This window comes from Psychrobacillus sp. FSL K6-2365 (genome assembly GCF_038003165.1).
GTDB classification, from domain to species: Bacteria; Bacillota; Bacilli; order Bacillales_A; family Planococcaceae; genus Psychrobacillus; species Psychrobacillus psychrodurans.
In genome coordinates this window covers 3,688,289-3,803,631 of record NZ_JBBOOO010000001.1, presented here as the reverse complement: position 1 = coordinate 3,803,631, position 115,343 = coordinate 3,688,289, and the positions used below count along the sequence as shown (strand labels likewise).

General features: G+C 38.2%; 111 protein-coding genes, 7 tRNA genes and 6 rRNA genes (2 of these 124 running past the window's edge). 96 read left to right on the top strand and 28 right to left on the bottom strand.

Translation table 11 applies throughout. The features are described from left to right. The 4 genes from MKY29_RS19250 to MKY29_RS19235 all read left to right on the top strand — a co-directional run. Positions 1-693 carry the 3' portion of an alpha/beta hydrolase gene (locus MKY29_RS19250; RefSeq protein WP_340880572.1) on the top strand. 24 nt of this gene lie to the left of the window's left edge, so only the last 693 of its 717 coding nucleotides appear in the window; its start codon lies off the left edge, out of view; the stop codon is at positions 691-693. Positions 694-1,030: 337 nt separating this feature from the next. Next, positions 1,031-2,584, top strand: coding sequence for a DEAD/DEAH box helicase (locus tag MKY29_RS19245; protein ID WP_093495592.1), 1,554 nt, complete (start codon positions 1,031-1,033; stop codon positions 2,582-2,584). A gap of 301 nt (positions 2,585-2,885) precedes the next feature. Beyond that, on the top strand, positions 2,886-3,365 hold the full coding sequence (locus tag MKY29_RS19240; RefSeq protein ID WP_241597910.1) for a PH domain-containing protein: 480 nt from the start codon (positions 2,886-2,888) through the stop codon (positions 3,363-3,365). Next, positions 3,358-4,863 carry a PH domain-containing protein gene (locus MKY29_RS19235; RefSeq protein ID WP_340880571.1) on the top strand — a complete coding sequence of 502 codons (1,506 nt, stop codon included), beginning with the start codon at positions 3,358-3,360 and terminating at the stop codon, positions 4,861-4,863. The genes MKY29_RS19240 and MKY29_RS19235 overlap by 8 nt, the downstream gene beginning before the upstream one ends. A gap of 353 nt (positions 4,864-5,216) precedes the next feature. On the opposite strand, the gene MKY29_RS19230 is transcribed toward MKY29_RS19235, so the two are convergent. Continuing rightward, entirely contained in the window at positions 5,217-5,843 is a 627-nt protein-coding gene (locus MKY29_RS19230; RefSeq protein ID WP_093495590.1) for a rhomboid family intramembrane serine protease, read from the bottom strand. Between the two features lie 68 nt (positions 5,844-5,911). Between MKY29_RS19230 and acpS the strand changes: the two genes are divergently transcribed. The 30 genes from acpS to rrf (MKY29_RS19080) all read left to right on the top strand — a co-directional run bounded on the left by acpS (position 5,912) and on the right by rrf (MKY29_RS19080) (position 32,008). Beyond that, positions 5,912-6,265 (top strand): holo-ACP synthase, encoded by a 354-nt coding sequence (gene acpS, locus MKY29_RS19225; protein WP_340880570.1) that lies wholly within the window; start codon positions 5,912-5,914, stop codon positions 6,263-6,265. A 58-nt stretch (positions 6,266-6,323) separates the two neighbouring features. Next, positions 6,324-7,352: a LolA family protein gene (locus MKY29_RS19220; RefSeq protein WP_093495588.1), complete on the top strand. Its 1,029-nt coding sequence runs from the start codon at positions 6,324-6,326 to the stop codon at positions 7,350-7,352. A gap of 66 nt (positions 7,353-7,418) precedes the next feature. After that, positions 7,419-8,525, top strand: a complete 1,107-nt coding sequence (gene alr / locus MKY29_RS19215) for an alanine racemase (RefSeq protein ID WP_340880569.1) — start codon at positions 7,419-7,421, stop codon at positions 8,523-8,525. Positions 8,526-8,658: 133 nt separating this feature from the next. Beyond that, positions 8,659-8,940, top strand: coding sequence for a transcriptional regulator (locus MKY29_RS19210; protein ID WP_241597902.1), 282 nt, complete (start codon positions 8,659-8,661; stop codon positions 8,938-8,940). Between the two features lie 4 nt (positions 8,941-8,944). Continuing rightward, positions 8,945-9,295 (top strand): type II toxin-antitoxin system PemK/MazF family toxin, encoded by a 351-nt coding sequence (locus MKY29_RS19205; protein ID WP_090566493.1) that lies wholly within the window; start codon positions 8,945-8,947, stop codon positions 9,293-9,295. A gap of 312 nt (positions 9,296-9,607) precedes the next feature. Then, a complete protein-coding gene (locus MKY29_RS19200; protein ID WP_090566496.1) occupies positions 9,608-10,432 on the top strand; it encodes an STAS domain-containing protein in 825 nt (274 codons plus the stop codon). Continuing rightward, complete coding sequence (locus tag MKY29_RS19195) at positions 10,432-10,794, top strand: STAS domain-containing protein (protein WP_090566499.1); 363 nt, start codon at positions 10,432-10,434, stop codon at positions 10,792-10,794. The genes MKY29_RS19200 and MKY29_RS19195 overlap by 1 nt, the downstream gene beginning before the upstream one ends. A gap of 6 nt (positions 10,795-10,800) precedes the next feature. Next, the gene (locus MKY29_RS19190; protein WP_090566502.1) at positions 10,801-11,202 is read left to right on the top strand and encodes an anti-sigma regulatory factor; all 402 of its coding nucleotides are present in this window, start codon (positions 10,801-10,803) and stop codon (positions 11,200-11,202) included. 15 nt (positions 11,203-11,217) lie between these two features. Beyond that, complete coding sequence (locus MKY29_RS19185; RefSeq protein WP_090566505.1) at positions 11,218-12,216, top strand: PP2C family protein-serine/threonine phosphatase; 999 nt, start codon at positions 11,218-11,220, stop codon at positions 12,214-12,216. Between the two features lie 67 nt (positions 12,217-12,283). After that, positions 12,284-12,631, top strand: coding sequence for an anti-sigma factor antagonist (locus MKY29_RS19180; protein ID WP_241597901.1), 348 nt, complete (start codon positions 12,284-12,286; stop codon positions 12,629-12,631). Further along, on the top strand, positions 12,618-13,088 hold the full coding sequence (rsbW, locus tag MKY29_RS19175) for an anti-sigma B factor RsbW (RefSeq protein ID WP_090566512.1): 471 nt from the start codon (positions 12,618-12,620) through the stop codon (positions 13,086-13,088). The genes MKY29_RS19180 and rsbW overlap by 14 nt, the downstream gene beginning before the upstream one ends. After that, positions 13,066-13,851 (top strand): RNA polymerase sigma factor SigB, encoded by a 786-nt coding sequence (sigB, locus tag MKY29_RS19170; RefSeq protein ID WP_093495584.1) that lies wholly within the window; start codon positions 13,066-13,068, stop codon positions 13,849-13,851. The genes rsbW and sigB overlap by 23 nt, the downstream gene beginning before the upstream one ends. Beyond that, positions 13,848-14,444 (top strand): PP2C family serine/threonine-protein phosphatase, encoded by a 597-nt coding sequence (locus MKY29_RS19165; protein ID WP_093495583.1) that lies wholly within the window; start codon positions 13,848-13,850, stop codon positions 14,442-14,444. Before sigB ends, MKY29_RS19165 begins: the two co-directional genes overlap by 4 nt. An 85-nt stretch (positions 14,445-14,529) precedes the next feature. After that, positions 14,530-16,695 carry a Tex family protein gene (locus tag MKY29_RS19160; RefSeq protein ID WP_340880567.1) on the top strand — a complete coding sequence of 722 codons (2,166 nt, stop codon included), beginning with the start codon at positions 14,530-14,532 and terminating at the stop codon, positions 16,693-16,695. Between the two features lie 63 nt (positions 16,696-16,758). Continuing rightward, positions 16,759-17,229, top strand: a complete 471-nt coding sequence (locus tag MKY29_RS19155; protein WP_241597899.1) for a SprT family protein — start codon at positions 16,759-16,761, stop codon at positions 17,227-17,229. Positions 17,230-17,309: 80 nt separating this feature from the next. Continuing rightward, positions 17,310-17,384: transfer RNA gene (locus tag MKY29_RS19150), tRNA-Asn, on the top strand. 4 nt (positions 17,385-17,388) lie between these two features. Further along, positions 17,389-17,460, top strand: a tRNA-Glu gene (locus MKY29_RS19145). A 28-nt stretch (positions 17,461-17,488) separates the two neighbouring features. Continuing rightward, positions 17,489-17,564, top strand: a tRNA-Asp gene (locus MKY29_RS19140). A gap of 3 nt (positions 17,565-17,567) precedes the next feature. Continuing rightward, positions 17,568-17,642 (top strand) — tRNA-Gln (locus MKY29_RS19135). Positions 17,643-17,647: 5 nt separating this feature from the next. Further along, positions 17,648-17,720 (top strand) — tRNA-Lys (locus MKY29_RS19130). A 64-nt stretch (positions 17,721-17,784) separates the two neighbouring features. Beyond that, positions 17,785-17,871 (top strand) — tRNA-Leu (locus MKY29_RS19125). Positions 17,872-17,899: 28 nt separating this feature from the next. Continuing rightward, positions 17,900-17,973 (top strand) — tRNA-Gly (locus tag MKY29_RS19120). Positions 17,974-18,130: 157 nt separating this feature from the next. Beyond that, a 16S ribosomal RNA gene (locus tag MKY29_RS19115) occupies positions 18,131-19,685 on the top strand. 196 nt (positions 19,686-19,881) lie between these two features. Then, positions 19,882-22,810: ribosomal RNA gene (locus tag MKY29_RS19110) — 23S ribosomal RNA — on the top strand. A gap of 188 nt (positions 22,811-22,998) precedes the next feature. Next, positions 22,999-23,114: ribosomal RNA gene (gene rrf / locus MKY29_RS19105) — 5S ribosomal RNA — on the top strand. The 16S, 23S and 5S rRNA genes sit together here with 7 tRNA genes alongside, the layout of an rRNA operon. A gap of 1,600 nt (positions 23,115-24,714) precedes the next feature. Continuing rightward, on the top strand, positions 24,715-25,347 hold the full coding sequence (locus MKY29_RS19100; RefSeq protein ID WP_245402562.1) for a flavodoxin family protein: 633 nt from the start codon (positions 24,715-24,717) through the stop codon (positions 25,345-25,347). Positions 25,348-25,936: 589 nt separating this feature from the next. After that, entirely contained in the window at positions 25,937-26,332 is a 396-nt protein-coding gene (locus tag MKY29_RS19095) for a VOC family protein (protein ID WP_241600774.1), read from the top strand. Between the two features lie 654 nt (positions 26,333-26,986). Further along, positions 26,987-28,541, top strand: a 16S ribosomal RNA gene (locus tag MKY29_RS19090). Positions 28,542-28,775: 234 nt separating this feature from the next. Continuing rightward, positions 28,776-31,704: ribosomal RNA gene (locus MKY29_RS19085) — 23S ribosomal RNA — on the top strand. 188 nt (positions 31,705-31,892) lie between these two features. Further along, positions 31,893-32,008: ribosomal RNA gene (gene rrf / locus MKY29_RS19080) — 5S ribosomal RNA — on the top strand. A 616-nt stretch (positions 32,009-32,624) separates the two neighbouring features. Here rrf (MKY29_RS19080) and MKY29_RS19075 read toward each other — a convergent pair. Next, positions 32,625-32,978, bottom strand: a complete 354-nt coding sequence (locus MKY29_RS19075) for a VOC family protein (RefSeq protein ID WP_340880566.1) — start codon at positions 32,976-32,978, stop codon at positions 32,625-32,627. A 192-nt stretch (positions 32,979-33,170) separates the two neighbouring features. Here MKY29_RS19075 and MKY29_RS19070 point away from each other — a divergent pair, with 192 nt between their 5' ends. From MKY29_RS19070 to MKY29_RS19055, 4 genes are read left to right on the top strand one after another with little or no spacing between them, the layout of a single operon-like run. Next, complete coding sequence (locus MKY29_RS19070; RefSeq protein WP_340880565.1) at positions 33,171-33,542, top strand: GntR family transcriptional regulator; 372 nt, start codon at positions 33,171-33,173, stop codon at positions 33,540-33,542. After that, entirely contained in the window at positions 33,542-34,429 is an 888-nt protein-coding gene (locus MKY29_RS19065; protein WP_340880564.1) for an ABC transporter ATP-binding protein, read from the top strand. Before MKY29_RS19070 ends, MKY29_RS19065 begins: the two co-directional genes overlap by 1 nt. Beyond that, entirely contained in the window at positions 34,416-35,144 is a 729-nt protein-coding gene (locus MKY29_RS19060) for a hypothetical protein (protein ID WP_340880563.1), read from the top strand. The genes MKY29_RS19065 and MKY29_RS19060 overlap by 14 nt, the downstream gene beginning before the upstream one ends. After that, on the top strand, positions 35,141-35,833 hold the full coding sequence (locus MKY29_RS19055; RefSeq protein WP_340880562.1) for a hypothetical protein: 693 nt from the start codon (positions 35,141-35,143) through the stop codon (positions 35,831-35,833). The genes MKY29_RS19060 and MKY29_RS19055 overlap by 4 nt, the downstream gene beginning before the upstream one ends. A 34-nt stretch (positions 35,834-35,867) precedes the next feature. On the opposite strand, the gene MKY29_RS19050 is transcribed toward MKY29_RS19055, so the two are convergent. Continuing rightward, positions 35,868-37,010 (bottom strand): FAD-dependent monooxygenase, encoded by a 1,143-nt coding sequence (locus MKY29_RS19050; protein ID WP_241600161.1) that lies wholly within the window; start codon positions 37,008-37,010, stop codon positions 35,868-35,870. A gap of 52 nt (positions 37,011-37,062) precedes the next feature. Here MKY29_RS19050 and MKY29_RS19045 point away from each other — a divergent pair, with 52 nt between their 5' ends. Then, on the top strand, positions 37,063-38,043 hold the full coding sequence (locus MKY29_RS19045) for a GNAT family N-acetyltransferase (RefSeq protein ID WP_340880561.1): 981 nt from the start codon (positions 37,063-37,065) through the stop codon (positions 38,041-38,043). A 46-nt stretch (positions 38,044-38,089) separates the two neighbouring features. Here MKY29_RS19045 and MKY29_RS19040 read toward each other — a convergent pair whose 3' ends face one another. Beyond that, positions 38,090-39,091 (bottom strand): PQQ-dependent sugar dehydrogenase, encoded by a 1,002-nt coding sequence (locus MKY29_RS19040; RefSeq protein WP_340880560.1) that lies wholly within the window; start codon positions 39,089-39,091, stop codon positions 38,090-38,092. A 162-nt stretch (positions 39,092-39,253) separates the two neighbouring features. Here MKY29_RS19040 and MKY29_RS19035 point away from each other — a divergent pair, with 162 nt between their 5' ends. Both MKY29_RS19035 and MKY29_RS19030 read left to right on the top strand, forming a co-directional pair. Beyond that, complete coding sequence (locus MKY29_RS19035; protein ID WP_093495884.1) at positions 39,254-39,988, top strand: sulfite exporter TauE/SafE family protein; 735 nt, start codon at positions 39,254-39,256, stop codon at positions 39,986-39,988. Between the two features lie 12 nt (positions 39,989-40,000). Continuing rightward, a complete protein-coding gene (locus tag MKY29_RS19030; protein ID WP_340880559.1) occupies positions 40,001-40,960 on the top strand; it encodes a D-2-hydroxyacid dehydrogenase family protein in 960 nt (319 codons plus the stop codon). A gap of 178 nt (positions 40,961-41,138) precedes the next feature. On the opposite strand, the gene MKY29_RS19025 is transcribed toward MKY29_RS19030, so the two are convergent. Next, on the bottom strand, positions 41,139-43,289 hold the full coding sequence (locus MKY29_RS19025) for a M28 family peptidase (protein ID WP_340880558.1): 2,151 nt from the start codon (positions 43,287-43,289) through the stop codon (positions 41,139-41,141). Between the two features lie 194 nt (positions 43,290-43,483). On the opposite strand from MKY29_RS19025, the gene MKY29_RS19020 reads away from it, so the two are divergent. Beyond that, positions 43,484-43,939, top strand: a complete 456-nt coding sequence (locus MKY29_RS19020) for a helix-turn-helix transcriptional regulator (RefSeq protein ID WP_093495887.1) — start codon at positions 43,484-43,486, stop codon at positions 43,937-43,939. Positions 43,940-43,956: 17 nt separating this feature from the next. After that, positions 43,957-45,120, top strand: a complete 1,164-nt coding sequence (locus tag MKY29_RS19015) for a PstS family phosphate ABC transporter substrate-binding protein (RefSeq protein WP_241600153.1) — start codon at positions 43,957-43,959, stop codon at positions 45,118-45,120. Between the two features lie 161 nt (positions 45,121-45,281). On the opposite strand, the gene MKY29_RS19010 is transcribed toward MKY29_RS19015, so the two are convergent. Genes MKY29_RS19010 through MKY29_RS18990 form a run of 5 tightly spaced genes read right to left on the bottom strand, consistent with a single transcriptional unit; the run spans position 45,282 to position 48,169 of the window. Continuing rightward, complete coding sequence (locus MKY29_RS19010; protein ID WP_245402519.1) at positions 45,282-45,722, bottom strand: small multi-drug export protein; 441 nt, start codon at positions 45,720-45,722, stop codon at positions 45,282-45,284. Positions 45,723-45,781: 59 nt separating this feature from the next. Continuing rightward, positions 45,782-46,192, bottom strand: coding sequence for a DUF3021 domain-containing protein (locus MKY29_RS19005; protein WP_093495890.1), 411 nt, complete (start codon positions 46,190-46,192; stop codon positions 45,782-45,784). Continuing rightward, positions 46,189-46,647, bottom strand: a complete 459-nt coding sequence (locus MKY29_RS19000; protein ID WP_241600169.1) for a LytTR family DNA-binding domain-containing protein — start codon at positions 46,645-46,647, stop codon at positions 46,189-46,191. Before MKY29_RS19000 ends, MKY29_RS19005 begins: the two co-directional genes overlap by 4 nt. A 53-nt stretch (positions 46,648-46,700) precedes the next feature. Further along, the gene (locus MKY29_RS18995) at positions 46,701-47,447 is read right to left on the bottom strand and encodes an ABC transporter permease (RefSeq protein ID WP_241600152.1); all 747 of its coding nucleotides are present in this window, start codon (positions 47,445-47,447) and stop codon (positions 46,701-46,703) included. Between the two features lie 11 nt (positions 47,448-47,458). Continuing rightward, positions 47,459-48,169: an ABC transporter ATP-binding protein gene (locus tag MKY29_RS18990; protein WP_093495893.1), complete on the bottom strand. Its 711-nt coding sequence runs from the start codon at positions 48,167-48,169 to the stop codon at positions 47,459-47,461. A 206-nt stretch (positions 48,170-48,375) separates the two neighbouring features. On the opposite strand from MKY29_RS18990, the gene MKY29_RS18985 reads away from it, so the two are divergent. The 6 genes from MKY29_RS18985 (at position 48,376) to MKY29_RS18960 (ending at position 54,805) form a co-directional block, all read left to right on the top strand. Continuing rightward, a complete protein-coding gene (locus MKY29_RS18985) occupies positions 48,376-49,305 on the top strand; it encodes an AEC family transporter (RefSeq protein ID WP_093495894.1) in 930 nt (309 codons plus the stop codon). A 12-nt stretch (positions 49,306-49,317) separates the two neighbouring features. Continuing rightward, positions 49,318-50,928: an ATP-binding protein gene (locus MKY29_RS18980; protein WP_241600150.1), complete on the top strand. Its 1,611-nt coding sequence runs from the start codon at positions 49,318-49,320 to the stop codon at positions 50,926-50,928. Continuing rightward, positions 50,912-51,604 (top strand): response regulator, encoded by a 693-nt coding sequence (locus MKY29_RS18975; RefSeq protein ID WP_241600148.1) that lies wholly within the window; start codon positions 50,912-50,914, stop codon positions 51,602-51,604. The genes MKY29_RS18980 and MKY29_RS18975 overlap by 17 nt, the downstream gene beginning before the upstream one ends. A 136-nt stretch (positions 51,605-51,740) precedes the next feature. After that, positions 51,741-52,763 (top strand): Bug family tripartite tricarboxylate transporter substrate binding protein, encoded by a 1,023-nt coding sequence (locus MKY29_RS18970; RefSeq protein WP_241600146.1) that lies wholly within the window; start codon positions 51,741-51,743, stop codon positions 52,761-52,763. 50 nt (positions 52,764-52,813) lie between these two features. Further along, positions 52,814-53,263 (top strand): tripartite tricarboxylate transporter TctB family protein, encoded by a 450-nt coding sequence (locus MKY29_RS18965; RefSeq protein ID WP_090568663.1) that lies wholly within the window; start codon positions 52,814-52,816, stop codon positions 53,261-53,263. A gap of 15 nt (positions 53,264-53,278) precedes the next feature. After that, positions 53,279-54,805, top strand: a complete 1,527-nt coding sequence (locus MKY29_RS18960; RefSeq protein WP_241600144.1) for a tripartite tricarboxylate transporter permease — start codon at positions 53,279-53,281, stop codon at positions 54,803-54,805. 46 nt (positions 54,806-54,851) lie between these two features. Here MKY29_RS18960 and MKY29_RS18955 read toward each other — a convergent pair whose 3' ends face one another. Further along, positions 54,852-55,634, bottom strand: a complete 783-nt coding sequence (locus MKY29_RS18955; protein WP_241600142.1) for a PAS domain S-box protein — start codon at positions 55,632-55,634, stop codon at positions 54,852-54,854. 391 nt (positions 55,635-56,025) lie between these two features. On the opposite strand from MKY29_RS18955, the gene MKY29_RS18950 reads away from it, so the two are divergent. The 3 genes from MKY29_RS18950 (at position 56,026) to pcp (ending at position 57,871) form a co-directional block, all read left to right on the top strand. Then, entirely contained in the window at positions 56,026-56,226 is a 201-nt protein-coding gene (locus tag MKY29_RS18950) for a cold-shock protein (RefSeq protein WP_090568674.1), read from the top strand. Between the two features lie 191 nt (positions 56,227-56,417). Next, entirely contained in the window at positions 56,418-57,236 is an 819-nt protein-coding gene (locus MKY29_RS18945; RefSeq protein WP_093495896.1) for a pentapeptide repeat-containing protein, read from the top strand. 29 nt (positions 57,237-57,265) lie between these two features. Beyond that, positions 57,266-57,871 carry a pyroglutamyl-peptidase I gene (pcp, locus tag MKY29_RS18940; protein WP_340880557.1) on the top strand — a complete coding sequence of 202 codons (606 nt, stop codon included), beginning with the start codon at positions 57,266-57,268 and terminating at the stop codon, positions 57,869-57,871. 71 nt (positions 57,872-57,942) lie between these two features. On the opposite strand, the gene MKY29_RS18935 is transcribed toward pcp, so the two are convergent. Next, entirely contained in the window at positions 57,943-59,631 is a 1,689-nt protein-coding gene (locus MKY29_RS18935; protein WP_093495898.1) for a methyl-accepting chemotaxis protein, read from the bottom strand. 228 nt (positions 59,632-59,859) lie between these two features. Here MKY29_RS18935 and MKY29_RS18930 point away from each other — a divergent pair, with 228 nt between their 5' ends. The 7 genes from MKY29_RS18930 to MKY29_RS18900 all read left to right on the top strand — a co-directional run bounded on the left by MKY29_RS18930 (position 59,860) and on the right by MKY29_RS18900 (position 66,527). Continuing rightward, a complete protein-coding gene (locus MKY29_RS18930; RefSeq protein WP_340880556.1) occupies positions 59,860-60,810 on the top strand; it encodes a hypothetical protein in 951 nt (316 codons plus the stop codon). A gap of 291 nt (positions 60,811-61,101) precedes the next feature. Beyond that, a complete protein-coding gene (locus MKY29_RS18925; protein ID WP_093495900.1) occupies positions 61,102-61,617 on the top strand; it encodes a hypothetical protein in 516 nt (171 codons plus the stop codon). 167 nt (positions 61,618-61,784) lie between these two features. Further along, on the top strand, positions 61,785-61,985 hold the full coding sequence (locus MKY29_RS18920) for a cold-shock protein (RefSeq protein WP_090568691.1): 201 nt from the start codon (positions 61,785-61,787) through the stop codon (positions 61,983-61,985). 321 nt (positions 61,986-62,306) lie between these two features. Beyond that, positions 62,307-62,945, top strand: coding sequence for a PAQR family membrane homeostasis protein TrhA (trhA, locus tag MKY29_RS18915; RefSeq protein WP_340880555.1), 639 nt, complete (start codon positions 62,307-62,309; stop codon positions 62,943-62,945). A 134-nt stretch (positions 62,946-63,079) separates the two neighbouring features. Further along, a complete protein-coding gene (rlmN, locus tag MKY29_RS18910) occupies positions 63,080-64,147 on the top strand; it encodes a 23S rRNA (adenine(2503)-C(2))-methyltransferase RlmN (protein ID WP_090569160.1) in 1,068 nt (355 codons plus the stop codon). A gap of 196 nt (positions 64,148-64,343) precedes the next feature. Then, a complete protein-coding gene (locus tag MKY29_RS18905; protein ID WP_340880554.1) occupies positions 64,344-64,955 on the top strand; it encodes an NUDIX hydrolase in 612 nt (203 codons plus the stop codon). 465 nt (positions 64,956-65,420) lie between these two features. After that, on the top strand, positions 65,421-66,527 hold the full coding sequence (locus MKY29_RS18900; RefSeq protein WP_340880553.1) for an HD-GYP domain-containing protein: 1,107 nt from the start codon (positions 65,421-65,423) through the stop codon (positions 66,525-66,527). A gap of 76 nt (positions 66,528-66,603) precedes the next feature. Here MKY29_RS18900 and MKY29_RS18895 read toward each other — a convergent pair whose 3' ends face one another. After that, on the bottom strand, positions 66,604-67,572 hold the full coding sequence (locus MKY29_RS18895; protein WP_340880552.1) for a sugar phosphate isomerase/epimerase family protein: 969 nt from the start codon (positions 67,570-67,572) through the stop codon (positions 66,604-66,606). Positions 67,573-67,771: 199 nt separating this feature from the next. Between MKY29_RS18895 and MKY29_RS18890 the strand changes: the two genes are divergently transcribed. The 5 genes from MKY29_RS18890 to MKY29_RS18870 all read left to right on the top strand — a co-directional run bounded on the left by MKY29_RS18890 (position 67,772) and on the right by MKY29_RS18870 (position 73,451). After that, positions 67,772-68,755 (top strand): LacI family DNA-binding transcriptional regulator, encoded by a 984-nt coding sequence (locus MKY29_RS18890; RefSeq protein WP_093495904.1) that lies wholly within the window; start codon positions 67,772-67,774, stop codon positions 68,753-68,755. A gap of 125 nt (positions 68,756-68,880) precedes the next feature. Then, complete coding sequence (locus tag MKY29_RS18885; protein ID WP_340880550.1) at positions 68,881-69,846, top strand: substrate-binding domain-containing protein; 966 nt, start codon at positions 68,881-68,883, stop codon at positions 69,844-69,846. Positions 69,847-69,924: 78 nt separating this feature from the next. Further along, complete coding sequence (locus MKY29_RS18880) at positions 69,925-71,439, top strand: sugar ABC transporter ATP-binding protein (protein WP_340880549.1); 1,515 nt, start codon at positions 69,925-69,927, stop codon at positions 71,437-71,439. Further along, the gene (locus tag MKY29_RS18875) at positions 71,432-72,406 is read left to right on the top strand and encodes an ABC transporter permease (protein ID WP_090568715.1); all 975 of its coding nucleotides are present in this window, start codon (positions 71,432-71,434) and stop codon (positions 72,404-72,406) included. The genes MKY29_RS18880 and MKY29_RS18875 overlap by 8 nt, the downstream gene beginning before the upstream one ends. A 10-nt stretch (positions 72,407-72,416) precedes the next feature. Beyond that, positions 72,417-73,451 carry a Gfo/Idh/MocA family protein gene (locus MKY29_RS18870; RefSeq protein ID WP_093495907.1) on the top strand — a complete coding sequence of 345 codons (1,035 nt, stop codon included), beginning with the start codon at positions 72,417-72,419 and terminating at the stop codon, positions 73,449-73,451. Between the two features lie 98 nt (positions 73,452-73,549). Here the strand turns inward: MKY29_RS18870 and MKY29_RS18865 are convergent, their stop codons facing one another. After that, complete coding sequence (locus MKY29_RS18865; RefSeq protein ID WP_093495908.1) at positions 73,550-74,293, bottom strand: SDR family NAD(P)-dependent oxidoreductase; 744 nt, start codon at positions 74,291-74,293, stop codon at positions 73,550-73,552. Positions 74,294-74,712: 419 nt separating this feature from the next. On the opposite strand from MKY29_RS18865, the gene MKY29_RS18860 reads away from it, so the two are divergent. The 4 genes from MKY29_RS18860 to MKY29_RS18845 are packed head-to-tail and all read left to right on the top strand — an operon-like array spanning position 74,713 to position 76,719. After that, on the top strand, positions 74,713-75,855 hold the full coding sequence (locus tag MKY29_RS18860) for a GTP-binding protein (RefSeq protein WP_340880548.1): 1,143 nt from the start codon (positions 74,713-74,715) through the stop codon (positions 75,853-75,855). Then, a complete protein-coding gene (gene rpmG / locus MKY29_RS18855) occupies positions 75,852-76,001 on the top strand; it encodes a 50S ribosomal protein L33 (RefSeq protein ID WP_090568728.1) in 150 nt (49 codons plus the stop codon). Before MKY29_RS18860 ends, rpmG begins: the two co-directional genes overlap by 4 nt. A gap of 52 nt (positions 76,002-76,053) precedes the next feature. Continuing rightward, positions 76,054-76,323: a 30S ribosomal protein S14 gene (rpsN, locus tag MKY29_RS18850; protein ID WP_090568730.1), complete on the top strand. Its 270-nt coding sequence runs from the start codon at positions 76,054-76,056 to the stop codon at positions 76,321-76,323. Between the two features lie 42 nt (positions 76,324-76,365). Then, positions 76,366-76,719: a hypothetical protein gene (locus MKY29_RS18845; protein ID WP_340880547.1), complete on the top strand. Its 354-nt coding sequence runs from the start codon at positions 76,366-76,368 to the stop codon at positions 76,717-76,719. Between the two features lie 190 nt (positions 76,720-76,909). On the opposite strand, the gene MKY29_RS18840 is transcribed toward MKY29_RS18845, so the two are convergent. Continuing rightward, entirely contained in the window at positions 76,910-77,341 is a 432-nt protein-coding gene (locus MKY29_RS18840; RefSeq protein ID WP_340880546.1) for a MarR family winged helix-turn-helix transcriptional regulator, read from the bottom strand. Between the two features lie 117 nt (positions 77,342-77,458). On the opposite strand from MKY29_RS18840, the gene MKY29_RS18835 reads away from it, so the two are divergent. After that, entirely contained in the window at positions 77,459-78,046 is a 588-nt protein-coding gene (locus MKY29_RS18835) for an NAD(P)H-dependent oxidoreductase (protein WP_241600097.1), read from the top strand. Between the two features lie 99 nt (positions 78,047-78,145). Here MKY29_RS18835 and MKY29_RS18830 read toward each other — a convergent pair whose 3' ends face one another. The 3 genes from MKY29_RS18830 to MKY29_RS18820 all read right to left on the bottom strand — a co-directional run bounded on the left by MKY29_RS18830 (position 78,146) and on the right by MKY29_RS18820 (position 79,835). After that, positions 78,146-78,712, bottom strand: a complete 567-nt coding sequence (locus MKY29_RS18830) for a permease (RefSeq protein ID WP_340880545.1) — start codon at positions 78,710-78,712, stop codon at positions 78,146-78,148. 278 nt (positions 78,713-78,990) lie between these two features. Beyond that, positions 78,991-79,383, bottom strand: a complete 393-nt coding sequence (locus tag MKY29_RS18825; protein WP_340880544.1) for a rhodanese-like domain-containing protein — start codon at positions 79,381-79,383, stop codon at positions 78,991-78,993. Between the two features lie 20 nt (positions 79,384-79,403). Next, complete coding sequence (locus MKY29_RS18820) at positions 79,404-79,835, bottom strand: MarR family winged helix-turn-helix transcriptional regulator (protein ID WP_340880543.1); 432 nt, start codon at positions 79,833-79,835, stop codon at positions 79,404-79,406. A gap of 209 nt (positions 79,836-80,044) precedes the next feature. On the opposite strand from MKY29_RS18820, the gene MKY29_RS18815 reads away from it, so the two are divergent. After that, positions 80,045-80,287, top strand: a complete 243-nt coding sequence (locus MKY29_RS18815; RefSeq protein ID WP_093495913.1) for a hypothetical protein — start codon at positions 80,045-80,047, stop codon at positions 80,285-80,287. 34 nt (positions 80,288-80,321) lie between these two features. On the opposite strand, the gene MKY29_RS18810 is transcribed toward MKY29_RS18815, so the two are convergent. Beyond that, positions 80,322-80,855, bottom strand: coding sequence for a dihydrofolate reductase family protein (locus tag MKY29_RS18810; RefSeq protein ID WP_241600089.1), 534 nt, complete (start codon positions 80,853-80,855; stop codon positions 80,322-80,324). Positions 80,856-81,264: 409 nt separating this feature from the next. On the opposite strand from MKY29_RS18810, the gene MKY29_RS18805 reads away from it, so the two are divergent. From MKY29_RS18805 to MKY29_RS18770, 8 genes are all read left to right on the top strand, one after another. Then, positions 81,265-81,420, top strand: a complete 156-nt coding sequence (locus MKY29_RS18805; protein WP_241600087.1) for a hypothetical protein — start codon at positions 81,265-81,267, stop codon at positions 81,418-81,420. A gap of 587 nt (positions 81,421-82,007) precedes the next feature. Then, complete coding sequence (locus MKY29_RS18800) at positions 82,008-83,039, top strand: SIS domain-containing protein (RefSeq protein ID WP_340880542.1); 1,032 nt, start codon at positions 82,008-82,010, stop codon at positions 83,037-83,039. A 47-nt stretch (positions 83,040-83,086) separates the two neighbouring features. After that, the gene (locus tag MKY29_RS18795) at positions 83,087-84,358 is read left to right on the top strand and encodes an ABC transporter substrate-binding protein (RefSeq protein WP_340880541.1); all 1,272 of its coding nucleotides are present in this window, start codon (positions 83,087-83,089) and stop codon (positions 84,356-84,358) included. Positions 84,359-84,421: 63 nt separating this feature from the next. Then, positions 84,422-85,306, top strand: coding sequence for a carbohydrate ABC transporter permease (locus tag MKY29_RS18790; protein ID WP_340880539.1), 885 nt, complete (start codon positions 84,422-84,424; stop codon positions 85,304-85,306). A gap of 3 nt (positions 85,307-85,309) precedes the next feature. Next, a complete protein-coding gene (locus MKY29_RS18785; RefSeq protein WP_340880538.1) occupies positions 85,310-86,206 on the top strand; it encodes a carbohydrate ABC transporter permease in 897 nt (298 codons plus the stop codon). 10 nt (positions 86,207-86,216) lie between these two features. After that, positions 86,217-87,035 carry a PfkB family carbohydrate kinase gene (locus MKY29_RS18780; protein WP_340880537.1) on the top strand — a complete coding sequence of 273 codons (819 nt, stop codon included), beginning with the start codon at positions 86,217-86,219 and terminating at the stop codon, positions 87,033-87,035. Positions 87,036-87,103: 68 nt separating this feature from the next. Further along, a complete protein-coding gene (locus MKY29_RS18775; protein ID WP_340880536.1) occupies positions 87,104-87,844 on the top strand; it encodes a GntR family transcriptional regulator in 741 nt (246 codons plus the stop codon). 15 nt (positions 87,845-87,859) lie between these two features. Continuing rightward, the gene (locus MKY29_RS18770) at positions 87,860-88,519 is read left to right on the top strand and encodes an HAD family hydrolase (RefSeq protein ID WP_340880535.1); all 660 of its coding nucleotides are present in this window, start codon (positions 87,860-87,862) and stop codon (positions 88,517-88,519) included. Between the two features lie 254 nt (positions 88,520-88,773). Here MKY29_RS18770 and MKY29_RS18765 read toward each other — a convergent pair whose 3' ends face one another. Then, entirely contained in the window at positions 88,774-88,881 is a 108-nt protein-coding gene (locus MKY29_RS18765; protein WP_340880534.1) for a putative holin-like toxin, read from the bottom strand. A 341-nt stretch (positions 88,882-89,222) separates the two neighbouring features. On the opposite strand from MKY29_RS18765, the gene splB reads away from it, so the two are divergent. Then, positions 89,223-90,251 carry a spore photoproduct lyase gene (gene splB, locus MKY29_RS18760; RefSeq protein WP_340880533.1) on the top strand — a complete coding sequence of 343 codons (1,029 nt, stop codon included), beginning with the start codon at positions 89,223-89,225 and terminating at the stop codon, positions 90,249-90,251. 124 nt (positions 90,252-90,375) lie between these two features. Here the strand turns inward: splB and MKY29_RS18755 are convergent, their stop codons facing one another. Continuing rightward, a complete protein-coding gene (locus MKY29_RS18755; RefSeq protein WP_241600083.1) occupies positions 90,376-91,269 on the bottom strand; it encodes a LysR family transcriptional regulator in 894 nt (297 codons plus the stop codon). A gap of 119 nt (positions 91,270-91,388) precedes the next feature. Here MKY29_RS18755 and hutG point away from each other — a divergent pair, with 119 nt between their 5' ends. Beyond that, positions 91,389-92,372, top strand: a complete 984-nt coding sequence (hutG, locus tag MKY29_RS18750; RefSeq protein WP_340880532.1) for a formimidoylglutamase — start codon at positions 91,389-91,391, stop codon at positions 92,370-92,372. Then, positions 92,356-93,549, top strand: coding sequence for a sodium/glutamate symporter (gltS, locus tag MKY29_RS18745; RefSeq protein ID WP_090568799.1), 1,194 nt, complete (start codon positions 92,356-92,358; stop codon positions 93,547-93,549). Before hutG ends, gltS begins: the two co-directional genes overlap by 17 nt. A gap of 434 nt (positions 93,550-93,983) precedes the next feature. On the opposite strand, the gene MKY29_RS18740 is transcribed toward gltS, so the two are convergent. After that, on the bottom strand, positions 93,984-94,379 hold the full coding sequence (locus MKY29_RS18740; RefSeq protein WP_340880531.1) for a pyrimidine dimer DNA glycosylase/endonuclease V: 396 nt from the start codon (positions 94,377-94,379) through the stop codon (positions 93,984-93,986). Positions 94,380-94,830: 451 nt separating this feature from the next. On the opposite strand from MKY29_RS18740, the gene MKY29_RS18735 reads away from it, so the two are divergent. Continuing rightward, complete coding sequence (locus tag MKY29_RS18735) at positions 94,831-95,535, top strand: DUF421 domain-containing protein (protein WP_340880530.1); 705 nt, start codon at positions 94,831-94,833, stop codon at positions 95,533-95,535. Positions 95,536-95,795: 260 nt separating this feature from the next. Here MKY29_RS18735 and MKY29_RS18730 read toward each other — a convergent pair whose 3' ends face one another. After that, the gene (locus MKY29_RS18730; protein WP_340880529.1) at positions 95,796-96,704 is read right to left on the bottom strand and encodes a LysR family transcriptional regulator; all 909 of its coding nucleotides are present in this window, start codon (positions 96,702-96,704) and stop codon (positions 95,796-95,798) included. 156 nt (positions 96,705-96,860) lie between these two features. Here MKY29_RS18730 and MKY29_RS18725 point away from each other — a divergent pair, with 156 nt between their 5' ends. The 5 genes from MKY29_RS18725 to MKY29_RS18705 all read left to right on the top strand — a co-directional run bounded on the left by MKY29_RS18725 (position 96,861) and on the right by MKY29_RS18705 (position 102,484). Continuing rightward, positions 96,861-97,934 carry an extracellular solute-binding protein gene (locus MKY29_RS18725; protein WP_340880528.1) on the top strand — a complete coding sequence of 358 codons (1,074 nt, stop codon included), beginning with the start codon at positions 96,861-96,863 and terminating at the stop codon, positions 97,932-97,934. A gap of 39 nt (positions 97,935-97,973) precedes the next feature. Beyond that, entirely contained in the window at positions 97,974-99,734 is a 1,761-nt protein-coding gene (locus MKY29_RS18720) for an ABC transporter permease (protein ID WP_241600070.1), read from the top strand. Continuing rightward, positions 99,697-100,785, top strand: a complete 1,089-nt coding sequence (locus MKY29_RS18715) for an ABC transporter ATP-binding protein (protein ID WP_241600068.1) — start codon at positions 99,697-99,699, stop codon at positions 100,783-100,785. The genes MKY29_RS18720 and MKY29_RS18715 overlap by 38 nt, the downstream gene beginning before the upstream one ends. Before the next feature lie 9 nt (positions 100,786-100,794). Further along, on the top strand, positions 100,795-101,412 hold the full coding sequence (locus MKY29_RS18710; RefSeq protein WP_241600066.1) for a metallophosphoesterase: 618 nt from the start codon (positions 100,795-100,797) through the stop codon (positions 101,410-101,412). Positions 101,413-101,809: 397 nt separating this feature from the next. Further along, a complete protein-coding gene (locus MKY29_RS18705) occupies positions 101,810-102,484 on the top strand; it encodes an AlkZ-related protein (protein WP_241600062.1) in 675 nt (224 codons plus the stop codon). Between the two features lie 470 nt (positions 102,485-102,954). Here the strand turns inward: MKY29_RS18705 and MKY29_RS18700 are convergent, their stop codons facing one another. Then, positions 102,955-103,497, bottom strand: coding sequence for an NADPH-dependent FMN reductase (locus MKY29_RS18700; protein ID WP_241600060.1), 543 nt, complete (start codon positions 103,495-103,497; stop codon positions 102,955-102,957). Between the two features lie 657 nt (positions 103,498-104,154). Here MKY29_RS18700 and MKY29_RS18695 point away from each other — a divergent pair. Both MKY29_RS18695 and MKY29_RS18690 read left to right on the top strand, forming a co-directional pair. Beyond that, positions 104,155-104,790 carry a 3D domain-containing protein gene (locus MKY29_RS18695; protein ID WP_276517623.1) on the top strand — a complete coding sequence of 212 codons (636 nt, stop codon included), beginning with the start codon at positions 104,155-104,157 and terminating at the stop codon, positions 104,788-104,790. A gap of 171 nt (positions 104,791-104,961) precedes the next feature. Continuing rightward, the gene (locus tag MKY29_RS18690) at positions 104,962-105,717 is read left to right on the top strand and encodes a 3D domain-containing protein (RefSeq protein WP_340880527.1); all 756 of its coding nucleotides are present in this window, start codon (positions 104,962-104,964) and stop codon (positions 105,715-105,717) included. Positions 105,718-105,847: 130 nt separating this feature from the next. Here the strand turns inward: MKY29_RS18690 and MKY29_RS18685 are convergent, their stop codons facing one another. Then, on the bottom strand, positions 105,848-106,873 hold the full coding sequence (locus MKY29_RS18685; protein ID WP_241600058.1) for a FecCD family ABC transporter permease: 1,026 nt from the start codon (positions 106,871-106,873) through the stop codon (positions 105,848-105,850). After that, positions 106,873-107,913, bottom strand: coding sequence for a FecCD family ABC transporter permease (locus MKY29_RS18680; protein WP_241600057.1), 1,041 nt, complete (start codon positions 107,911-107,913; stop codon positions 106,873-106,875). Before MKY29_RS18680 ends, MKY29_RS18685 begins: the two co-directional genes overlap by 1 nt. A 122-nt stretch (positions 107,914-108,035) precedes the next feature. Here MKY29_RS18680 and MKY29_RS18675 point away from each other — a divergent pair, with 122 nt between their 5' ends. Next, positions 108,036-109,028, top strand: coding sequence for an ABC transporter substrate-binding protein (locus MKY29_RS18675; RefSeq protein ID WP_093495938.1), 993 nt, complete (start codon positions 108,036-108,038; stop codon positions 109,026-109,028). Positions 109,029-109,067: 39 nt separating this feature from the next. On the opposite strand, the gene MKY29_RS18670 is transcribed toward MKY29_RS18675, so the two are convergent. Next, a complete protein-coding gene (locus MKY29_RS18670; protein ID WP_090568886.1) occupies positions 109,068-109,571 on the bottom strand; it encodes a hypothetical protein in 504 nt (167 codons plus the stop codon). Between the two features lie 142 nt (positions 109,572-109,713). Here MKY29_RS18670 and purU point away from each other — a divergent pair, with 142 nt between their 5' ends. Further along, complete coding sequence (gene purU, locus MKY29_RS18665) at positions 109,714-110,622, top strand: formyltetrahydrofolate deformylase (protein ID WP_090568888.1); 909 nt, start codon at positions 109,714-109,716, stop codon at positions 110,620-110,622. Between the two features lie 633 nt (positions 110,623-111,255). Here the strand turns inward: purU and MKY29_RS18660 are convergent. Next, positions 111,256-112,302, bottom strand: a complete 1,047-nt coding sequence (locus MKY29_RS18660) for an acyltransferase family protein (RefSeq protein WP_090568891.1) — start codon at positions 112,300-112,302, stop codon at positions 111,256-111,258. Between the two features lie 111 nt (positions 112,303-112,413). Here MKY29_RS18660 and MKY29_RS18655 point away from each other — a divergent pair, with 111 nt between their 5' ends. From MKY29_RS18655 to rimI, 5 genes are all read left to right on the top strand, one after another. After that, positions 112,414-113,025 (top strand): SGNH/GDSL hydrolase family protein, encoded by a 612-nt coding sequence (locus MKY29_RS18655; RefSeq protein WP_090568894.1) that lies wholly within the window; start codon positions 112,414-112,416, stop codon positions 113,023-113,025. 60 nt (positions 113,026-113,085) lie between these two features. Beyond that, on the top strand, positions 113,086-113,496 hold the full coding sequence (locus MKY29_RS18650) for a YugN family protein (protein ID WP_241600054.1): 411 nt from the start codon (positions 113,086-113,088) through the stop codon (positions 113,494-113,496). A gap of 398 nt (positions 113,497-113,894) precedes the next feature. Beyond that, complete coding sequence (gene tsaE, locus MKY29_RS18645; protein WP_241600053.1) at positions 113,895-114,347, top strand: tRNA (adenosine(37)-N6)-threonylcarbamoyltransferase complex ATPase subunit type 1 TsaE; 453 nt, start codon at positions 113,895-113,897, stop codon at positions 114,345-114,347. After that, positions 114,344-115,030 carry a tRNA (adenosine(37)-N6)-threonylcarbamoyltransferase complex dimerization subunit type 1 TsaB gene (gene tsaB, locus MKY29_RS18640; protein WP_093495941.1) on the top strand — a complete coding sequence of 229 codons (687 nt, stop codon included), beginning with the start codon at positions 114,344-114,346 and terminating at the stop codon, positions 115,028-115,030. Before tsaE ends, tsaB begins: the two co-directional genes overlap by 4 nt. After that, positions 115,020-115,343, top strand: partial view of a ribosomal protein S18-alanine N-acetyltransferase gene (rimI, locus tag MKY29_RS18635; protein WP_340880526.1) — the 5' portion only. The gene runs 132 nt beyond the window's last position; 324 of the gene's 456 nt are visible here — the first part of the coding sequence; it begins with the start codon at positions 115,020-115,022; its stop codon lies beyond the right edge, outside the window. Before tsaB ends, rimI begins: the two co-directional genes overlap by 11 nt.

Genomic DNA, 115,343 nt, shown 5'->3' with positions numbered 1-115,343 from the left:
CACGGTTTTACAGGTGGACCATATGAGATTCAACCATTTGTTGACTATTTGAAAGTTCATACAAACTGGGAAATTGTTGTCCCCACATTACCTGGTCATGGAGAAACGCTGGAACTAAAGAATTTAACCGCAGAATCGTGGATGATGACAGCGGAACAGTCTCTTAGGCAAATGCAAAAGGAAGTAGACCGTGTAATTATTGTAGGTTTTTCGATGGGTGGAATTATTGCGATGTACTTGGCGAATCGTTATCCAGTATATAAGCTTGTTTTATTAAGTGCTGCAGCGAAGTACATATATCCGGCACAGCTTTTACAAGATATAAAGGATATAGCCAAAGAAGCAGTGGTAGGTAGGCTCGAAGAAAACTCTTTATATAAACAATACAGTTACAAAGTGAAAGGAACTCCAATTCCTGCGACGTTAGAATTTATGCGATTAGTACGTATAGTTCAGCCCTATTATGGTCAAATTACAGTACCAGTCTATATAGTTCAAGGCAAAAAAGATGGTATTGTACCTTACGCGACTGCCCAGTTTATCTACGATGAAATTGGATCTTTGAAAAAGGAAATAGTCTATTCGGAATCAGGGAAACACCATATTTGTTATTGCGAGGACTGCGAAGATTGGTATAACACTGCTTTAAAATTTTTAAAGGAAGAAGAGGAGGAAGAGACTACAAGTAATTAACTAATAATTATAACAGTTGCTTATTCATTGCAACTGAGTTTGTTGCATGATATACTACGTTTAGAGCAATGGATACATTTTGTGTGAAGACTCTTCAGCGTTTATTGAAGAGTACTTTTTTTTGAACATAACGGTTTGTTGAAGTAGTATTGCACGATCACTCATTAACAGACCGCTCGGCAAAAGACCGGGCTTTCCCTTTATATAAGACCCCTCTGATCTAAAACCACAGAGAATTTTAAGTAACGGAAACGTTCCTCGTATAGGCTCGAATTTGCCGCAATTTCATCTGAAAATGTAACCATTTGTCAAAACAAACAAAAAGGAGATTAAAATTTTGACAAATTTTTCAGAATTAAATATTAGCGCTTCTACATTAAAGTCCGTACAACGTATGGGGTTTGAAGAAGCTACACCAATCCAAGAAGGTACTATTACACATGCTATGGGTGGACGCGATGTTATCGGTCAAGCACAGACAGGTACAGGTAAAACTGCTGCATTTGGTATCCCTATGATTGAAAAAATTGATACTAAAAACCCGAATATCCAAGCGTTAATCATCGCTCCAACACGTGAACTTGCAATCCAAGTTTCGGAAGAGCTTTATAAATTAGGATATGACAAAAAGGTTCGTCTATTATCTGTATACGGTGGACAAGAAATTGGTCGTCAAATCCGTGCACTAAAAAACAAACCTCAAGTTATTGTTGGGACACCTGGTCGTATTCTTGATCATATCAACCGTCGTACTTTGAAGCTTGATCAAGTTCAAACACTTATCTTAGACGAAGCAGATGAAATGCTTAACATGGGATTCATCGAAGACATCAACACAATTTTAGAAAGCGTACCTCCTGAGCGTCAAACATTATTGTTCTCTGCTACAATGCCAGGACCAATTCGTAAAATTGCTGATCGCTTCATGAAAGATCCAGTTGAAGTAAAGATTAAGTCGAAAGAAATGACTGTTGAAAATATTGAACAGTACTACGTAAAAGCTACTGAGCGTGAAAAATTTGATGTTCTTTCAAGAATTTTAAATGTACATCAACCAGAGCTTGCGATTATCTTTGGTCGCACAAAACGTAGAGTAGATGAATTAGCACATGCACTAAGCATTCGTGGTTACCTTGCAGAAGGAATTCATGGTGATTTAAGCCAAGCGAAACGTATGTCTGTATTAAAACAATTCAAATCAAATAAAATTGATATTCTTGTTGCAACGGATGTAGCAGCACGTGGATTAGATATCTCTGGCGTAACACATGTGTATAACTTTGATATCCCACAAGATCCTGAAAGCTATGTTCACCGTATAGGTCGTACAGGACGCGCAGGTAAAAGTGGTATCGCTACAACATTCGTAACACCAAGAGAAATGGGATACTTACGTATTGTTGAGAATACAACAAAAAAACGTATGGAAGCTTTAATCCCTCCAAGCTCAGATGAAGCACTAGTTGGACTTAAACGTGTAGCAGTAGAATCTTTATCTGAAATTGTAAACAAAAATGATTTAGGCGATTATCGTCCATTAGCACAAGAAATGCTTGAAAAATTTGAAGCAGTAGATGTAATTGCTGCAGCTTTAAAATCAATGACGAAAGAACCGGATGATACTCCGATTTCTCTTTCTGAAGAACGCCCACTACCTGCTCGTAGAGAACGTAGCGGTGGAGGCGGTTCTCGTTCTGGCGGTGGTTACAAAGGTAACCGTAGTAGTGGTGGAGGACGTAGTTCATCAGGTGGTCGTGGCGGAAGCGGCGATCGCGGACCACGTTCAGGTGGCGGTTCACGTCCAAGCTCTAGTGGACGTCGTAGCAGTGGTCCACGTGACGGCTCGACTCAACGCAGCACAAGAACTCGCTCATCACGTAGCGAAAACTAAATTGAAAAGCATAAGCATCTATGCAGCTCAGATAAGCGCTGTAAGGATTTCGCATAAAGGCGTCCTTTGCCTTTATCGAAATTCTGAAGCGACTCGGGGAGTTAGGTGTTGAAGCTAGACAAAATTTCAAAGGATGAACTTACATTTCGATGTAAGCTCATCCTTTTTCTTTTTAAGATATATGGTCTGGTCTCGCACTAGTAACCATTAGACTTCATCTAAATGGATGTGTAGAAAATTGTAAGATACTGAAACATTTTAGCGTCTGTTTCGTATACAATGATAAAAGAGGGGGTTTAATATGAGACAAGAACCAATTAATCGATTATCTGAAAAAGGATTACGTGTATGGAGGATTTATGGAATATTTCAAACCTTGATTGCCTTATTAGTAGGTATAGGGGCTGGAGTTATCAATTATTTCACGGGACAATATATATGGCTATACATAGTAGATGGAGTAGTGATATTACTCATTGGATATTTATTAATTTATTTATTCCCGAAAATTAGGTGGACTCGTTGGCGATACGAAGTGCGTGAGCAAGAAATCGAGTTGCAGCATGGTTTGTTTATCGTCAAAAGAACGCTTGTGCCAATGGTTCGTGTACAGCATGTAGATACTGAACAAGGCCCGATATTGAGGAAACATGATTTGTCATCAATTACTATTTCAACTGCTGCAACTAGTCACACAATTCCTGCCCTCATAACTGCGGAAGCAGATGAACTTCGTGGTAGAATTTCTGTACTTGCAAGGGTGGCGGAAGATGATGTCTAAGGAAAAATTTACATTACATCCTATATCTGCAGTTATTAATTTCGTAAAAGTTTTAAAGGAAATGATATTACCTCTAATAGTAGTTATTGCAGTAAATGGATTTGGAGGAAGAGGAGAATCTGAAGGTTGGAGCTCCTATATAGTCTATATTATTTATGCAGTGTTATTAATCGCTATGTTGGTTAGCGGAATCATAAAATGGAAGAGGTTTCGTTACTGGTTCGAAGAGGAAGAGCTTCGCATTGAATATGGTCTTTTCGTAAAGAAAAAAAGGTATATTCCATTTGAGCGTATTCAAAGCTTAAATTACACTGAAGGAATCTTTCATAGACCTTTCGGATTGGTAAAGGTGAAAGTAGAAACGGCTGGTGGGGGAGCAACGAAAGAAGCGGATGCAGAGTTGACTGCAATTTCTAAAGAAGCAGCCGAACAAATAAAAAAAGAAATGAGTCTCGCCAAGAATAAGGAGTTAAATATACTTAATGAAGCGTTACAATCAGAAAATCAGGTAGTAGAGCAGCGGAAGCCTTTATTCCGTATGTCTCAAAAGGATTTACTAATTTTAGCTAGTACATCTGGTGGAGTTGGAGTCTTTTTCTCTGGTTTAGCTGTGTTTGTCTCGCAGATCTCAGAATTAATCCCATATGAAACTATTTATAATGAAATTATTATGTTTATTAGGTTTGGAGCTCTACTAATAGCTTTAGCTGTATTTTTTGTACTACTTGTTGCCTGGATGGTATCAGTTACAATAACGTTTATAAATTACTATGAGTTTACTATTCGGGTAGAAGATGAGGAAATTATAATTACTAGAGGATTACTAGAAAAGAAAAAGGTAACGATTCCTTTATCGCGCATTCAAGGAGTGCGTATTGTGGAAAACCCTCTCCGCCAGCTTACAGGGCATGCAGCTGTCATCGTAGACAGTGCAGGGGGCTCATTAGCAGAGAAGGACGAGAAAATCAGATTAATTCCACTTATTAAAAAGAACCGAATCAATCCTATTCTTGTCCAAATTTTCCCGGATTATCATTTTGAACCTAACTTTACGCGAGTTCCTAGGCGCTCCAGAAAGTTCTTTTATCGCTTAGACTTTCTATGGATGATCCCGGTTGCGGCAAGTGTTAGTTATTTCTTTTATCCATTTGGATTGATGTCTCTATTGCTATTGCCACTAAGTTTTCTTTTGGGGGCATGGCAGCATAAAACGGCTGGATATTGGAAGGACGAAAAACAACTTGTTGTACAGTACCGTCTATTTAGTAGAGTATCTCTATGGATGGAAAAGAAACGTATTCAGGCTATGACAGAACGTACTACGTATTTTCAAAAAAAAGCTGATGTTTCTTCTATTGTAACTACTATTAAGTCGGGTGTTACTGGATCTGCTACTACTATCCCATCAATAGAAAAAGCTGATGCAGAAAACCTTATGGAATGGTATGAACCAACTAGAAAAGAACCTATAGATAGAGAAAAAGAACAGCCTTTATAGGGGCTGTTCTTTTTTTAGAAAGTATTAAGTTCAGATATTCCATGTACTTTGAAGAATATACTACTGATTTCGGGTCAAGGGTGGACGCTTTCCGCGGGCGGGTGTAGCTTCAGTCTTCTCGCTTCGCTACGGGGTCTTCCTAACGCTTCTCCCGCTGGAGTCGCCTCCTTTCACTTCTATCAATTAAGCAGTGCCCAACTTTAAGAATTAACCAGCCCATTGTCAGATGATAGAATTAGTTCAAGTTAATGAACCGATAGAAGTATCCTTATAATCGCTATAAAATTAGGGAAGCTAGTGATCATGTGATTTTAATGTCATTTAATTGACATTTACTGAAAGCTTTTCTTCACTTATACAGATTTAAGCTTACGTTGTCGTTTCTTCCAAGTAGCTATACGCTTAGGATGGAAGTATACCATTCCTAGTATAAAACCGGTTATCAACCCTGCTATATGGGCAGTGACATTAATCTGTGGTTGTAAGAATGTCATAATGACCCCGATTACAATAATAGGAATAATGATTTGTTTTAGCTGTGGCATAAAATTTCTCGTATAATAAACTAAAGCTCCAAAAGCACCGAAAATACCGTAAATGGCTCCACTTGCACCAACACTAGTGTAATTCCAGTCATGTATCAGGTAGGTGGCAACATTACCGACTAATCCCGCTAACATATAAATAGTTAGGAAACGAGCTTTCCCAGCTAATTGTTCCAATTCTGGTCCAAATATGTATAAGGAGAACATATTAAATAATAAATGAGAAAAAGAAGCGTGCAAAAATATGGGAGTAAGTAAACGCCAATATTCGCCTTCACTGATTAATAAGTTAAAATGAACGCCGAAACTAAAAAGTTGTGATCCAAGTATAGGAATTAGCGTTAACAAATGAATAACTATATTTAATGCAAGTAAAGAAGAGACAACTGGATATAGTTTTATGTATTGTTTGAAATTTTCTGTTCTACTAAACATTATTTCACCTCAAGTTTTCTACTATTAGTATATCCTGTAAGGAGGATATTTGGAAAGGAGAAACATTCATGATAATTGGAATTGGATTAGATATAACTGAAATTGAAAGAATTAAATCAATTCAAGCTAAAACTCGTAAATTTGAAGAGCGTGTACTTACCAACAAAGAGAGAATTCAATTACACGAATTGTCAGAGGAGAGACAAATAGAATATTTAGCAGGAAGATTTGCAGCAAAAGAAGCATTTTCTAAAGCTCGAGGAACTGGAATAGGAAAAGAATGCAGTTTTCAAGATATTGAAATTCTTAAAGAACCTTCCGGTAAGCCAATCCTGTACTTTAAGGGAATAGAAGTTAACGGATTTGTTTCTATAACTCATACAAAAGTTTATGCGGCTGCTCAAGTAATTCTACAATCATAACCGGTCGTCCATCTACATACAATGAATGAACGCAGTGATAATAGAAAGGATGGACTGATTGAAGAGCCGAGTGGCTAAACTATTATTTTTATTTTTAACAATCTTAGTACTATCTGCATGTGGGGCCGATTCGAAAGAAGACGTTGTAAAAAAACTGAGTAACAAGTGGGTGGATTCAAAGGGGTATGAGCTCACAGCGGAGATGAGCATTTTAACTGGTGATGAACCAAGAGTGTACGGTGTGGAAGTTTGGCATACAAAGCCAGATTTTTACCGAGTAGAAGTGTCGGATACAAATGCTGAAAATACACAAATGATAATTCGTAACACAGAAGGTGTATTTGTCGTAACACCAGCACTGAACAAAACGTATAAATTCCAAAGTAAATGGCCAACTGAAAATAGCCAAGCGTATCTAATCGGATCGCTAGCAAACGACATAAAAAATGATAAAACAGCAACCTTCAAAGAAGAAGGAGACAATTATGTCTTTGAAACAAAAACTAGTAATAACCACAAAAACATGCTGCCGTATCAAAAAATTTATATCAACAAAAAGACATTACTACCAACGGATGTTTCTATCTTAAATGAAAACAAAGAAGAACAAATTCATATTACATTCGATAAAGTATCACTAGGAAAATCACATGCAGCAGCTGAGTATAAGGTTGAACAAAGCCCTACTGGTAAAGCAGAGGACACAGAAGAAACAGTAGAGGCATCAGCAGAGATTGATGATACTGAATTTGAAACGTATTATCCAATGTTAAAAGGGTGGGAACAAGTTCATAACATTGATGAAAAATTAATGGAAGTGGACGGAGAAAAGAGAGTTATTTTAACATATAGTGGAGACAAAGAATTTACAATTATTCAACATAGAAGTGTACAAGGCGATTCTTCTATCATTCCTGTATTTTCACCTGGTGACCCAGTTGACCTAGGGGTTGCAATTGGTGCCATAACAGACCAATCTCTTTCTTGGGAACAGGATGGAATGTCATTCTTTATTGCTTCATCAACTTTAACAAAAGAAGAGATGATTGAAGTTGCAGCATCAATGACTACTGGTGGTTTAAAGTGATTAGGGTTGACTACTTCATTACACTAGTAGGATAATCGGTGTAAACTGATTAAAAGAGGGAACTATATGTCGCTACAGCATTACCGACCAACGTTCATAAAAGTAAATTTACAAGCTATACAAAATAATATAAAAAGACTCCAGGAAACACTTCCGGAAAATACTGGGGTAATAGCCGTTGTTAAGGCAAATGGATACGGCCATGGAGATATTGCTGTTGCACAAGCTGCATTAAAAGCAGGAGCTAATCTTCTGGCTGTTGCCACCCCGGAAGAGGCATTGCACTTAAGGGAAGCTGGTATTCAAGCGGATATACTTTTATTAGGCACATCTCCGCTCTCTTTCTTAGAAGAGGCTTCCAAACATAACATTACACTTACAGCATATTCATATGAGTGGCTAAATGCTACTCGAGATCTCCATAGACCTTTGAAACTTCATATAAAAATTGATAGCGGTATGGGTAGAATTGGTTTTACGGAAGAAAAAGAGTTAAAGCAGGCACTTACTTTTATTCAAGAAAGAAATTGGTTACATGTTACGGGAGTTTTCACGCATTTTGCAACCGCAGATGAGCAAGACCAAACACTATTCAAACAACAAGTTTCAACATTTGAAAAGTTATTAAATATATTTGAGCAAATACCTGCCTTAGTGCACACCTCTAATAGTGCGGCGGCATTGATATATCCTGACCAACACTGGAATGCTGTGCGTTTTGGTATATCTATGTATGGGATACCACCGTCTCCTTGGGTAAAAGGAGAACTTCCATTTTTGTTAGAAAAAGCACTTACGGTACACACAGAGGTTACCCATATAAAAAAGGTTCCGAAGGGCTCAACCATTGGCTACGGGGCTTCTTATGTAGCTTTATCAGACGAGTGGATTGCAACAATTCCGATTGGTTATGCAGATGGCTTATTAAGAAAACTACATAATCAATCAGTGTTGATAAAAGGAAAGAAAATGCCAATCGTCGGGAAAATTTGTATGGATCAATGCATGATTCGTCTCGATGAAAAAGTAAAGATTGGTGAAAAAGTAGTATTAATAGGTAAGCAAGGAAATGAAGAGATTCTAATAGAAGAATGGGCTGAAGCATTGCAAACTATCCCTTATGAAGTTTGCTGTACTTTTTCTGACAGAGTTCCTAGGATATATAGCAAATAGACTTTCGACAAAATTTAAGAATATATGCATAATTTGTCTAACGATTTCTCGTAATGTCTTTTATTTCAGCTAGAGAAATGGTAAGATGAAGTATATTGTCATATAGGGAAATGTTTTGTCGGAGGTGTTTGCTGTGGTAAGTGATAAAAAGAAAAAGGAAGCTATTATTCAGCTTCCAAATCAATTGGTTAATGAAGGAGTAAAAACCGTAAAACAATCATTAACTGGCGTAGAAAGTTTCGTTCGTGTCCAAGCAAATGAATATGTAAAAAATGGTCAGGCAAATCTTATAAGAGAAGCGATGATGAAAGGCTATGTTGAGATGTCTCATATAAATCTATCCATTTGTACGGAGTGTTTACATGCAGAATACGAAGCTCAACATACGACAGAGCGACTCGTAAGTGGAGGATGAAAATTTGATCGTAAAACGTGGAGACGTTTTTTTTGCGGATTTATCACCAGTAATCGGGTCTGAGCAAGGTGGAACCAGACCCGTTTTGGTGATACAAAATGATATCGGTAATAGATTTAGTCCAACTGTCATTGTGGCAGCTATCACAGCTCAAATTCAAAAAGCTAAGTTACCAACGCATGTAGAGATAAATGCAAAAGAATACGATTTTGAACGTGACTCGGTTATTTTATTGGAACAGTTAAGAACAATTGATAAATCTCGACTCACTGATAAAATCACCCACCTAGACGTAGACGTGATGGAAGATGTTGATCATGCTTTAGGGATTAGCTTAGGTATCGTTAAATTTTAATACATAGTAAGAACACAATGTGTAACCGACAAAGACACATTGTGTTTTTTAATAGGGGAAAGTTTGTGTTAGCTTGTAAATATATAGAAGGTTTGATTAACCGTGTTTTAAAGTGAGATTTAAGTGGTGGAAGTAATTACCGATTGTATTTGCTCTACGAAGAAGAACGTTGTAATAGCAGTAAGGGATAACTGCTTTTTTTTATGTGGACAAGTATTAATGATCACGTAATTATGTATAAAAGGTGTAAAGTAAGATGAAATTCTGTACAATATAATTACTAATATTCAACAAGGAGATGTATGGGAAACAATGAATAAAAGAATTGCTTCGTATATTCACGAAAATATTGATGAAATTTTAGAAAACTGGAGAGTCAAAATGGAAGAAGAGAAGGATGATCGTTTCTTCCAAATTATGTCGGATAAAGTTGTTGATAATACTGTTCGTGAATTCGGAGAGTTGATGATTTCGAGTATAACGGAAGAAAAAGCGACATATACAGCAAAATTAAATGATTTTTCCGTTCAAATTGTACGTTATGGATGGTCTATTTCTTTTGTATTAAAGGCGCTAACCAACTTTACGGAAGTAATTTATGAAAAAATGGACGAAGCGGAGTACTTAGATGAAGGTTTCCAATCTCATAGAGAAATATTAACTAATTGGATCACGCCTTTAAACCATAGTATTGTGGATGCTTATTCTGTGGTGTGGGAAAAAACAGTGAGCTTACAAAAAATTGCTTTACAAGAACTATCTGCTTCATTAATTCCTGTTTTTGAAAAAATTTCGGTAATGCCTTTAGTTGGTACAATTGATACGGAACGAGCAAAACTAATAATGGAAAACCTGCTACAGGGAGTTGTAAAGCATCGAGCAGAAGTAGTATTACTAGATATTACAGGAGTTCCTGTAGTAGATACGATGGTTGCCCATCATATTATTCAAGCGGCTGATGCTGTGCGTTTAGTAGGAGCCAAATGTATGCTAGTTGGAATCCGTCCAGAAATTGCACAGACTATTGTCACACTAGGTATAAATTTAAATGATTTCACAACAACAAGCACTTTACAAAAAGGGATGGAACAAGCCCTAGCAATGACAAATCGTGCAATAGTAGAGGTGGATATATAATGATGTCAAGAATACCTATTTTAAAATTGAGAGATTGTTTAATTGTTTCTATCCAGTGGGAATTAGATGATCAAACTGCTCTTGCATTTCAGGAAGATTTGCTTGATAAACTTCATACAACAGCTGCAAGAGGAGTAGTACTTGATCTAACGCCGATTGACTTTATCGATTCTTTCATCGCAAAGGTACTGGGCGATGTTATAAGCATGTCTGGCCTAATGGGTGCGAAGGTAGTGATTACGGGCATTCAGCCTGCGGTAGCTATTACCCTCATTGAATTAGGCATTAGGCTAGAGAATGTAGTCACGGCACTAGACTTAGAAAATGGATTGGAAAAATTAGAACGAGAATTGGAGGACTAATCCATTATGAATTTAAGGTCTTCTGTTGATATAATAACTGAGTGGGATATCGTTGCTGCAAGGCAACTTGGAAGAAATGAAGCGAAAGACGTTGGCTTCGGTACAGTTGACCAAGCGAGAATTACAACAGCGATTAGTGAACTTGCTCGAAATATATATTTATATGCAGGTAAAGGTAAGATAGAAATTAGACAAATTACAGAAGGTAATCTTAGAGGTCTATTAGTAATTGCATCTGATAAAGGCCCAGGGATTGTAGATGTTCGTAAAGTTATGGAAGATGGCTATACAACATCAGGCGGTTTAGGTGCCGGTCTACCAGGTGTAAAGCGACTAATGGATGATTTTAAGATAGAAACTGTAATAGGGGAAGGTACTACAATTAGCGCATCTAAGTTGCTAAGATAGGAGGTAAGTTAAAGTATGCCTCAAGAGTTTAAGAGACAATACAAAGAAATTTTGGAACAATATACGCTGAGACAAACAGAACATAATTTGTATGAGGGCCAAAATATCAGTAGACAACTTATTCAAAAGAACATTTCTCCAGAAGAAGTTATAAGTATACATAAAGCTTCTTTAGAAGAGATTTTGCCTGAGCTACCTAATGATGTTTGGCATTCTTTTGATTTATTAATAGAAGTGATGATTAGATATGGACTAGCATTAAAAGAACATGAAGCGTTAATTCAAAAGCAGGAAAACTTTAGAATGGAAATGGAGCTTGCAGCCAATGTTCAGCAAACCTTGTTGAAAACAAAGGTTCCAGATATGCTTGATTTGGATATCGGAATGATCTCTGTTCCTGCAAAAGAAATGAATGGTGATTATACGCATTTTCTCCATGATGATACAACCGTAGGTATAGCTGTTGCTGATGTGATCGGAAAAGGAATTCCTGCTGCTCTATGCATGTCCATGATTAAGTATGGGATGGATAGTTTGAATGGAGCAGAAACTGAACCTACCATTGTACTAGACGTCATTAATAGAATAGTTGAGAAAAGTGTAAGTGATTCGATGTTTATATCAATGTTCTATGGGACCTATGACACTTCTAAAAGTTTATTTACATATGCATCTGCTGGACATGAACCGCCTTTATTTTATTGCGCTGAATCTAATAGCTTTTCAGAATTACAAGCAAAGGGGTTATTATTAGGGGTTATTTCCAATGTTAAATATGAACAACACTCTATTTCCTTAGAAAAAGATGATTTTATCGTTATGATGACCGACGGTGTAACTGAATGTCGTTCAAAAGATGGATTCATTGACCAAAATACCGTGATGGATATTATCGAAAGCGTAAGAGATCAGTCCGCCCAAGATATGGTGGAATATGTGTTTCATAAGCTGGAGGAATTACAGGAGTTTGAACAACGAGATGACTTTACACTCGTTATTTTCAAAAAGAAGTAATTTAAGGTTTATCAAAAGCTAGTTGGTGGTATACAGACTAAATATAGCGAAAACGGGGGAATAGTAAATGAATATTTCAGTTGAACTAAATACATTAGATGAGTTGCACATTAAAGGATTTATTGGTGGAGAGATTGATGCTTTTACAGCACCGATCCTTAGAGAGAAACTTTCAGACATAACCTTACTACAAAAAATACATGTTGAGTTGAATTTAACGGACGTTTCATATATGGATAGTACAGGGCTAGGTGTTTTTGTTGGTTTTTATAAAAGTGTAACTGCTGCAAATGGGCATTTGGAGTTAACGGGACTTTCATCTAGATTGAAACGTTTATTCGATATAACTGGTCTAGTGGAAATTATGGATATCCAGGCTACAGATAAAGAGGTGAAAATAGATGAAACCGTTTGATTATGTGGAAATCCGGGTGCCTGCGAAACCTCAGTACGTTAGCGTTGCCCGACTCACAATTTCTGGTTTGGCAAATCGCATTGGGTTTACGTATGACGATATAGAAGACTTGAAAATTGCTGCAAGTGAAGCCATTACAAATGCTGTACAGCATGCATATGCGGATAATGAGGAAGGCGAAGTGGTCATTGGCTGCGCATTATACGAGGAAAAGATGGAGATAATGGTAGCGGATCATGGGAAAAGCTTTAATTTTGAAGAAACAAAAGCAAAAGTAGGACCATACCATGAATTGGAAGAGGTATCCTTTTTAAGAGAAGGCGGTCTTGGTTTATATTTAATCGAGACGTTAATGGATGAAGTTAAAGTCCATCACCAAGAAGGTGTTACTGTATTTATGACGAAACATGTCGGAGTAGAGCAGGTGGATGAAAATGTCGAACACGTCCCTTCCTAATAAAGAATCGAAAGAGAAAATATTGGAATGGATCAAAGAATATCAAGAGACCGAAAGTGAAGAGGCTCAAACAAATTTAGTACTAAATTATACTAGGTTGGTTGAATCTATTGCTCGAAAATATTCTAATGGTAAATCGCATCATGAGGATATTGCGCAGGTAGGTATGCTTGGTCTGCTTGGAGCAATCCGAAGATATGATCCATCTTTCGGTAAAAACTTTGAAGCTTTTGCAATTCCGACAATTATCGGTGAGATTAAACGCTTTTTGAGAGATAAAACTTGGGCTATACATGTTCCAAGAAGAATAAAAGAACTAGGACCACGTATTAGAGCGGCAGTTGAAACACTAACAGTGGAATTTCAGCGCTCACCTATTATCCCAGAAATAGCTGATTTCCTTGGGGTAGAAGTGGAAGATGTACTAGAAGCTATGGAAATGGGTAAAAGTTATCAAGCACTATCTATGGATCATTCACTTGAATCGGATTCAGATGGTAGTACGATTACGCTGTTTGATGTAATTGGTAAAACAGATAGTGAGTATGAGAAAACTGATCAACGTTTACTTGTAGCTAACGCACTTAATGTTTTGTCTGAACGAGAGAAAGAAATAATTCAACTTACATATATGGAGCAGCTGAGTCAAAAAGAAACGGGAGATCGTCTCAATATATCCCAAATGCACGTATCTAGAATTCAACGCAAAGCTATAAAGAAATTACAAGAGGCCATTTTATCGTCAGGTGGAGTAGGGAAATGATAGATTTTTCAGATGACAAAGTAGACTTATTTGTATACCAAGAAGCCAAAAGTGGAAATTTAGAATCTGGAGATACTTATTATATTACAAAGACAGACGATTTTATGCTTTGTGCTATAGCAGATGGATTGGGAAATGGACCAGTAGCTAAAGAGTCTGCTGATATTATCCCAGAAATTTTAGAGCAATATAAAGACGAAACGTTAGATGAATTATTATTACGCTGCAATGATTTAATGATTCAAAAACGAGGTGCAGCAGTTGCGCTAGTAAAAATAGATTATAAAAGCCAAACTATTTCTTACAGTTGTGTAGGGAATGTGAAGTTTTATATGTACAAACGGGCTACAGATAAAATGATTTATCCTTTACCAGTAATGGGTTACTTATCCGGGAGAAAACAAAGGATTAATACGCAAACATACGCTTGTGAAAAAAATGACTTGTTTATGTTGCACTCGGATGGTGTTGTGATGAATAGTCCAAAATCAACCATTAAAGTTGCAGCGAATGCTCGATGTCTCTATGAAACAGTCTTTAAAGAAATCGAACATGGCGACGACTCTACATTTATAGTTGGAAGCTTACTCTAATATTGAGTAAGCTTTTTTGTTTGTCTTTTTCTAGATGGCGCCAGATATGGTAAAATGAGTACTATATAGAAAGGACGTGTTTGTTTTGGAAATAAAGAAGATGCTCCATCTTGTTTCAAAAGATACGGGTGTTAAGTCATCGCAAGCGGAACAGGTTATAAAATTACTAGAAGAGGGAAATACGGTTCCCTTCATTGCCCGATATAGAAAAGAACAAACAGGATCTTTAGATGAAGTTCAAATTAAAGCAGTCGAAGATCGTTATAACTACATACAACAGTTAGAACAAAGAAAAGAAGAAATCCTTCGCTTAATTGATGAGCAAGGTAAATTGACCGAAGAGTTAACAACTTCTATTAATAATGCGACAGTACTTCAGCGAGTAGAAGATTTATATCGTCCTTATAAGCAAAAACGCAGAACGAAAGCTACCATTGCAAAAGAAAAAGGTTTGGAACCTCTAGCTACTCTAATAATGACTTTCCCTAAGGAATCCGTAGCTATATTAGCAGAAGATTTTCTTAATGAAGAATTAGAAGTCTTATCTGTGGATGACGCTTTACTAGGAGCTAGGGACATTTTGGCAGAGCAATTCGCAGATGATGCCAAAATACGAGAGCAAATTCGGAATATTACCCGTACAGATGGTAAGATTGTTGCGTCTGTAAAAAAAGCAGAGCTAGACGAAAAAAACGTATTTGAGATGTATTATGAGTATGAAGAACCTGTGAAGAAGATTGTTCCTCATCGTATATTAGCGTTAAACCGAGGAGAAAAAGAGGATATATTAAAAGTAGCTCTTCAGATTCCAATGGAAAAAACAACTAATGTGATGAAAGCACAGTGGATTAAATCTTCATCTAGTGATGCAGTGGAACAGATTGAGTTGGCGGTAGAAGATTCGTATAAGCGACTAATTCAGCCTTCAGTAGAGAGAGAAATTCGAGCAGAGCTTACTGAAAAAGCAGAAACACAGGCTATTCATATTTTCTCTGAAAATCTGCGTAATTTACTATTACAACCACCATTAAAAGGAAAAGTAATTCTAGGTGTCGATCCAGCTTATCGTACAGGATGTAAGCTAGCGGTTGTAGATGATACAGGAAAACTTTTAGAGGTCTCTGCTATTTATCCACATGCCCCAAAAATGGATGTGGAAGGCTCAAGGAATAAAGTGCTTGGTTACTTAAAGAACTACCCTATTTCTTTGATTGCCATTGGAAATGGAACAGCCTCTCGTGAAACAGAGCAATTTATCGTGGATTGTTTGAAAGAAGCAGAGGGGGAAGTAGCTTATGTAATAGTGAATGAAGCAGGTGCCAGTGTGTACTCAGCTTCTGAAATTGCGCGCAACGAGTTTCCAGATCTACAAGTAGAACAACGTAGCGCAGTATCCATTGCAAGAAGACTACAGGACCCTCTGGCAGAACTAGTGAAAATAGATCCAAAAGCAGTAGGAGTAGGACAATACCAGCATGATGTTTCACAAAAGAAATTATCGGATTCCCTATCCTTTATAGTAGAAACTGCAGTTAACCAAGTAGGTGTAAATGTAAATACAGCATCTGCATCGTTATTACAATACGTTTCAGGACTTTCGAAAACAGTGGCAGAAAACGTTGTGAATATGAGAAATGAGCAGGGTAGGTTTACTTCTAGAGCGCAGCTAAAGAAAATTCCACGCCTTGGGGCCAAAACATATGAACAAGCAATTGGATTTTTACGCGTACCAGATGCGAAAAATCCATTTGATGCAACGGGCATTCACCCTGAAAGCTATAAAGGAGCAGAGCAAGTGCTAGAAATTGCCGGTCTTAAGAAGACACAGATAGGGACAAGAGAAGCAGAAGAGGCACTAAAGAAAATTTCAATAGAAACAGTAAGTAAAGAATTAGAAATAGGTGAAATCACACTAAAAGATATAGTAGATACATTAATCAAGCCAGCCCGTGATCCTCGTGAAGCATTTCCGCAGCCGATCTTGAAAAAAGATGTACTCAAATTAGAAGACTTAAAAACAGGGATGGAATTACAAGGTACCGTGAGAAATGTAGTTGATTTTGGTGCATTTGTAGATATCGGTGTAAAACAGGATGGTTTAGTCCATATTTCTAAACTTAAAAAAGGGTTTGTCAAACATCCTTTAGATGTTGTTTCACTAGGAGATATAGTGACTGTATGGGTTGAACAGTTTGATGCCAATAAAGGAAGAATTGCATTAACAATGCTTCCACCAGAACAGCAAGTGTAACTTATAGAGGTGTCCAATGAGATATGTCATTGGACAACCTCTTTTCAAATAGGGGTGATTAATATGACAGATGAAAAATTGTATGAACTTGTATGCCGTGTATCAAAAGAAGCTTTTGGGAAAGACTATAAACATCAAGCGTATTTTAATAAAAGGCTTAGAACTACTGGTGGAAGGTATATGTTGAGGTCGCATAATATAGAAGTAAATCCGTTAGTATTCGAAAAATATGGGATGGATGAATTGGTTGGCGTTATCAAACATGAGCTCTGTCATTATCATTTACATATAGAAGGAAAAGGATATCAACATCGGGATGCCGACTTTCGTGAGCTACTCAAAGCAACAAATTCACCTAGATTTTGTTCTACTCTAGTAGAGGGAAAAAGAAGGAAGGCTACAAAAAGGTATACGTATAAATGTGCAAAATGCTCCATTTTGTATAATCGAAAAATTCGTTTAAACACGAAGAAATACCGTTGTGGCAAGTGTTACGGAGATTTAGTGTTAGTTTATTTTGAGAATCTGAAATAAATTTTCGAAAAGTAGTTGACGTTTTGCAAAACCCTCTCTATAATAGAAAAAGTCGAGTAAAACAAAACGACAAAAATTATTCCGAAGTAGCTCAGTGGTAGAGCAATCGACTGTTAATCGATCGGTCGTAGGTTCGAGTCCTACCTTCGGAGCCATTATGGCCCCTTGGTCAAGCGGTTAAGACACCGCCCTTTCACGGCGGTAACACGGGTTCGAATCCCGTAGGGGTCATTACCATTTATTATTTAATATTTTCAACGGTCCCGTGGTGTAGCGGTTAACATGCCTGCCTGTCACGCAGGAGATCGCCGGTTCGATCCCGGTCGGGACCGCCATGTTGGGGTATAGCCAAGCGGTAAGGCAATGGATTTTGATTCCATCATGCCCTGGTTCGAATCCAGGTACCCCAGCCATTTTTGAGCCATTAGCTCAGTTGGTAGAGCATCTGACTTTTAATCAGAGGGTCGTAGGTTCGAATCCTACATGGCTCATCAAATTGTTATTGACATTTAAGGTGTAAGAGAGTATAATCAACCTTGTCCTATTAATTACTAAGCGGTCGTGGCGGAACGGCAGACGCGCTAGGTTGAGGGCCTAGTGGGGGATAACCCCGTGGAGGTTCAAGTCCTCTCGGCCGCACCAGTCAAATAACAGTTTAACATAATTTAATGCGGGTGTAGTTTAGTGGTAAAACCTCAGCCTTCCAAGCTGATGATGAGAGTTCGATTCTCTTCACCCGCTCCATTATTTAATACCATAGAATATTGAACATTGAAAACTGAACATGCAAAACGTTAAGACATATAGCTTATCAACTAACTTTGTTAGTTTGATAGCAAAACAATTTTGACATCATTTAATGATGATGCCAGCAAAACAAAATGAGCTTTTTAAGTTCTCTATTATGGAGAGTTTGATCCTGGCTCAGGACGAACGCTGGCGGCATGCCTAATACATGCAAGTCGAGCGAATGACGAAGAAGCTTGCTTCTTCTGATTTAGCGGCGGACGGGTGAGTAACACGTGGGCAACCTGCCCTGTAGATTGGGATAACTCCGGGAAACCGGGGCTAATACCGAATAATCCATTTCCTCACATGGGGAGATGTTAAAAGACGGCATCTCGCTGTCACTACAGGATGGGCCCGCGGCGCATTAGCTAGTTGGTGAGGTAACGGCTCACCAAGGCGACGATGCGTAGCCGACCTGAGAGGGTGATCGGCCACACTGGGACTGAGACACGGCCCAGACTCCTACGGGAGGCAGCAGTAGGGAATCTTCCACAATGGACGAAAGTCTGATGGAGCAATGCCGCGTGAGTGAAGAAGGTTTTCGGATCGTAAAACTCTGTTGTGAGGGAAGAACAAGTACGAGAGTAACTGCTCGTACCTTGACGGTACCTCATTAGAAAGCCACGGCTAACTACGTGCCAGCAGCCGCGGTAATACGTAGGTGGCAAGCGTTGTCCGGAATTATTGGGCGTAAAGCGCGCGCAGGCGGTCCTTTAAGTCTGATGTGAAATCCCACGGCTCAACCGTGGAAGGTCATTGGAAACTGGGGGACTTGAGTACAGAAGAGGAAAGCGGAATTCCAAGTGTAGCGGTGAAATGCGTAGAGATTTGGAGGAACACCAGTGGCGAAGGCGGCTTTCTGGTCTGTAACTGACGCTGAGGCGCGAAAGCGTGGGGAGCAAACAGGATTAGATACCCTGGTAGTCCACGCCGTAAACGATGAGTGCTAAGTGTTAGGGGGTTTCCGCCCCTTAGTGCTGCAGCTAACGCATTAAGCACTCCGCCTGGGGAGTACGGTCGCAAGACTGAAACTCAAAGGAATTGACGGGGGCCCGCACAAGCGGTGGAGCATGTGGTTTAATTCGAAGCAACGCGAAGAACCTTACCAGGTCTTGACATCCCGCTGACCGGCCTAGAGATAGGCTTTTCCCTTCGGGGACAGCGGTGACAGGTGGTGCATGGTTGTCGTCAGCTCGTGTCGTGAGATGTTGGGTTAAGTCCCGCAACGAGCGCAACCCTTGATCTTAGTTGCCAGCATTCAGTTGGGCACTCTAAGGTGACTGCCGGTGATAAACCGGAGGAAGGTGGGGATGACGTCAAATCATCATGCCCCTTATGACCTGGGCTACACACGTGCTACAATGGACGGTACAGAGGGTCGCAACCCCGCGAGGGTGAGCAAATCCCATAAAACCGTTCTCAGTTCGGATTGTAGGCTGCAACTCGCCTACATGAAGCCGGAATCGCTAGTAATCGTGGATCAGCATGCCACGGTGAATACGTTCCCGGGCCTTGTACACACCGCCCGTCACACCACGAGAGTTTGTAACACCCGAAGTCGGTGGGGTAACCCTTACGGGAGCCAGCCGCCGAAGGTGGGACAGATGATTGGGGTGAAGTCGTAACAAGGTAGCCGTATCGGAAGGTGCGGCTGGATCACCTCCTTTCTAAGGATAATATCGGAATACGAATCTTTATTCGTATCTTAACGTTTTGCAGTTCAGTTTTGAATGTTCATTTTTATATGAAGATTCGATACTTGTTCTTTGAAAACTGGATAAAACGACATTGAAACAATAAACAACAAGAAATTCTGTTGTGATTATTTACGTAATCACAACGTGTAAGACTTTTTAACTTTTAGGTTAAGTTAATAAGGGCGCACGGTGAATGCCTTGGCACTAGGAGTCGACGAAGGACGGCACTAACACCGATATGCTTCGGGGAGCTGTAAGTGAGCTTTGATCCGGAGATTTCCGAATGGGGAAACCCACTGTTCGTAATGGAGCAGTACATTTGCGTGAATACATAGCGCATCTGAGACACACCCAGGGAACTGAAACATCTAAGTACCTGGAGGAAGAGAAAGAAAAATCGATTCCCTGAGTAGCGGCGAGCGAAACGGGAATAGCCCAAACCAAGAGGCTTGCCTCTTGGGGTTGTAGGACACTCTACATAGAGTTACAAAGGAATGAGTTAGACGAAGCGATCTGGAAAGGTCCGCAGGATAGGGTAAAAGCCCCGTAGTCCAAAATTCATTCTCTCTTGAGTGTATCCTGAGTACGGCGGAACACGTGAAATTCCGTCGGAATCCGGGAGGACCATCTCCCAAGGCTAAATACTACCTAGTGACCGATAGTGAACCAGTACCGTGAGGGAAAGGTGAAAAGCACCCCGGAAGGGGAGTGAAATAGATCCTGAAACCGTGTGCCTACAAGTAGTTAGAGCCCGTTAATGGGTGATAGCGTGCCTTTTGTAGAATGAACCGGCGAGTTACGATTACATGCAAGGTTAAGTTGAGAAGACGGAGCCGCAGCGAAAGCGAGTCTGAATAGGGCGAATGAGTATGTGGTCGTAGACCCGAAACCAGGTGATCTACCCATGTCCAGGATGAAGGTAAGGTAACACTTACTGGAGGTCCGAACCCACGCACGTTGAAAAGTGCGGGGATGAGGTGTGGGTAGCGGAGAAATTCCAATCGAACCTGGAGATAGCTGGTTCTCTCCGAAATAGCTTTAGGGCTAGCCTCAAACGTTAGAATCTTGGAGGTAGAGCACTGTTTGGACTAGGGGCCCATCCCGGGTTACCGAATTCAGACAAACTCCGAATGCCAATGATTTATGTTTGGGAGTCAGACTGCGAGTGATAAGATCCGTAGTCAAGAGGGAAACAGCCCAGACCACCAGCTAAGGTCCCAAAGTATTTGTTAAGTGGAAAAGGATGTGGCGTTGCTTAGACAACCAGGATGTTGGCTTAGAAGCAGCCATCATTTAAAGAGTGCGTAATAGCTCACTGGTCGAGTGACGCTGCGCCGAAAATGTATCGGGGCTAAACAAATCACCGAAGCTGTGGATTGATACCTTTGGTATCAGTGGTAGGAGAGCGTTCTAAGGGCGTTGAAGTCAGACCGGAAGGACTGGTGGAGCGCTTAGAAGTGAGAATGCCGGTATGAGTAGCGAAAGACGGGTGAGAATCCCGTCCACCGTATGACTAAGGTTTCCTGAGGAAGGCTCGTCCGCTCAGGGTTAGTCGGGACCTAAGCCGAGGCCGATAGGCGTAGGCGATGGATAACAGGTTGATATTCCTGTACCACCAAACCACCGTTTGAGTAATGGGGGGACGCAGAAGGATAGGGTAAGCATGCTGTTGGTTATGCATGTCCAAGCAGTAAGGTGTGAATGTAGGCAAATCCGCATTCTATAACATTGAGCTGTGATGGCGAGGACGTATGTCCGGAGTTCCTGATTTCACACTGCCAAGAAAAGCCTCTAGCGAGGTGATAGGTGCCCGTACCGCAAACCGACACAGGTAGTCGAGGAGAGAATCCTAAGGTGAGCGAGAGAACTCTCGTTAAGGAACTCGGCAAAATGACCCCGTAACTTCGGGAGAAGGGGTGCTCTTTTGGGTGCATAGCCTAGAAGAGCCGCAGTGAATAGGCCCAGGCGACTGTTTAGCAAAAACACAGGTCTCTGCAAAACCGTAAGGTGAAGTATAGGGGCTGACGCCTGCCCGGTGCTGGAAGGTTAAGAGGAGTGCTTAGCGCAAGCGAAGGTGCGAATTGAAGCCCCAGTAAACGGCGGCCGTAACTATAACGGTCCTAAGGTAGCGAAATTCCTTGTCGGGTAAGTTCCGACCCGCACGAAAGGCGTAACGATCTGGGCACTGTCTCAACGAGAGACTCGGTGAAATTATAGTACCTGTGAAGATGCAGGTTACCCGCGACAGGACGGAAAGACCCCGTGGAGCTTTACTATAGCTTGATATTGAATTTTGGTGCAACTTGTACAGGATAGGCAGGAGCCTTAGAGCCCGGAGCGCCAGCTTCGGAGGAGGCGTCGGTGGGATACTGCCCTGGTTGTATTGAAATTCTAACCCATACCCGTAACCCGGGTAGGAGACAGTGTCAGGCGGGTAGTTTGACTGGGGCGGTCGCCTCCTAAAGTGTAACGGAGGCGCCCAAAGGTTCCCTCAGAATGGTTGGAAATCATTCGAAGAGTGTAAAGGCAGAAGGGAGCTTGACTGCGAGACCTACAAGTCGAGCAGGGTCGAAAGACGGGCTTAGTGATCCGGTGGTTCCGCATGGAAGGGCCATCGCTCAACGGATAAAAGCTACCCCGGGGATAACAGGCTTATCTCCCCCAAGAGTCCACATCGACGGGGAGGTTTGGCACCTCGATGTCGGCTCATCGCATCCTGGGGCTGTAGTCGGTCCCAAGGGTTGGGCTGTTCGCCCATTAAAGCGGTACGCGAGCTGGGTTCAGAACGTCGTGAGACAGTTCGGTCCCTATCCGTCGTGGGCGTAGGAAATTTGAGAGGAGCTGTCCTTAGTACGAGAGGACCGGGATGGACACACCGCTGGTGTACCAGTTGTTCTGCCAAGAGCATCGCTGGGTAGCTATGTGTGGACGGGATAAGTGCTGAAAGCATCTAAGCACGAAGCCCCCCTCAAGATGAGATTTCCCATTACGCAAGTAAGTAAGATCCCTCAAAGACGATGAGGTAGATAGGTTCGGGGTGGAAGCGTGGCGACACGTGCAGCTGACGAATACTAATCGATCGAGGACTTAACCAAATTTGTTTAACGTAACAATGTCGTTTATCCAGTTTTGAGTGAACAAACACTCTATTTATTATGAGGGTTTCAAGACACGAGTAATTCGAGGAAACAATTGAGAGAGGAAAGGAACATACTAACGTATGTGACTGACCGAACAAATGAAGTTGACGAAGAAGTACGATGTGTATTGAAAGCCGAATCAGTCTAGTGATGATGGCGAAGAGGTCACACCCGTTCCCATACCGAACACGGAAGTTAAGCTCTTCAGCGCCGATGGTAGTTGGGGGTCTCCCCCTGTGAGAGTAGGACGTCGCTGGGCACAAAAGAGAAAGTCGTTACCGAGTAATTGGTAGCGACTTTTTTGTATTAACAAATAAGCCGTAGGCGTTCTATCTGTTAGTATGCAAGAAAGTAGAGGGACAAAGAGTTTGAGGAAGCAAATGAGAGAGACTCGGAGCGTATAACATACGCGAGAATTGAACGAATGCGGCTGACAAAGAAATCTGCCGTCCATCTGCTTTCGCAGCCCTGGACACGGAAGTAAAGCTCTTGCGCCGATGGTAGTGGGGGTCTCCCCCTGTGAGAGTAGGACGTCGCTGGGCACAAAAGAGAAAGTCGTTACCGAGTAATTGGTAACGACTTTTTTGTATTAACAAATAATATGCCGTAGGCAGTCTATCTCTATAAGAAAGTATGCGAGAAAGTAGAGGGGCAAAGAGTTCGAGGAAGCAAGTGAGAGAGACTCGGAGCGTATAACATACGTGAGAATATTGAACGAGTGCGGCTGACAAAGAAATCTGCCGACCATCTGCTTTCGCAGCCCTGGACACGGAAGTAAAGCTCTTGCGCCGATGGTAGTGGGGGTCTCCCCCTGTGAGAGTAGGACGTCGCTGGGCACAAAAGAGAAAGTCGTTACCGAGTAATTGGTAACGACTTTTTTGTATTAACAAATAATATGCCGTAGGCAGTCTATCTCTATAAGAAAGTATGCGAGAAAGTAGAGGGGCAAAGAGTTCGAGGAAGCAAGTGAGAGAGACTCGGAGCGTATAACATACGTGAGAATATTGAACGAGTGCGGCTGACGAAGAAATCTGCCGTCCATCTGCTTTCGCAGCCCTGGACACGGAAGTAAAGCTCTTGCGCCGATGGTAGTGGGGGTCTCCCCCTGTGAGAGTAGGACGTCGCTGGGCACAAAAGAGAAAGTCGTTACCGAGTAATTGGTAACGACTTTTTTGTATTAACAAATAATATGCCGTAGGCAGTCTATCTCTATAAGAAAGTATGCGAGAAAGTAGAGGGGCAAAGAGTTCGAGGAAGCAAGTGAGAGAGACTCGGAGCGTATAACATACGTGAGAATATTGAACGAGTGCGGCTGACAAAGAAATCTGCCGACCATCTGCTTTCGCAGCCCTGGACACGGAAGTAAAGCTCTTGCGCCGATGGTAGTGGGGGTCTCCCCCTGTGAGAGTAGGACGTCGCTGGGCACAAAAGAGAAAGTCGTTACCGAGTAATTGGTAACGACTTTTTTGTATTAACAAATAATATGCCGTAGGCAGTCTATCTCTATAAGAAAGTATGCGAGAAAGTAGAGGGGCAAAGAGTTCGAGGAAGCAAGTGAGAGAGACTCGGAGCGTATAACATACGTGAGAATATTGAACGAGTGCGGCTGACAAAGAAATCTGCCGACCATTCGCTTTCGCAGCCCGGACACGGAAGTAAAGCTCTTGCGCTGATAGTAGTTGGGAGTCTCCCCCTGTGAGAGTATGACGTGGGACCAATGAAAGTCGTTACCGAGTTATCGGTAGTGGCTTTTTTTATAGGTACAGCAGCCTTTTTAACGGAACTAACCAGATTCCTAGTTTTATAAAAAATTCACAGGGTAAAGAAATAATATTACTATCACCTAAGGAGATGTAGCAATGAGCATCAAAGCGCTAGTTTTAAATTGTAGTTTAAAAGACAGCACACAGAAATCGAATACCCGTGCGCTGATTAACGAGATTGTAAAAATCTTTGATGAAAATGGAGTGGAGACGGAAGTGCTCAGGATGGCTGATTATAATATCGGCTTTGGAGTTACCCATGAGGCAGTGAATGAAAAGGATCAATGGCCAGAGATTTTTGAAAAAGTGAAGAAGGCGGATATCCTTTTACTTGGCTCGCCGATTTGGCTTGGTGAACAGAGCAGCCTGGCCACTTTGGTTGTTGAAAGATTGTATGGTGGAAGCAGTCTTACGAACGAAAAAGGCCAGTACATTTACTATAACAAAGTGGGCGGAGTGGTTGTTACCGGGAATGAAGACGGTGCGAAAAACGTCTCAAGCTACCTAATTTACGCATTGTCGCATATTGGGTTTACGATTCCTCCAAATGTGGATACCTATTGGGTGGGGGAAGCGGGTCCTGGCCCATCCTTTATTGAGGCAAACGGCAAAGAGAACAATTTTACGATGCAACACGCAAAAATAACTGCTTACAATTTACTGCATTTTGCCCGGTTATTGAAAAAGTATCCGATTCCTGCAGAAGGAAATGTGAATGAAAGTCAATAGTATGGTGGCTTGAAAAGATTGAATTTAAAAATCAAATAACATGCTAAACTAGCAGTCCTATTCAAATAGAGTTGATAGCTTCTTTTATTGAAAAAATCGGACCCTATTATTAGTTTCATAAAGTTAATAAAATTTTCCATATATATTCTAAATTACCATCAAACGTTATTGAACTAACGAGCCGCGTTAGTTCATTATTACAACAAATTTAAATGTATAGTTGTCCGACTTGATGCTTAGCATTAAACTGTTATTTTCTCTTTCAATTCAATCTATTATTTACTATACTTCGATTGAATTATACAAATTTCTTATGGGTCATGAGAAAAATGAAACCATGGCGTTCTACTCTCAGTTAAACGGAGGTTAAGGAAGGAGTATTATCAGAAGTACTTTTAAATATAAAAGAAGCAACGTCTTAAATGACGTTGCTCCTTTTGACTAATTGCCTGTAAGTTGATCAAGTTACTTTCTTCATGTATCAAATGGAATTAGCGATAAATTATTTTCCATTTTTAATGAAATTTAAGAGGGTTTTCTTATTTGAGTGTAGAAAAATATATGTGCAAATAAAACACAGGAGGCTACAATGACTAATTTAATTTCACATATCGCTACACTGGAAATACCTGTTACTAATTTAGAAGAATCTATAGAGTTTTATATCGATATCCTTGGTGCTGAAGTCCACTTTAAAGGTGAAAAAAATGCTATGCTTACTATGAAATCAAAAGGAGTTCCAACGATTTTCTTGGTTGAAACTGAAGAAATTAATGGATTATCATTCAGAAATACAAATACTAATATCGTTCATAGCATAATTGACTTTTATACTCCTTCTTTAAAAGAATTATATGAGTGGCTTGAAGGAAAACAAGTAGAAGTTGGTCCTTTAAATTTAAAAGGTGAATTTGGTGGTTTTGGATTTAAAGATCCTTCTGGAAATTGGCTAAGTGCCTGCAATATCCTTCACCCTGAACAATAAAAAATTCTTTTACTATTTAAGTACAGGCGTAATTTTTTACGCCTATTTTTCTATTACATACTATGTGTCAAATGCTATATGAAAACTCCCGTACACCTCTTGAAAGAACCTGCATCGTTATTTTAAGTCCATACGTTCTCAATCTTATATTTACTTTAATAGAAGTATCTTGCGTCAATATCATATACCGAAACACATTTTCCACTGATTAATGACTGATCAACCTTTTATTATTACAGAGCAAATAAGGTAATACATTACTTCCTCTATAGTATGTTGGTTTACATAATTAGAATAGAATTAAAACATTAATTATGGGGAATATAAGATTTATATATCAAAAGTAAACTTATAAAAGAATTTCAAAATACGCTTGCAATAATGATTTATAGATGGTATAGTTATCAAGTTGTCATTTTTATTAATGATTTACACGAAAAACAAAATAAAAAAAGTTGTTGACAATAATAACGAAATTTGTTATGATAATAAAGTCGTCAAAACGACACTGCAACAACATGAACATTGAAAACTGAACATGCAAAACGTTAAGACATATAGCTTATCAACTAACTTTGTTAGTTTGATAGCAAAACAATTTTGACATCATTTAATGATGATGCCAGCAAAACAAATGAGCTTTTTAAGTTCTCTATTATGGAGAGTTTGATCCTGGCTCAGGACGAACGCTGGCGGCATGCCTAATACATGCAAGTCGAGCGAATGACGAAGAAGCTTGCTTCTTCTGATTTAGCGGCGGACGGGTGAGTAACACGTGGGCAACCTGCCCTGTAGATTGGGATAACTCCGGGAAACCGGGGCTAATACCGAATAATCCATTTCCTCACATGGGGAGATGTTAAAAGACGGCATCTCGCTGTCACTACAGGATGGGCCCGCGGCGCATTAGCTAGTTGGTGAGGTAACGGCTCACCAAGGCGACGATGCGTAGCCGACCTGAGAGGGTGATCGGCCACACTGGGACTGAGACACGGCCCAGACTCCTACGGGAGGCAGCAGTAGGGAATCTTCCACAATGGACGAAAGTCTGATGGAGCAATGCCGCGTGAGTGAAGAAGGTTTTCGGATCGTAAAACTCTGTTGTGAGGGAAGAACAAGTACGAGAGTAACTGCTCGTACCTTGACGGTACCTCATTAGAAAGCCACGGCTAACTACGTGCCAGCAGCCGCGGTAATACGTAGGTGGCAAGCGTTGTCCGGAATTATTGGGCGTAAAGCGCGCGCAGGCGGTCCTTTAAGTCTGATGTGAAATCCCACGGCTCAACCGTGGAAGGTCATTGGAAACTGGGGGACTTGAGTACAGAAGAGGAAAGCGGAATTCCAAGTGTAGCGGTGAAATGCGTAGAGATTTGGAGGAACACCAGTGGCGAAGGCGGCTTTCTGGTCTGTAACTGACGCTGAGGCGCGAAAGCGTGGGGAGCAAACAGGATTAGATACCCTGGTAGTCCACGCCGTAAACGATGAGTGCTAAGTGTTAGGGGGTTTCCGCCCCTTAGTGCTGCAGCTAACGCATTAAGCACTCCGCCTGGGGAGTACGGTCGCAAGACTGAAACTCAAAGGAATTGACGGGGGCCCGCACAAGCGGTGGAGCATGTGGTTTAATTCGAAGCAACGCGAAGAACCTTACCAGGTCTTGACATCCCGCTGACCGGCCTAGAGATAGGCTTTTCCCTTCGGGGACAGCGGTGACAGGTGGTGCATGGTTGTCGTCAGCTCGTGTCGTGAGATGTTGGGTTAAGTCCCGCAACGAGCGCAACCCTTGATCTTAGTTGCCAGCATTCAGTTGGGCACTCTAAGGTGACTGCCGGTGATAAACCGGAGGAAGGTGGGGATGACGTCAAATCATCATGCCCCTTATGACCTGGGCTACACACGTGCTACAATGGACGGTACAGAGGGTCGCAACCCCGCGAGGGTGAGCAAATCCCATAAAACCGTTCTCAGTTCGGATTGTAGGCTGCAACTCGCCTACATGAAGCCGGAATCGCTAGTAATCGTGGATCAGCATGCCACGGTGAATACGTTCCCGGGCCTTGTACACACCGCCCGTCACACCACGAGAGTTTGTAACACCCGAAGTCGGTGGGGTAACCCTTACGGGAGCCAGCCGCCGAAGGTGGGACAGATGATTGGGGTGAAGTCGTAACAAGGTAGCCGTATCGGAAGGTGCGGCTGGATCACCTCCTTTCTAAGGATAATATCGGAATACGAATCTTTATTCGTATCTTAACGTTTTGCAGTTCAGTTTTGAATGTTCATTTTTATATGGAGATTCAACTCTTGCTCCTGCGATTACTCGTCGCAAAGTGAGCAAAACTTTGTTCTTTGAAAACTGGATAAAACGACATTGAAACAATAAACAACAAGAAATTCTGTTGTGATTATTTACGTAATCACAACGTGTAAGACTTTTTAACTTTTAGGTTAAGTTAATAAGGGCGCACGGTGAATGCCTTGGCACTAGGAGTCGACGAAGGACGGCACTAACACCGATATGCTTCGGGGAGCTGTAAGTGAGCTTTGATCCGGAGATTTCCGAATGGGGAAACCCACTGTTCGTAATGGAGCAGTACATTTGCGTGAATACATAGCGCATCTGAGACACACCCAGGGAACTGAAACATCTAAGTACCTGGAGGAAGAGAAAGAAAAATCGATTCCCTGAGTAGCGGCGAGCGAAACGGGAATAGCCCAAACCAAGAGGCTTGCCTCTTGGGGTTGTAGGACACTCTACATAGAGTTACAAAGGAATGAGTTAGACGAAGCGATCTGGAAAGGTCCGCAGGATAGGGTAAAAGCCCCGTAGTCCAAAATTCATTCTCTCTTGAGTGTATCCTGAGTACGGCGGAACACGTGAAATTCCGTCGGAATCCGGGAGGACCATCTCCCAAGGCTAAATACTACCTAGTGACCGATAGTGAACCAGTACCGTGAGGGAAAGGTGAAAAGCACCCCGGAAGGGGAGTGAAATAGATCCTGAAACCGTGTGCCTACAAGTAGTTAGAGCCCGTTAATGGGTGATAGCGTGCCTTTTGTAGAATGAACCGGCGAGTTACGATTACATGCAAGGTTAAGTTGAGAAGACGGAGCCGCAGCGAAAGCGAGTCTGAATAGGGCGAATGAGTATGTGGTCGTAGACCCGAAACCAGGTGATCTACCCATGTCCAGGATGAAGGTAAGGTAACACTTACTGGAGGTCCGAACCCACGCACGTTGAAAAGTGCGGGGATGAGGTGTGGGTAGCGGAGAAATTCCAATCGAACCTGGAGATAGCTGGTTCTCTCCGAAATAGCTTTAGGGCTAGCCTCAAACGTTAGAATCTTGGAGGTAGAGCACTGTTTGGACTAGGGGCCCATCCCGGGTTACCGAATTCAGACAAACTCCGAATGCCAATGATTTATGTTTGGGAGTCAGACTGCGAGTGATAAGATCCGTAGTCAAGAGGGAAACAGCCCAGACCACCAGCTAAGGTCCCAAAGTATTTGTTAAGTGGAAAAGGATGTGGCGTTGCTTAGACAACCAGGATGTTGGCTTAGAAGCAGCCATCATTTAAAGAGTGCGTAATAGCTCACTGGTCGAGTGACGCTGCGCCGAAAATGTATCGGGGCTAAACAAATCACCGAAGCTGTGGATTGATACCTTTGGTATCAGTGGTAGGAGAGCGTTCTAAGGGCGTTGAAGTCAGACCGGAAGGACTGGTGGAGCGCTTAGAAGTGAGAATGCCGGTATGAGTAGCGAAAGACGGGTGAGAATCCCGTCCACCGTATGACTAAGGTTTCCTGAGGAAGGCTCGTCCGCTCAGGGTTAGTCGGGACCTAAGCCGAGGCCGATAGGCGTAGGCGATGGATAACAGGTTGATATTCCTGTACCACCAAACCACCGTTTGAGTAATGGGGGGACGCAGAAGGATAGGGTAAGCATGCTGTTGGTTATGCATGTCCAAGCAGTAAGGTGTGAATGTAGGCAAATCCGCATTCTGTAACATTGAGCTGTGATGGCGAGGACGTATGTCCGGAGTTCCTGATTTCACACTGCCAAGAAAAGCCTCTAGCGAGGTGATAGGTGCCCGTACCGCAAACCGACACAGGTAGTCGAGGAGAGAATCCTAAGGTGAGCGAGAGAACTCTCGTTAAGGAACTCGGCAAAATGACCCCGTAACTTCGGGAGAAGGGGTGCTCTTTTGGGTGCATAGCCTAGAAGAGCCGCAGTGAATAGGCCCAGGCGACTGTTTAGCAAAAACACAGGTCTCTGCAAAACCGTAAGGTGAAGTATAGGGGCTGACGCCTGCCCGGTGCTGGAAGGTTAAGAGGAGTGCTTAGCGCAAGCGAAGGTGCGAATTGAAGCCCCAGTAAACGGCGGCCGTAACTATAACGGTCCTAAGGTAGCGAAATTCCTTGTCGGGTAAGTTCCGACCCGCACGAAAGGCGTAACGATCTGGGCACTGTCTCAACGAGAGACTCGGTGAAATTATAGTACCTGTGAAGATGCAGGTTACCCGCGACAGGACGGAAAGACCCCGTGGAGCTTTACTATAGCTTGATATTGAATTTTGGTGCAACTTGTACAGGATAGGCAGGAGCCTTAGAGCCCGGAGCGCCAGCTTCGGAGGAGGCGTCGGTGGGATACTGCCCTGGTTGTATTGAAATTCTAACCCATACCCGTAACCCGGGTAGGAGACAGTGTCAGGCGGGTAGTTTGACTGGGGCGGTCGCCTCCTAAAGTGTAACGGAGGCGCCCAAAGGTTCCCTCAGAATGGTTGGAAATCATTCGAAGAGTGTAAAGGCAGAAGGGAGCTTGACTGCGAGACCTACAAGTCGAGCAGGGTCGAAAGACGGGCTTAGTGATCCGGTGGTTCCGCATGGAAGGGCCATCGCTCAACGGATAAAAGCTACCCCGGGGATAACAGGCTTATCTCCCCCAAGAGTCCACATCGACGGGGAGGTTTGGCACCTCGATGTCGGCTCATCGCATCCTGGGGCTGTAGTCGGTCCCAAGGGTTGGGCTGTTCGCCCATTAAAGCGGTACGCGAGCTGGGTTCAGAACGTCGTGAGACAGTTCGGTCCCTATCCGTCGTGGGCGTAGGAAATTTGAGAGGAGCTGTCCTTAGTACGAGAGGACCGGGATGGACACACCGCTGGTGTACCAGTTGTTCTGCCAAGAGCATCGCTGGGTAGCTATGTGTGGACGGGATAAGTGCTGAAAGCATCTAAGCACGAAGCCCCCCTCAAGATGAGATTTCCCATTACGCAAGTAAGTAAGATCCCTCAAAGACGATGAGGTAGATAGGTTCGGGGTGGAAGCGTGGCGACACGTGCAGCTGACGAATACTAATCGATCGAGGACTTAACCAAATTTGTTTAACGTAACAATGTCGTTTATCCAGTTTTGAGTGAACAAACACTCTATTTATTATGAGGGTTTCAAGACACGAGTAATTCGAGGAAACAATTGAGAGAGGAAAGGAACATACTAACGTATGTGACTGACCGAACAAATGAAGTTGACGAAGAAGTACGATGTGTATTGAAAGCCGAATCAGTCTAGTGATGATGGCGAAGAGGTCACACCCGTTCCCATACCGAACACGGAAGTTAAGCTCTTCAGCGCCGATGGTAGTTGGGGGTCTCCCCCTGTGAGAGTAGGACGTCGCTGGGCACAAAAGAGAAAGTCGTTACCGAGTAATTGGTAACGACTTTTTTGTATTAACAAATAAGCCGTAGGCAGTCTATCTCTATAAGAAAGTATGCGAGAAAGTAGAGGGGCAAAGAGTTCAAGGAAGCAAATGAGAGAGACTCGGAGCGTATAACATACGCGAGAATTGAACGCGTGCGGCTGACGAAGAAATCTGCCGACCATCTGCTTTCGCAGCCCGGACACGGAAGTTAAGCTCTTGCGCCGATGGTAGTTGGGGGTCTCCCCCTGTGAGAGTAGGACGTCGCTGGGCACCAAAGAGAAAGTCGTTACCGAGTAATTGGTAACGACTTTTTTGTATTAACAAATAAGCCGTAGGCGTTCTATCTGTTAGTATGCAAGAAAGTAGAGGGACAAAGAGTTTGAGGAAGCAAGTGAGAGAGACTCGGAGCGTATAACATATGCGAGAATTGAACGCGTGCGGCTGACAAAGAAATCAGCCGACCATCTGCTTTTGCAGCCCGGACACGGAAGTTAAGCTCTTGCGCCGATGGTAGTCGGGGGTCTCCCCCTATGAGAGTAGGACACACGTAGCTGGGCACCAAAGAAAAGTTTCGGCACACTGAAAAATTTCTGTTAATTAACGCTCATTCATTAATGCATGTGTATTTCCTTCGGTATCTTTAAAAAATACCATCCATGTCTCTGTATCTCCAACCTTTGCTACCATATGTGGTTCATCTATGAAAGTGGCTCCTGCACCCTTCATTCTAGAAACCTCACTGTTCAAATCATCAACTTGAAAATACAAGACGGAGCTTGGATGATTGAATTCTTCCTTTTCAGCTAGGCTTAAAAGAAGTCTTGTATCTCCACATTGAAAAAAAGCTAGACCATCCATTTCAAATAATAAAGATAATTTAATAACATTCTTATAAAATGAAACAGCCCGTTCTACATTTATAACATTTACCGCAACTTGACCTAATTTCATAAATCATTTCCCTCATTTCTTATACATATATATTCTCCACTCATTTATAAACTCCTTTTTAAATACTTATGTATATCTAAATAACTTAACGGTAATGGAATTCCAGATTAAACTAGACAATTTCAAAACGGTATTATATACTACATTACAACACTAATGTACTAATTTTGATTGAGAGGAGATTAACCTCAGGTGATTATAAATACCAATAGTACAAAACCGATATATGTACAAATTGCGGAGTGGCTGGAGAATGAAATTATAGCCGAGCGTTTTACGGATGACCAAAAAGTATATTCACAATATCAGTTGGCAGAGCTTTTCAATATCAATCCAGCTACAGCTGCTAAAGGCTTAACGATACTAGTAGAGGAAAAAACTTTGTATAAGAAGAGGGGACTTGGGATGTTCGTAGCACCAGAAGCCAAAAAGATGATTCTGGAAAAACGGAGAAATGAGACACTAACAAAAATGGTAGCTGACATCGTTTTAGAAGCAAAAAGGTTATCGGTAACAAAAATGGAACTAATACAACTCATCCATAACTGCGAGGAGGAGATCTAATGAATGTGATAGATTGTCAAAAAGTAAGTAAGGGTTTTCGACGAACTAGTGCTCTAGAAGATATAACGTTTGAGCTAACAGAACAAAAGATTACAGGGCTTATTGGACGCAATGGAGCTGGAAAGACTACTTTACTAAAAATACTAGCAGGCTTAACTAAGCATAAGTCGGGTGAAGTGAGTGTTTTTGGAAAAAATCCTTATAATAACTTAATGGTTTCTGCAAACAGTATTTTAGTGGATGATCAAATGACTTTTCCAGACTCCCTTACCTTAGAAGAAATATTGAGAAGTGCACCAGCTTTTTATCAAAGGTGGGATGCAAAACTTGCTAGTCGGTTATTTCAATACTTTAAGTTGGATTCCAAGCAACAGCATTCTAAGCTATCCAAGGGTGCAAGGGCTACATTCAATATGATTTTTGGATTGTCAACTCGCTGTGAGTTAACGATGTTTGATGAGCCAACAAACGGAATGGATGAAGCAGTTCGTACAGATTTTTATAGAGCTTTACTAAAGGATTATATAGCACATCCTCGCTCTATTTTAATCTCTAGCCACCATTTAACAGAAATTGAGCATTTATTAGAGGATATTCTATTGATTCATAATGGGAAAGTTGTATTACATCAATCTCTAGATAAAGTGAAGGAATATGCGGTAGCTGTTCAGGGATCAATTGCAGATGTGGAAAGATGGACAGTGGGGGAAAAAATTCTTCATTCAAAAAGAGTTGATGAGCAAAGGCAGTATGTAGTAGTTAAGAATAACTCTAAGTTGGAGAGAGCTCGTTTAGAGGGTGCCATCATTCAAACGATTCCTGCAAGTGAAGTATGCATGTATGTGACGAGTGAGACGAAAGGAGGAATCGATGATGTTTTTAAGTAATAGCAGTCTAACAAGTGTAGTTCTATCTCAGGTGAAGTTTAAGCTCAATGCTTATAATGGATTGGTTTATTCGCTAATCATTTTGCAGATACTGGGGATATTTTTTGCAGGCGAAGCAGGAGGTAGTGGAACTTCTTTTAATAGTACTTCTATTAGTATAAATATATCTTCTATTGATATTGGTTTTCTTTTTGTGTCATTACTAGCTATTTCAGTGGGAAACCTAATAACTACTAAAGCGTATCGATATGATGACTTTTCGTTTGTGGCAACTCGTCTTAGTAGTAATTTAGCTAATTGTATTGTCTTATTAATTTTTAGTTGCTTTGCGGGTGTAACTACTTTCCTATCAGGTTATCTAATGCGTATCTTTTTAACTTTCAATAGTAATAATGAAATTGTAGAAGGTTCTACTATTCTAGAGAATCCTATTAATTCTCTACTAACTATTCTAGCGATGATAACTCTTTTATGGATGTTCAGCTCAATAGGATATATAGCTGGCATTTTGTTTCAAAAGCATAAGCTATTGTTTTTTGGTGCAATAGTAATTATTGTTATGTTGTTAATGACAGGTATTTGGATTAGGATATCAGAATCTATTTTTGTTGAGAACGGTTCATTGCTGATACTTATTATGAAGATTTTCGTCATAACGATATTGCTCTTTGCGACATCCATTGCAATCTCAAATCGTTTGGGGGTTAGAACATGAGTAATACATGGCTGATTCTATTTATTGGATTAATACCTATAGTCATCGGAATAATCATTGTTCTTTATCTAACGAAAAAAGTAAAATATAAAGGGAACTTACGTCTAAATAAAATTATTATAACTGTCTATGTCGGTATATTAATCGCTTCAGGTGTTGTATATGAACTTTTACCAAAAGAAACTATGTTAGAAAAATTATCCGTTGAAGAATTAGTACAATTACAAACGGAAAATAATTCTTTTCAAAAATCTTTACTTAAACTAGAAGAAAACAAATTCAATCAGAAGTTTCTTAAGGAAGAATGGTCACATGAATTGAGTGGAAATATATTATCTCTCGAGTATAAAGGAAATGATCCATACTCAACAAAAGTGGTAGTGGAATGGATTGACTCTACAGATTTTAAAGTAGAAGGGATAGAATATAGAACTCATATAAATGTATATGGACTAAAAATTGAGGACAGAATTCCACTTAATGAATTGGACTGGAATCGAGATCAGTTAGTTATTCATGAGCCTTCCGAGAAGGAGCTTAATTTAGAATTGTTTTCAAATGAATTGTATTCTTTAAAACAGTCATTACTTGATGAGGAGATCAGAATGGTAACAGGTTTCACATATATTCACTTAAAAGTCCCAAAACATATAGAGGTTGTAGACCCATTAGGACTGCAAATGTATTAGTAAAAAGTAAAGTGCCTGCTATATGCAAGGCACTTTATTTTAATTTCACATCGAATAAGAATTTTAGTCTTCCCATTAAAAGCTTTGAGGGGATAAAAGGGAATAAAAAATCACGAACTCTGGCGAGTGGGCGAAACTTGATTTGAGCGGTTGCCCCTATTTGACGAGAAAGACGGATTACTTTTGCAGTTCTTGCAACTCGTTTTTGTTCATAAAATGCTAACACGTTATCCACATGTTCAAATTGTTTGAAGCCATTTCCAAGGACAATGGCATCTTCAATTGCTTGCCCAGCTCCTTGTCCCATATTGGGTGTGGTGGCATGAGCCGCATCCCCAAGAAGAACCACTCTGCCAAAAACAAATTGTCGCAGCGGTTTAATATCAGAAATATCATGATGTAGAATATTTTCTGGAGGTGTTGTAGATATTATGTTATTTACAACTTCAGGAAAGTGGTCAAATAAGTTTCCGATATCCTGAGAAGCGAGATGCTGAAATTGTGGATTCCTTGCAGATGTATTAATGCAAGCGAACCAATATACTAATTCATCCTTCATAGGAGCCATACCAAATCGTCCTTTAGTAGACCATAATTCGGTAGAGGTGTATTTATCAATTCTGCCTTTGTTTTCTGTAATGCCTCTCCAGCATGTATAGCCAGAGTATCTAAGAACAGAACCTGGAACTAGCTGTTGACGTATAGAGGAGTTTATACCGTCTGCGGCTATTAGTAGATCTACGCTTACTGTTTCTCCATCTTCGAAATGGATGGTTACTTGAGTATCGTTTTGGTCGACAAATATGCATTTTTTATTGAAATGAAGTGTATTAGGCTGAAGTGCTTTCAGAAATGTCCTGTGTAAATCAGCTCGGTGAATAGTAATATTTTCTTGGCCATAAAGTTCCTTTAGTACAGTAAAATCAATCGTATTCAGTGTCTTCCCTAGTGCATCCTGAAAGACCTGTGTATGAAGGGCATGGCCATTTGCAAATACATCCTTACCGACACCAATTTCCATAAGTGCCTGCAATGCGTTGGATCCTATTCCAATACCAGCGCCTACCGGATGAAAAGTTGCATTTGATTCGTATACCTGAACAGAAAAACCTTGTTTTTGTAAGGTTACAGCAGCACAGAGCCCCCCGATACCTCCACCAATTATTGCTATTTTCATTTGGCAATACCTCCTCCTCTTGTGATATGCTGATTAAAAAGGGGTGAAACTCATGACTAGGCTTACTATATATAATGACGATTATAGAAAATCGTTAGAGAATTATCCGTTATCTGAAGAGCATCTTTCATTTACTGGTCATCCGTTAGAATTATTAGAACGTGCTCAAGTTAATGTAACGTATACTCCCATTATTATAACGGAAGACGATCAGGTTGCTGGTTTTTTTGTGCTAGATACTGGTGAGGATAAATTCCATTATACAGATATCCCGGAGAGTATTTTACTAAGAGGATACTCCATACATCCTGCTTACCAGGGGAGGGGAATTGCTCAAAAGTCTATGAAGCTACTGCAAACTTTTGTAGCTAAGCATTTTTCAGATATAAATAGAATAGTACTTGGGGTGAATGAAGCAAACAAGGCGGCACAAACTGTGTATGCAAAATCGGGTTTTATCGATGAAGGGAGACGGTTTAATGGAAGATCGGGTATACAAATTGCTATGGCGCTTTCATTAGATATAATTGAGGTTCGCATGGCACAGGCTGGTGATGAACAGGGAATAGTTGATGTTTGTATAGCTGCTCAATGGAATACGTACAAAGATTTGTATTCGAATGATTACATAGAAGGAATTATAGCAAAATTTTATACAGTGGAAAGAATTTCGAAGGAAATTAAAGATACAAATCGAAGCTGGAATGGTTATTTTGTTGCGCAGTTAAATGAGGAAATTGTTGGTGCAATCGGTGGGGGAGTAGATGAAGATGGAGTAGCTGAAGTTTATGTTCTTTACTTGCATCCAGCAAAAAGAGGTCAAGGTATCGGTACAAAATTACTAAGTTACTTAACAGAGATTCAACGAGCTGAATATGGAGCGCATGAACAATGGGTTTCTGTCACCAAAGGAAATCAATTGGGCATTCCGTTTTATGAAGCACGAGAATTCACTTTTCAATATGAGCAACAGGCGTATGAAAGCGAAGCGGAAGATAATGCTGTTTCATTAAAATATAAAAGATCCATTTAATCCTCCTGAAAAGGAGGATTTGTTTTGAATCGATATCTCCCGACTTTTATTTTATCCTATACAGCACGTCATCGTCCTCACCAGGTGTTCCGCGTCCGTCGGTATTATTAGTGATGAAATAAAGCGATTCTCCATCGGAGAATACATCTCGTACTCGTCCGAATCCTGTAATCGAATGTTCCACTTCGCCAGTTTCTACATTCATCACTTTAACAGACTCTCCACGAAGTGTTGCTACATATAGTTCGCCTTTATGAAATGTAATGCCAGATGGTGCCCAGGTTTCGTCACTACCAGAAGTAACAATAGGAGTTTCAAGCCCTTCTTCACTTTTCTCCCCCTCGATAATTGGATAGCCATAGTTTTTACCTTGTTCGACTAAATTGATTTCGTCGTTAGCTGACTGGCCATGCTCAGCTTCGTATAGCGTTCCATCTGCGGCCCAAGCAAGTCCCTGTGGATTACGGTGCCCCATGGAGAATATTTCAAATGAGCCATCGTCTTCCATGCGAAGAATTTTCCCATTTAGTGAAGTTGGGTCTTGTGCATTACTAGGATTACCTGCGTCTCCAACGGTCACATACAACGAACCATCTGGTCCAATCTCCAAACGCCCCCCATGATGAATGTTGCCGGTCGGTATGCCGTCCAAATGAATCGCAGTTTCTTGCCATTCGTCTTCTCCTCGTTTGAGAGTCACGACTTTGTTAAAGGACTCTCCGTTTATATCATACGTATAGTAAGCAAATGCTTCACCTGTTTCTTCAAAGTCAGACTTCAGCACAAAGCCGAGTAATCCAGCTTCAGAGATAGCTGCAAGATTATCCGAAAGTCGAACTGGTTCATGTACAACAGAACCACCTTGTATAAGTGCAATCGTTCCGACTCGTTCTGATATATAAAAGGTATTATTGTGTAAATTGATAGACCATGGAATATTTAAATTAGTAGTGATCTTCTCTGCAATTGGACCCTGAGTGGGTAACTTTACAGCCTCCTCTGTACAACCAAATAATACTAGTGAAATAACTAATAACCATTTCTTCATGAAATCCCTCCTTATATTACTACTTCCCTTAAGAGTACTAATAATCCTTTCAAAGATGATAAGTTTTTCATATGCAAAACGATAATAACTATCGAATTTACTTATGATAGGAGTCAAGGTATGCTAAAAGAACAAAAGTGGTTTTTGAAAGAAGGCATTTAAATGGAGTTTTTAATCTTTTTCATCATAGGAATTGTGGGGAATGTAGTAGGCACATTAGTAGGTGGGGGAGGTCTTATAAGCTTGCCGATGATGCTATTAATGGGACTGCCAGTGCATTCTGCCATTGGGGCAAATAAAGTGTCCAACACTGTCAGCTCGCTTTCAAGTTTTCTAGTGATTTTCACTAAAAAGGAAGTAACCGGAAAAGAGGCACTTTCGGTATTGGTATTTTGTTTAGGAGGAGGAATAATAGGAGGGCTCATTGCATCTTTTCTAAGTGGAGAGGTACTAACGATAATTGCTATTATTTTACTTAGCTTCGCCTTTGTTACATCCTTTATGGGAAAAGGGAACTTTGGGGGAAAGGAAACCTTTCAACTGAATAAAAAAACAGTTCCAGCATTATTAGGAATTGGTATGTACGATGGCATGTTCGGCCCTGGGAGCAGCACACTTGCTCTATACTTGTACGCGAGTGAAAAAATAGCCTACATTCGAGCTGTTGGGCTTGCTCGAATTGGTGTATTCTCTAGCTGCTTTGGAGCATCGATTACGTATATTTCTACTGGAAAAATAATATGGCCAGTGACACTAGCATTAATGCTAGGTGCAATAATAGGTGCCCAGCTTGGACTTCGCCTTGCACGAAAGTTAAAGGCAGAGCATGTTAAGCCGTTATTACGAGTGGTCACTATATTGCTTTTAGTGCAAATTGTTGTGGATTATTTGAAATAGGGAGGAATTAGTATGAGGATACGCTGTGCTATTCTAGATGATTATCAGCAAGTTGCCTTAAAAATTGCCGACTGGTCAACTATTACAGAGAAGGTCGAGATTGTATCGTTTTCTCAGCACTTTTATGATGAAAATGAACTAGTAGACTACATTCGTGATGCAGAGATAGTAATTGTTATGCGCGAGCGCACACCTTTTGGAGTCACACTTTTTGAAAAACTACCGAAACTTAAATTGCTGATTACATCTGGAATGAGAAATACATCGATTGACCTTGTGGCTGCAGCTGCTCATGGAGTAACTGTTTGTGGAACTGCCAGTTCTTCAGAGCCACCAACAGAATTAACATGGGCCTTAATACTAAATTTGGCACGTAATATTATGAAGGAAAACACTGACCTACGTAGTAATGGATTATGGCAGAGCACGGTTGGGACGGATTTATATGGTAAGCGTTTAGGTCTCCTGGGGCTGGGGAAAATAGGTGGACGAATGGCAACTATAGCGAAAGCCTTTGGAATGGATATAATCGCTTGGAGTCAAAACTTAACGAAGGAGCAGACGGATCAGTTAGGTGTTCAGTTGGCAAGCTCAAAAGAAGAGCTGTTGGAAACAAGTGATTACGTCTCTATTCATCTAGTACTAAGCGACAGAACTAGAGGTCTTATCAGTGAAAAGGACTTACAACTCATGAAAAGCTCAGCCTATTTGGTTAATACATCTCGTGCAGCTATAGTTAACCAGCAGGCTCTCATAAAAGCTCTCCATGAAAACTGGATTGCAGGAGCAGGATTAGATGTATTCGATATCGAACCGCTTCCAGTGGACCATCCATTCCGTACAATGCTGAACGTATTAGCAACTCCACATTTAGGCTATGTAACAGAAAGAAATTACACTACGTATTACCGAGAAGCAATAGAAGATATTCAAGCGTACTTGGATGGAAGAGTAATTCGTTCTTTAATTTAATAGATAGGCAAGAGAAAGGCTATCCGAGTTCACTTTAAGAGAGTCTATTTCAAATGTACGCACTAACCTGTACCTTGATTTGTAGGAGTGTGACGGACAGTTAAATGCCATAAGATTACCGAAAAAAATGCTGGTCGTGACCTCAGTCACAATCAGCATCTTCCCGGTTATTCTATTATTATTTTAATGCCTCTAGCTTTTTAGCAAGCTCCTGTACAGCAATGATTTCTTCAGCTGTAGTTTTTTGCAGTAGTGCTTTCTGTCTTTCAAGTGCTTCATTCAGAGTGGCTAGTTCTGCGGATATATCGGCATCTTCTTGTCCACTTTTTTCGATTAATGCGTTGATTGGATCGAATAGATTTTCGTGGCCAACAATTCTACCATCACCCCACATAAGTTTTTCCTTAGGAGCATCTAGCACATAGTCTGTGAAATAATCGAATACCTCTTTCTCAAAATCGTAAGCATACCAGTTATTGTCAATAGCCCATAGGTATTCATCAATCGCAGTAGTTATATCTCCTTTATTTAAGGCATCAATAGCTAGTGTAAGGTTTGTAATATTATTTTGAGCATGTTCGTGTGGGAATATTTGATCATCCTCCCATGTTAAGCGGACGAATTGATCTTCAGCGTATTTGAATGCAGAGAGTAGACCACTATTCAATTCACGGCTATCTTCATATAATTTTTGTGCCTTATCTGTATCTTCCTCAGTTAGAGCGGTTAGGTAATTGTCATTAACTTTTAAAACTTTTGCATTAACTTCTTCTGCAAGCGTTATTGCTTTGTCAATCTCCGCAACTAATTGGTCGGAAGAAACTTCAGCTTGACCAAAAATATCAGCATCAATTACTTTTTTCATTTCTGTCAAACGCGTTGTGAAATCCAATGGAACAACCGCTGTTTGATCGTAATGCATCGAAAGTAATCCGTATAGATTCAAATGGAACTTCAGTGCATCAGCATTATAGGTGTCCTCGTTATCAAATTGGGAATGATAATGTGTGCGCATGAAATCACTATCTTGGAAATCATTCCGAAGAGCTGGAACACCAGCAATTCCAAATGAAAAATCATCGGACCAAGTACGAAGTGGAGAAACAACGGAAATGCCGTCTTTATAGACACCATCTACGCTTGGTACAGTTTTAGCAAATTTAGTTAAGTAATTATTCAATTCGTAGACTGAACGAATTTCATCCTGTGTTGTATGCTCATACGCTGGAAGCTCGAAGTTCATATTGGCAAATGCTTTTCCAACCCATTCAGGATGAATATTGAATATTTGGTTGTAAGCTCCGGTTGACCAGTCATAGCGAGAATTAGAAACTCCCCATTCCTCAGCAGCAAGTGCATTGAAAATAATCGTTTTTTCTGGTTGATACCCACTATCTACTAATCCTTTAGCAACACCCATCATTAACCCGATTGCTGCATGGTCGTCCTGGAATCCTGTGAAGTAAGAATCGTAATGAGCAGATAAAATGATATAGGACTCAGGGTCTTTACCGATAATTTTTCCGTAATAGTTATACGACTTTCCATCCATTTTCACAATAGATTTAGCATCGAATTTTACAGTCATCGCCGCGTTTTCACTAGATTCTAAAGCTTTCTTAAGTTGATTGGCATCTGTTTGGGACATAGAAAATGCAGGAGCATCATCTGGTCCACAGATATCCTGTGCATTAAGCGCGTCTTCATCTGTTTCTGCATATCCAGCTTCCTGAACTGCAATAACTGCAGCAGCTCCTTTTAAATGAGCTTGATAGGCAGGGTAGTTAATCCACCATTCCTCGCGTTGATTTATGTCAATTAAAACTAACTTACCTTCGACATCAAGATTTGCTAAATCATTAGCAGTACCTTTGCCTCCGTATACAATCTCAAGCTCCTTTACACCATTCGTATCAAAATTTACTTGGTAAGCCCCTAAAACTGCTAAATGTTCCTCGCCGTTTTCATCAACGAAAGTTAGGTCAGCCTTTTCAAATTCCCATGTGTCTAAGGTAAACTCGTCCTTTGTTACTTCAGTAAGTCCAATTTCTTTCATTTCTTCAGCAATTTTTTCCCCAGTTTTCAGCTCTGCCACTGATCCAGCAGTTCGGTAACCAAGTTTTTCATTCGTTTTAAATTCCTCTAGGCTCTTTGTGAACTCAAAAGCATAATCGACATCGACGGCTGATAAGTAATCTTTATTCGCATCCACTAAATCTTTTACAGGCGCAACCTCTTCTTTTACATCTGTCGACTCTTTAGGTGCACAGGCCCCCAATGTCATACCGATTAACATGGAAAATGCTAATCCTCCTATAAACTTGTTCATTTATCACATTCCTTTACAAATTTTTTTAACAACTAGAATATTAAACGATAAAACATAAATAATTACAAGATTATTTTTCATTATTATTCATTCCCTATTAATAAAAGAAAAAACACTAAATCTATTGTCTACTTTACACCTTTAGTGTAAAATTACACTAAATAGAAAGAGTATTCATTATAAAGGGGCATTTTATGGATAAAGAATATGTAATTCAGCTTATTTCTGTGAGGATTCGAATGGTTCGACTTGAAAAAGGATATTCACAGGATAAAATGGCAAGCATTATGGGAATTTCGAAGAAAACGCTTGTCCAAATAGAGAAAGAAAGAGTGCTAGCTGGTTGGACAAATATAATTGCTGTATGTGCGTTGTTTCGAGATAGTGAAATTTTGCATTCTGTGTTAGGAGATGAGCCATTGGAAGTGATTGAAACAATTGCTCATGATGGCATTGATCGCCCAAAGGACAAATCGATGGGTGGTCATGTGTGGTGGAAGGAAGTAAGTTCAAAGGGGAATTTCCGAATGCAACAAAATGTTATCAGCCAACATTACCGCATTTTAGACGATAAAAATTATCGTTGGTTCAGTTCTTTTGATGAAGAGGAAACAAATATTCGTCTAAGCGAACTATTCAAAACAGAGTAACAACAGGGGGAATTGGGATGAAAGTAGAGTCGAAAATTGGAGGAGTAATACTTTCTATTTTTGCTTTGATTGGGATGGTGTTCTTTGTATTCGTTGGTTTGTTTTTTGTACTTATAATGGGGGGAATAGATTATATTGCATTGCTTATAACTGGTGGAGTTGTATTATATGTGTTGTTTGTGTTTAATATATTTCACTTTTTTCAAACGAAAAAGCGGAAAATCATATTTGGTAGTTTAGCCGGAGCAGCAATATTAATCAGTGCGATTGCTCCCATAAAGGATATATATACTCATTTAATACCGACAGTAGATGCTGAAGTAGATATAGCTAAGTACGAACCCTTTTCACAATTTGGCAATGTAACAACTTTAAATGAGAAAGCGACACTTCAGCTTACTGATGATCTACCAAGATTGGACGGTGCAACTGCGCTTTATCCGTTATACGCGGCAATTGTAGAAGCAACTTACCCAGAAAAATCCTATCCATCATACAATAGTGAAGTATTGGTGAGTACTACACCATATGCTTATGAGAATCTATTCAGTGGAAAGGTTGATATGATTTTCGCGGCAGCTCCCTCTGAATCACAAAAGAAAATTGCAGAGCAAAAAGGATTAGAGCTTACAATGACACCTATTGGTCGAGAAGCATTTGTCTTTTTTGTCAATCAAAAAAATCCAGTTGATAACCTTACTGTAGATCAGATAACAGATATATATACGGGAAAAGTGTCTAGCTGGGAGCAGCTAGGGGGGAAAAATGATCCAATTCGTGCTTTTCAACGACCAGAAGACAGTGGGTCACAATCTGCGCTTCAATCTCTGATGAAGGGAATGCCACTTATGGATCCACCTTCAAAAGATATCGTTACAGGAATGGGAGGAATCATAAATGAGGTATCTCAATATAGAAACTATAAAAATGCAATTGGCTTTACATTCCGCTTTTATTCTACAGAAATGGTCGGTAATGATCAGATCAAGTTGTTAGAAATAAATGGAGTTGCCCCAACGAAAGAAAATATTCGAGCAGAAACCTATCCTATAACATCCGAATTGTATATTGTGACAGCTGGAACGGATAATTCCAATGTGGAGCCGTTAATTGAGTGGATTTTATCGGACCAAGGGCAAGCACTTGTGGAAAAAGTAGGTTATGTACCAATAAGTGAATAGAGATCACAGTTAGAGAAGGGGAAATCCAATAAGATTACTGAAAAAAGATGCAGTCCATGACGTTAGTCAAGAACTGCATCTCTTTAAAATTTACCGGTAATAATAGAATCAGATTTTGTTCTTAAAGGATTGTCATCACCAATCCTTAATATTATTAGATTCTAATCACGTACAAAAAAGTCAAAGCCAAGGGAGGTTGCAACACCAAATACAATTGCCCAAGCACCTATACTTATTGTTGACCAAACGAGTGTTTTTACTTTAGATGCACCAAGTGTCATCCCAATAAATGCAGCAATATGAGTCCCGATTAAAATAGGTCCAAGTAATAGCATCCCCGGTAGTCCATATTTGTTCCAAAGCTCTTTTGCACGTTCACTTCGCTTAGATGCTTTTTTCTCTTTTCCTTCATTTCGTTTGGCAAGCCAAAGTTTAAATTTATCGTAGCCAATAATTAGCGCAATGACCGTGACCATATTCCCTATAAAACCGAAGATAATCACTGCTACAGGATTCATCCCCGAAATAATTCCAAGTGGAATGACTAGCGCTAATTCTAGCCAAGGGATGGCAGCTCCCAAAAATACTAAAAAGTAATCCATGATCCATACACTTCCTTCCGTTCCTTTAGTTACGATGTAAGTGGAAGATAAGTTTCATTTTATAGCAGTTCAAGCTCATCGTTCAGTTTTTTTACTTGCCGCTTAAAATATAAATAAAAGCTAGCCCAAATAACTAAATAGACTACTAGGAATAATCCCATCGCTGTTAAAAAACTAGGGACGTTAAAAGGCACCCAGCCTATCCCAAAGGCAAGTAAAAAGTAGAGAATAACAACCGTCACGAAATGGAGAATTGTTTGTTGCCATAATTGGAGCATTTTATTTTCGAAGTATAAAGGACTTACAGTGAAAAACCATCCACAAAATACAGATCCTAGTGAGTTTTTCAGAAATAGCGCACCATCTAGTGTATCTTTCTCACTAAATAAGACAACTGAATTGGTCAGTATAACTGCGATAAACGCTCCAAAGAAAATACCAATCATACTTCTAAATAGGAAGGTTTTCATCCGTTTTTCCTCCTGTTCATTTTCAACGCATCTTTAATAGCACTAACGTAGGTACGGGAAACATATTCCTTTACACCGGATTTAAAATACACGCATAAAGTTCCGTTAAATGATGCCTCAAACCTACTTAATTCATGTAAATTGGCAATGACTGATTTTGAAAGTCGTATAAACTTATTAGAGGGAAGAATATCTTCAAGTTCGTACAGCTTTTCCTTCAATTTATAGGAACCGTTTGCGTTGACTGCTAAAACGGAGTCATTTTCGGTATGAAAAAAATGGATGTCTTGAGGCTTTAGTATATGTTGCATCTCTTCCACTTTTCCGACCAAAAATTCTGTATCTCTCCCCTTTATAAAATCTAACACCTCTTGCACAGAGGCATCTAATGTAGGCGTCTCTATTATTACTTTTGTTTCTTTATAATTACGATCGATATCTAGTAAAACCTTCAACTCAAACTCACACTCCTCTTTCATTTAAGTGTAATAGTTTCACTGAGGGGTGGCTATCCTATTTTTCGTTTATTTTGAATATGGAGGCATATCAACGCTACCATTACAAGTAATGCTAAGTATCCACTAGAGAGAAGTGTCTGTGAGTCCAATGAAAACTGGCCGTTCCAAATAGCGATGAAAAGATTGTTCATATGATACAGAGGGTTAAAGTCTGCAACTACTTGTATAAAGTTGGGCATTAGTCGTATAGGCATAGCTAAGCCACCTGTGAAAATAACCACTTGAAAAATAACTATAGAAAACACCAATGCACTGTTCATACGTTGAAAGAAAGAGTAAATAGCTGAAGCTAGGATGAGCAAAACTGCATTCAATAGGATGAAAAATCCGTATGACAATATGACACTCCAAAATCTAAGTTGTAAATCATACATTAGATAACCAATAACAGAAATTAGCACAAAACCAAAGCTAGTCATAAAAATAGCGCGAATAATACTAGAAAGGAGCAGTATTTTTTTTGAAACTGGAGAGATGCTGATTCGTTTTTCCACTCCTGTTGTACGCTGCATTACTTGATCGAACCCGAAGGCAAAAAATACAACCGTAAACGTGATAACTAGTATGAAGGATGGTGTATATGTTTCTGCGTAATTTAAATTACCGGCATAAGTTTGTTCCCCAAATAATTGCCCCATGAATAAATACGTAACTGGTGGTACGACGATTGTGAATACTAAGTAAAATAATTCTCTTGAAAACATTAGTAAGTCATATTTCAATTGAGTCATTAACATATGATTTCCTCCTATATCGTTACTTTCTGAAGATAAAATTCATGGACAGATGGAAAACCAGAAGCTAGGATTCCGGAGGTCGTATCAAAAACTTCGTTAATCCCATTATTGATGAGCATTACTTTGTCACAGTACATCTCAATTTCCTCCATATTATGAGTAGTCAATATGACTGTTCCACCGGTACGAGTATTGTAGTTTGTAATATAGGTCCAAAGCATGTTACGCATATGCGGATCTAACCCAGTAGTTGGTTCATCCAAAATCAGTAATTTTGGTTCAGATAAAAAAGCAATCGCTAAACTCACTATTTGTTTCCAACCGCCTGAAAGGTTATCAAAATATTTCTTACGGTGTGGCTCTAATTGGAAGTCCATTATAATCTGGTGAATCTTTATATTTGATCGATAATAGGCCTTGAATAATTTCAAAAGCTCTTCTACTTTTAGTGTTTTATAAAATTGAGTAGGTTGAAGGACCACTGAGATTTGCTTTCGAATTTGGTCTAAATTACTCTCTTGAATATCTTTTTGAAATAGAACTACATGACCGCCATCATAATCTTTGATAGTCATTAATATCTCTAAAAATGTAGACTTCCCAGCTCCGTTCTTTCCGATCACTCCAATTATTTCTCCAGCCTGTGCTTGAAAGTTTAACCCTCTTAAAACCTGATTAGAGCCATAAGACTTTTCTAAATTGTGGACTTCCACTATATTCATGTCTGTTCCTCCCGTAACTTCTTTGTACACCAAGTGTATGACAATAAGGGGTTCAAGGTCTGCCGTTTCAAGGTGAGATGTATAAATAGCAGAGCAACTTGTAGATTAGGGAAGGTCAGTTGCAGCGGAAGCAGAAAAACCATATGGCGGAAAATTTTAAAGAGTGCGATAATATGTTTCAAAGTAATTTTGAAAGGAGGAGTAATGTGGTTTATTTAAGTATGGTGTTATTTCAAGTGGTTGCTCCGATTTTAATAATGCTTGTGATAGGAGCAATCCTACAACTTAAGTTCCGTTTTAACTTAAAAGCGTTATCTAATCTAATCACATACTGCTTAATGCCAGCAGCGGTGTTTATTAATATTTATGAGACGCAAGTAAATGCAAAAGTCCTAAGTAGTATTATCGTTTATTTACTTATTTTTAGTATTTGCCTTATGATGATTAGTTGGTTATTTAGCAAATTATTAAAGCTTAATAGAAGCCAGGCAGCAATTTTTAATAATAGTATTGTTTTGATAAACTCAGGCAATTATGGGATCCCGGTTAGTCAAATGCTATTTGTGGCAAATCCGCTTGGAACATCGATTCAAGTAATCATTGTTATATTCCAAAACATTATTACCTATACATATGGTTTATATAATTTAATCTCCTCAACCAAATCAGGTTTGGACATACTTCGCAGCTTACTACGTCTGCCGATTGTTCATGCATTAATCATTGGTGCAATAATGAACTTTTGGAATATAGGCCTTCCTATTACATTTAGAATTCCGATTGAGTACTTAGCGAATGCTTTTATATCAATAGCGCTTATTACATTAGGTGCTCAGCTGGCGCAGATAGAGTTAAAAACAATATTTAACAAGGTAATTTTCACTAGCACAGTTGGTCGATTAATAATTGGTCCTACATTAGCTTTGGGATTAATCCTATTAATGGGGTTTGACGGAGTAGTAGCTCAATCACTGTTTATAGCAAGTGCATTTCCAACATCTCGTAATAGCTCTACATTAGCGTTAGAGTATGATGTGGAGGCAAACTTGGCCGCACAAATTGTCTTGTTTTCTACTATTATGAGCTGTATAACGGTTACTATTGTAATTTATATTTCTACTATTTTATGGGGATAGAGAGTGATAAGCATGAAAAAGAAATCGTTACAATCTCGTATTTTTTTAATTGGTGCTGTATTTGTATCGCTTGTTGCAATTATAATAGGAATTTCTTTTTACTTTATCGTTTCAGATGCAGTAGAACAACAAGTAGGAGAACGGGCTCTTAGTATTGCGAAAACGACTGCAGAGCGGCCTGATATTTTGGCAGGGTTTCAATCAGAAAACCCTACAGAAATACTTCAGCCAATTGCCACTGTTATAAAGGAGAAAACAGGAGCGGAGTATGTAGTAATAGGAAATGAAGAGGGGATTCGCTACGCCCATCCAGTATCAGAAAGACTAGGCAAGAAAATGGTCGGTGACGATAATGAACAAGCACTTATTCATGGGAAATCATATATATCCGAAGCAACCGGTACATTGGGGAAAGCTTTACGTGGAAAGGCACCTGTTATAGATGAAAATGGACAAATTATTGGTATAATTTCGGTTGGTTTTTTAAAGGATAATATCGCTACAATCTTTTCTCAGTATATAAATAACATTGCGTATATCGTACTAATTGCTATTTTACTAGGTATTATTGGGTCGAGTATATTAGCACGCAATATTAAAAAAGAATTGTTTAACTTGGAGCCATCAGAGATTGCGAATCTATTTACTGAGAGAAATGCATTGATAGAGTCTGTCCGGGAAGCGATTATTACAGTAGATGCTAATGGAGTTATTAGAATGGTAAATAACGCGGCATATGAGATTTTATCGCTACCTACCTATACAGAGTTAATCGGTCGAAACATTTGGGATGTTATTCCTAATACAAGCCTACCACAGGTCATGGAATCAGGTGAGGGGCAGTTAGACCGACCAATGGAAATACGAGGTAAAAAAGCAATAGTTAATCGAATACCGATACGGATGGGAGATAAAATTGTCGGAGCAGTATCTAGCTTTCGTTTACAGTCTGATTTTGATCGCTTGGCTGAGGAGTTATCACAAGTGAAACAATATACAGAGGCGCTGCGTGCCCAAACGCATGAATACAATAACTCTTTATATACAATTTCAGGTCTTATCCAATTGCAGTCATATGAAGAGGCACTAGAATTGATACATATAGAAACTGCTGAGCACCAATCACTTATCCAATTTATGACGAAACGGTTGCAGGATCCTTTCCTCGGAGGGATAGTAATAGGTTTTTTCAATCGTGCAAAAGAATTAAAGATACGATTTATCTTAGATGAAGATAGCAATTTAGAACGATTACCAAAACACCTTCAAAAAAACTTATTGGTTTCAATCATAGGAAACTTAGTAACAAATGCATTTGAAGCAGTTGATAATTTTCCAGAGGAACAACGGATTGTTCGCATATTAGTAGTGGAGACAGAGGAAGAAATAGTAATAGAGGTGGAAGATTCAGGTGAAGGAATTGCAGATAATTTGTTTGGAAGAGTATTATTGGAGAAAATTTCGACTAAAAGCGAAAATGATCGAGGATATGGATTGCTTAAGGTTCAGGAAAATGTAAGTGATTTAGGTGGAGTGATAGCAATAGAATCTGGTGATTTGGGTGGGGCATTGTTTATCGTGTCGATACCAAAAGGGGGGTACTTATATGACAGAGCAAATTGAAATACTAATCATAGAAGATGATAAAAGAATTTCGGATATACATCGACGATTTATTGAGAAGCTTGATGGTTTTCAAGTAATTGGAACAGCAAACACAGCTGAAGAAGCGAAGGATTGGATTCTATCCTACAAACCAGATTTAATACTACTGGACGTTTATTTACCAGATGCACTTGGGACAGATTTATTAGCAATTATTCAATCACATAGTCCAGAAACGGATATTATCTTTATAACAGCAGCAGCAGAATCAGAAATTGTAAAAAAAGCATTTCGAAGTGGGGTTGCAGACTATATTTTGAAGCCTTTAACCTTTGAAAAATTTAAGGAAAGCCTACTTGGATATAAATCTAAAAGAGAAATACTAGCAGCAGAGGGAAGTGTCGAGGAAGATTTGATCAAGTCTCTATGGAATAACACGATGTCTTCGCCAACATTTTCAGAGATAACACCACCCAAAGGAATAGATCCAATAACAAAAGAGAAGGTAGTAGACTATATAAAAAAAATAGAGAATGGCATCACTGCTGAGTCTCTTGGAGGAGCAGTAGGGATAAGTCGTTCCACGGCGAGACGCTATTTAGAATACTTAGCTTCTGAAAAACTTGTTTACGCCGAATTAATATATGGAACTGTTGGTAGGCCGGAACGGAGATATTTTACCAAATCATTGTGAACTTTATGAACAAAATGCACTTTAAAATCATTATCTAACTTATTACCAAAAACATCGAATATGGGGAATGTTTTGATAAATTATGTATAGGCGTTTGAAAGCGCTATCAAACATATGGTATGAGGGGGATTAATAAATGTGGAAGAAAATCACTACGGTTGCTTTTGCGGCAACTTTGGCATTAGGGTTAGCTGCTTGTTCATCAAGTGATAGTGATGGTGATGGTGCATCGTCGGATGGATCAGATTATCCAAAAAATAATATTACAATAGTTGCTCCGTCGGGTGCAGGTGGTGGATGGGATTTAACTGCACGCTCGGTTGCTAAAATTATGAATGAAACAAAGTTAGTGGAAAAAGCAATTACCGTGGAAAACAAAGCTGGTGGTGGTGGAGCAGTATATATGGCGGAATTTGCTACGAAAGAAGTAAAGAACGATTATGTACTAATGGTAAAATCTCCACCTATCTTAATAAATAATAATAAAGCTGAAGGTAACAGTCCTTATGGTTACAAGGATACGACACCGCTTGCACAGTTGACTCGTGACTATGGTGCAATTGTTGTGAAAAATGATTCAGCATTCAAATCGTTAGAAGATGTTCTTGATGCTATTAAAAAGGATCCAACAACAGTTACATTAGCAGGTGGATCTGCTCCTGGTTCAATGGACCACTTAGTAGGGGTACTGCCAGCATTTGAAGCTGGAATTGATCCAAAATCTGTGAAATACGTTTCATACGACGGTGGGGGAGAAGCAATAGCAGCGCTTTTAGGTAATAATGCGGATGTCATTGCAACGGATGCTTCTACGATTGCAACATATGTAAAATCAGGTGACGTACGTGTGTTAGCGGTTAGTTCGGCAGAGCGTTTAGAGGGAGAACTTTCTGAAGTGCCAACTTTTAAAGAATCGGGCATCGATGCAGAGTTTACAATATGGCGTGGTATTTTCGGACCGAAAGAAATGTCTGATGATGCTAAAGGATATTGGAATGAAAAAATTGGTGCAATGGTTGAAACAGACGAATGGAAGACAGAGCTTGAGAAGAACGGTTGGGCAAGTGAATACCGCAATGGGGAAGAATTTACTACTTATTTAGAAGAGCAGGATAAAGTTATAGTCGAGTTATTAACAGCGCTTGGAATGCAGAAATAATAGTTTGTAGGCGGCTATCACGGTCGCCTTTTCTGTTAGGAGGAATAACCATGAACAAAAAATTTGATAGAGTCGCAGGAATTGCTTTTTTATTAATTGGTATACTTTTTTTCATTGAGAGTCAAAAAATTTCGGACAGTGCATATGGATCATCTGTCGGTCCGAAGATATTCCCAATGGGCCTTGGACTTATTTTGACCCTGCTAAGTATTCGCTTATTATATGAAACTTTTAAATATAAAACAGAGGATTCTACAAAAGATAAACTGCAGTATAAGAAGTTTTTTATTATTTTTGGGAGTGCTCTTTTATATGCATTTTTCTTAGAGAAAATAGGATATGTCGTTTCTACATTTCTTTTTTTACTAATTGCTTTCCAAACATTAGAACGAGGTAAAGTAATCTATTCGATAATTATTTCTACTGTTTTTTCTGTTGGTATTTATTATATGTTTTCGGAGCTTCTGGGTGGTTCGTTACCAGGGTTTCCACTGTTTTAGGGAAGGGGTTTAGCAATGGACACATTACAATTTTTAGCGGATGGATTCGGTGTTGCGTTTCAGTGGCATAATATTCTGTTCGCATTAATCGGAGTTATTATTGGGACAGCAGTCGGTGTCTTACCAGGTATCGGTCCAATGAGTGGTGTCGCTCTCCTTATTCCTGTAACAGCAACGATTACTTCGGGAATGCCAACGGGAGCAGCAGCCGCTAGCTCAATTATTTTACTAGCAGGAGTATATTACGGAGCCATGTATGGTGGATCCACTACTTCAATTTTACTTAACACACCAGGAGAATCATCCTCGGTCGTGACGACTTTAGATGGATATCAGATGGCGCAGCAAGGGAGAGCGGGAGCTGCACTTGCTATCTCAGCAATTGGGTCATTTGTGGCGGGTATCATTTCCCTTATCGGATTAGTACTTCTAGCAGAGCCGTTGTCCAATGTTGCGATAAAGTTTGGACCAGCGGAGTATTTTTCCCTCATGTTATTAGGCCTAGCTGCGGTTAGTGGTTTAGCGGGAAAATCGATGACAAAGGCAATAATGATGACAGTATTCGGACTTATGTTGGGGACGATCGGAATAGATGCAGTTTCAGGTATTGCTCGATTTACATATGACCAGCCTATTCTATTTTCCGGGTTGGAGTTTTTAACAATTGCTGTTGGATTATTTGCACTTGGTGAAGTTGTAAAAACAGTTTTAGAAAAAGACGAGGAAACAGGTAGTATAGCAAAGATTAATCGAATATTACCAACAAAACAGGATATGAAAGATAGTACAGTCCCAATCGTTCGTGGATCATTACTCGGTTTCTTTATAGGGGTTTTACCGGGAGCAGGAGCAACACTAGCATCATTTTTCTCGTATACTACGGAGAAAAAGTTAAGTAAGAACCCTGAAAAATTTGGAAAAGGGCATATTGCGGGAGTAGCAGGGCCAGAATCAGCAAATAATGCCGCTTCTGGTGGTGCAATGATTCCACTACTAACTCTGGGGATACCAGGGTCCGGAACAACTGCGATATTGATGGGTGCACTTATCATGTATAACATCCAGCCTGGCCCATTATTATTTGATGAACACCCTGAGGTTGCTTGGGGGCTTATAGCTAGTATGTTCATCGGGAATTTGATGCTACTTTTGCTGAATATGCCACTAGTTCGGGTCTTTGCAAAAATTATTCAAACACCGAAAAAGTATTTATTGCCAATGATAATTGCCATTTCTTTTTTTGGAGTATATGCGGTACAGTATACGACATTTGACCTCTATTTATTGTTAGGATGTGGAGTGTTAGGTTATTTACTCTCAAAGAATGACTACCCAGTTGCACCTTTAGTGCTGGCTCTTGTATTAGGACCAATGATTGAGAACAATATGCGTAGGGCGTTAACGATATCCAATGGCGACTTTAGTATATTTGTGACAAAGCCATTATCGCTACTATTTATCCTTGCTGCAGCGGCTTGGTTATTAGTCCCGTTATTGTTGAAACTTAAAGGACGTAAAATTATTATTAATGAGGAAGATTAATAAAAATGCAGACTTCATTGTTCACGAAGTCTGCACTTTTTGGTTATTATTTTATATCCAGTGGGATAGTAAGGTTTTGATTGATACCTAAAGAATGTAGAGCTTGCTTAACTGTAGACTTGGTAGGAATGGAGTCTAGCTTATAATCTAACTGTATTGCCGTTAGAGCCAATTGTGGTCTTAACCCTGTAATAATTGAACGTACACCAAGCAAGGAAAGGACGTTATTAATCTTAAATAGATAATCTGTCACAACACTGTTTAATGTATACATGCCAGAAAAATCAATGATTAAGAAATTAATGTCTTGTTCTTGTACTTTAAATGGTACTTCATCTAGTAGTTGTTTTGCTCGATCCTCATCAATTGAACCCATTAAAGGCAATATAGCGATTCCATTTAATACAGGAACCAGTGTAGCTGATAATTCATTGATTTCTTTCATAATTTCATGTTGCTTCAATTCTTTTTCTTTACGCACGGTAATATCTCTAACATACGTTTGTATTGCTTTTGTCTTCCCAATTTGAACGGGATGACAATATAATTCAACTTCTACAGTAGTCCCATCCATTCGGTAAATTGTTTCTTCAATAACTTTGGCTGGTTGTTGGTAGGCAGATTCTATTCTTTTTTCAATAGCTAATTTAGAAGCTTCCTGAAAAATATCTAAAGGACTTGCTCCAATGATTTTATCTTTGGTTGCTCTGAAAAAATCTACCGCGACATGGTTCACGTCAATTATTTTAAGGTTAGTATGAATAATTAACGGATCACGTGAATACTCCATTATCTCACGGTAATCTATTTGAGATAAGCTTTCGTTCATATAAAGAACTCTCCTTAACAACTATGTATTACATATTTCATGAAATAATAGAAGGTGTATTTTAAACGAATTATATACAGATTTTGTATCATGTAATGTGATTAATCATTATTCATTCTAAAAATTGTAGCAGTTTATTTATTCATCATACCACGCTTATAAGGATAAATTCTATGTAGTTGGATAGTTTGTAGGCTAGCTGTTTAAATTGTTTTTCATTTATTAATCATTTCATTGGACAAATCCCAAAATGTGTTATATAGTTAGGACAATAATTAAATTGCTTAGTATAGAAACAATGAATTCACATATTACAAAAGGTAATCGTGAGTCTTCGGTAGCTTTTTGCAATATGTGAATTTTTTTATTCACCAAAATGGAGGTTTTTTACATGACACAAGGTACAGTAAAATGGTTTAACGCAGAAAAAGGTTTTGGATTTATCGAGGTTGAAGGTGGAAACGACGTATTCGCTCATTTCTCAGCAATCCAAGGCGAAGGATTCAAATCTCTTGACGAAGGTCAAAAAGTTGAATTTGACGTTGAAGATGGTCAACGTGGACCACAAGCAGTAAACATCGTAAAACTTTAATTCTTAAGATTTTTAAGTAAAGATAATACTGTATAAAGAGATGCTCTTTCGAGAGTGTCTCTTTTTTTGTTGGCTTAAAAACTTGTAACGAGCAAATTGTAATTTTGGTAAACTATTAGTATCTTATTATTTAAAATAGACTCTGTAATTTAGGGTGATTAGAACAGAACAAATTGAAGGAAGTGTAAAAATTGTCCAATACTACACATAATCTACGCGCTGACTGTGAAAACTGCTTTGCTTTATGCTGTGTGGGACTCCATTTTGCTGCATCAGTAGACTTTGCTGCTGATAAACTAGCTGGTACACCGTGCACGAATCTTCAAACAGACTACCGTTGTGGTGTACATAAAAAGCTTAGGCAAGAAGGATATAAAGGCTGTACAGTATTTGAATGCTACGGGGCGGGGCAAAAGGTTTCGCAAGTTACTTTCAAGGGAGTAAGCTGGCGAGAGAGTCCAGAAATAGCGAGGGAAATGTTTGACGTTTTTCCAATTATGCAGGAGCTTCATGAAATACTTTCATATCTTACAGAGGCTCGTACAAAGGAAGAAACGATTACTATTCATAAAGAACTTAATCATGCAATAGATGAAACCGAAAGACTTACGTTGCTTAGCTCTGATTTGCTCTTGGAGTTAAACATTCCAGTGCATCGTGCTAGGGTGAACCTCTTACTCGCAAAAACAAGTGAACTAGTTCGTAAAGATAAAGGTTCAACTAGTAATAGGAAAAAAGATCGTAGCAGAGCAGATCTTCTAGGAGCTAATTTACGAGGAGTAGATCTTAGAGGTGTAAATTTTAGAGGTGCTTACCTAATTGCTGCAAACCTTCAAAATGCTGATATGAGACATGCAGATTTAATTGGGGCAGACTTCCGAGATGCTAATCTAAGTGGAGCGGATCTGACGGGAGCAATATTCCTCACACAAGTTCAGGTTAACTCTGCTAAGGGAAATGACCAAACTAAGTTGCCATCAACTGTTATGCGACCAATGCATTGGACATAAAAATTCATCAGAGGAAGAGAGGGTTAAGGATGAAGAAACTACTATTAACTGGATTTGAACCATTTTTATCATTCACGGTGAATCCGACCATGAAAATTGTAGAGGAATTAAACGGAACAAAAATAGGGAGATATGAGGTGATGAGTAGGGTTCTATCAGTTGACTTTTCACAGTCTGGAGACCAGCTTATTCATTATCTAAAGGAGTTAAAACCAGATGCAGTTATCTCCTTGGGATTAGCTGGAGGAAGATATAAAATTACTCCAGAACGTGTTGCGATCAATGTGAAAGATGGAGCCGCAGACAATCAAGGCCAAATACCATTGGACGAAACAATCCAAATTGATGGAGAAACTGGATACTTTTCTACGCTGCCTATCCGTTCGATGGTCGATGAACTTATAAAAGAAGGTCTCCCTGCTGCAATATCGAATACTGCAGGTACATACCTGTGCAATAACGTCATGTATGAAGCTTTACATTATGCAAAAATGAACAATCTAGACGTACCCTCGGGATTCATTCATATACCAGCTTCTCATGAGTTAGCCATCCAACATGGGAAAATACCAAGCTGGTCCCACGTTGATTTAAAACGATCGATAGAGATTTGTATAGAAGTGTTAGGTAAGTAATAAAAAAACTTAATACAAAAAGGAACCCTCGATAACAAAGTGATCAAGGGTTCCACATCATATAACTTTCATTAAGAAAGTTTGAATTTTTGTATTTCATCCTGTAGTTCTAAGGCATTTTGACTAAGTTCTACGGCTACTCCACTTACTTGTTCCATCGTCGCTGTTTGCTCCTCGATTGCAGCAGCAATACTTTCGATATTAGCAGATGCATTTGTTGTGCCAGTTGCAATTTCATTTGCAGAAGCTGATACCTGTTCAGCTGATGCAGAAATTTCCTCAGAGGTTGCAGAAATTTCTTCAATCTGGATATTCATCTTTTCTACTGCGGTTACGATTCCTTCGAAAGAAATCCCTGCTTGACCAATAATTTTTACACCATCTGATACAGAGGTTAAAGATTCTTCCGCTGCTTTCTCAACGTTTTCCATATCGCCCTTAATCTCTTGGATTAACTCAACAATTTGGTTGGCAGATAACTTAGATTCCTCTGCTAACTTTCGAACTTCATCGGCAACTACTGCAAATCCTTTCCCTTGTTCGCCAGCACGTGCAGCCTCAATAGCAGCATTTAATGCAAGTAAATTGGTTTGATCAGTTATTGCGGTAATTACATTTGTAATATTTTCAATTTCAGCAGTTTGTTTACTTAGTCTTTGGACTAACTCATTTACCATATTAGATGAATGATTGATCGTATTCATTTGATTACTAGCTTGATCGATGATTTTTCCACCAGATATTGCTGTATGATAGGTTTCTTTAGAGCTTTCGTTCAAGCTTTGTGTGGATTCTGCGATACGTTGAACTCCAGTTGCAGTTTCTTCCATTGCTAAGGCACTTTCGCTAGCTGATTGCGCAGCAGATGTTGAAGCATGAAGTGTATCATTTGCGCGATTAGCCATTTCCGTTGTGGAAGCAGTAACTTCCTCGGTGCTAGCAGACAATTCTTCAGCTGCTGCACTCAAATGTTCGGAGTTTTCTTGGATCCGTCCGAGTAAAGAACGAAGGTTATTTTTCATCAAATTATTAGCAGTTGCTAATTGTCCAATTTCATCTTGTGATTCGACAGGTATATCATTTTGAGATAAGTCACCATTAGCGATTGAATGGGAAATACTAGCCATAGCTTTTAATGGTAAAGTTATTTTTTTATGTACGAATAAAACTAATAAAATCCCTATAATTATACTAATGATACACATTACAATCGAGATAGTTGTTGATAGACTTAAAGCATCATTCGTTTCATCCGTTAAAATCTCTAATTGTTCATCCTGATACTCCATTATTTGTTCAGTCACTTGAAGAATATCGTCATTTGCTTTAGCGATATCTGTATTAAGTATCTCTGTACCCGCCTCTTTATTTTTTTCTTCCGCATATCCTAAATAGGTAGAAGTTGCAATGTTGAATGCCTCATTATGTGCATTTAATTGTTCTATTAACTCTGCCATCGTGTCTGAAGATGACATGCCATCGATTTCAATGATTCGTTCATCAACATAGTTAGCATAATATTCTAGTTTCTCTAATGTTTCAGGTGTGTTATCTGTTAGTAAAGCCCGGACATATTGTCCTTGCATTCCAATCCCTACTCGAATTTCTTCAATAACAAGTATTTGTTTTACCCGATCGTCTAGGGCCTCATCCACTTTGTCTTTTACATTTGTTGAACTTAATATTGCCATACCAGTTGATACAAAAAGTAATAATATCATTGCTATGAAGGATAGATTTAACTTTTTTCCTATACTCATTTATATACCTCTTCTCGTTACTATTTAGTTCATGTGGTTATTATCGACTATTTTTTATCATGATGAAGCTGAATTATAAATAATTTTATATCTTTATTACCACAATTACTTTTATTAATATATAATATTTTGATAAATTAAATAACTTTATATTTCCAGGTTACTTTTAATACTCTTAGTTGAAACAATATATCTACTTATACGTATAAAAGGGAGGAGGGGATTTACATGTGGGAAGAACTACAGGAGCGTCAGTCGGTTTTAAAGATGGAGATTAATAAGAGGGAAAAGGCAAAAAGAAAGCAGCAAACACTGGCAGAGCAATTAGAAACAGCATTACATAAAAAGCAGGAATATTGGACGAGATTAAAGGAAGAACAAAAAGATGTAGAAGATCTAGATAGGTTTTCAATTTTGAAAGTGGTTAGAACATGGACTGGAAAGCAGGATGTAATTCGAGAGAAGGAAATAAGCGAGCTAGCTGCTATAGAAGCAAAGTATAGAGAAATTGAAAAAACAGTAATAGATTTGGAAAAGGATATAACCGTTAACGAAAGAGAATTAGAAAAAGGGGACTGGGAATCTCTTGACTTGGAGTGGGAACAGATTATTGAAAAGAAGAAACAATGGCTTCTTGTAAATAATCACGCTGAGGCGACTCGTCTCGAGAGCTTATACGAACAGAAGACGATTCTTGCAACAAGTATCCGTGAAATAATAGAAGCCATAACAGCTGGTAATGAAGCTAAAATAGCATTAAAGAGAGCGTTAAAGTCGCTTGAAGGTGCTAAGGATTATTCTACGTGGGATACCTTTTTAGGAGGAGGAATAATCGCCACTTCTTTAAAACATAGTAAGCTTGACGAATCGGAAGAAGCAATTCACTATGCTCAGCGTTCCTTACAACGATTTCATACAGAACTTTTAGATATCCAGAAAATCAGTATCGAAAACATAGCTATTGAAAGAGAAAGTTTTGTTACGTTTGCAGATTATGTGTTCGATGATATTTTTTCAGCATGGTCAACTCATTCCAAAATAAACAATTCAATAGACCGAATGGAACAGACACTTCAAAATTTATCGAGTATATCTGACCAATTGCAAAAGCAGCTTAAAGAAACTCAAGAAAAACAATCTAATGTAGAAATAGAAATTGCCCAAATCATTGAGTACTAACATAAAAGGATTTTATTCAGTTCTGACAGAGAGTAGAATGCGCTTTCTGTCATTATTTCTTGGGAAATAATCTGACAAATTAAATGTATTTTCGTCTAAATATTTTGTTTAGGTAATGCTGAGTCGTTTAGTTAGATATTCTCGAGTGAATCATTGGTATTTACCTATACTTATTTTCAATAAATAGAGGATGAAGAATATCTAAAGTGATTGAAATTTCACTTTACGCTGTGTCTGTATGTAGACTAAATAGGGAATAGTAAAAGGACACTCAAGCCGGGAGGAAATTATATGTACGATCCAACTATCTTTGAAAATTTAAAAGTGGCATTTGAAAACCATGTATACGATTTAGACAACTTAGAACGAAAGATAGATATCAAAAATCGGGTTGACCAAATGGACCTTTCGATTATCGCTAGAACTTTTAAGATTGAATTTACTCTTGTTGACCAGTCAGACATAGCTGCGGAAATTATTTTAGACGCATCTCTAGAGGATCTAGCAGGTGAAATACTCGAAATTAGAAATAAAAATATAGGTTGTACACTAGCGTTGAAATTTAACAAAAATATTCAAAATCCTGATCTGCAATGTGAAGAAATAGAACAAGCTATCAAAAATATTTGGGAAGACGACATAGTGTTAACTCAAACACTAAGTTTTGAATTTGGAACAGAACTTTCTAGCTATACAAACACAATAGAAGTTAGGTTCACACAGAAAATAAATGAAGATCAAATAAGTGACCTTGAAATGTTTCTTGAACATGTTTTAGAAACGTTAGACATATTAAATAAAATATAATAAGCAATTTACTATCTTTCTGTGTGGAAATGGTATATAGTAAAGATAATAATTAAATTGCTTAGATAGAAACAATGAATTCACATATTACAAAAGGTAATCGTGAGTCTTCGGTAGCTTTTTGTAATATGTGAATTTTTTATTCACCATAAATGGAGGTTTTTTACATGACACAAGGTACAGTAAAATGGTTTAACGCAGAAAAAGGTTTTGGATTTATCGAGGTTGAAGGTGGAAACGACGTATTCGCTCATTTCTCAGCAATCCAAGGCGACGGATTCAAATCTCTTGACGAAGGTCAAAAAGTTGAATTTGACGTTGAAGATGGTCAACGTGGACCACAAGCAGTTAACATTGTAAAACTTTAATTCTTAGGAATTAATTAAACATAGTTAGCAAATAAAAAGAGATGCCCATTTTGGGTGTCTTTTTTTTTTGCTGAATAATACCATTGAGATATAGTTGTTGTTTGGAAGCTTACTGTTCTAAATTTGAATGAAGGCAATACAAATTATAATAAAAAGTTTACTGCGATTACTTTAGTGGCCTTGAATGAAACGAGTTCCTAGTGGATTATATATAGAACTTTTGGGATGTTTAAGATTTTGGACACATGTCCCTGTCAGCTTTTATTCGCCAAAAGTGATAATATTATACTTAGAGAATATTAGAATGGGATGAGTAAAAAGATGAGTAATACACATATTTTTTCAAAGCGTGAAGAGATAGCTAATGCGATTATTCATGGAATTGGTGCTGTTTTTAGTGTAGCTGCTCTTGTAATATTAATCGTATCCTCCGTAATGCATGGAACAGCTTGGCATGTTGTAAGTTTTACATTGTTTGGTTCTTCGATGATCCTTTTATATTTGTCATCTACACTTGTCCACGGTTTTCCAGCAGGACGCGTAAAAGATTTCTTTGAGATCATGGATCACTCAGCTATCTACTTTTTTATAGCAGGTACTTATACACCTTTCTTATTTCTTGCTATTAAAGGCACATTAGGTTGGACATTGTTTGGTGTAGTGTGGGGGCTTGCAATTGCGGGTACTGTGTTTAAAGCTTTTTTTGTGAAACGTTTCTTGCATACTTCTACCTTATTATACGTCGTTATGGGCTGGTTATTGGTATTTGGATGGAAACCACTTTTGGAGAATGTATCTTCCCAAGGGATTATACTTCTAGCAATTGGGGGAATCCTGTATACAGTAGGAGCTGTTTTCTACGTGTGGCGTGGATTTACCTACCATCACGCAGTTTGGCATGTATTTGTTCTTGCAGCATCTATACTGCATTTCTTTGCTGTCATGACATTGCTACCTTAAAGTAGTAAGCACTTAAACAATGGCTTTGTAGAGAGTTGTTTCAGCAAATGTTATAATAGTATCTAAATGTCTGGCACCAGGATTAGTACTGGATGGCCTTTAAAGTTAGTATGAGGGAAGAGATGAGGATAGTTATGAACAAAAAATCTATATATGGATTAACATTAAATCAACTGATTGAGTGGCTTCATGAGCATGGCCACAAAAAGTCTAGAGCGCTAAAGGTTTGGGATTGGTTATATAGAAAACGTGTCACTAATTTCGCCGACATGACAGACGTGCATGAAGAATGTATTCAATTATTGCAAGATAACTATACAATACAAACGTTAACAGAGCACGTAAAACAAGAAGCAGCCGATGGAACGATGAAATTTTTGTTTAGACTACAGGATGGAAACTTGATCGAAACAGTTATGATGAGACATAAATACGGCATTTCCGTTTGTGTGACGACTCAAGTCGGCTGTAACATCGGTTGTAGTTTCTGTGCAAGTGGCTTACTCGCAAAAAGTCGTGATTTATCAAGTGGAGAAATAGTGGAACAGATTATGAATATCCAATTGCATCTCGATCAATTGAAGCAAAAAGATATCGTGAGCCATATTGTCGTAATGGGGATTGGGGAACCATTTGATAACTTTACAAATTTGTTAGACTTCTTAAACGTAGTTATTGACCATAAAGGGCTAGCGATAGCTGCAAGGAAAATAACTGTTTCAACAAGTGGAATTGTAGGTAAAATCTATGAATTCACAGATACGAAGATTCCAGTAAATCTAGCGATATCCTTACATGCACCAAATAACGAACTACGAACTAGAATTATGAAAATAAATCGAGCTATGCCAATTGAAAAGCTAATGGAATCTCTAAAATATTATTTAGCAAAAAACAACCGTAGAATTACGATTGAATATATTCTACTTAAGGATGTAAATGATACAAAAGAGGTAGCTGAAGAGCTTGCCGATTTACTTAATGACATAAAAGACCAGCTTTACGTCAACTTAATACCTTATAATCCTGTCGATGAACATAGCCAGTACCAAAGAAGTGAACAGGAATCTGTGTTGTCATTCTATGACACGCTGAAAAAAAGAGGTGTCAACTGCAAAATTCGTCAAGAACATGGAACAGATATTGATGCGGCCTGTGGACAGTTGAGAAGCAAACAGCTTAAAAAGGAAAAAGTGCGTTAATTAGCGTACTTGTTTCCAATAAGAGCACTCAGATTTAGAACATATATCTGAGTGTTTTTTTATTTTGTTTGATACTCCACTTTAGTTAAGAAAAAAAGAAAACGATAACTTTATTTGACGAAGTGTGCCATTTAATTTATGGATAGTAAATTTAATGATACGATATTAGAATAAACTTATCATTGGGGGAGATTCCGTGTTTTTGGATAAGCTAAAGAAGGAACTGCATTACAAGCAGCCGCTTTTTATAGGAGAGGATACAGCGCTACGTTTTGCTGTTTTAATACCACTTGTGCAAGTGGATGACGAATGGCATGTTTTATTCGAGGTGCGTTCATTAACCATGAGAAAGCAACCAGGGGACATCAGCTTTCCAGGTGGTCGAATCGATCCTACAGATGCATCTCCAATGGAAGCTGCAATAAGAGAAACACATGAAGAGCTAGGGGTCGATCCGAAATGTATTCAAGTTCTAGGACAGATGAGTGCATACATTGCATCTCCATCTTTTGTTGTCTATCCCTTTGTTGCAACGATTGACCATCATAAAATCGAATCTTTTAACAGACATGAGGTCGAGGCGGTATTCACTATTCCAGTCAGCTGGCTTAAAAACCATGAGCCTTACATGCACACAGTTTCTGTCCAGCCGATGCCACCTATGGATTTTCCATATGACAAAATTGTCAACGGTGACAAATACCAATGGAGGCCGAGAGATATAGAAGAATGGTTCTACGACTATGAAAAATACACAATTTGGGGTCTAACTGCGAGGGTGTTAAAGCATTTTGTAGAGACAATTTAATTATAATATTTCAGTATAAAACGACCTTTATTGTGAGATTAATAGAGCCCGTGTAGTGACGACATCACTATCACGTGCTCTTTTCTTTTATATTTAGAAGTTGAAGAATCACTCAGATGTTACGAGTTTATATGTTCGAGTCGTTCAAAATTAATTGTTTCAATTAAACCCCCAAATAATTATGTGATATTAAATCGTTTTTTAATAAAAAACGATTTAATAGATTTGAACGGAAAGGTTCCGCCTAGAGCATAAATAAACGCTGTTCGGATTACTTTACGTATAAAATGGACTTACTTATTTATTAATTATATAAAAATTTTTAGGCCTAGATGCCTAATGCTATTCTTTTTTATCTTTAAATATAATATAATAGGACTACTATTAATTATTACCTTTAGTATGTACAGGTTGCAAAATTTAAGTACAATTGACTCATTAAGCTTAAAGTGGGGAGTTTGGGCGATGCGATTAGTAAAAATAGATAAGTACAAGCCAGGAATGAAATTGGGTAAACCAATATTGAATGACAATGGTAAAATTTTGTTAGCAAAGGGAGTAGAACTGATAGATCGGCTCATCCCAAAATTGAAAAAGTATAATGTTTCAACCATTTACATAGAAGACGAAGTATCTGAAGGGATAGAAATTGTTGAGTCTATACCAGAAGCGTTACGTGTGGAAGCTTTACATACAATTACCGAGGGGTTTCAAGCATTAACGGACTTGAATCAGTCAAACTCAAATCTTCAGGGAATGATGAAATCAAGTAGAGCAATACGTAGCTTTCAAAAGGTTTTTAAGGATATAGTTGCATCACTCACGGACAATCAGCATGCATTAAATTTATTGGCTACAACAAAAGTACACGAAAACTACGTATTCAATCACTCATTGAACGTTTCTATATATGCGTGTCAGCTTGCACTCGAAAATGGGTTACCTCTTAAAAATGTGGAAGAAATCGGAATGGGAGCTATGCTACATGATTTAGGAAAAGTACATGTTCCTTTAGAACTATTAAATAAACAAGGTGAATTAACAAATGAGGAAAATGCCATAGTCAAACAACATTGTGAAAAAGGTTTTGAGGTACTACGAAAAATTCATGAAATTCCATTAACAGTTGCTCATTGTGCATTTCAACATCACGAAAGAGTAGATGGTACTGGCTATCCTAGGGGATTAAAAGGTGACGAAATTCACAAGTATGCGAAAATAGTTAGTGTTGCAGACGTGTTTGATACAGTAACTAATCCAAGAGCCTTCAAACCGGCAGTGTTGCCACATCAAGGACTCGAGATTTTGTATGCGGGAAGTGATACGCAGTTTGACACACATCAAGTTAACTTGTTTAGAGAATGTATCGCCATTTATCCTCCGGGCTTAACCGTTACATTAAATGATGGTCGTACAGGTATTGTTTCAAAATATAATTATAATTCAGCTGGTCGACCAGTGATCAGAATTACCAATAATGAAGTAAATGAAAATGTTTCCCCGTATGAACTTAATCTAGGAGCACGGGAAAACCTGATGCTTGAGATTGTAATGGCAGATGCACTGATTTAGGTGGTGTGTTTTAAATAGGGCACCAGGTTCTTATTGAGTTTAAAATTGTGGCTAGAACCCGGTTCCCTTTATGGCTTTACGTCCACCACATCTGACTGATAGAATCTTTCACGATAATGGGTTTTAAGTTTTCAACTGCTTTTGTGAACCCCTCTTCGATCGACATTAATCCATCCTCATGTTCGATACTTACTACATAATCATATCCATATAATCGTAGAATACTAATGATGTCGGCCCAAGTTTTTTGATCGTGTCCAAAACCAACAGATCGAAAATACCATGCGCGGTCACGCATATTGGCATAATCGGTCATATCCGTAAGTCCATTTCGGTTCATATTTTGCTGATCTATAATTGTATCCTTTGCATGGAAATGATGGATGGCATTCTCACGTCCGAGAATTTTTATGGCCTCAACTGGGTCAATGCCTTGCCACCACATATGGCTAGGGTCAAGGTTAGCCCCAATCATAGGTCCGCATGCTTCTCTTAATCGCAATAGTGTTGCAGGAGTATGTACAGAGAAACCACCATGTAGTTCTAAACCGATCTTGACATTAAGTTTTTGTGCTAAATCATTTTTTTCTTTCCAGTATGGTATAAGTTTTTCTTCCCATTGCCATTTTAATATTTCTTGGAAATCATGTGGCCAAGGTGCTACTGGCCAATTAGGATAGAGGGCATTTTCATGATCACCCGGACATCCCGAGAATGTATTTACTACAGGCACATCTAATTTTGATGCAAGATGCATTGTTTTTATAAATAATTCATCAGCTGGCCCAGCAATTTTTTTCTGTGGGTGCAGAGGATTTGCATGGCAGCTTAACGCGCTAATGATTAAGCCATGATCACTGATCTTTTGCTTAAAGCTCTCCAATTTCGTATCATCGTTTAACAATTCATCCACTTTACAATGAGCATCGCCAGGATATCCACCAGTACCTAATTCAATTGCTTCTATGCCCTTAGAAGAAACATAACTTAACATATCTTCAAAACTTTTATCGGAGAAGAGTACCGTAAAAACACCTAATTTCAATGAGAAAACCTCCTTTATTTATCAGAATATACTGTAATGTAAACCGTTACATTATTACCTTATATAAATTGTTCAAGTAAATCAATAGTTATTTCTAATGAAAAAATAGTTATTGACGCATAATTCGGAATATAATAACATGTAAATGTAAACGATTTCATTTTCCTTTTATGAAATCAGAGAAAGTGAGACTACGTAAATGACAAACATTCAGCAGGTGGCTAAACAAGCAGGGGTATCTGTAGCCACAGTATCAAGGGTATTAAACGGTCAAAATACTGTAACTTCGAAAACAAGAATTAAAGTAGAAGAGGCTATAAAAGATTTAAATTATGAGCCTAGTATGTTAGGGAGAAATTTAAGGAATTCAGAAAGTAGAATTTTTTTAATACTAATTCCGAGCATTTCTAACCCGTTCTATTTAGAAATTATTAAAGGAATTGAACATGTGGCGCTAAGTCAGAATTACAATATCCTATTATGTGAGACTGATTCAAATCCGGAAAAAGAAAATATTTACTTTGACCTTGTTAAGAAAAAAATGGCAGATGGAATTATTTCAATGGATCCAGCAGTTAATATTGAAACATTAAAAGAGCTAGCAGAAAAGTATTCCATCATTCAATGTAGTGAGTATAACGTTGATAGTGGGATACCTTACGTATCGATAGACAATGAAGAAGCATCTTATCGGGCGGTCAAGCATTTGATACAAATAGGTCATAAAAAAATTGCTCTAATGAACTCCGATGAAAAATTTTTATATGCAAGACAGAGGGAGATGGGTTACCAACGAGCATTAGAAGAACATGGTATTCCTTGGAATGATGATTATATTATTTATACAAAACAATTAGGATTTGAACATGGACAACAAGCAGTGAAAAAGATTTTAGCAATACAGGATCGTCCAACAGCAATATTTGCTGTATCGGACCTTTTGGCAATCGGAGCACTCAAAGAAATAAATGCATCTGGATTACATGTACCAAATGATGTAGCAGTAGTTGGTTTTGACAAAATCGATTTTTCTAGTATGACAAACCCAACGCTCACTACGATTGCTCAGCCTATGTATAAGATGGGTACTGTGGCTGGGGAAATGTTAATCGATAAGATCAGAGGTAATGTCGTGGATAGTGTCATATTGAACCATGAACTAGTTCTTCGAGAGTCTACGTGAGAATGTACAACTAAGGTTATTGCTCTGTTATTAAATGGATATTAATAATAGAGCGTTGCCCTTAGTTTCACATGTAATCGATTACAAAAAGGGGAGCTTTTCATAAAAACAAAGGGGGAATGGTGTTGAAGAAGTTTCTGATCATATGTTTATCTTTAGTAACAGTTTTTAGTTTAGCAGCATGTAGTGATAATAAGAATTCTGCAAATGGAAAAGAAGACGATACTCTAAAAATCGGTATTTCTTTACCTTCAGCAACACATGGATGGATGGGAGCACTAATTGATAGTGCTGAAAAGCAAGCTAAAGCACTTAAAGAAAGTGATGGCATTGAATATGTAATGACGAATGCAGCTGACCCAAATAAACAAGCAAATGATGTAGACGATTTGATAGCACAGGGTGTGGATGTTATTGTCATGCTCCCAATTGAGTCTGCAGCACTTTCACCTGTAGGACAAAAGATTAAAGATGCGGGAATTCCTTTAGTAATAGTGGACCGTGAGCTTGAAAATGATGCAGCTACAGTTGTTGTAAAAGGCGATAATGAAGGTATTGGAGTAAATGCGGGTAAATATTTTGTAGAAAAGTTAAATGGAAAAGGAAAAGTTGTGGAAATTTCCGGACCACCAAGTTCAGTTACAGAACAACGTGGATCAGGATTTAAAGAAGCGATGGAAAGTGCAGAAGGTATGGAAATAATTGCTTCACAAAGTGGTGACTTTTCTACTGAAAAATCGCTAGAAGTGATGGAAAACATTTTACAAGCACACCCGCAAATAGATGCAGTATTTACACAAGACGATGGAATGGCACTTGGTGTCTTACAAGCTATCAAAGAAGCTAAGCGAACAGACATCCAATTTGTAACAGGTGCTGGTGGCGGAAAAGCTGTATTTGAAGATATTAAAGCAGACGGTTTTATAACAGCAACCTTCCTATACTCTCCAACGATGGTAGAGGATGCAGTGAAGATTGCGGCAGATATTACAAAGGGTAATGATCCAGAAGAATCTATGGTAGTCAAAGAAGCTACTCAGGTAACAAAAGAAAATGTGGATGAGTTCTATGATCCAGAATCTAAATTCTAAATGAATATTAGGAAATACAATAGTTGTGCAAACAGTTGTTGTATTTCCTCTTTTCCTATATTAGGAGGGATAAATACCATGACTAAAAATCCTTATATAACAATGAAGAACATGAAGAAGTCATTTAATGGTGTACCCGTATTAAAGAATGTGACTCTTCAAATTGAAAAAGGAGAGATTCATGCATTGTTAGGTGAAAACGGTGCAGGTAAATCCACTCTGATGAATATTCTAGGGGGAGTTCATCAACCTGATAATGGCTCTATCTACATAAACGATAAGGAAGTTAAGATGAGCAATCCAAGAATATCGCAGGAGCAAGGGATTAGCTTTATCCATCAAGAACTAAATATGGTAACAGATCTCAAAGTGTATGAAAATATGTTTTTAGGTTCTGAACTTCGAAACAAAATGGGATTTTTAAAAGTAGAAGAGATGTGCCAGCAAACACATGACATCTTAGCTAAGCTAGGTGTGGACATAGACCCAAAGGAATACGTAAGAAATTTAGCAACTTCCTATAAACAACTGATAGAAATATCGAAAGCCTTGCTTCATAAATCCACCATTATAATTATGGATGAGCCAACAACCTCATTAGCTGAACATGAAGTGAATCGATTATTTGAGTTAATGAAGAATTTAAAGAAATCAGGCATCTCGATTATTTATATTTCCCACAAACTGAAGGAAATAAAAGCAGTTTGTGACCGTTATACCGTATTACGTGATGGAGAAATGATTAAAAGTGGAGATGTAGAACAAGAAGATCTAGATACAATAACTAAGCTAATGGTTGGAAAATCAATTTCCCAAAATCGATTTGTACATGAACATACATTTGGTCCAGTATTGCTAGAGGTGAATAATTTAACTAGCTTTGGATTATTTAAGAACATTCATTTTCAGGTGAAAAAAGGAGAAATAGTAGGCTTTACTGGTCTAGCAGGGGACGGCCGTACAGAACTTTTTGAAAGCTTATTTGGATATCGAAAGAAATACACTGGTGAAATAAAGATCAATAACCAGTTGATAAAAATAGATCACCCACGAAAAGCGGTGGAAGCAGGAATAGGTCTTGTTCCAAAGGATCGCAAGGAAAATGCAATCATTAAAGATTTAAGTGTGATCCATAATATGAGCTTGTCATCTATAGGGAATTTTGAGAAATCAGGATTTATTCTAGATAATGCTGAGAGAGATAAATTTCAGTACTATAAAGAGCTGTTGAACATCAAAGTTCACAACCCACGTATTACAATCGATAAGTTAAGTGGTGGTAATCAGCAAAAAGTCATCATCGCCAAATGGCTTGAAGTCGGAGCGGATATACTAATCTTCGATAACCCTACCCAGGGAATAGACGTAGGGGCAAAACAGGAGATTTATCAACAAATTGTGGCATTAGCTGAACAAGGGAAATCGGTGATTATATTGTCCTCAGAGGCACCCGAGGTAATGAGAATTTGTCATACGATTAATGTGATGTACCAAGGGCAAATAACAGCACGATTTAACGGAGAAGAAGCAACGGAAGAAGAAATTATGCATTATGCAACCGGCTCGAAAAGGGAGGCCGCTAAAATTGGCTAATACAAATGTAAAAGAATATAGTCCGCAAGTTTCAAGTGCAAAAAGTCGTCTTACATGGCTGTGGTCAGAATATAGCGTCATTATTGCTTTCATCATTATTTTTATAGCATCTACTATTATGAATCCTAGATTTCTAGATATTAATAACCAGCTAAATATACTAATGCAGGTTTCTATAATTGGAATTGTTGCATTGGGTATGACTGTCGTTATGCTTTCTGGTGGAATCGACTTATCGGTCGGATCCGTGCTTGCGCTAGTCGGTGTCATCACAGTTTTAGCGTTAAATGCGTCAGGAAGTATACTTGTTGGGATTTTTACTGCATTAGTTGTTGGTTCATTTGCAGGATTCTTAAATGGATTAATGGTTGCAAAAGGCAGGATTGCTTCGTTTATTGCTACATTAGGAATGATGGCGGCAGCACGCTCCATTGCGTTATATATTGCAGAAGGTGGAAGTGTTTCAGGAGAGGTTAAGGGGTTTACTGCCATCGCGAATAATGACTTATGGATATTTGATTATCCAGTTTTAATTTTCTTTGCCATGACCGCGTTGGTATATATTTTGATGCACAAAACGAGGTTTGGAAGATATGTGTATGCACTTGGAAGTAATGAAAAAGCTGCTATGCTTTCTGCAATTCGAGTGGACCGTATTAAAATTGCTGTGTATAGTTTGGCTGGGTTATTGGTAAGTGTAGCTGCTATCATTGAAACGTCACGCTTAAATTCTATTTCATCCTCAAGCTCGGGAGTTCAATATGAGCTCGATGCGATTGCTGCCGTTATAATAGGTGGAACAAGGATGACAGGTGGTCGTGGGAAGATTATAGGGACACTTTTCGGAGTACTCATTTTAGGAATTCTAAATAATATGATGAATTTAATGAATGTTTCTCCGTACCTACAAGGATTTGTAAAGGGCCTAATCATAATTATTGCTGTAGTATTCCAAAAAAGAGAGTAGGTGTAATCATATGGGGTTAAAAGTAGGGATTATTGGGTGTGGGTCAATTACTAAATTGCGCCATGCACCAGAATATAAAGCAAATCCATTCGTGGATGAAATCTTTTTTTATGATCGAAACCCTGAACGTGCAGAGGCGTTAGCAGTCATGTTTGATGGTACAGTAGTACAAAGCGTGGATGAATTATTTACAGATCCCACGATACAAGTAATTAGTGATTGTTCTTCGAATGAATATCACCATATATTTTCCACTAAAGCACTATTAAATGGGAAGCATGTTCTGTGTGAAAAGCCAATTTCCCTTACAATTGAACACGCAAAAGAAATACTTGATGCCCAAAAGCAATCCGGGAAAAAATTTATGGTAGATCATAATCAGCGATTTACTCGCGCGCATCAAAAAGCGAAAGAAATCATTAAAAGTGAAGAACTTGGTAAAGTGCTGACTTTTAGAACAACTTTTGGACACTCGGGACCGGAACAATGGGGAATAAATAAATCAAATTCCACATGGTTCTTTCAAAAGGAGCGTTCTGGTCTTGGTGTTGCTGGAGATTTGGGAATCCATAAAGTGGATTTATTGCATTACTTATTAGATGATGAAATTGAGCAGGTAAGTGCCTTCCAGGGAGCACTCGACAAAGTCGATGAAAATAACGAACCGATAGAAGTATGCGATAACATCGTATGTAGTTTAAAAACAAAAAAAGGTCGTATAGGTACTGCTACGTTCTCTTGGACATATTATGGTGAAGAAGATAATAGTACAATTATCTATTGTGAGAAAGGCATTTTGAAAATTTATCATAGTGAACAGCATCAATTAGAAGTGATTACAAAAGATGGAGAGAAAATACAATATCAACTAGAGAATATCCAAACAAATAACAATCAAACAAATAGTGGTGTAATCGATGCATTTATCGAATGTATTCGCTTTGACCAACAGCCGCTTGTCACTGGAGAGGATGCATTATCTTCGCTAAAAGTCATTTTAGGTATTATAGAAGCGGCTGAAACGAATGCGGTTGTAAAGATATAAAGCACAAGGGTTAAATTAAATTTAATATAAAAGCCGTTTTCTGAGTGAACAGAAAACGGCTTTTATATTATAATTATGATATTTTTTTGTGAACCTAACTATTTCGCAGTATAGCCGCCATCAACGTGAATAGTAGTACCAGTTACGAAGTCATTTTCTGCTAAGAAGACAACTGCGTGAGCAATTTCTTCAGGGTTACCAAGGCGACCCACTGGATGTTTTGCTACTAAACCATCATAGAAATCACCTAATGATTCTTTATTTACTAAACCTGATTCGATGAATCCCGGAGCTACAGCATTTACTCGAATGTTACGATCAGCATATTCTAATGCAACTGATTTTGTGATTAAGTTAACTGCACCTTTGCTAGCTGCGTAAGGGATTGACGTTGGTTCCCCAACAGTACCTAAAATCGAGGACGTATTAATAATTGCACCGCCACCAGTTTTTAACATTTCACGAAGTGCATACTTAATACCATAGAATACACCATCTTGGTTTACGGCGATAACACGTTTGTATTCATCATCTGTTAATTCGTGTGTAGGTTTTTGAATACCAATACCAGCATTGTTGAAAATAATATCTAGTTGACCAAATTTATCAACCGCTGTTTTTACAAGGTTTTCAACAGATTGCTCGTCTGCTACGTCTGTACGTACAAATAATACATTTTCAAACGTTTCTTTTAATTGTTGTTCTACAGCTTTACCAGAATCCTCGTTGTAATCACCAATAACAACTTTTGCACCTTTTGCTAAAAAAGCTTTTGCAGTAGCTAATCCTATACCAGAAGCTCCTCCTGTTACAACCGCTACTTTATCTTTTAAATCAGTCATGATAAATCCCTCCAATTAGTTTATATAAAAATTAATAACAATCTAATTGTATTCCTCTATTTAAGATATTTCAAATTAGAGAATCCTAATTATAAGGTAAATATTAAACGAATATTAGCACTTGGTGAAGATGGTGTAGTTTTAGGTTATTAACCTATCTCGAACTATCTTATAATATCCAACAACCTAGCCCTTCAAACATTTATAATTAAGGTTTTTTCCTGTTTTGTTTCCATAGGAAATGAAACGCCAGAATATTAAACGAGTTGATAGCACTATTTTTTTGAACAAATATTAGTATCAAATTTATTACAGCTTGATAATAATACTTGCAGTTTGTTTGGAAACAATATAATATTTAAATCGTAATCGTTACTATTTAAAATTCGATACAATTGTGTTGAATGGTTAGGAGAAAAATGGAGAATAGAATACCGGTAACAATATTAAGTGGATATTTGGGTTCAGGAAAGACAACTTTACTGAATCATATTTTACAAAATCGTCAAGGGCTTAAAGTAGCGGTCATCGTAAATGATATGAGCGAGGTGAACGTTGATGCTTCTTTGGTAAAACAGGGTGGTTTTTTACGTACGGAGGAAAAGTTGATTGAAATGCAGAATGGGTGTATTTGCTGTACGCTGAGGGAGGATTTGGTAATCGAAGTGGAGAAGTTGGCTAAACTTGGAGATATTGATTACATCGTAATTGAGTCCTCTGGTATCAGTGAGCCTGTTCCGGTAGCTCAGACATTTACTTATATTGATGATAGCCTGGGCATCGATTTATCAAAGTTTTGTAAACTAGACACTATGGTTTCTGTCATAGACGCAAATAGATTTTGGCAAGATTTTTCTTCTGGAGAAACGTTGCTAGATCGTAAGGAAGCAGCGACTTATGACGATGTACGGGAAATAGCCGATTTACTTATTGACCAGATTGAATTTGCGAATGTATTAATTTTGAACAAGGCTGATTTAGTTGATGAAGAGACAATAGGCGAGTTAAAAGCTGTCCTTAAAAGCTTGAATCCAGATGCGAAAATCATAGTGACAGTAAACGCAAATCTTGCTTTAAACGAAGTATTGAATACAGGCTTATTCGATTTTGAAACATCCAGTCAAGGAGCGGGGTGGATTAAAGAGTTAAACGAAGAACATGTTCCTGAAACCGAGGAGTATGGTATTGCCTCTTTTGTCTATCGAAGTCAAAGACCTTTTCATCCAGAGCGCTTAATGAATTGGATTATGGATTGGCCAGTTGAAGTGATACGGACTAAAGGATTTTTATGGCTAGCAACTCGGGATGATACTGCTGTACTGCTATCTCAAGCTGGGCCATCTCTAGGGATAGAAGGAGCTGGAAAATGGGATATGGAGTATGGCATCAAGATGACAGAACTAGTATTTATCGGAATAGATATGGACCAGCAACAAATCACATCCGACCTAAACCATTGCTTGTTGACAGAACACGAGTATGCACAGGATTGGACTAGTTTTTCTGATCCACTACCAGCTTTTGAAATTGGTATTCAGATTAAAGAGGAGGAAGTAAGATGAGAGTAAATATCACGTTGGCCTGCACAGAGACAGGTGATCGCAATTACATAACGACCAAAAACAAAAGAAATAATCCAGAGCGTATTGAATTGAAGAAATACTGTCCAAGACTTCAGAAGGTAACACTTCACCGAGAAACGAAATAAAAAATTTTACGTAATTTTAAAACGTAATGATTACGATATAGGAGAGGGTAAAATGGCAAAAAAATCAAAAGTGGTAAAAGATAAAAAGCAACAGAAAATGGTGGCCCATTACGCAGAGCTTCGTAAAGAACTGAAAGATAAAGGGGATTACAGGGCACTAAGCAAGTTACCGAGGGATTCTTCACCTTCACGCTTGAAAAACCGTTGTGAATTGACTGGTAGACCGAGAGGTTATATGCGCAAATTTAATATGTCACGTATTGCTTTCCGAGAGCTTGCACACAAAGGACAAATCCCTGGAGTTAAAAAAGCAAGTTGGTAATGAAGTATTGAGGTATTATGTACTAACAGGGAGGTGAGGGAAATGAACGAACGATTAATAGAGTTTCTCTTAAGAAGTGAAGTCGCAAATCTCCCAAAAGAAAAACAACGCCTTTATAAGTTTATTGTTGATGCAGAAGACTGCTTGGTCGATATAGCGGAAACAGTCGATGAGTTTCAACAGTTGTTAGTGAAACACTCTCCATATGAACAGGCAGTACACCATTTCAACATACCTTTCGATGAGATTGTATACATGATGGATGAAATTGAAACGGAGCTTAACAGAAAAGTTAAAAAGCGATGTGAAAAAGTGGAATGGATAGATTATACGGACCAATTTTCTCGAAGCGTTACAGCTAATAGCAGCAAACGCATATATTTGTTTATCAATTAGTGGAGTTAGTTATTTTCAAAATTGAATGTATGGACAATAAATAAATTCCCTAAATAACAAGAAGTGAAAAAGAGACCTGAACGGTCTCTTTTTCATGAAGTTATGTGTTTAAATCCTAGATAATCATTTCGTAGTGAGGATTATCTATAACGAACTAAACTATTTATTAATCCTTCATTTTAAACTTGTGCTATGGATAAAATAGTTTTGTTTGAAGAATATCCATAGCACGTTCAATATCATCTAAATCTTCTTTGGAAGCATTCTCTAGTCGCTTTAGAAAACGAGCTTCTATAGTTGCAAAAGCTTCGTTCATCATGGCTTCTCCATCATTAGAAAGACGAATATATTGTTTTCGTCGATCTTCGGTATCATTTAATTTCTCGATTAAATTTTTCTTACTTAACTTGCTGAGCTCACGACTTGTGTTCGGCATAGACATGTTTTGACAATCGTTAATTTCACTTGGCGTCACAGGTTGACTAACTGAAATATATTCAAGAATGCTATATTGAACCTGCGAAATGGAGTCTGACTTCGCATTTTTTGTTAGTTCATGTGTTACTCGATGAACAGAAGATGTAAATGATACTAGTTTATAAAAAAGAGCATTTTTGTCCATTTCTCTCACCTCTTATAGACAAGGTAACAAAAATGTTATCGAAAAACAATTATCATTTGATAATTAAATTTCTTCGTGCTATTATTTAGTTATCAAATGATAACAAAGAGGTGCGCTATGAAGATGTTGTTAATTTACACATATCCAAATCACAAAAGTTTAAACTATGCATTTTTACAAAAAGTTATTGAGGGGAGTAATGAAAATGCCAATATAGAAGAGTTGCAGGTTTTAGATTTATATGAAGAGAATTTTGATCCTCTACTAGTGTTTAACGAGCAAAAGCGAAGACGTGATATGTATACTGATCCAAATATTGAAAAATATAGGAAACAAATTATGTGGGCAGACAAAATTGTTTTTATCTATCCAATATGGTGGGGGAGACCACCCGCAATGCTATTGGGATATATAGATCAATTATTTTCCTCTAATTTTGCTTATAAAGATAAGAAGGGACTTTTTCCAGAAGGACTTTTAAAAGGAAAGTCTGTAGTATGTGTGTCTACCATGAAGGGACCAACTAATTATCCATTTCTTTGGTTGAACAATTCTCACAAAATTTTAATGAAAAGAGCACTATTTAATTTTGTTGGTATCAAGAAAGTGAAGTTCTTTGAATTTGGAAATATGGAAAGTCCGAAGGGAAATCAAAAGAAAAAGTTAGAAAAGGTTTATAATTATTTCAAAAAGATTGAGCATTAAGAAAACCGAAAACGATTTGAACAACAAGATAAGTACATGAAAGTCATAAAATGATTAAATGGCATGATTCGAAGTAACACTGAATCATGCCTCATTTAGTTACATGAAAGCATTAATAAATAAAGACAGAAAAAGAAAGGTAGTCATGGCACATCCAGCTGCAATGCCTTTTCCTCTACGTTCTGGATCTGCCGATTGGAGTGCGTGCCTAAAGTAAAAAAAAGAGCCCGCAGAAATAAGGAGAAATTCTAATAGAAAGCTTGCTGAAACAGATTCCCATAGACCGAAACCAAGAAGCGGAAAATCACCTACATTTCCAGGGAAAATAGGCATATCCGGTCGATGAACGATCAAATCAAGAATCCAATGGCTAAATACGACGGCTCCTGTTATAACTGCTGATTTTTTACCCCAAAATACTCCTGCAAGATACGCAGCTATTATGGAAAGAAATAGTGCCCCAATGAAGGAATGAGTATAGAATGCATAAATCATCGCATTAGCATATCCACCATCGCCCAATGGCTCTATCGACTCTTCACCTGCTAAACTAAATGGTACAAAGGCAATATCAAGCAATTGGGAGCTGACTAGTAGCGACCAAAGTGGCAGTTCTGGAGCCTTACTTTTAACAACAGCGGCAACTCCAAAGTGTCCAGCGAACATCTCAACCACCTCCTTAATAATAACTTTAATGAAGCACTTCCATTATAACTTGCCAGTGCAAGTGGTATTATAAAGTATTTGTAAATTTTTCAGATAATTGCGTACTGTTAGTCTGTTATCTTATAAATGGAGATATATTAAGAAATTTCATATGGAGGGCATTAGTATTGATAAAGTAAAGTGAAGAGTTAATGGCTGACGGAGAATATTATAAAAGCTTAAAGGAGATTAGAATTTTCTAATCTCCTTTAAAGCGACTCCAATTCACTTTGGAACACTCAACATCTGCAATTATCAGTTACTTTAGTATCTTGGGCTATTTCTGAAACAGGAAAGTCCATCTCTTGCCAAGCTGCAATACCCCCGGTTAACTCTTTAACTTTATAATCTCTTTCTAATAACACTTTCGCTACTTTGGCAGCAGTATTGCACCAGACATCCCAGCAATACACAATAATTTCCTTGTCCTTTGGAATTTCACTTAAGCGATTTTGTAATTCTTGTTCTGGTATAACATTCGCATCTTTTATAGTTAACCTTCTTACATGGGCTGGACCGTTTCTAACATCGATTAAAAAGTATTTTTCGGAATCCATTTGGTGGGATTTCAGAAAATCCATAGGGCTTATAGTTGCTTCGAGACGTGCATTAAAATAATCTAGTGCGTTCATATTTGATATCCTCCTATTTTCTACAGTGAGCTCCAAACTTTAACAAGGAACTCTTTAAACAATTGTTTCTCTTGCTGATTTAAAGGGGTTAAAACTACCGATTCTACATGGCTCAAAAACTCCCACCGGGAATCCAGTACTTCTTTTCCTTTCCTGGTAATTACAAGGCTATATGATCTTCTATCCTTAGGATTTTTTGTCCTCTCAACAAATCCTAGGGTTTCCAGATGATCAATATGACTCACCATGGTTGTGCGATCGATCTGTAGGTTTTCAGAAATGTCTTTTTGTGAGGAGTAAGGATTTCCCTCAATAAATAAAAGTACTCCATATTGTCTGGCGTTAATAGTGAAGTCGACAAGTCCATCAGCAAACTTACTTTCCATTTCCTGTAATATCTTTCCAAGTAAAAAACCATAGGAATTATTCCATTTCTCCATTTTAATTTTCATCTCCCATATTAATCAGTTTAATATATAATCAGTTTAACTGATTAATTTATGGGAAACAAGTATCTAAATTTTATAATCTGCAGAAGAATATCTATATAAAGTCTTCCAAAGAAATAAGAGAAGTTTATGTGAGAGGAAACTAAGTTATACTGCAGGAAATTAGATTAAGTACTGAGATTCATAATTTCGGTTGAACAGGAGTTATTAAAGTGAAAGAATTCAAAGTAACTTACTTTTTTGATGAAAACCATTATATAAGAAGATTTATCAATGTTGAGTCTCAAGAAAAGGCGGTAGAGTTAATTCAAAAAGAAAGGGATGAATTTATTTCATTTATCGATAGCAGGGGGATATACCATGAACTGAACACCAGCGGAGTTAGAGTGACTCAAATATCGGAATATCACAGAATAGATAAAACAAAGAAAGCATTAGGGTCTGATAAAACCTGATGCTTTCTTCGTTTTGCTATCTTGTCTTTGTTGTTTACCTTTTTACTTCATAATGCAACTCAGCAAACTGATTAAAACGATTGATGCTTTTTAAGGTAAGCTCTAATTCAAAATCAACTTCTTTAAACAATGGAATCCCTTTTCCGATTAATACCGGAGACACTGTAATAATTAGCTCATCCACTAATTTTTCATTGATAAATGAGTGTATTAGATCTCCACCACCCATTACCCAAATACTTTTACCTTCTTTGTTTTTCAAGTGATTCGTTAAATCGACAACATCTCCACTGAAAAATTTGACGTTCTCATTATCCTGACTTAAGGTTCTGGAGAAAACATAGCATTCCTTACCCTCATAAGGGAAGCTTTCAGTTTCTTGTTCAAGGAGCCAGTCGTAGGTACGTCTGCCCATAATAACCGTATCTACTGTGTCATAGAAGTCAGAATATCCATTATCTCCTTCACCATCTACCTTAAACAACCATTCCAAAGAGTCGTCCTCTGTGGCGATATATCCATCTAAGCTTGTTGCAATGAACAATACTAGTTTTCTTTGATTTGTCATAATAATCTCCTTTTAATTTGATTTCTAGAGAGACCACACCAAACAGGTTATAGATATAATAACGGAATTTCTTTCAATATGGGTTGTTGAGTGGGTTGCACAACGTGTCTGGTAAGTTCTTGTGTAAAAGTAGTATAAAGGTACCCGGGTTAAGATACAACACAGAAAAAATTCTAAGTAGTGTGGAAGTGGTGTCTAACAAAGGGAGCTTTAAAATATAGGAGAAAATAAATGAAAATCTCGTTTCATAAATATCTAGCTTCACCAAGGTTCTGAGTGAATCTTGACCTGTTTCCGGTTTTGGGATAGAAGGAAAATGCTTGAATCATGAAGGTTTTAATAAAAAATGTTAGAAGTGAATTTTTTAGGGAAAAGAAACATTAAGAAGAAAAATAGGAAGGTGAATATGATGAAAAAAGAGTCGAACCATGAAAAGGATTCAAATCAAAAAGATCTAACTGTTGAGCAAGGAAAGTCCAATGAGTTAAGTGAAAAACAGAAAGAAGAACTTCAAGTGAAAGATGGCCAAAATGATCATCATGTGGATGAACGGGGCGGAAGATAAGTGTAGAAAGTTAATAGGATGAAATCCATGACTTCATGTGGCATGCTAACTTAAAAGAATCAAACAATAAAAACACCTTTCATTTAAGAGCAGGTATACAATACCTAATCATTAATGGAAGGTGTTTTTTCTATGGGAGAAAACCATAAGGGATACGGTCGAATCAATTTTCACAGTCATGAAGGATTTAAAATTAAAATAATAGTCATGATAATTACAGAATTAACGCTTGTTATGAAGGCACCACCGTGTATTAGGTATGACCCGTGAACAATTGATAGTTTTAAGTAAGGTCTAACATAGGAAGCATGTTAAATCCAAAGGTTAATACTACATATGACCAACGGTTTTTCGACTAGACGTGAGCATTTAGAAGCGGTAAATTACCCTACTATGCTTTCATTAAAATCCTGAGAAGAAAAAATATTTTTTTCTATGAATAATGACTTTTTCTATTTGTAACCAATAATATCAACGTTTTAGCTACTAAACAGAAAATTTATAAAGTATTGACTTTTCAGAAATATAAATCTATTATAAAAATAATATAACGTTATATGACGTTATAAAAAATGGAGGTGTTACTTTTGGTACAGACTCAATCAGAAATCAATCAAAAGAACAGTTCAGCAGTTTCTGTTGAAATGAGAAAGGAGCATGCAGAACAGATCGAGAAAGCTCTTCAAGCAGTTCAGGGCCATGATGTTCAAAATATCTTCTTCGTTGCTTGTGGTGGATCGATGGCATCATTATCTTCCGGAGATTATTTCGTCTCGCGTGAACTGTCTCTACCCACAGCAACGTATACATCGAATGAATTCATTCACCGATCACCAAAGATTTTAGGTGATAAGAGCTTGGTGGTATTACGATCTCATTCCGGAACCACTCCAGAAACAGTAGAGGCTGCATCATTCGCAAAAGAGAGAGGCGCACTAACTGTCGCTATCACCATGGATTTAGAGTCTCCATTAGCAAAGGCTGCAGAATATATCATTCACTATAATTACAAAGACGGTTCAAATGCCATCGATGGAGAATTAGGGATGTATTATACATTCATCTTTAAATTGTTGAATCAGTTAGAACCGAATCAAAAATTTGAACGAGTTGTTGAACAATTGAAGACAATTCAGTCATTAATCGAAAAGAATGTGGAGAAGTTCTCCGTTCAGGCAGATGCATTTGGTAAAAAGAACAAGCGCGAAGAAAGCATTTACACAATGGCAAGTGGAGCTTATTATTCACACGCCTACTCATTTACTAGCTGTCTATTGATGGAAATGTTATGGATTCACTCAAATGCCATTCATGCCGGAGAATACTTCCATGGCCCATTTGAGATTACAGATGACAATGTACCTTTCCTTGTAGTGATGGGGGAAGGTTCTAGCCGTCCACTGGACCAACGTGCCTTAGACTTTGTAACAAAGTTCAGTGATAAAGTTGAAGTAATAGATGTGCAGGACTTTGATTATGGGCAAACAGATGAAGACCTTCGTGAATTTTTTGGACCATTGCTTGCAGGACCGGTTATGCGTCTTTATGCAGACGGTCTAGCAGAACATACAGGACATCCATTATCTGTACGACGTTATATGTGGAAAATGGAATATTAATATTCAGTCTTTTCAATTAAACTAATGAATCAAGGGGTGAAGAATTAGTGAAGAAGACATATTGGCTGTTGTTCAGTTTATTGGTTGTAGGATTTTTATTGGGAGCTTGTAATAGTGAGGATGAAGCACAAGGTGCAGAAGGTGATGTGGTAGAGATCGACTTCTTCCATCGTTGGCCAAATGAACCAAGAAAGTCTTTCTATGATGATAAAATCAAGGAATTTGAAGCTGCTAATCCAGGAGTCAAGATCAATGTAGATCAGGTGTTGAATGATTCATATAAAGAGAAGATTCGAGTACTTGTATCGAATGACGAACTCCCTGATATCTTCACCTCATGGTCTGATTCTTTTGCGGAAAATCTTGTGAGCTCTGGCCGTATCATGGAACTAAACGATATCCTATCAGATGACACGACATGGTCTGGAGAGGTTTTAGAGTCTCAGTTTGGTGGCTTTACATTTGATGATGTGACATATGGTGTTCCTTTTACTGTAGATGGCAAAGCTTTCTTTTATAACAAAGAGGTCTTTGAACAAAACAATCTAGAAGTTCCCCAAACCTATGAAGAGTTCATTACAGTTCTTGAGGAACTACAGGCAGCAGGATATGAGACACCTTTAGTGGAAGGACTTACAAATACATGGGCAATTTCTCACTACCTAGGAACTATTTTTCAACGTGTGGTAGACCCTGCTGTACTTGAAAAAGACTATGCTGCTGAAACAGGAGAGTTCACAGATAAGGGTTACGTTCGTGGACTGGAGATTTGGAAAGAGTTAACGAGCTACATGGGTGATGTATCAACAGCCATTGACCATGAGGCTGCTCGTAATATGTTTGCCGCAGGTGAAATTCCCGTTCTCTACATGCAATTTGCAGAAGTGAAGATGGTTCAAGATGCTTCGAACTTTGAGTTTGGTTTTTTTAACTTCCCTGAAGTTGAGGGAGGAAAAGGAGATCAGAAAGCATTGACTGGAGCGCCTGAAGGATGGGTGCTAAGTAAAAATGCTCCACCGGAAGCAGTTGAGTTCTTAAAGTTTTTAACTTCAGCTGAAACAGCGAAAGAGTTTACAACTGTTGACGGTCAATTGAACGCGATTAAAGGCGGGGTAACTGAAGAAACATCAAACCCTACAAGCCGAGAAGCATATGACATTATTTTAAATGCATCCGCAACTGCACCATGGTTTGACAATGCAGTAGATGTCAACGTAGCAGACGTGTTTATGCGTGGTGGTCAAGATATCGCCACAGGTGTTAAGACCCCTGAAGATGTGTTACAAGAAGTCCAAGAAGCTGCGAAAAAGCTCCATTAATTCTTTAATTCAGGTCCAGTGTGCTGCTGGGCCTGAATTTTAAACAGAAGGTAGGTCGCTTAGATGAGTTTAAAAAGAATCAAAATAATACCCATCCTTTTCTTGTTACCAAGCCTGCTTTTCTTAGGGGTCTTTGTCTATATACCCCTTATTCAAAACTTTTATAACAGTTTTTTTGACTTTAGTGTATTTTCTCAGGTAAAGGAATTTGTTGGTTTCAAACATTTCGTAGAATTATTTAATGACAAAGTTATCTTGATCGCTTTAATAAATAATATCAAATACGCAGTCATCTCTGTTATTTTCCAAGTATTTATAGCTTTGGTACTTGCAGCTATTTTGGAAGATCGTTTATTTAGAAAATTCGCCCCCGCTCTACGGGTTATATATTTTATACCAGTTATGGTATCAATCTCTGTAATTGCTTTACTGTTCAGCTTTATCTACAATCCCCAAATGGGTCTACTGAACAGTTTTCTGGAACTGATCGGTCTAGAGGAATTGGGTAAACCTTGGTTAGGTAATGCAGGAACAGCGATTTATTCAGTTATTGCGATGTCGCAGTGGCAGAGTATTGGATTTATTACAATGTTATTTATTGTGGCTATACAAAAAATACCGAAAGAACTTTATGAAGCAGCTGAGATCGATGGAGCTGGGAAGGTCAGAAATTTTTTCAGTATCACTGTCCCACAAGTGAAAGAGACCATGTTTGTTAATGTCTTGATTACAGTTACAGGATCTATCCTAGTATTTAATGAACCGTACATATTAACGAATGGGGGCCCGGGTTTCAGTTCGATGACTCTTGCCGTTCATATGTACCAGTTAGGTTTCTTTAAAGATAACATGGGCTATGCGTCGGCTGTTGCAACATTGATTTTCCTTTTATCTGCTATTTTTGCTATTACACAAATTCGGATTTCTGGAACGGGAAAGGATGATTAACTGATGACGCTAAATATTGATGAATCTGTAAGCTCGGTGAAAGTAAGTCCTTTCTCTAAATTCAAATCTAAATGGAAAGCCAAACTCACAATCTCAGGTGGACTGATTTATCTCGGACTATTGCTTTTAGCTTTCATCATCCTATATCCACTCTATTGGATGTTTATTTCATCATTTAAAAGCTACGATGAGATTTATAATAATGTTTGGAGTCTGCCACAAGTCTGGCACTTCGAAAACTATACGAATGCATGGTCGAAAGGGATCTCTAGTTATTTTGTAAATAGTATGTTTGTAACCATAACTACAATCATTTTAGTAGTATTAATCGGTTCTATGGCAGCATTTGTCTTATCTCGCTACAAAACGAAATGGATAGATGTCGCACTTCTATTTATGATTGGTGGGCTCATGATGAATCCTCAAGTAGCACTTATCCCGCTTTTTGAAATTTTGTCTTGGGCAAATCTGATCAATACACACTGGGCCTTGATCTTGTCCTATGTTGCATTTCGTCTACCACTTACTATCATTCTGATTCGTGCATTCTTCCTTAGTGTACCTAAGGAGTTAGAAGAATCTGCTATTATCGATGGGTGTAGTGAGATAGGGATTTATCTAAGGATTTATCTACCTCTTTCCATTCCAATCTTGATAACTGCCGTCGTTTTGACAGCGTACTTTGCTTGGAATGAATTCATGTTTGCAACAGTATTCATCGATTCAACAGATTTAAAAACTATTCCTTCAGGGTTGATGTCATTTAGAGATGCATTAAGAACCGACTGGGGTGTTTTACTTGCCGGAATGGTCATTGCAACAATTCCTATGATAATTTTATTGATTGTGCTTCAAAAATATTTAGTTCGGGGTTTGTCTGAGGGCTCAGTGAAAGGCTAAGGTGAAATAAATGAAACTCATAGCAGTAGGAGATAATGTTGTAGACTGTTATTTAGATAAGAAGGTATATTTTCCTGGAGGAAATTGCGTCAATGTAGCAGTGAATGCAAAACGTGCCGGAGCAGAAGTTATTGAATATATCGGCGTATTTGGAAATGATGACAAGGCTCTGCATATACAAGATGTGCTTTCTAAAGAGGAAATTGAATTTAAAGATGCACGCTATGCAATAGGAAAGACAGGACAGCCTCAGGTCGCGATCTCTGAAGATGGTGATCGAGTCTTTGTTGGAGGACCTAAAGATACTGTCCAACATCGTTTTAAAATCAATCTGCTACCGACAGAACTCGAAAAGATAAAAGAGTATGATGTGTGTCATATCAGTGTGTATTCTTCGATGGAAAGTGAATTGAAGAAAGTAGCTGCCGTCACATCTGTTTCTTACGATTTTTCAAATCGAGTAGACCTTGAGTACATTCGAAGTATAGCCGGTTCTCTCAGATTTGCTTTCTTCTCAGCATCAGATCTCACTTCCATAGAAATCAAAGAGTTGGTCCAGGAATTGGAACCGTTCGATATAGAAGTGGTTGGCATAACACGGGGTGATCAGCCGGCAATGTTTGTGCATAAAGGACAATTCTATTATCAAGTACTACGACCAATCAAAGTGGTGGATACGATGGGGGCTGGGGACAGCCTAATAGCGGGATTCTTAGTCAGTTATCTGAATGGAAATTCAATTGAACAGGCAATTCAGGACGGGACGATTTCAGCAGAGAAGACTTGTCAAATAGAAGGTGGATTCGGTTATCCTAAAGAATTGAGCTGATAGTGTTAGGTACTCTCCTTACTATTTAGGTACAATGAAAGTAAACGTGAATAAGAGGAGAGTTTGGTATGAGTAAATTACCGCAGTCAAAAGGTAATCCTACCTTTTTATATGAAGAGGCGATAGCCCATATACGAGAGCTGATTCAGAATCAAAATCTTCATACAGGTGACAGGATCCCTAACGAATCTGAACTTTGTGAGATATTGAATGTCAGTCGAATCACGATCCGTCGTGCCATTAAAGAGCTAATTGCAGACGGTGCCTTAGAAGTCGTGCATGGAAAAGGTACTTTTGTAAAAGCAAGTAAGACTCAGTTACATCTATTGAATTTGAAAGGATTCACAGAAGGTCTATCTTCCGAAGAAAGAAATATTCAAAAGTCGATTATCTCTAAAAAAGTTGTACTGAATCCAGAAATCGGACGAAAACATTTTGATGGAAGATACACAGAATTTATAGAATTGGTTCGAAAAGTATTTGATGAGGATGGTTATTTGAGTTTGGATTACGCCTACCTACCGACCGAACTATACCCGAATATCGAATCCAAGATTGAGGATCAAACATCTACTTTCCAGTTAATCAAATCTACTTATAATGTTAAGTTTGCAAGAGTAAATAAAGAAATCGAATATTCACTACCAACACCAGAAATCTGTGAATTGTTAAATATTAGTAAGACATCGCCTGTTATTCGAGTGAAGAAGAATATATTTGATCATAAAAATGAACCTATTCACTATTCTAACTATTACTTAATTGCAGAACGTGTGAAACTATACATCGAAGCAGACTATAGTGAATAAGAGGGAGGCTGTTTGTTGATAAAGGGAATTATTTTTGACTTTGACGGTCTAATTCTTGATACAGAGTCACATCAATATGAACTGTTTCAGCATCTTTTCGAAGAACATAATGTGGAGCTGCCCTTCGAAAGATGGCTTGCATGTATAGGAACCAAGACCGACTTTTCATTGTTCAGTTATTTGACTGAACAGAGTATCAACAAAATTTCCGAAAAGCAGTTGAGGTCAGATTTTCATCAGCTGTTTGTGACTGGACTAGCAGAGATGGAAGCGCGTGAAGGTGTTAGGGAATATTTGAAAGAGGCAAAGGAGTTAGGTTTATCGATAGGATTAGCCTCTTCCTCTGATAGAAAATGGGTAAGAGGACATCTTAGTAATCTAGGTTTAATCGACTATTTTGATTGCATTTTAACCTCAGACGATGTAGAGTACGTTAAACCTTCACCGGAACTATACACCAAAGCAGTCAACTGTTTGGGACTGAAGCCTGATGAGTGTATTGCCTTTGAGGACTCAGTAAACGGTATGACAGCTGCAAAAGCGGCGGGCCTAACTTGTTTTGTCGTCCCTAACTTTGTTACTTCTCACATGACATTCAATGGCATGGATGGGAGACTGAGTTCTATGAATGAAAAAAGCCTTTCAGAAATTATAGAAGCGGTTCAAGGTAACTGAAAATAAATATATTAAATAAGATTAAGATGTTATGAGTTTGATTTTCTTACGGTGGTTAAGAAAATCATTATTCGTAGCTGTCGCTGTATAACCTATGTATTTGTTGAATACAAAAAAGTTTCTGTATACAATGAACTTAGAATCATAATATAAAAAGACTGGATACTCTAATATCCACCCCTACAACTGCTAACCGCAGAAAGAGCGGTTGGTCCTGGACCTAAAATAACCGTCGAACCTTTGCTGAGGGACGGTTATTTCTTTTTAATAAAGAAAATAATCAATGTCACAACGATTGAAAAAGCTGCTAAAATTACAGCACTTAGCTGTATTAACAAGCTGATTGCTTGGTATATGGTCAATGGCATCACCTCCTTGAAAGGAAGTGACAAACCGCCCGCTCTGCTATGCAATTGTGCCTTTATTATCACTTAAGAAAATGAACGTTCTGTATTATATCGAAGATCATATTAAATAAACTATCCAGGAAAGAAACAATCAGTAATGTTTCCTTTCTGGATTTTTTAATACTTCGCAAGAAACATTCGTGTTAGTTTGAAAAAACATGAATATCTAAACATTCGTGTTTGTTTGCTACACAGGGACAAGCACAATTTTCATAATTTCTCACTTTTAAGACAAGCTATAAAAAAAGAGAAAGGTGATCGAATGGATTATAATTATGGAATAGGTATTATGCAATATGAATAAGCCCTTCGTACCGCAGCTTGTATATTTTGAACCCAATGCACTAGATTATCCGCTTGGAAAAGAACTGAAGCAAAAGTTTGAGAAAATGGGGATTGAAACGCGTTTTACGACTTCGCATAATCAAATTCGGGATTTGCCTGGTGAAACGGACGCTCAAAAATATCGTATTGCAAAATCCACCTTAGTGGTAGGTATTCGAAAAACGTTAAAATTTGATACGTCCAAGCCTTCGGCAGAATATGCAATCCCGCTTGCGACGGGGTGTATGGGACATTGTCATTATTGTTATTTGCAAACGACGATGGGGAGCAAACCGTATATTCGAACTTACGTAAACGTGGAGGAGATTTTCGAAGCGACGGATCGCTACATCGAAGAACGAGCACCTGAAATTACTCGATTTGAAGCTGCGTGTACATCCGATATTGTAGGGATTGATCATTTAACGCACTCATTAAAAAAAGCAATTGAACATATTGGTCAAACAGAATTGGGTAGATTACGTTTTGTGACGAAATTCCATTTTGTCGATCATTTATTAGATGCCAAGCATAATGGGAATACCCGATTCCGTTTTAGCGTAAATGCTGACTATGTCATTAAAAATTTCGAGCCGGGCACATCTCCTTTGGATAAAAGAATTGAGGCAGCAGGGAAAGTGGCAAGAGCTGGCTATCCGCTAGGCTTCATTGTTGCTCCCATTTACCTTCATGATGGTTGGGAGGATGGCTACCGCAACATGTTTGAACGACTTGATAAGGAATTGCCACAAGATGCAAGAGATGATATTACATTTGAATTCATTCAACATCGGTTTACAAAACCCGCGAAAAAAGTGATTGAAAAGAATTATCCAAAGTCAAAACTGGAGTTAAATGAAGATGAAAGACGCTACAAATGGGGTAAGTATGGAATTGGTAAGTATATTTATCAAAAAGACGAAGAGGATGAAATAAAATCTCGTCTATACGGCTATATGGAAAAGTACTTTCCGAATGCGAAGTTAGAGTATTTTACTTGAGCAATCATAAAAAGCGTAAGGCTTCTGGGAACAGAGGCTTTACGCTTTTTTTTGTTGTCCCTGTGTAAGAAACATTCGTGTTAGTTCAAACAAACACGAATGTTTGAATTTTCATGTTTGTTTGCTACACAGGGAGCACATTAAAATACTGCTTTGTCTTATTTATAAACGTATGAATAGCAGGTGATACGTAGCGGTTTTTTAAATATGTTAAATAGACAGTTCTTTCCAGTGCAGGTGAATTAATAGATTTTTTTACAAGTGTATTATCTGGGAGGGCTTGAAGATAGTTTTCTGGAATTAGCGTAATTCCAATACCTTCTCGTACCAGACTTAATGCTGTTTCAAAGCGTTCAATCTCGTACTTGATGGTAGGAATTATATCTTCCATTTCAAAAGCATTCAACACATCTTCTCTTGTTTGAAAACCTTCACTACTAATAATGAACGGCTCTCCTACAAGGTCTTTTAATGTTACTGATGAATTATTTGTTAACGGATTGCTTTCATGGAGTACTAATACGAGTTTTTCATTATATAAAGGAATGGTTTCGATATCGTTCTCTTGAATAAATTGATTTGTTATGATGGCGTGTGTCTTGTAGTTTCGTAACGAATTTTTTACATTATCACCACTTAGAACTTCGGTTAATTTTATGCGCATATTGGGAAAATCATCATTGTATTGAAGAATCACCTTTGGAATCCAATGCTTTACTGACTCAATCATTCCAAGTTGTATCTCCCCACTTCCTATATGCTTTACTTCATCCATTTCTTTTTTTACCCTGTCCATCTCTAATAAAAGTTGAACTGCTTTACTATATAAAATAGCTCCTGCCTCAGTTAACTCAATGCTTCTCGTATTACGATCAAGAATTTGAAAGCCTAAATCACTTTCTAAACTTTTTATGGCATTACTAAGGGATGGTTGAGATATATGCAGTTTTTGTGCTGCTTTAGAAAAGCTCTTATAGTCGACAATCGTCACAAAATACGCCAGCTGTTTTAAATCCATAAATGTCACTCCTATTATTTATAGTTTCAAACTATATATTTATAGTAATTATATATTAGAACTAATAAATGTGTTGATTTATAATTGATAAAAATATAAATTCATAAATTTCAGAAAGGATGAATGGTTTGCTAAAAAAAGTAAATGAGGATATTTGGTTAGGTCGGACTGATCATCTTGAGAATAGAACAAGTTTCCGATATCACCAAATTGTTGAATTGGAACAAATAGAAAAGCTTGAATCCTTAAATGAAACTTGTGTAATTATCGGTTTTGAAAGTGAAGAGGGTGTGCGTAGAAATAAAGGTCAACTAGGAGCAGCAAAAGCACCTAACGCATTACGGTCAGAATTGGCAAAGCTACCCTGGAAACTTTCTAAAGAAAAACGTCTTGCAGACATAGGGACAATTGAGTGTATTGGGAATGGCCTAGAAAAAGCCCAACAACAACTTGGGGAAGTAGTTAATAAAGTTCTAAATAAAAAAATGATCCCGATTATTCTTGGCGGCGGTCATGAAACCGCTTACGGACATTATCTCGGTGTTCGGAATCATATTGGAGAAGATGCAAAATTAGGGATTATCAATATTGATGCACACTTTGACTTACGGCCATACGATGAACAGACTTCTTCGGGGACGATGTTCAGACAAATACTTGAACAAGATGAAAATAGTAATTATTTCGTTCTTGGTATCCAACGATACGGGAATACACAAGAGCTATTTGACAAGGCAGATGAATTAGATGTTACCTATATTTATGAAGAGGAAATGCATCATGGACAGTTTGAACAAGTAAATACAGCTTTAGAGAAGTTCATCCATAAACATGACTATATTATGCTGACAATATGTACAGATGTACTAAACGCTGCATTTGCACCTGGTGTAAGCGCTCCATCACCGTTTGGTTTGGATCCGACTATTGTTCGTGCGATTATCAAGGCAGTAACTTCCCATGATAAGGTGTTGTCTTTTGATATTTCCGAAGTAAATCCGACCATGGATGAAAATAATCGAACTGTAAAACTTGGAGCATATTTAACAAATGAAGCAATTACATCATTTTTAGGAGGAAGAAAGAATGACACTAGCTCTTGACCAAATTACAACAATCTTTCTTTCCATAGCACTTTTGGTTTTAGGTACATACCTAGTAAAGAAGGTTGGATTTTTAAATAAGTTCTGTATACCCGCTCCGGTGGTAGGTGGATTACTATTTGCATTCCTCGCTACAATAGCCAAATCGTTTGGTTTGTTTGAAGTTACTTTGGATACATCTTTACAAGGATTGTTTATGCTGACCTTTTTTACTACAGTTGGCTTAGGCGCAAGTTTTAAGCTCGTTAAATTAGGTGGAAAGTTACTAGTTATTTACTGGCTAGCTTGTGGATTTTTAGCGCTTGCACAAAACACAATTGGTGTGTCTATGGCATATTTGTTTGACCTTCACCCTTTAATAGGAATGATGGCTGGAGCAGTTTCAATGGAAGGTGGACACGGTGCAGCAACTGCATTTGGACAAACTGTTGAAGACTTGGGCATTAATTCGGCACTTTCTATCGGTGTAGCAGCTGCTACGTTTGGTCTCGTTGCAGGGGGACTTATTGGAGGGCCAATTGTTAAATATCTTGTTACAAAGTATGATTTGAAATCAACGGAAACCGATGATGATACACCACAGGTTGATCTTGAGGAAAATAATAAAGCAATCAAAACGAATACATTTTTCACACAACTACTGCTAATCACTTTCTGTATGGCACTTGGTACATACTTAGGAGGCTTGTTCTCCTCAGCAACAGGATTTGTTCTTCCTGGATACGTTGGGGCTATGTTTGTAGCAGTTATCGTGAGAAATATTGTGGATAAGGTTAATCCTAAAACCGTAGATATGAAAAGTATCGGTTTAGTAGGTGACATTTCTTTAGGTATCTTCTTATCCATGGCACTAATGAGCATTAAACTATGGGAAATAGCGGATTTGGCGCTTCCTTTAATCGCAATCGTCATTGTCCAAGTTATATTCATTGTTCTTTTTGGCATCTTTGTTTTGTTCCGTCTATTAGGAAAAGATTACGATGCTGCTGTAATGGTAGCAGGATTCACGGGACATGGCTTAGGTGCAACGCCTAATGCAATGGCGAATATGGCTGCTGTAACCGAAAGATTTGGCCCATCGAAAAAAGCATATCTAGTCGTACCAATTGTTGGAGCATTCCTCATAGATGTGTTTGCAATGCCTATTATTATTACGACAATTAACTTATTCCAATAAACGATAAATAATCCCTTGTTCATGTTGTTGAACAAGGGATTAATTATCGTCCTTGAACATTCGTGTTTGTTTGCTAAATCAAGAACAATCAACAACTTGCGATTTCTCGAAAGTATATTGCGATTCTCGAGGTAGACCTTGCGATTAGAAGCACTTGACTTGCGATACGCACAAAAACACGATTCAACTTGCGATTTGTGTTCCTGAACTTGCGGTTTTCCGGAAGTATATTGCGATTCTCGAGGTAGAACTTGCGATTAGAAGCACTTGACTTGCGATACGCACAAAAACACGATTCGACTTGCGATACGCACAAAAACACGATTCAACTTGCGATTTGTGTTCCTGAACTTGCGGTTTTCCGGAAGTATATTGCGATTCTCGGGGTCGACCTTGCGATTCGTATTACTTGTACCCAACACAAGAGTGAATAATCACCCCATCGCTTCATACAACTTCGTTAAAGCCTCATAACGCTCCGCATCAAAATCCTTCTGACCGCGCATAAACTTTTCTTTTAGATTAAAATAACATATCTCAAAATATTCCTCGTTATGATGATGAATGAAAGGATGCGCCACCTTCTCGTTAGATCCATCTCCGAAGTAACACTCCATTTTATCTATCGTGCGAATATTAATATTGCGTGAACGCATTTCATGCAAAACAAGCTGGGTATAGGCAAACAAATCGTCTTTTGAATAGTCATAAATATAGTTAATCAAAATATGACGGTCTTCCTTTGCAAAAATACTATTCAATTCACGCCACTGTGCCAACAGTTGGGATTTCGGCAAAACGTTTAGTAAACTGTGGTGCCATAAACGCAAAAAATCACCTCCTGTTCAATCTATTGATATGATAACAAAATAATTTCATTTTTATGTTCATAAAACCTTCCAGTAATGATTGAAGTCGATGAAACACTCTAATTTCCCTATTACAATAAAATGAAAACAATAATAGTGGTTATTTTATTATCAGTTCATAATGATTATTAAAACCGTGATTGTCTGTTCTTCATTGTAAAAATTGGATGTAGCTTCTTTCCTTTTTTATCCACTGAATACTATCTATAGCATTTTGTGGGAACATTCCTTGTCTAATTCCTCGATTTGCTCTTCTTTTATCCAAAAGTTATTATTCCATAAACATACAAACGCTGAAGGAGAATATGTTCCTATCTTTAAATGTTCAATTAAATTTATCCCCTAATTATGATTAATAGAATGACATCCGCACAGAATAAGTAGTAGCTTCTGTAAGAAAAGGATGTGTCACATGGATTTTTTTCAAAGTCAGGAAACGTTAACCACTATTGAATGGGTTCTTCGAGCGGTTGTTGCATTTGTCTTTTTAATCATTGTTGCTAAAGCCTTAGGGCAGCGTGCCATCTCTCAGTTAAGACTTTTAGATTTTGTGATAGCATTAGTCATTGGAAATATAATTGCCCATCCATTATCTGATGAGAATCTAGGGCTAAAAGGGTCTGTTACTACAACAACTGTATTGGTCACCTTATATCTGGGTGGGATTTTTCTAATACTTAAATGGCCATGGTTTAGAAGACTAGTAACGCCTCCTCCAATCGATCTTGTGAGGGATGGTGAGATTATATATAAAGGGTTAAAAAAGGCGAGAATCTCTATTGATGTTTTACTAGAGGAACTCCGGGAGGAAAAGGTAGAGGACGTAAAGAAAGTGGCATTAGCTATTTGGGAGGCAGACGGGAAAATTTCTGTATTTTTGAATCCACAATATAATCCAATAACCCCTGCAAACTATCAGATGGTAACAGAACCTTTTGATTTACCAAAGCTAATAATAAAAGAGGGGAAACTAGAATCTAGGGAGTTAAAACAAATTAATAAAGACGTGGAATGGGTAGTTTCTAACTTGAAAATTCAATATCAGACCGATATAACAAACGTTCTGCTTGCTACCATAGATAAGAAAGATAATTTGAAGGTTTTTTTATATAAGTAAATTGAATTGAACTTTGTGTAAGTAACATTCATGAATGTTTTTAACCTTTGTAATTTGTTTGCTACACAGGGGGGAAATCCAATTCACGCCATTGTGCCAGCAGCTGGGATTTAGGCAAAAAGCTTAGTAAACTGTGGTGCCATAAACGAAAAAAATCATCTCCTGTTCAATCTGTTGTGCGGTAATTGTAACAAATTTCAAATACCAAGTACTAAAACAATTAAGACTAGCGCCCAAGCTTTATGAGAACCTAATACCTTTTACTGTCCAGGGACAACCTCTGGAAAAGATTCCTTTAGGAATTTTAGGAAATCTTGCATCATCGGACTAAAATGTTGATTTTTTCGGTAGATCAAATAGATATATCGCTCGTTTACATAGTTAGGTAAAGGTTGGGTAAAGAATCGACCTTCTTTTATTTCTTTTTCTACACTTAACTTCGGAAGGATAGCGACACCAATGTTAAGCTCTACTGCTTCTTTAATCGTTTGAATTGAACCGATTTCCATGATGATATTGAGTCGGATACCGTTTTCGAGCATCCACTTTTCTGCTAATGTGTGACTTACTGCCTGTTTTTCATGCAAGATAAAAGCGTACTGGGATAACTCAAATGGCTTTATATTCGTTTTGATTCGCAACGGATGATCTTTATGCATGATGAGAACAAGTTCATCTTCCATGATTGGGATGATTGTTAATTCGGGGTCATATAGCTTTCCATAAGCAATGACACCGAGGTCCAATTTATAGTTTTTAACCTCTTCTAAAATAGTAGGTGCTTTATGTACGACTAACGAAATATACATACGATTATGCTCTTTTTGAAATTGTGCTAAATACGGCGGCAAAATATAAGATGCTGTCGTTTGACTGGCGCCAAGCTGTAATTTACCGCGCTTATTATTTTTATAGTCATTCATTACTTGTTCAGCTTGTTCAGAAAGCTGGATTATTTGGTGAGCATAATGATAAAATGCTTCCCCGGCATCGGTTAGAATCCAACGTTTCAACTGAGGCTGTTCAAATAACTCCACACCTAACTTCTCCTGCAACCCTTTTAAATGGAAAGTCGCAGTCGGTTGTTTTATTTTTAATAACTCCGCAACAGTACTAAGCTTTCCAGTCTGCACTGTTAAGACAAATACGTTTAACTGTTGTAAATTCATCACCAAGCACCTACTTTCTTTGTTTAATATAGATAAAATCTATGGGTATATCAATATAATTCAGTATTATTTAATAAATCATTTACATTCCCTACATATTCTATTAATCGCCTTCCGTTACTCTAAGGGTAACAAAAATTGAAAAGAGGTAGAGGAATGAAAAAACATTATTGGTTATTATCTGGATTAGCAGCGTTAATGTTAGCAGGATGTTTGTCAGATGTAGAGAGTAAAACTGCAGAAGAAGCAAGTGCTGAATCTCCAGAGTCAACAGAAGTCATGGAAGATCAAACAAAACAAACAGAACCACTTGTAGTGTATTTAAATGACTTTGATGAATTAATCGAACCTTTATTTGAAGAAGCATCAGGCTACGATATTGAACTAGTTAGTGGTAATGGTGCAGAAGTACAATCACGCATTGAGGCAGAAAAATCAAATCCAAATTGGGATGTTGTGTGGCTAGATGGTCAAGGCTCTTTTGCCAGATGGGAAGAGGATGGGATTTTACTAGAGAATATATCGTTAGAAAATGAAATAAACTTAAATGAGTTTGGAGAATCACTTGTACCGACATCGAAAGCATACTATCCAACAGGTGCACATGCAGCAAGTGTCATCGTCTACAATACCAACGAAATATCCGCTGAGGATGCTCCTAAAACATGGGAGGACTTAACAAACTCTAAGTACAAAGGTGTTGTAGGTATGGCAGATCCTGCAGTAGCAGCACCTGCATATCCATTCGTCGCTTGGTTTTTTGAAGATTTAGGAATGGATGGCGGGAAGGAATTCTTCACAAAGTTATTTAATAACGGTACAAAAGTATATCCAAAAAATCCGAACGTTGTTGAGGCATTATTAAGTGGAGATTTAAAAGTAGCAGCGCTTCAAGAATCTAATGCTTACAAAATGAAACAAGACGGAGAGCCAATTGAAATCGTATGGCCAAAAGAGGGAGCACCAGCTTCTGTACGTTATGCAGCTATTAGTAAAGAGACTGACCAAGAAGAAGTAGCGAAAGCATTTATTTCCTTTCTATTAGAAAAAGAAACACAGGAAGAAATGATTTCAGCTGGTACAGAAGGTTACTTTACATCTCCGGTGAAAGAAGTTGCGAGCCCAGAAAATCGTCATCAGGAAGCACCACTATTTATAGCTGATCCAGCTAATGCTGCCAAAAATGAAGCAGAAATTAAAGAATGGTTCGCCGACCAATCTGTTCAATAAAGCTTATGGAAATCTTAAATAAAGAAGGTACAATTGCATATGCGTAATTTCTTTCAAAATAAGCACACTGCTCCAGCCATGCTGGGGTGGGGTGTTGTCATTATATTATTCATCTTAATTTTACTTCCACTTTTAGCAGTTCTCATCCAAATATTTTTACCTGGTATTTTTTTCGGGAAGCTCGACTTTGCGGGCTTCGGGCTTGTATTTGAGATTTTCGAAAGGAAACTGTGGAGTAAATCACTGACGAATTCTCTTATGTTAGCGACAGGCACCGCTGTTTTAGGTACTATACTCGGTACAGCATTAGCAATAATGCGTACATCGAGAGCATTTAAAACGAAATTTGCGCTTGATTTTACTGCGTGGGCATTATTGATATTACCATCTTTTATCATGGCGCAGGGTTGGGTTTTGTTTTCAAGTGGTAAAGGTATCGCAGCTAACGTATTTGGAATGGAGTGGGTAACCGATTTAGTGTTTCAACCAATAGGTCTCATATTTATAATGACTCTTTGTAAATTTCCATTTGCTTATTTAGCTGTAACGGCTGCACTAGAATGGAATGTTTCACAATATAATGAGGCGGCACGTCTAAATGGGGCTTCTGGCTGGCATGCGTTACGAACAGTGCAAATCCCATTAATGATTCCAGCATTATTATCTGGTGCTGCACTTATATTCATGGATACTATAGGAGACTTTGGTTTGCCAGCTTCTCTTGCTGCTGTCTATAGTTTTCCAACACTTTCTTATTCCATTTATACATCCTTATACACTGCACCGATTCGCTTTGATATGGCAGGGATTTTATCATTCTACTTAGTGGCAATCATTGTTGTAGTTATGCTATTTCAATTATTTATTCTTCGAAAAGGTGATTTTTCATTCATCACAGGACGTGCAATTCGAAAAGAGCCGTTACAAACAAAAAATAGCTGGATCTATGATGTTATTAATAGTCTTTTTTTAGTAGTTGCACTTGGTATTCCAATTGGCAGTAGCTTACTGGTTTCGTTTATGGATAAGCTTGGAGATGGTGTTTCGCTAAGTAATTTTACGTGGCGACATTATACGGAGCTACTTAACATAGATTCTACGATTTTTGTAGGACTGAAAAACTCCATAGTTATTGCGGCTTTTGCAGGTATGATTGGTCTTGTTGTTGGCATATGTATTGGGTATGTATTAATATTTACCGATTTCAAATACCGCGCAATGATCGACTCACTTTCGGTTATATCACTTGCTGTACCTGGAGTAGTACTAGGAATTGGCTATATTTTCATTTGGAATCAACCATTTTTAGAAAGCATCCATCTGCATTTATATGGGACACCCGCCATATTAGTTCTAGCTAGCATAGCAGGGGCTATTCCAATTGCAGCTCGACTTATGATTAGTTCCATGACGAAAATCCCTTCCAGTTTATTGGCTTCTGCTTCAGTTCAAGGAGCATCATTATATTATCGGATTCGAACAATACTGTTGCCATTGATGCGTGCTTCCTTGCTCACGGCAGGCTTAACAGCATTCGGGACGAGTATTTTTGATTTGGCAATTACATCCATTTTATATCCGCCGAATTTTGTTACATTACCAGTAGCGATCAATAAGGCATTTGAAGATTTAAATTATGGATTTGCAACAGCTGCAACCATTACGAGTGGCACACTTATCATTGTTATTATGATGGCATTTAAATGGTTCGTTGAAAAAGGGTTTAGCCTTATGTTACGAGCAATAAAAAAGGAGAAAAAACATGTCATTACAGATTCAAAATGTATCAAAGAAATTTAATCAATTTCATGCGGTCGACAAGGTCAGTTTTGCTGTCCAACCAGGAGAAATCGTCAGTATCTTAGGCCCATCTGGATGCGGTAAGTCTACTCTTTTACAAATTGTCGCGGGATTACAATCATTAGACGAAGGGGAAATCACCATAAACGGTGAGGTTATTTCATCGTCACATTTCACATTACCCCCTGAAAAACGCGGTATTAATATGGTTTTTCAGGATTACGCATTATGGCCTCATATGACTGTTCGTCAAAATATTTTTTATGGCTCAAAGGTTCGAAGGGTGAACAAGCAGGAGCAATCGGAGAACCAAAAATTTTTATTTAATCTCCTTCAATTAAACGGATTGGAACATCGCTATCCTAGCGAACTTTCTGGTGGTCAGCAACAGCGTGTAGCAATTGCACGTGCATTATCAACAAAGCCTGAGTTGTTACTACTTGATGAACCACTGTCTAATTTAGATATGCAGCTGCGTTTTGAAATGCGGAATGAATTATCTTATTTATTGCGAAAGCTTGGTACTACAGCTCTACACGTCACACATGATCCAGTAGAAGCGTATGCTTTGGCGGACCGTATTTTAATGCTACGGGATGGTAAAATCGAACAATTTGGTACGCCTATGGAAGTGAGGCAAGCCCCAGCCTCTTTATGGGTAGCTGGCTTGCTCGGGATGAATAACCGTCTGCAAGCAGTAGCTATAAATAGCAATACAGTAAGAATAGGTGCATCCATCCTGCATGGGATCGGCACACTTACAGTGAATGAGGATGTCATTGTAGTAATGGATTCAGAAGCATTGAAATTAGAAGAACAACAAATAGATTCACAACAGAATACTTTAAATGGACGTGTGACACATTCTATTTTTGAAGGACATCGATGGCGTATTATGTTGGAAACAGCAGGCGGCCGTTTAACTGTACTCCATGATGTGTCAGTAGAAGTTGACAGGGATGTAATGGTGTCCTTCGATCCGAGTGATACATTTTTATATAAACAACCAGAACAGGCAGCTACTCCTTTTCTAGTAAATTCAGGAAAGTAGGTGGATGTTTTGGTACGTATTTTGGCTATTTCGGATATTCACGGACACGTCGATGCACTTCATGTATTACTGAAGTACGCAAATTACCAATCTGATCAAGATGAATTGTTTTTAGTAGGAGATTATATAGATAAAGGTCCAAATAGTGAGGAAACATTAAAGGCAGTGGAGCATTTAGTCCAAGAGGGGGCCAATGCCATTATGGGAAATCATGAGAAATGTGCACTTGATGATATCGCTATTGGAAAGACTGCATGGATAAAATGGAAAACCTTTTTACAAAGTCTTCCACTTTATATTGAGAGGAAGCCATTTTTATTCGTCCATGCTGGCATTCGTACTGGAATACCCCTCCATGAACAAAAAATTACGGATTTGCTCACGATACGAGAACCTTTTTTCAATCAGCCAGTTCAAGAAGACGTAACAGTCGTCTTTGGACATACGCCAACTAACCGACTAGGTGTAAACGTTGGCTCCCTGTGGAAGCAACAAAAGAAAATCGGAATTGACACTGGTGCGGGTCAACAGCAATATCTTAGCTTAATCGACTTAACCAATAGCTTACAATACCGTATACTCCTAGCAAATCAGTTAGATAGCCAAGTAGAGATTTTATCATTTTAGCTTGACACTGCTAGATAATTTTAGGTAACGGGTCCAATACAATTTAGACTAGTATTCAAGTGGAGAAGCTTCAAAAATATAAACGCTTCTAAGTACCGGATACCCCATTCACACAAGATTCGCGCCGTTGCAAACACGGACTACCTGAGCTTAGAATTTTTCATAAGAAACCAAAAGGTCTTCAGAATGTGATTATTCCGAAGGCCTTTTGTCGTCAATTCGAAAAGTGAATGCAGTTAACATACCTGCAGTAAGTGCGTTATGTATATTATATCTTCGCATCCCAAATGTCATAACAATTAAAACACCGTTCGAAAACCGTGTTTTAACGATATCTTTATTTTCAATGAAAATATTTAATATATGTATAGTAAATTTTTAAAAGGAGCTGTAGAAGTTGGTAGATTATAAGGTTAAAACCTATGAAGAAGCTATACAAGTAATCGATGAGCTTGGGTTGCTACCTCTTGCATCCTTAGTGCCTGGTTATCCCTCGTTGAATAGCATAACTTTAGAAGAAAACTGGCACTCTGATACAGAATTTGATCCTTGGATATGGAGGACTAAATTTTCGTCTGACGGCATTGCAGGTTACGGGAAATTTATTAAGAAGAAATCAATACTAGTATCTCCTAAACTTCTCCCATACCTAAAAATAATTTTGGGATCTGATGAATCGATTGAAGACCGTTATTTAAGTGGAAATGTATCACGGGAAGCATATAGTTTATATAAGATTATTGTTCAAGAAGAGGGAATAGATACGAGAGCATTAAGGTCAAAAGCAGGACTAAAGGAAAAAGAGAAAAAGAAGCTATTTGAAAACGCATTATTAGATTTACAGGGAACAATGGATATTGTAATCTCGGGCATCCAAGAAAAAAAGAATGAAAATGGAGAAACGAATGGTTGGAGTAGTACCGCCTTTGAAACATATGATTCTTGGACAAGCAGAAATAAAATAGCGAGTATGGATATAAATAGAGAAGATGCCAAGAAGTATCTTTTGGCTCACTTTTCAAATGTTTGTAGTAATGAATCCTTAAACAAATTCGAGAAAATTTTTAGATAGACTGTCCCTGTGTAAGAAGAGGCTGGGACAAATGTAGAAATTTTATTGGATAAGGAGAAAGCTTTACCGAATTATGGATATTTAATAAAGTTGATTGGAATGGAGGGGCGACTCCTACGGGAATAGCGTGACGCCTGAGACTACAGGCTCAGGCCACGCCCGTGGAAAGCGTCCCTGGAATGGAAATCAATTTTGTGCACAGTAAAAAACAGCATTTTTCTCACAGAGAAAAATGCTGTTTTGGGGTTCTGTCCCAGCCTCTTGAACTTTCGTGTTTGTTTGCTGCACAGGGGAAAATTATTCTATAAAAGCGACAGCGCGAACAGTAATACCTTGAAGTTTTTCAGCTTCCTCCAACATATATGCTACAGCTTGAATGGGATCTTTATAATCGGATACGTCTATTAGAAAAAAATAATATTATCCCTTAAACTAGAAAACACCTCTTATACAGAGGTGTTTTAGCATTATTATAAGTAATTTTTCATCCATTCTTGGAAGTTAGCAATTACTATATCGATAAATTCGATTGTTGATTTGTCTGTTAATTCACCACTATCATTAAATTTTGTATGCGCTGCTCCAACGTATACTTCGTTCATTGGTAGTAAAGGTGAATTTAGTCCACTCGCGAATAAAATATCACGTAGGTGCATTTGAGCTTTTACTGTTCCTAGAACACCCATAGAAGCTCCCATAATCATAGATGGTTTTCCATTCATTACTTTATCTACACGGCTCATCCAGTCAATTGCATTACCTAATACACCTGGAATTGTAGAATTATATTCTGGTGTTACCCAAAGTACTGCGTCTGCTGCTTTTACTTTAGCTTTGATGTCTAATACTTCCTGCGGTGCATCCAGTTCGATATCTTGGTTATACATTGGGATTGGCTTTAAGTCTAAGATTTCTAGCTCAAACTTATCTGCATAGCGTGCTTGTACATGTTTTGCTAGTTTTAAATTGAATGAATCTTCACGGATACTTCCTACGATTGCAACTACTTTCATGATGTGTTCCCTCCAAATTTCCCTTGTAGTGTGTGACTTCTTGTTATTAACGATGACACAATACATTTCTTAGCGGTGCCTCTAATTTGAGTAGCTGATTTTCATATTGTGCCATGTCTTTGCCTCAGTCCTTTGTTAGTATAGAAGGTTACTAAAAGTAAGTCAAAATATTTGGCTCGAGTTTTTCTATTTAGGTATTTAAGAAAATAAAAAGAATCTGTAGTGGCTTCGTCTGGAAAAGATTGGATTTTACTTATAGTTACTTTTAATCCATAAAACTTTCAGTGCAATGAAGAAAAGTATCTTATACACTTCTTTTTATGAAAATGCAGAAATGCAAACAGTTCCAGTGGTGACTTCTCCTATTCCTAATATTACCTCTATGAATTTCAATTATTTTTGGTTCACTTCTTTTTATGAGTTAAAAAATTATTTTCTATATCGCAAAAAGATATTTCCATATAAACCCTCGTATAAAAAACATTTTTAGATGCACGTTATAACAGTCGACACAATCAGAATTTAGAAAATCTAGTAGACCATTTACTTTTGTTTGAAAGCAATCTATTGCCACTTGTAAACAAAAAGGTTTGTATCATTCATTTTTGGGGCAATACATATAAGGGATTATTGAAAATGTAAGATGGGGGTAGAACTTTGAAGATTAAAATTGCGATTTTTACATTATTTTTATTAAGCATGACTTTTTCTACTGCAAGTGCAGTAGAACCATTATTGGGGCAATATAATTTAGCGAATGAAGATATGGATGAAAATCTTATCTATGAGGAAAGTTCTGTAGTTCTTCCGGATCCGTCTATTCATACAGTTGTAGATGGGGATAACTTATATGATATTGCGTCTACATATAATATTTCGGTTGATTTACTTATGGAGTGGAATGGATTAGCCGACCACGTGATTTATCCAAAAGACCAGCTAGTATTAAGTAGTGATACTACACTAGAAAAGCACCCAGATACTATACCGCCAGAAGGGCCTGGAATAGAGATGACAGTGGAGGCAACTGCTTATACTGCCTACTGTTATGGCTGTATTGGAATAACAGCTTATGGTATCGATTTAAGATCGAATCCAGAAGAGAAAGTAATTGCAGTCGATCCGACGGTTATTCCGCTTGGTACTAAAGTGTGGGTAGAAGGGTACGGAGAGGCAATTGCTGGAGATACTGGTGGTGCTATAAAGGGGAATAGAATTGATGTGTTTATTCCTACCTATGATGGTGCAATTGAATGGGGCAGACAGGAAATAACACTTAAAATAATGGAGTAGTCCTATGAGACAAACTATGTGTTTATAACGCCATTTTTCCAAACAGATTCTAGTTGTTTGGGAGGATGGTTTCTTTTTATTTTTTTAGAATGTTTGTTTTTGTAAGTTTTTGGGCAATACTTAGTCAAATTTAAAAGTGATTGAAAGATTGCTTGTAAGGAGGATTTAGTATTGAAAGCAAAAACGATGTTAATGATTTTAGTCATTACTTTTTCGATGAGTTCAGTAACGTATGCTGCTGACCCTTTTTTAGTCGCCACGACTGATGGAGAAGGATCTGATATATTTAAAGCAGATATTGAGACAGATTTTATTTTTTTCGATGATGCATTAAATCTGGAACTAGCTTATGATATTCTTTTTGAGCCTACAAAATATACAGTGAAAAAGGGTGATAATCTATTTCGGATTGCACTTGAGCATAGTATTTCATTGGAATCGCTAGTGGAATGGAATAATATTGAAGGGGATTTAATCTTTCCGGGGGACGAGTTGCATGTAAGTGATAAGGGAATCCCTAAAACTGTTAATAAAGTAGCAGCTGCATCAACTGTAGCTAGAAGTTCTCCACCTCCTGATCCGGTAGAAGAACCGAAAGTAACCGTATCATCTTCTATAGTTGAACCAGCAAGTTCCGGAGAAGAGATGATTGTTACCGCTACAGCCTATACAGCTTATTGTGAGGGGTGCTCAGGAACAACTGCATACGGAATTGATTTGCGAGCCAATCCCAATCAAAAGGTAATAGCCGTCGACCCTCGTATAATACCACTAGGTACAAAAGTTTGGGTAGAAGGCTATGGAGAAGCGATAGCTGGTGACACTGGAGGAGCTATTAAAGGTAATAAAATTGATGTTTTCATTCCTTCATATGATAATGCTATTGCTTGGGGAGTCAAAGAAGTGAAAATTAAAGTTATCAATTAAACTCAAAAACAGATCAGTGATTATAAGCTGATCTGTTTTTTTGTTTGATTCTCTATTAAAATACGAATGAACCTTATGGAAAGCAAAGTTGACGGTGTAAGAGTATCCCTATTTACTTTGTAAAATTCCTTCATGTAGTTTTTATAAGCAAATAAATAAAATAAGGTGCACCAAGTACTGAGATGACGATTCCAACAGGTAATTCCATCGGTGCTAAAATGACTCTACCAAGTGTATCTGCTAGTAGTAGTAATAGTGCTCCCAGCAAAGCTGATAGTGGCAACATTTTGGAATGTGAGGCTCCAACTAAGCGTCTAGCCATATGTGGGGCTATTAAACCAAGAAAAGTAATACCTCCTCCAACTGATACACAGACACCAGCTATAGCTACAGAGATAAATAGCAAAAAACGTCGTTCTTTTTCGATATTTGCACCTACACCTATAGCGATAGAGTCTCCAAGCTTTAATACATCCAATACTCTAGATTTGTAAAGAACTAGAGGAATTAGTACAACTAACCAAAGGAAAATCATCCACACAAACGTCCAATTCGTCCCCCAAATACTACCAGAAAGCCAAACTATAGCTTTCATAAAGTTAATCGGCTCCATTTTCATTTGAAAAATGGTTAGTCCTGCTCCAAATGCTGCATTGATTCCAATTCCGACAAGTATAAGTCTAACTGGTGTTACTCTTCCATTTTTCCAGGAAAGAATGTAAATAAGGAATGCAGCAGTAAAACCACCGATTAGTGCTGCGAATGGCATGACGAAAATAGAAAGCCATCCGGTCATAAATATAGTTCCTTGGAAAAAGTACATATAAAGAACGACTGTAAAGCCTGCACCGGAGTTGATACCAAGAATACCAGGATCAGCAAGTGGGTTTTGTGATATTCCCTGCAAAATAGCACCTGATATTGAAATTCCCAAACCAACAAGTAATGCCATGAATATTCGAGGTAAACGGAACTCGAATATAGTCAGTTCATTTTGGGGGTTACCATATCCAAATAATGTGGCAATAACATCAGCTATCGGGATTTTCATATAACCTGCATTAATACTTATAAGGACGGCAACAATGATTAAAGCAAAGGTCATTATCATAAGAAATTTATATTTTGCTTCATTTTTAGATAAAGTATTTGTCATTATAGTCCTCTCCCTTCTTTACGCGCTAGATAGAGGAAGAACGGTACACCAATAAGGGCAGTAATCGCACTAACAGGCGTTTCAAACGGGGGGTTCACCATACGTCCGACGATATCTGCAGTTATCAATAATATCCCGCCTAATATAGCAGAGCAAGGAATTATCCAGCGATAATCGACTCCTACTAAAAATCTAGTGATATGAGGAATTACGAGACCTACAAATCCAATCATACCAGCAATGGAAACTGCAGCTCCTGTTAAAAGAAGAACGGCGATTGTCCCCAAAAATTGTATGTAACCAGTTCGCTGACCAAGTCCTTTTGCGACATCTTCTCCTAAACTTAACACAGAGATAGAACGAGACAGGATTAATGCTAATATAAGCCCCACAACGATAAATGGAATAGCAAACAAAATATGCTGAGGCTGAATACTAGAAACACCTCCAGCGTACCAATAGCTGATGTCCTTCGAGACATTAAACTTAATACCAATAGCTGTTGATAGAGAACTAAGTAGGGATGTAATGGCTGAGCCGACTAGCGCTAATTTCACAGGGGTAACCCCACCCTTAGCCATAGCGGAAATTCCAAATACTAAGCCAGCCCCGAGACCTGCTCCAACGAAAGAGAACATCATTAAGCCCAAATAACTTATACCTGGTAAAGCCGCAAGAGCAATGGCTATTAAAAATGATGAACCAGAGGTAACACCCATTATGGATGGAGAGGCCAAAGGATTTCGTGTCATCCCTTGCATAATTGCTCCAGAAACAGCTAACGCTGCTCCTACACAAATAGCAGCAATTGCACGAGGTAGTCGAAGTTCACGGATAATAACATGTGAAGAATTGTCTGGGTCAAAATGAAAAATGGCTTTCCAGACATCTTGATAACTTAAGTTAGATGCACCAAAATTTATGGACACAATCATACTAAGTCCTAATAGCACAATGCCGATGATAATGACGGCGGAGCTAGTGAAAGGATTTTTAAATTCTTTTGTGGTTTTTTTGAGATTCTTTGATTTTGTATTCATATGTATCATTATCCCCATCATTCGCAAAAATAAATATTGACAAATGAAAGATTCTGTATTCTAATTGAAATCGAGAATCATTATCAATGAAGTAATTATAACATATGAAAAAGGAGATTAACATGAAAAATTTACTAGGTAAAAATAAGTGGCTGCAATTAGTTGGAGCAGGCGCGTTGGCTTTAACATTGGCAGCTTGTGGTGATGAAGAGAAGACAGACAATCAGACTTCGACAGACCAAACAGAACAAAAAGCTGACACACAAGAAAGTGATACTCGTACATTGACGGATGCGATGGGCAATGAGGTAGAAGTACCAGCTAACCCAAAACGTGTACTAGCTTCATACTTAGAAGATAATTTAGTTGCTTTAGGAATAACACCTGTTGCACAATGGAGCGTAAAAGACGGAGCTAGTATCCAAGGATACTTAAAAGAGGACTTAAAAGACGTTCCAATGATTCCACATGACCTGCCATTCGAAGCGGTTCAAGAATATGCACCAGATTTGATCATAATGGACTCAGCAAGTATGGTAGAAGGCGGTAAATACGAGCAGTACAGTAAAATTGCTCCGACATATGTAATTGGTACAGAAGTAAATAACGACTGGCGCGATGAACTAAAACGTGTAGGGGAAGTATTTGGTAAAGAAGCAGAAGCCCAAAAGGCATTAGAAGATTATGATGCAAAAGCTGCGGAAGCTAAAGAAACGATTGAAGCTGAAGTAGGAAATCCTTCAGTAGCAGCAGTATGGCTAGTAGGCGGGAAATTCTTCGTAGTAGGAGAAAATCTATCTAGTGGAGCTGTAATGTACGGTGATTTAGGATTGAAGATACCTGCAGTAGTGAAGGAAATCTCAGCAAGTGCAACTGGTAACTGGAGCGAAATCTCTTTAGAAAAATTGGTTGAGTTGGATGCAGAACATTTATTCTTAATCAACAGTGATACAACAAGTGGTTCAGCTGCTCTAAGTGATGCTTTATGGAATAGTGTACCTGCAGTAAAAGCTGGAAATGTATATGAGTTCTCACCAGATGAAAGCTGGTTATATACTGGTACAATCGCAAATGAACAAATTATCGATAATATTTTAAAAAGTATTGTAAAATAATTAAGCAAAAGCTCTCTCCCAACTATTGTGAGAGAGCTTTTATTTGTTTTTTAGTTCTTCTGCCAATTTAGAACTACGAAATCTTCTATGACGTTTTAATTCTTCTATTACTTCTCGTGGTTGATAAGAAAGTCGAACATGATAATAATTGATATACTCTACTAGGGCGAAAAGATAAAGAAAAAGAAGCCAATAGAATACGTTTGAAAAATAGAATAATTGATAGAGTAGAATAACGAATCCCACACCGAGCAAGAGTATGTTCAGCTTCTTGAATGCCGTGAAAAATTTAAGTTTATTTTTTGGCAAAAAAGAGAAATTCCTACGCTTAGCTTGTCGCCATTTCAAAAACCAATAATAACTCCCTTGTAATAAAAGAAATTCCAATAAGAAAAAAGCGAACAAAGTGTCTAAAGAAGTTAAATATGGTTTTGTCCATTCATAAGTATTTAAATACATTATCCACACCGTCGCAAAAGCTATTGTTGCAGCCAATTCTCCTGTAAATAATTTAAATAGTTTTGTAGTTAGTTTCTGATACATTTATTCACCCCATTCGAACCAAAATAAAAGTCTAGAATCCATAATACGACACTTTAGTTATTTAATCTGCTAAAGGGTTGAGAAGATGTGCAGAATGTTGCATAATAAGAAAATTAATATTTAAATAATGGGAGCTGTTTATATGTCAATCAACACACAAGCAAAAAGTAATTCGCAACAGCAAAACACCTATTTAGAAAACCGTGGACGTCTGCTAGTAAAATGTCCAGATAAGCCAGGAATCGTCTCTGTATTATCTACATTTTTACATACACATAATTCAAATATTATTGAATCTAACCAGTATTCAAGTAATCCAGAGAATGGTACATTTTTCATACGAATTGCGTATCATTGTGACACACTGCTTGAAACAGCATCTAAAATGGAAAAGGATTTCGAACAAATTGCTGCAGCGCATAATATGGAATATAGCTTTAACTATTTGCACGAACGTAAACGTTCTGCAATTTTTGTTTCCAAGGAACCACATTGTTTAATGGAGCTTTTGTGGGAATGGCAAAACGGAGATTTAGATACCGATATTGTCGTAGTCATCAGTAATCATGAAGACGCACGACCATTTGTCGAAGCTTTAGGTATTCCATATTATTATATACCAGCAAACAAAGAAATTCGAAAACAAGTGGAAGCAGAACAAATTCGGTTAATGGAGCAATATAACGTAGACTTACTAATTTTGGCTCGCTATATGCAAATACTAACGCCAGAGTTTGTAGGGTATTTTGAAAATCGTATTATTAATATCCACCATTCATTCCTGCCGGCATTTATCGGTGCTGGTCCATACGAGCGTGCTTACGAACGTGGAGTAAAACTAATCGGTGCTACTTCTCATTATGTAACAAATAATTTGGATGAAGGTCCTATTATAGAACAAGACGTGGAACGGGTAGACCATCGTGATGACGTAGTTGAGTTAAAGAAGATTGGCCGTACTATCGAACGACGAGTATTAGCGAAAGCTGTGAAATGGCATTTAGAAAATCGTATAATCGTGGAAGGTAATAAGACGATTGTGTTCCACTAATAAATATTATAAAGAGTTACTTCGCCACTTTTGACGTCTAAGAGGATATTAATGCTTTTGTACTGAAAGGAAAGTCGAAATAAGGAAATATTGACCAGGTATGAGTTGAATAGGATATCTATTCTGTATATAATGAACATAGACTAGAGAGACTGGATACGCGAATATCCAGTCAGCAATTACGACCGCAGAAAGAGCGGTTGGTCCAAGGTCAAAATAACCGTCAAACCTTTAGCTCAGGGGACGGTTATTTCTTTTTTACAAAGAAAATGATTATGGTCACTACTATGGAAAAGGTTGCTATCAGTACAGCGCTTAGCTGGATCAACAAACTCATCATCTGGTATGTTGTCATGGCAACACCTCCTAACGAGAAAAGTGACCAACCGCCCACCCTGCTATGTAATTGCCCACTTATTATAACATAAAATCGAACTAATGTTCTATTTTAGTGAATTCAAAACTAAATAATGTTGAAAAGCCCGACAGATCAACGTTTGTACTCTGTTAGGGCTTGTTTTTGTATTAGCGGCAGCATGACTTTCCTTCGAGGTTCGCTGTAGCGATGGCCGAATGGTTCAACTAAAAAACAGCGAGGATAAAATAATCCCCACTGTTTGAAGTTGCATGTTTTTAGATTTGAATTAGTTTCTGCGCTCGAATATCTCCTAAGAAGAACTTTCCATATGGAATCATTTTTTGAATGGCGATGGATGCTACTATTGGGGTGATTATCCCTAGTGTAGTAAAGCCAATAATGCCATATTGGAAATAATTATTCAGGATGATATCCGTAAAAATATGCAAATACATTATAGAAATCGAGTGTTTTTCAATTTTCGCCAACCAATCTAGCGATAGAATAGCGGTAACTCTTTGAAACAGACCAAGAATAACGACTATAAACGCAATAGGAATGACTAAGTCCAGCAGTAGATGTTCGTATCGCAGGAATTTCATACTTAGGTGATAGTCGATATAGCCAAGTTTGTCTGTTATTATCGCAGTGATTGCAATGACCAAAGCTCCTATCAACCAAGATTTCGTAATGTTCATCCAAATTGATTTGGCATAATAGCCAAGAGCAAAATAGACGATTGCCATTAGAACGACGTCTAGGTTCCAAAGCATAGGAATTGTTTGTGAAGCTTCGTCTGGAGCGCCGTTAATATATTGCATAGCGAAAATACTCTCTAGATGAGCAACGATATAAAAAACAATGAGTAGTACAATTTGCTTGACTCGACTTAAATACTTTGTCATCATCATGAATAACAAATACGTAAAGAAAAGTGTCGTTACAAACCAGAAAACTCCATAAGCACCACGTGCAAAACGGCCCGCAATAACTAACTTCCATAAATCTTGCAAGTACCAGGATAAGTCAAAGTTACCTCCAGCAAGCTCCATTCCATATCGAACAGTTGTAATAGCTAATAAGAAAAACAAGTAAGGAACTATTAGCTGTAGGAATCTCTTTTTTATAGAGACTCTTGTGTCTTGATCTTCTTTTAATTCTTTAAAAAATAATCCACTTAATAAGAAAAAAGCTGGCATATGAAACCAGTATATATATGTGATGAACGGAAAATCTAATTCACCTGGATAATGTCCGATGACAACTAAAATCATTAAGAATCCTTTTGTTACATCGACCCATGTTAAACGTTTGTTAGCCATAAAACTTCCTCCAAAACATTAATTTCTATGTTTGTTTATCCGTTTTTGGGTAATTATAAACGTATAGTGTGTTTCAATTATATTACATATTGTTAAAAGGAGTTTTGTTATATGTTGGAAATAATTTGTTTTGGGGACAGTATCACTGCTAGAAAAGAGGGCAATCCATCACCCATTTTAACTCATAAATTGACGTCAAAAATGCCTAATTATGAATTTATTAATGCCGGAGTATCTGGAAATACAACGGAGCAAGCAATGTTCCGTTTCAATAAAGATGTGTTATCTAAGCGCCCTGATGCGGTGACTGTACTTTTTGGAGCGAATGACTCAGCGACACATAAGTTTGTAGATTTAGAAACGTTTAAGCGTAATATTTCTTTATTTGCAAAGCAGGTGGGTCCTGAAAAGACAATATTGATCAGCCCTGCTCCTGTGGATGAGTCTCTTCAGCCGAATAGGACGAATGAACGTATGGAGCAATATGCACAGGCTGTTCAGGAGGTTGCCGAAGAAACGGGTAGTTATTTTATCGATTTCTTTCATATTTTTTATTCCAAACCAAACTACAGGGATCTATTAGTAGGGGAGAAGAATGATGGTCTGCATTTTGGTGAAGCTGGCTATGAATTGCTTTCTGATTTAATAGTGCAAAAAGTGGAGGAAATGGAGATTGAGGATGGTTTCTTTAAAAAACTAGTAGACAGATTAATGAGAGGCTAGTATTTTTAAGACGATTCTTGGAGATGATAGGATGAAGATTCGAACGAGGAGTGGATTATTTTGCTGCAATTACAAACGGAGTTGGAAGGAAAAGAAATTGGTTTCGGTGATTTAAGAAGTAGAATAGATAGCCTAGGCTACACGATTGGCGGAAATTGGGATTACCATAAAGGTAGTTTTGACAATGTATTATGGAGAGATGAAGCGGAAACAATATACTTGCGACTTCCATTCGAAGTGGTGGAGGGAGAGCTAGACAATTACGATGCCCAAATTAAGTTCCAAACCCCTTATGTCATCAAGCATGTAGTTAATATAGGTTTAGACGAGGATGAAAATTCTTTGCTAACATCGACAGGCTTCAATCAATTCCAAAATCCAGTTGATAAGGACGGTCAAATTGCCAACAAAAATAAATGGACAGTAGCTGGTGAGCAAGCAGTTGAGAAAATCGTACGGTTAGTCCAATAAAAAAGAGATCATTTCGTAGTGGATGCGAAGTGATCTTTTTTAATAGATAGCGTATATAAGAATGTCCTGTGAACACTGGGTTTGTGGTATTTTTTCAAAATGAATATTACGACTGATTTCCGTTTTATGAAGTGAAATAGCGAACGAAATTGTATCTTGAGTTTCCTTTATCAATAGGAAAGTAGCTTTTCTCTAGTTATCCAAAAACGTACTTACCTGTTTCTAAAAGTTGTAGGAGGGTGTGGACACTGGGCTCAGAGGATCAGGCTTCTCTTTTTATCCGGTTTTTCTTGCCCTCTAAGCCCTCTAAGCTACCCTAAAGACCCCACACTTACAATATTCGATATATTTCATTATAATAGAAGCATTAGAGATGTAACTGGAAAGGAAAGCGACCGATGAAATATGAACGAATGATTAATTCGGAGCAAGAAACAAAGGCACTCGCTGAGCAATTGGCAGTCCAATTACATGCCGGTGATGTACTGACGCTAGAAGGCGACTTAGGAGCAGGTAAAACGACATTCACAAAAAGTGTGGCGAAGGGTTTAGGAATTACACGAAACGTAAATAGCCCAACATTTACTATATTAAAGCAATATGAGGGCAGGCTGCCGTTAAATCATTTAGATGTCTACCGACTTGCGGATAGTGATGAGGATTTAGGCTGGGACGAGCTGTTTTACGGCGATGCGGTAAGCATCATTGAGTGGGCACATTTGATAGAAGAGGATTTGCCAGCAGAACGACTGGCGATTCAGATTCTTCGTCTAGATGAGAATGCCAGAAAATTTACGTTTATGCCCTATGGCAAACGATATGAACAATTATGTGAGGAGCTTTTTGAATGATTTGGTTAGGAATAGATACATCAAATACACCTCTTGCGATAGCTATTGTAAAGGATGAACAAGTACTTGCTTCGTTTCAGTCATCAATGAAAATTACGCACTCGATTGGCACGATGCCAGCTATTGAAGAATTAATGGAAAAAGCAAATATTAAGCCAAATGAAATAGAAGCGATTGCTGTAGCGAAAGGACCGGGTTCCTATACAGGAGTTCGTATTGGAGTAACGATTGGAAAAACACTCGCTTGGACACTAAAAGTGCCAATATATTCGGTGTCAAGCTTACATGTACTTGCTGAGAATGCTCCGTATTTCCAAGGTGTTGTTTGTTCCATTATGGACGCACGTCGTAGTAATGTATTTGCTGGAATTTATGCAAACGGGGAAGTAGTAAAGGAAGCACATATATCCTTAGTTGATTTACTAACAACTCTAGATAATATGGAACAGCAAGTGTTATTTGTCGGCATGGACGTTTCGATTCACTGGGAGCAAATAAAAGAAGTACTTGGAGATAAGGTTCAGCGGGCTAATGCCGCTTTCGATTTACCAAATGCAGCTGTATTAATAGAAATGGCGAAAAAAATGGAGCCTTCCGAAGTACATACAGTTGTGCCTGAGTATTTGCGTATTACCGAAGCAGAGGCAAACTGGATGAAAGAGCAGAAGAAAAATGGAAACTAATATAATGTATCGAAAAATGACTTTAGATGATATAGATCAAGTACTGTTGATCGAACAGGAGGCATTCGACACACCTTGGACGAGGGAAGCCTTTGAGCACGAAATGACGACAAATTTGTATTCACATTATCTTGTTGCTGAAACAGAAGCAAAAGATATAATCGGGTACTGTGGCATGTGGGTAGTGATGGATGAAAGTCATATTACTAATGTGGCAGTAGCTGAACGTATGCGTGGAAACAAAATTGGCGAAGGATTGATGCGGGAGGCTATCCGTGTAGTAACAGAGCAAAATGTAGTACTCATGACACTT

Coding starts and splice junctions, on each gene's coding strand:
- MKY29_RS19240 (WP_241597910.1), top strand. CDS start 2,886: ATGAGACAAGAACCAATTAATCGATTATCTGAAAAAGGATTACGTGTA.
- MKY29_RS19235 (WP_340880571.1), top strand. CDS start 3,358: ATGTCTAAGGAAAAATTTACATTACATCCTATATCTGCAGTTATTAAT.
- MKY29_RS19230 (WP_093495590.1), bottom strand. CDS start 5,843: ATGTTTAGTAGAACAGAAAATTTCAAACAATACATAAAACTATATCCA.
- acpS (WP_340880570.1), top strand. CDS start 5,912: ATGATAATTGGAATTGGATTAGATATAACTGAAATTGAAAGAATTAAA.
- alr (WP_340880569.1), top strand. CDS start 7,419: ATGTCGCTACAGCATTACCGACCAACGTTCATAAAAGTAAATTTACAA.
- MKY29_RS19200 (WP_090566496.1), top strand. CDS start 9,608: ATGAATAAAAGAATTGCTTCGTATATTCACGAAAATATTGATGAAATT.
- MKY29_RS19195 (WP_090566499.1), top strand. CDS start 10,432: ATGATGTCAAGAATACCTATTTTAAAATTGAGAGATTGTTTAATTGTT.
- MKY29_RS19190 (WP_090566502.1), top strand. CDS start 10,801: ATGAATTTAAGGTCTTCTGTTGATATAATAACTGAGTGGGATATCGTT.
- MKY29_RS19185 (WP_090566505.1), top strand. CDS start 11,218: ATGCCTCAAGAGTTTAAGAGACAATACAAAGAAATTTTGGAACAATAT.
- MKY29_RS19180 (WP_241597901.1), top strand. CDS start 12,284: ATGAATATTTCAGTTGAACTAAATACATTAGATGAGTTGCACATTAAA.
- rsbW (WP_090566512.1), top strand. CDS start 12,618: ATGAAACCGTTTGATTATGTGGAAATCCGGGTGCCTGCGAAACCTCAG.
- sigB (WP_093495584.1), top strand. CDS start 13,066: ATGTCGAACACGTCCCTTCCTAATAAAGAATCGAAAGAGAAAATATTG.
- MKY29_RS19165 (WP_093495583.1), top strand. CDS start 13,848: ATGATAGATTTTTCAGATGACAAAGTAGACTTATTTGTATACCAAGAA.
- MKY29_RS19155 (WP_241597899.1), top strand. CDS start 16,759: ATGACAGATGAAAAATTGTATGAACTTGTATGCCGTGTATCAAAAGAA.
- MKY29_RS19100 (WP_245402562.1), top strand. CDS start 24,715: ATGAGCATCAAAGCGCTAGTTTTAAATTGTAGTTTAAAAGACAGCACA.
- MKY29_RS19095 (WP_241600774.1), top strand. CDS start 25,937: ATGACTAATTTAATTTCACATATCGCTACACTGGAAATACCTGTTACT.
- MKY29_RS19075 (WP_340880566.1), bottom strand. CDS start 32,978: ATGAAATTAGGTCAAGTTGCGGTAAATGTTATAAATGTAGAACGGGCT.
- MKY29_RS19065 (WP_340880564.1), top strand. CDS start 33,542: ATGAATGTGATAGATTGTCAAAAAGTAAGTAAGGGTTTTCGACGAACT.
- MKY29_RS19060 (WP_340880563.1), top strand. CDS start 34,416: ATGTTTTTAAGTAATAGCAGTCTAACAAGTGTAGTTCTATCTCAGGTG.
- MKY29_RS19055 (WP_340880562.1), top strand. CDS start 35,141: ATGAGTAATACATGGCTGATTCTATTTATTGGATTAATACCTATAGTC.
- MKY29_RS19050 (WP_241600161.1), bottom strand. CDS start 37,010: ATGAAAATAGCAATAATTGGTGGAGGTATCGGGGGGCTCTGTGCTGCT.
- MKY29_RS19045 (WP_340880561.1), top strand. CDS start 37,063: ATGACTAGGCTTACTATATATAATGACGATTATAGAAAATCGTTAGAG.
- MKY29_RS19040 (WP_340880560.1), bottom strand. CDS start 39,091: ATGAAGAAATGGTTATTAGTTATTTCACTAGTATTATTTGGTTGTACA.
- MKY29_RS19035 (WP_093495884.1), top strand. CDS start 39,254: ATGGAGTTTTTAATCTTTTTCATCATAGGAATTGTGGGGAATGTAGTA.
- MKY29_RS19030 (WP_340880559.1), top strand. CDS start 40,001: ATGAGGATACGCTGTGCTATTCTAGATGATTATCAGCAAGTTGCCTTA.
- MKY29_RS19025 (WP_340880558.1), bottom strand. CDS start 43,289: ATGAACAAGTTTATAGGAGGATTAGCATTTTCCATGTTAATCGGTATG.
- MKY29_RS19020 (WP_093495887.1), top strand. CDS start 43,484: ATGGATAAAGAATATGTAATTCAGCTTATTTCTGTGAGGATTCGAATG.
- MKY29_RS19015 (WP_241600153.1), top strand. CDS start 43,957: ATGAAAGTAGAGTCGAAAATTGGAGGAGTAATACTTTCTATTTTTGCT.
- MKY29_RS19010 (WP_245402519.1), bottom strand. CDS start 45,722: ATGGATTACTTTTTAGTATTTTTGGGAGCTGCCATCCCTTGGCTAGAA.
- MKY29_RS19005 (WP_093495890.1), bottom strand. CDS start 46,192: ATGAAAACCTTCCTATTTAGAAGTATGATTGGTATTTTCTTTGGAGCG.
- MKY29_RS18995 (WP_241600152.1), bottom strand. CDS start 47,447: ATGTTAATGACTCAATTGAAATATGACTTACTAATGTTTTCAAGAGAA.
- MKY29_RS18990 (WP_093495893.1), bottom strand. CDS start 48,169: ATGAATATAGTGGAAGTCCACAATTTAGAAAAGTCTTATGGCTCTAAT.
- MKY29_RS18980 (WP_241600150.1), top strand. CDS start 49,318: ATGAAAAAGAAATCGTTACAATCTCGTATTTTTTTAATTGGTGCTGTA.
- MKY29_RS18975 (WP_241600148.1), top strand. CDS start 50,912: ATGACAGAGCAAATTGAAATACTAATCATAGAAGATGATAAAAGAATT.
- MKY29_RS18970 (WP_241600146.1), top strand. CDS start 51,741: ATGTGGAAGAAAATCACTACGGTTGCTTTTGCGGCAACTTTGGCATTA.
- MKY29_RS18965 (WP_090568663.1), top strand. CDS start 52,814: ATGAACAAAAAATTTGATAGAGTCGCAGGAATTGCTTTTTTATTAATT.
- MKY29_RS18960 (WP_241600144.1), top strand. CDS start 53,279: ATGGACACATTACAATTTTTAGCGGATGGATTCGGTGTTGCGTTTCAG.
- MKY29_RS18955 (WP_241600142.1), bottom strand. CDS start 55,634: ATGAACGAAAGCTTATCTCAAATAGATTACCGTGAGATAATGGAGTAT.
- MKY29_RS18950 (WP_090568674.1), top strand. CDS start 56,026: ATGACACAAGGTACAGTAAAATGGTTTAACGCAGAAAAAGGTTTTGGA.
- pcp (WP_340880557.1), top strand. CDS start 57,266: ATGAAGAAACTACTATTAACTGGATTTGAACCATTTTTATCATTCACG.
- MKY29_RS18935 (WP_093495898.1), bottom strand. CDS start 59,631: ATGAGTATAGGAAAAAAGTTAAATCTATCCTTCATAGCAATGATATTA.
- MKY29_RS18930 (WP_340880556.1), top strand. CDS start 59,860: ATGTGGGAAGAACTACAGGAGCGTCAGTCGGTTTTAAAGATGGAGATT.
- MKY29_RS18925 (WP_093495900.1), top strand. CDS start 61,102: ATGTACGATCCAACTATCTTTGAAAATTTAAAAGTGGCATTTGAAAAC.
- MKY29_RS18920 (WP_090568691.1), top strand. CDS start 61,785: ATGACACAAGGTACAGTAAAATGGTTTAACGCAGAAAAAGGTTTTGGA.
- trhA (WP_340880555.1), top strand. CDS start 62,307: ATGAGTAATACACATATTTTTTCAAAGCGTGAAGAGATAGCTAATGCG.
- rlmN (WP_090569160.1), top strand. CDS start 63,080: ATGAACAAAAAATCTATATATGGATTAACATTAAATCAACTGATTGAG.
- MKY29_RS18900 (WP_340880553.1), top strand. CDS start 65,421: ATGCGATTAGTAAAAATAGATAAGTACAAGCCAGGAATGAAATTGGGT.
- MKY29_RS18890 (WP_093495904.1), top strand. CDS start 67,772: ATGACAAACATTCAGCAGGTGGCTAAACAAGCAGGGGTATCTGTAGCC.
- MKY29_RS18880 (WP_340880549.1), top strand. CDS start 69,925: ATGACTAAAAATCCTTATATAACAATGAAGAACATGAAGAAGTCATTT.
- MKY29_RS18870 (WP_093495907.1), top strand. CDS start 72,417: ATGGGGTTAAAAGTAGGGATTATTGGGTGTGGGTCAATTACTAAATTG.
- MKY29_RS18865 (WP_093495908.1), bottom strand. CDS start 74,293: ATGACTGATTTAAAAGATAAAGTAGCGGTTGTAACAGGAGGAGCTTCT.
- MKY29_RS18860 (WP_340880548.1), top strand. CDS start 74,713: ATGGAGAATAGAATACCGGTAACAATATTAAGTGGATATTTGGGTTCA.
- rpmG (WP_090568728.1), top strand. CDS start 75,852: ATGAGAGTAAATATCACGTTGGCCTGCACAGAGACAGGTGATCGCAAT.
- rpsN (WP_090568730.1), top strand. CDS start 76,054: ATGGCAAAAAAATCAAAAGTGGTAAAAGATAAAAAGCAACAGAAAATG.
- MKY29_RS18845 (WP_340880547.1), top strand. CDS start 76,366: ATGAACGAACGATTAATAGAGTTTCTCTTAAGAAGTGAAGTCGCAAAT.
- MKY29_RS18840 (WP_340880546.1), bottom strand. CDS start 77,341: ATGGACAAAAATGCTCTTTTTTATAAACTAGTATCATTTACATCTTCT.
- MKY29_RS18835 (WP_241600097.1), top strand. CDS start 77,459: ATGAAGATGTTGTTAATTTACACATATCCAAATCACAAAAGTTTAAAC.
- MKY29_RS18830 (WP_340880545.1), bottom strand. CDS start 78,712: ATGTTCGCTGGACACTTTGGAGTTGCCGCTGTTGTTAAAAGTAAGGCT.
- MKY29_RS18825 (WP_340880544.1), bottom strand. CDS start 79,383: ATGAACGCACTAGATTATTTTAATGCACGTCTCGAAGCAACTATAAGC.
- MKY29_RS18820 (WP_340880543.1), bottom strand. CDS start 79,835: ATGAAAATTAAAATGGAGAAATGGAATAATTCCTATGGTTTTTTACTT.
- MKY29_RS18810 (WP_241600089.1), bottom strand. CDS start 80,855: ATGACAAATCAAAGAAAACTAGTATTGTTCATTGCAACAAGCTTAGAT.
- MKY29_RS18805 (WP_241600087.1), top strand. CDS start 81,265: ATGAAAAAAGAGTCGAACCATGAAAAGGATTCAAATCAAAAAGATCTA.
- MKY29_RS18790 (WP_340880539.1), top strand. CDS start 84,422: ATGAGTTTAAAAAGAATCAAAATAATACCCATCCTTTTCTTGTTACCA.
- MKY29_RS18785 (WP_340880538.1), top strand. CDS start 85,310: ATGACGCTAAATATTGATGAATCTGTAAGCTCGGTGAAAGTAAGTCCT.
- MKY29_RS18780 (WP_340880537.1), top strand. CDS start 86,217: ATGAAACTCATAGCAGTAGGAGATAATGTTGTAGACTGTTATTTAGAT.
- MKY29_RS18775 (WP_340880536.1), top strand. CDS start 87,104: ATGAGTAAATTACCGCAGTCAAAAGGTAATCCTACCTTTTTATATGAA.
- splB (WP_340880533.1), top strand. CDS start 89,223: ATGAATAAGCCCTTCGTACCGCAGCTTGTATATTTTGAACCCAATGCA.
- MKY29_RS18755 (WP_241600083.1), bottom strand. CDS start 91,269: ATGGATTTAAAACAGCTGGCGTATTTTGTGACGATTGTCGACTATAAG.
- hutG (WP_340880532.1), top strand. CDS start 91,389: ATGAATGGTTTGCTAAAAAAAGTAAATGAGGATATTTGGTTAGGTCGG.
- gltS (WP_090568799.1), top strand. CDS start 92,356: ATGACACTAGCTCTTGACCAAATTACAACAATCTTTCTTTCCATAGCA.
- MKY29_RS18735 (WP_340880530.1), top strand. CDS start 94,831: ATGGATTTTTTTCAAAGTCAGGAAACGTTAACCACTATTGAATGGGTT.
- MKY29_RS18730 (WP_340880529.1), bottom strand. CDS start 96,704: ATGAATTTACAACAGTTAAACGTATTTGTCTTAACAGTGCAGACTGGA.
- MKY29_RS18725 (WP_340880528.1), top strand. CDS start 96,861: ATGAAAAAACATTATTGGTTATTATCTGGATTAGCAGCGTTAATGTTA.
- MKY29_RS18720 (WP_241600070.1), top strand. CDS start 97,974: ATGCGTAATTTCTTTCAAAATAAGCACACTGCTCCAGCCATGCTGGGG.
- MKY29_RS18715 (WP_241600068.1), top strand. CDS start 99,697: ATGTCATTACAGATTCAAAATGTATCAAAGAAATTTAATCAATTTCAT.
- MKY29_RS18700 (WP_241600060.1), bottom strand. CDS start 103,497: ATGAAAGTAGTTGCAATCGTAGGAAGTATCCGTGAAGATTCATTCAAT.
- MKY29_RS18685 (WP_241600058.1), bottom strand. CDS start 106,873: ATGACAAATACTTTATCTAAAAATGAAGCAAAATATAAATTTCTTATG.
- MKY29_RS18680 (WP_241600057.1), bottom strand. CDS start 107,913: ATGAATACAAAATCAAAGAATCTCAAAAAAACCACAAAAGAATTTAAA.
- MKY29_RS18675 (WP_093495938.1), top strand. CDS start 108,036: ATGAAAAATTTACTAGGTAAAAATAAGTGGCTGCAATTAGTTGGAGCA.
- MKY29_RS18670 (WP_090568886.1), bottom strand. CDS start 109,571: ATGTATCAGAAACTAACTACAAAACTATTTAAATTATTTACAGGAGAA.
- purU (WP_090568888.1), top strand. CDS start 109,714: ATGTCAATCAACACACAAGCAAAAAGTAATTCGCAACAGCAAAACACC.
- MKY29_RS18660 (WP_090568891.1), bottom strand. CDS start 112,302: ATGGCTAACAAACGTTTAACATGGGTCGATGTAACAAAAGGATTCTTA.
- MKY29_RS18655 (WP_090568894.1), top strand. CDS start 112,414: ATGTTGGAAATAATTTGTTTTGGGGACAGTATCACTGCTAGAAAAGAG.
- tsaE (WP_241600053.1), top strand. CDS start 113,895: ATGAAATATGAACGAATGATTAATTCGGAGCAAGAAACAAAGGCACTC.
- tsaB (WP_093495941.1), top strand. CDS start 114,344: ATGATTTGGTTAGGAATAGATACATCAAATACACCTCTTGCGATAGCT.